The organism is Ralstonia soli (assembly GCF_023955655.1).
Taxonomy (GTDB): Bacteria; Pseudomonadota; Gammaproteobacteria; order Burkholderiales; family Burkholderiaceae; genus Ralstonia; species Ralstonia soli.
Genome location: NZ_JAMXHT010000008.1, coordinates 224,540 through 336,901, shown reverse-complemented (window position 1 = coordinate 336,901; position 112,362 = coordinate 224,540). Strand labels below are relative to the sequence as shown.

Below are 112,362 nucleotides of genomic sequence, written 5' to 3'. Positions count from 1 at the left end.
AATGCAAGCGCCATCTGCGGCGAAATATCGCGCAAATCCTTGAATTTTCGGCGATTATCGCGATCTAAGAAACTCGCAAACCCCTAGACCCACAGGAGCCACACCCCCATGTTCAACTGGATCAAGACCTTCATGCTGATGGCAGCGATCACCGCGCTGTTCATCGTCATCGGCGGCATGATCGGCGGACGCAGCGGGATGATGCTGGCGCTGCTGTTCGCGCTGGGCATGAATTTCTTCTCGTACTGGTTCTCCGACAAGATGGTCCTGCGCATGTACAACGCGCAGGAAGTCAACGAGACTAGCGCACCACAGTTCTACCGCATGGTGCAGGAGCTTGCCGGCCGCGCCGGCCTGCCGATGCCGCGCGTCTACCTGATCGACGAAGCGCAACCCAACGCCTTCGCCACCGGCCGCAACCCCGAGCACGCGGCCGTAGCGGCCACCACCGGCATCCTCAACATCCTGAGTGAGCGCGAACTGCGCGGCGTGATGGCGCACGAGCTGGCCCACGTGCAGCACCGCGACATCCTGATCTCGACCATCTCGGCCACCATGGCCGGCGCGATCTCGGCACTCGCCAACTTTGCGGTGTTCTTCGGCGGGCGCGACAGCGAAGGCCGTCCGGCCAACCCGATCGCCGGGATTGCCGTGGCGATTCTTGCGCCGCTGGCCGCCGCGATGATCCAGATGGCGATCTCCCGCGCGCGCGAGTTCGAAGCCGACCGCGGTGGCGCCACCATCAGCGGCGACCCGCAGGCGCTGGCTTCCGCGCTGGACAAGATCCACCGCTATGCGGCCGGTATCCCGTTTGCCGCGGCTGAAGCTCACCCCGCCACCGCGCAGATGATGATCATGAATCCGCTGCACGGCGGCGGCCTGGCCAATCTGTTCAGCACGCACCCGGCCACCGAGGAGCGCATCGCTCGCCTGATGCAGATGGCGCAGACCGGACAGTACCCGGCGTAAAAGCGCCGGCCACGCCAGTCGGTTCCTTTATACTTCTGCAGTCCGCACGAGCCCGCCCATCGCGGGCTCGTTGCATTTGTGTTGCCCCATTTTCCCCGCCTGACTTTTCACGCCGATGCGTCTGCCGTCCGACTCCCTTGCCCATGCCTTGTCGCTTGCTGCAATTGCGCTGGGCAAGCTGCGGCAGGGCACGGCATTACCGCAGGCCATCGACGCCGTCTGTCAGGGCGAGACCGGTCCAATGCGCCCCCAGGTGCGCGGCGCAGTGCAGGATCTCGCCTACCGCGCCACGCGCTGGCTCGGCAGCACCGACTGGCTGATCCGCACGCTGATCCCGCGCCCGCCCGCCGAAGCCAGCGCCAACCTGCTGCGCGTGGCGCTGGCGCAATTGCTCGATGATCCGCCGCCGTACGCGCCATTCACCGTGGTCGACCAGACTGTGCGTGCGGCCTCGGCCGACCCGAAGCTCGCGCACGGCAAAGGCATGATCAACGGCGTGCTGCGACGCTTCCTGCGCGAGCAGAGCGAGCTCACCGCCGCCATGCAGGCGGACCCGGTGGCGGCCACCAATTATCCGAAGTGGTGGATCGATGCCGTGCGCAGCGCGTATCCCGCGACGTGGCAAGCCATCCTGGCCGCCGGCAACCGCCGCCCGCCGATGGTGCTGCGTGTGAATCCGCGCCGCATTGCCGTCGACGCCTACCTCGCACGCCTGGCTGAATCCGGTATCGATGCCGAGCGCATTGGCGAACAAGCCGTGCGGCTCGCACGCGCTGTCCCCGTCGCCGAATTGCCCGGTTTTGCCGAGGGCGACGTCTCTGTGCAGGACGCCGGTGCGCAACTGGCTGCAACGCTGCTCGACGTCGCCCCCGGCCAGCGCGTGCTCGACGCCTGCGCCGCCCCCGGCGGCAAGACCGGCCACCTGTTGGAGCTGGCCGACGACCTGGACGTGACGGCGCTTGAATCCGACGCCGCACGCGCCGTGCGTATCAACGAAAACCTCGCGCGCCTGAACCAGACCGCCACCGTTTGCGTGGGCGATGCGGCCAAGCCCGACACCTGGTGGGACGGCCGCCCGTTCGACCGTATCCTGGCCGACGTGCCGTGCTCGGCTGCTGGCATCGTGCGGCGCCATCCGGACATCCGCTGGCTGCGGCGCCCAGCCGATCTCAAGGCGCTGGCCGCCCTGCAGCGCGACATCGTGCGCGCGCTGTGGGCATGCCTCGCGCCTGGTGGCAAGCTGGTTTATGTCACGTGTTCGATTTTTCCGACGGAGGGCGTTGAGCAGGCCCGATGGTTTGAACGCCATCTGGAAGATGCGATACGATTGCACGCGCCTGGCCAGTTGTTGCCCGTCGCGCCCGAGGCGGCGCCGACTGGCGGCTTCGTCCCAGGCGTCTCGCCCTTACCGCTCGACCACGACGGCTTCTTTTACGCGGTGTTCCAGAAACGGCCTTGATGCGACGACCGTTGTGACTGCCTTCCTCCGCCCATCGCTCCAGCTGCTGCCCGCCCGATTCCGGCAGATGCTGCATCGGCTAAGCGCACTCTGCGTACTGGGCATGTTGTGCCTGCTGTGGCCGACGCTGCCATCCGCCCAGACCATCGAAATCAATCGTGCCCAGCTCGAATACGCCGACGGCGGCTGGAACCTCTCTGCCGATTTCGATTTCGACCTGCCCGGCAACCTGGAAGACGCGGTCAACAAGGGCATCCCACTCTATTTTCTTGTCGAGTTCGAGCTCATCCGCCCGCGCTGGTACTGGTTCGATGACCACGCGGTGAGCGCCACGCGCGTGGTGCGGCTGTCGTACCACCCGCTCACGCGCCAGTACCGCGTGTCGACCGGCGGCCTGCAGGTGCCGTTCTCGCGCCTGAAAGACGCCGTCGACTTCATGCAGCACGTGCGCGGCTGGCGTGTGTTCGAGCAGCGCGCCGTCAAAGCCGGCGAGACCGTGCAGGCCGAAGTGCGGATGCGCCTGGACGTGACGCAGTTGCCCAAGCCGTTCCAGATCAACGCCGTCAATACGCGCGACTGGAACCTCAGCTCCGACTGGAAGCGCTTCAACCTGGCGGTGCCGAACGAACCACTGCCGGCACCGGCTCCGGCCGCTCCCCCAGCCAGCACACCGGTCTCGCCGCCGGCCTCCCAGGCTTCGGGCCTGTCGCCCAATTCGGGCTGGGGCATGAGCGCCGGCCCCTCCAGCGCAGGTTCGCTGCTGGCGCCCGCCAAATGATCTTCGATCGCAGCTACAAGCGGCTGCTCTATCAGGTGGTCGCTGGGACCATCGTTTTCCTGGCGATCGTGCTCGTGGGCCTGCTGGCCGCGGCATCGGCCAATACCGAATTCTTCGACCGGTATTTCACGCTCCTCTACAAGGTCAACCTCGTCATCGGGGTGCTGCTGGTGATGATCATCGGCGGCCTGATGCTGGCGCTGGCGTTGCGCGCGCGGCGCGGCAAGTTCGGCACGCGCCTGATGACCAAGCTGGCGGTGTTCTTCGGCGTGGTGGGCGTGCTGCCGGGGGTGCTGATCTACCTCGTGTCGCTGCAGTTCGTGTCGCGCAGTATCGAATCGTGGTTCGACGTGAAGGTGGAATCGGCGCTGGAAGCCGGTCTGAACCTGGGCCGCTCCACCATGGACACCGCGCTGGCCGACCTGCAGAACAAGGGCCGCCTGATCGCCGAGCAGGTGGGCGATGGCTCGGCCTCGGCCACGACCATCACACTCAACCGACTGCGCGAGCAATTTGGCGTGCAAGAGGCCACCATCTTCACCGCCAACGGGCGCGTGGTCGCCACGGCGTCGAGTACCTACGACACGCTGGTCCCGAACCTGCCCGACCAGGCCGTACTCGAGCAGGCGCGTGCGCCCGGCGGCTACGCGAGCGTAGAAGGCGGCAGCGACTACGAAGGCAGCAGCGACACCGGTACCGCCCTCAGCACCGCACCCAGCAGCGGCCCTGCCTCCACCCCGCACGCCAACCCACGCCGCAATGATCTGTACCAGTTGCGTGTGGTAGTCGCGCTGGGCACCACTGCGCGCGAAGAATCGGGCCTGCGGCTCGGCACGTCGGGGCGCAAGTGGGCCGGCACCGGGCTGCTCGATCGCCAGTCGGATGAAGGCGCCAGCTCACGCGGCTTCGGCCTGACGGGCGAGACGGGCCGCGAAGAACGCTTCCTGCAGTTGGTGCAGCCCGTCCCGCAGGCCCTCGCCCGTAACGCAGATGCTGTGCAACGCGCTTATCAGGAGTACCAGGAAAAGGCGCTGGGCCGCACGGGTTTGCGCAAGATGTATATCGGCACGCTCACGCTCACGCTGTTCCTGGCGGTGTTCATCGCGGTGATGCTCGCGCTGCTGCTGGGCGCACAGCTGGCACGACCGCTGCTAATGCTGCTCCAGGGCACGCGTGAAGTGGCCGAAGGCGACCTCTCGCCCAAGCGTGAACTGCATACGCGTGACGAACTGGGCCTGCTCACGCAGCAGTTCAACCAGATGACACGCCAGCTGGCCGACGCGCGCCGCGCCGTGGAGCAGAACCGCGCGGCGCTCGAGCAATCGAAGGCCTATCTTGAGAGCGTGCTGACCAACCTGACCGCAGGCGTCTTCGTGTTCGACCATCGCTTCGTGCTGTTGACCGCCAACCCGGGTGCCGAGCGCATCTTCAAACAGCCCTTCGGCGCATGGGTCGGCCAGGGGCTCGTCAGCATTGCGCCGCTGGCCGCCTTTGCGCCGGTCGTCGAGCAGGCCTTTGCCGAACACGACGTGAGCGCAGCCGCTGGCGGGGCTGCAAACCATTGGCAGAAGCAGGTCGAGATTCCGCTCGAAGACGAAGATGAACCGCTCACGCTGCTGGTGCGCGGCACGCGCCTGCCGGGGCCTTCGGTGGGCGCGCACGGCACCGAGCGCGGCTACGTGGTGGTGTTCGACGATATTTCCGACGTGATCTCCGCGCAGCGCTCCGTGGCGTGGGGCGAGGTTGCGCGACGCCTGGCGCACGAGATCAAGAACCCGCTCACGCCCATCCAGCTCTCGGCCGAGCGCCTGGAGATGAAGCTCTCGCCCAAGCTGTCGGAGGGCGACGCCGAGGTGCTCCGCCGCGGCGCCACCACCATCGTCAACCAGGTCGCCGCCATGAAGCGCATGGTTGACGACTTCCGTGATTACGCCCGCACGCCGCCGGCCATGCTGCAGGATCTGGACCTCAACGCGCTCGCCGCCGAGGTGCTGCACCTGTACGGCATCGATCACCCCGACCGCGACGAGCACCCCGTCATCAAGGCCAAGCTGGGCACTGGGCTGCCCCCCATCAAGGGCGATCCGACACAGTTGCGCCAGGTCATCCACAACCTGCTGCAGAACGCGCAAGATGCGGTCGCCGAGAACGAAAGCGCCGGGCGAGCCGCTCCACATGTCATGTTGCAAACTGACACGGTAGAATACGACGACGCCTCGGGCGCGCGGCGGCAAGCCGTGCGGCTTGCGATCGCGGACAACGGCAGCGGGTTCTCGTCCCGCATCCTCAACCGCGCCTTCGAGCCGTACGTCACGACCAAAGCCAAAGGCACAGGATTGGGCTTGGCCATGGTGAAGAAAATCATGGACGAGCACGGGGCGCGCATCGAATTGCGCAACCGCCAATCTGGCACACCATCGGGCACCGAAACCACCGGCGCCCAGGTTTCCATCCTGTTCGTAAAACTCGCGTAGCTTGGTGGGCAATCCCGCCGCACATAGAGGAAAAGCATGGCCACCATCCTCGTTGTCGACGACGAAATGGGTATCCGGGAGTTGCTCTCCGAAATTCTCGGAGACGAAGGGCACGTTGTCGAAGTCGCCGAAAACGCGCAGCGCGCGCGTGACTACCGCGCGAACGCAACGCCCGACCTCGTCCTGCTCGATATCTGGATGCCGGACACCGACGGCGTGACACTGCTCAAGGAGTGGGCCTCGCAAGGTCTGCTGACCATGCCGGTCATCATGATGTCGGGCCACGCCACCATCGACACCGCCGTCGAGGCGACCAAGATCGGTGCGCTGAATTTCCTGGAAAAGCCGATCGCGCTGCAAAAGCTGCTGACAGCGGTGGAGCAGGGCCTGTCGCGCAGCAAGGAAAAACCGCGCGCGTCCGCACCGGCGTCCGCACCGGCAACCGGCCTTGCAGGTGCCGCGCCGAATGCAGCAGCAGGTGCGCCCGCACTCGATCGCGGCGATCTCAATGGCGTGCCGGCCCGTGCTGCAGAAGGCGGCGGCATGCAGTTCTCGTTCGACATGCCGCTGCGCGAAGCCCGCGACCTGTTCGAGCGCGCCTACTTTGAATACCACCTGCAGCGCGAGGGCGGCAGCATGACCCGTGTGGCCGAAAAAACCGGCCTGGAGCGAACGCATCTGTATCGCAAGCTCAAGCAGTTGGGCGTGGAGTTGTCGCGCAACAAGGCCGAACCCGCCGCCTGATCATCAAAGTTCACAGGAGTGCTTGACGGCAGGGGGGAAACACTGCCATACTTGCATTTCTTTGCTTGGCCCGGTAGCTCAGTTGGTAGAGCAGCGGATTGAAAATCCGCGTGTCGGTGGTTCGATTCCGCCCCAGGCCACCAAAATTCTTCGCTCCGCAATCTCCAACGATTTTGCAGAGCAACAAAAAAGACCTCCTCGCGAGGTCTTTTTTCATTTCTGCGCACCCTGTTGCGCGCGCCCGCCATCGCTCCTTTGCCGCACCAGCCGCCGATCTGCGGCGCAGTGTCGCAGTCACAAAAAATATACCGAGTCCTATTGACGCAGCGCAGCTTAGGGTATACCTAGCGGCGCAAACTGCGCCAAACTGTCGCAGGTCTCGGTATAGTGACTCAACGCTATCAAGCGGCAAGCACAAGGAGAGACTCCATGGCATTCGTCGGCACCGGACACCACTTCCATTTCCACGCTTTCGACGGCATCAGCCGCAAGACGCGGTTGACGTGGTTGCGCAATGCCGCGGCGCTGACGTGCTTGATGGCGCTCGTCGCGGCCATGTGGGTGGGCGGCAATCTGTCGGCCCTGATGCATACGCCGCTCATGAGCGGGGTGTCGTCGCTAAGCGCGGTGATGATTCTGGCGTGCACCTGCATGGCGCTGAGCCTGCTGGGCCTGATTGGCGCCGGGTTCTTCCAGTTCCGCATGGAACAGCTGGACGCGCCGGCAACCTGAGAAGCCAGCATCACACCCGACAACGGAGGCTTCGGCCTCCGTTTTTGTTTGTCCGACACGGCCGCACACCCTTGGGATGCGGCCGTTTTGCTGCGCGCCGATCCAGGTGAATCCCGATATTGACTCAACTGTTTCATTGTCGTAGTTTACGAAACAGTTGAATCAATACGGTCACCTCATGACGTTCGATGGGCTCATGCAGACGCTGCGCGACCGCGCCAGCGACCTGTCACCGCAACTGCAGCGCGCCGCGATGTTGCTGGAAACGCACCAGCACGATATCGCCCTGCTTTCCATGCGCGACTTGGCGCGCCGCTGCGATCTGGCGCCAGCCACTTTCTCCCGCCTGGCACGGGCGCTCGGCTTTGACGACTTTGCCGCGCTGCGCGACATCTGCGTGAACCACCTGCGCCAGCAAGCCGATGGCTTTGCCGGCCGCGCCAGCGCGCTGCAGGGCGACGATGCGGCCGGGGCCTCCGACGCCGAGCGCATCGGCATGGCCATCGGCGCGCATGTGCAATCGGCGTTTTCGCCGGCCAACCTGGTGGCGCTCGAGACCGTGGCGGCCGCCTTGTGCAAGGCGCGCCGCGTCTATCTGCTCGGCGCGCGCAGCTGCCTCGCGCTCACGCATGCATTCGGCTATGCCGCGCAACTGTTCGACGACAAGGTCACGCTGTGCTCGGGCACCGGCAACACGCTGGCCGACCCGCTGCGCTTCTGTGGCGCAGACGACATCGTCATCGCCGTCACGTTCGATCCGTACACGCGCGAAGTCATCGAGGCCATGCAGTACGCGCACACGCGCGGCGCGCGCCTCGTCTATGTAACCGACAGCGCCATCGCCCCCGGTGCCGAGCTGGCGTGGCAGCGGCTCGTCGCGCCGGTGGCGATCCCCTCGTTCTTCCATTCGCTGGCCGCGCCGCTGGCGCTGCTCGATGCGTTGCTGATGACGTGGTTCCGCCACGCCGGCCCCACCGCGCTCGCACACTTGGCCGACAGCGACGCCCAACTCAAGCAACAACACGCCTACGTGCGCAGCGCCCGCCGCAGTGAAGCGGCGGTTGCGGTGCCGCCAGCCCAACGCCAATCCTCCGACTGACCATGACACCGTCCACTACCCACGTCTTCCACCGCGACCCTCGCAAGACGCTGCCCACCGCCGTCGGCGGCGAGGGCATGACGCTCATCGACTCCGATGGCAAACGCTATCTCGACGCCTGCGGGGGCGCCGCCGTCTCGTGCCTCGGCCATGGTCATCCGCGCGTGGTCGAGGCCATCTGCAAACAGGTACGCGCGCTCGCCTATGCGCACACGTCGTTCTTCACGACCGACGTGGCAGAGGAACTCGCCGCGCGCCTCGTCGACGCCGCGCCGGGTGATCTCAATCACGTGTACTTCGTCTCCGGCGGCTCGGAAGCCATCGAGGCCGCGCTGAAGCTCGCACGCCAGTACTTCGTCGAGATCGGCCAGCCGCAACGCCAGTACTTCATCGCGCGTCGCCAGAGCTATCACGGCAACACGCTCGGCGCGTTGGCGATTGGCGGCAACGCATGGCGGCGCGAGCCGTTCCTGCCGCTGCTCGTGCCGGCGCACCATGTGTCGCCGTGCTATGCGTATCGCGAGCGCCTCGATGGCGAGAGCGACGCGCACTATGTGCAGCGCCTGGCCGACGAGTTGGACGCGAAGATCGTCGAACTCGGCGCAGACAACGTCGCCGCCTTCGTGGCCGAGACGGTGGTCGGGGCCACGGCCGGCGCAGTGCCGCCGGTGGGCGACTACTTCCGCAAGATCCGCGCGGTGTGCGATCGCCACGGCGTGCTGCTGCTGCTCGATGAGGTGATGTCCGGCATGGGCCGCACCGGCTATCTGTTTGCCTGCGAGGAAGACGGCGTGGTGCCGGACATGGTCGCCATCGCCAAGGGCCTGGGCGGCGGATATCAGCCGATCGGCGCAACGCTGGTGAACCGGCGCATCTACGACGCCATCACGCGCGGCAGCGGCTTCTTCCAGCATGGCCACACCTACATCGGCCATGCCACGGCGTGCGCGGCGGCGCTGGAAGTGCAGAAGGTGATTGCGGAAGAGAACCTGCTCGCCAACGTGCAGGCGCGCGGCGAGCAATTGCGCGCGGCGCTGCGTGCACGCTTTGCCGACCACGCCCACGTGGGCGACGTGCGCGGCCGCGGGCTGTTCGTCGGCGTGGAGCTGGTGGCCGATCGCGCTACCAAGGCGCCGTTGTCGCCCGCACGCAAGACGCACGCGCGCGTGAAGGCCGAGGCCATGCAGCGCGGCCTGATGGTCTACCCGATGGGCGGCACGATCGACGGCCAGCGCGGCGACCACATCCTCCTGGCCCCCCCGTTCATCGCCGCCGCGCAGGACATCGACGCCATCGTTGAGCGCCTGGGCGATGCCGTGGACGCTGCCACCGCCAATGCGCTGGAGGCTGCGTGAGCCACCACCCCATCGCCATCGCCGTCGCGCCAAATGGCGCGCGCAAGACGCACGTCGATCATCCGGCGCTGCCGATCACGCCCGACGAACTGGCTGCCTGCGCGCGCCAGTGCGTGGATGCCGGCGCCGCAATGCTGCATCTGCATGTGCGCCGCCCCGACGGCACGCACAGCCTGGAGCCCGACGACTACCGCCCGGCCATCGCCGCCGTGCAGCAGGCCGTGGGCGATGCGCTGGTGATTCAGATCACCACCGAAGCTGTCGGCATCTATACGCCCGCCCAGCAGATGGCCTCGGTGCGCACCCTGCAGCCCGAGGCGATTTCCGCCGCACTGCGCGAACTGGTGCCCGACGCAGCGCACGAGGCCGAAGCAGCACGCTTCTTTGCAGAGCTGGCCGCCGCGCGCACGGCCATCCAGTACATCCTCTATTCCGCCGACGACGTGGTGCGCTACCGCGACCTGCGTGCGCGCGGCGTGCTGCCAGACACCCCGCACTGGGTGCTGTTCGTGCTCGGCCGCTACAGCGCGGGTCAGCGCTCCGATCCGTCGGATCTGCTGCCGTTCCTGCAGGCGTGGGCCGACGGTGGCGAGCTGACTGCCAACGTGCCGTGGGCGATGTGCGCGTTCGGCCCGCGTGAAGCCGAATGCGCGCTCACCGCGGCGCTGCTCGGCGGCCATGCGCGCCTGGGCTTCGAAAACAACATGGCGCTGCCCGACGGCACGACTGCGCCCGACAACGCGGCACTCGTTACCAACCTGCGCCGGCATCTCGACGCACTGCACCTGCCGCTGGCCAGCGCTGCCGAGTTGCGCAGCTGGTTCGGCCGCTAGCGCCACCGGGCAACCGCGTAACAGACCTCACTCGAAGACATCCCCGAGACGGCGTGACACGTATCACGCCGCGCCACACAACCATTGGAGGACACCATGCGTTTTACCCTTCGCTGCATCCCGCTGGCACTGGCCGGCCTGCTTGCCGCCACCGCGCACGCCCAAGCGCTCGACGGCACGCTCAAGAAGATCCAGGACAGCAACACGATCCTCATTGGCGTGCGCGAGTCGTCGATCCCGTTTTCGTACCGCGACAGCAAGAACCAGATCATCGGCTTCTCGGCTGACCTGTGCGCGCGCGTGATCGACGCGGTGAAGAAGAAGACGGGCAAGCCCAACCTGCAGATTCAGCAGATTCCGGTGACGTCGCAAAACCGGACGTCGCTGGTGCAGAACGGTTCGGTGGACCTGGAATGCGGCGTGACCACGCATTTGAAATCGCGTGAGCAGCAGACGGCGTTCTCGACCACGTTCTTCATCGCCGGCACGCGTCTGCTGACCAATGTGAAATCGGGCGTGAAGGATTTCCCCGATCTGGCGGGCAAGTCCGTCATCACCAACGCGGGCACCACGTCGGAGCGCATCCTGCGCAAGATGAACGACGAGAAGAAGATGAACATGAACGTGATCAGCGGCAAGGATTACGGCGAGTCGTTCCTCACGCTGCAAAGCGGCCGCGTGGCGGCGTTCATGATGGACGATGTGCTGCTAGCCGGCGCGCGCACCCTTGCGCAGAAGCCCGACGACTGGGTCGTGACAGGCACGCCGCAGTCGTTTGAAGCGTACGGCTTCATGCTGCGCAAAGATGACCCGCAGTTCAAGAAGCTGGTCGACGACACCATGGTGGGCGTGATGAAGAGCGGCGAGATCAAGGCGCTCTACGCCAAGTGGTTCGAGAAACCCGTGCCGCCCAAGAACCTGAATTTCAACTTCCCGATGAACGATCAGTTGAAGGCGCTGTACGCCAACCCGAACGACACGCCGTTCGAGTAAGCCGCCCAGGCCGGCTCATACGCCGGCTTGCGCGACGGCCTCGATGCGCGCCTGGTGGACCGCCTGCTTGATATGCGCGGGGTGGTCGGCATGGCGTTTGGCGACGGCGCCTGCATCGATGGAGGACGCTGCCTGCAGCGCGTGCAGCAGGCGTTCCGCCTGGGGATAGCTGCGGTCTTCAAACCCGAGGCGGCCACGGGCATCCGCTTCGCAGGCCTGCAGCACCTGACGGAAACGATCGGGCTTGCGCAGTGCATCGCAGCGCTCCAGCAGCCGAACGAGCGCTGCCGCATCAAAGCCATCGCAACGGTGGATGTTGCCGTGCTCGCGCGCGACCACGAGCGCCAGTTCGCGGCACTCGGTCGGCACGCGCAGACGCTGGCAGACCACTTCGATCATCGGTACGCTGCGCCCTTCGTGGCCGATGTGGCGCGGCAGGATATCTTCAGGCGTGGTGCCCTTGCCGAGGTCGTGCACCAGAGCGGAGAAACGCACCGGCAGTGTCGTCCCCATGGCAGCAGCCGTTTCGATGACCATCATGGTGTGCACGCCGGTATCGACTTCCGGGTGGTAGTCGGCGCGTTGCGGCACGCCCCACAGCCGGTCGAGTTCGGGCAACAGGCGCACCAGCGCGCCGCAGTCGCGCAGCACGGCAAACATGCGCTGCGGGTGCGCCTCCATCAGCCCGCGTGCGATTTCCTGCCACACGCGCTCGGGCACCAGCGCATCCACCTCGCCGGCCTGCACCATGCGCTGCATCAGCGCGTTGGTTTCGGGCGCGACATGAAAATCGGCAAAACGCGCGGCAAACCGTGCGAGGCGCAGGATGCGCACCGGGTCCTCCACAAACGCATCCGACACATGCCGGAACGTGCGCGCCGCTACGTCGGCCTGCCCGCCATAGGGGTCGATGACGGGGCCGACCAGCGCACCGTCTTCGGCCACGCGCTGCGCCATCGCGTTGACGGTCAGGTCGCGACGGATGAGGTCGTCTTCGAGCGTGACGTCGGGCGCGTAGTAGACTGAGAAGCCCTTGTAGCCGGCCGCCGTCTTGCGCTCGGTGCGCGCAAGCGCGTACTCGGCATGAGTGACCGGATGCAGGAAGACGGGGAAGTCTTTGCCGACGGCGCGAAAGCCGCGCGCCTCCATGCCCTCCGGCGTGGCGCCAACGACAACGTAATCCCGGTCCTGCACCGGCAACCCGAGCAGCGCATCACGAATGGCGCCGCCCACGGCATACACATCCAGCCCGTGCGTGGCTGGATCAACGATGGCTTCCGCTTCTGTTGCGCGTTCCGTCATTGATTGGCAGCGTGGTTGGCAACAACAAGCGTTTCTTCGTCCAGTGCAGTGCGGTAGGGCTCGTCGTCGGCGAGGAAGTCATGCTCGGCGCGTGCACCGTCGATCCATTCCTGCATGGCGGGCAGGTTAAGGATGGTGTCGGCATAGGCCTTGGCCGCTTCGGGCAGGCGCACGCCGTAGGTGGCGAAGCGGCTGACCACCGGCGCGTAGAACGCATCCGCCACCGTGAAGTGGCCGAACAGGAACGGACCTTGTGATGCGTATTTCTGGCGCAGTTCGGTCCACATCGTGGCAATGCGGTCGATGTCGCGCTGCACGGCCACATTCCAGCCCATGCCGGGCAGCACGGCCGTGACGTTCATCGGCATGTTGTTGCGCAGGTTGGTGAAGCCGGAGTGCATCTCCGCGCAGATCGAGCGGGCGTGCGCGCGGGCCTTCGGATCAGCCGGCCACAGCTGCGCGCGTGGAAAGCGCTCGGCCAGCGTCTCGCAGATGGCGAGCGAATCCCACACGTTCATGTCGCCGTCGACCAGCACGGGCACGCGGCCGGCCGGCGAATGGCGTGCCACGTCGGCGGCAAAGGTCTCGCTCAGCAGGCGCACGCGGATCTCCTCGAACGGAATGCCGGCCTGCTTGGCGAGCAGCCACGGGCGTAGCGACCACGACGAATAGTTCTTGTTGCCGATGACCAGTTTCATGATGCCTGTCCTTGGAGAGTGCACAGCTCGTGTTGTGAGGGGCTCGCCGGCTGGATATCGCAGCGCCCCGGATGCTCTAGTTCTTGATGATGGCAAAAGGCTGCGGCGCAAGGCGAACGAACCATTCTAGCCTTGCGCTGCACCGCCACAAAATGAAACGGATTGGCCACCGTTGTGAAGGGCATTCACAACCGGGCCCGCAACTTCGGTGCCTGTTACCTGCTACCGATGCGCGCGGGCGCGAGCGTTGCGCAGTGCGGAGTTCGGCCCGAAACCGGCAAGCGCGGGCAGCATCACCGCTTCCATGCCGAGCGGGTGAATGCCCAGTTCCGGCGCCACCGGCTCGGCGCTGACGTTATCCACGCGCATGGAGTCGAGGTTGTCGCGCGAAATGGGCGCACCCGGCAGATGCTCGAACAGCGCCGCCTGCATGCGGCCCAAACCCTCGGGCAGCGGCACGATCCAGCGCGGGTGGCCGCTGGCGCGCCCCGCAAAGCGCATGAGTTCGGCCAGCGTGTAGATACGCGGCCCTACCAACGGATACGCGTGCCGCACGGTGGCCGGGTTGTCGAGCGCGTTGACGAAGGCGGCGGCCACGTCGTCCACATACACGGGCTGGAAGCGAGCCTCGGCACAGGCCAGTGGCACGAAGGGGGCCACGCGCTGCATGCGGGCGAACAGGTTCAGGAAATGATCCTGCGGCCCGAACACCACGGACGGCCGGAACACCGTCCAGTCCAGCTCGCTGCTCATGACCACGCGCTCGCCGTCGCCCTTGCTGCGCTGGTACATCGATGGGCCGGCCGGATCGGCGCCCAGCGCGCTCATATGCAGCAGCCGCTTCACGCCGTGGCGGCGGCAGGCATCGACGATGCGGCGCGGCAGATCGACATGCACGCGCTGGAAGTTCGGGCCATATGGCATCTCGCGCGCATCCTGCAGCGTACCGACCAGGTTGATGACGGCGCAGTGCTCACCGCCGCGCTCGGTCAGCGCCAGGAACAATGCATCGAGGGCATCGTCGGCGTAGATATCGGCGTCCATCACATCCACGCGCGGCAGCAGCGTGAGGTTGTGCGCACGGGCGGATTCGGCATCGCGCGTGGGCACGATCACACGGCCTTCGGGCATGCCGGGTGCGGCAAAGGTCTCTGTCACCAGCCGCGAGAGCAACTGCGTGCCGACAAAACCGGTACCGCCGAAAACGAGCAGGTTGGAGGTGTGCATGGTGGCATCTCCAGAACGGGGAGGAGAGAGGCGAGTGGCGCCTCACCACAATAGGCCCGGAACGCCATCGCCCCCAAGGTGCGCGCACGTGGCGTGCTGCCGGTGTGTCGAAGCCCGCACTGTTGTGATCCAGCAGGCGCATGCCGCAATGAAAAACGCCCGCGTCGCAGCGGGCGTTTCGTGTGAAGCGGATGACGGCCGCGTCGCTTACGGCAGATCATCCGGCGTGACGGATTCCGGCACCACCTTGCCCAGGCGATCCTTCAGCGACTGCGGCCGGCCGGTCAGCAGCGCGCTGTAGTACGTCGCGTTCGACAGCACGTTCTTCACATACGTGCGCGTCTCGTTGAACGGAATCGTCTCGGCGAAGATCGCGCCCTCCACCGGACGCGTGAGCGTCGAGCGCCAGCGCTTCGGACGGCCCGGGCCCGCGTTATAGCCCGCGGTGGCCAGCGTCATCGAGCTGTCCAGGTTGGTCAGGATCATCGACAGGTAGGCCGTACCGAGCAGCACGTTGGTATCGATATCGCTCATCTGCGAAACACGGAACCCCGGCAGGCCGATCTTCTTGGCGATGTGCTTGGCGGTTTCCGGCATCACCTGCATCAAACCCGAAGCGCCCACCGACGAACGCGCATCCATGATGAAGCGCGACTCCTGGCGGATCAGGCCGTACGTCCAGGCCACATCCAGCCCCACGGCGTCGGCGTTGCGCTGGACCACGTTCAGATACGGCGTCGGGAAGCGCAGCGAGAAGTCATGTTCGGTCCTGGTCTTGTCGGCCGAGTTGACGGTGCGGTCGAGCAGGCCGAGCTTGCGGCCGTATTCCGCCGCTGCCAGCAGCTCGCGGTCGCTCATGTCACGCAGCTCCCAGTTCCACTCGCGGTTGCCTTCAAAGCGCAGGTTCAGGTCGTACAGTTTCTTGGCGCGCGCGAAGCCCGGGTGGTTGCGGCCGATGGGGTCGATCTCGGCGTCGGCCACGGTCGTGCGCGGCGGCACGGTGATGCGCTGGCCGAGCTCTTCCTGCGCGAGCTGGCCATAGAAGTTGAACTGCCCGGCGATGGACTGGAACTGCTTGTTGGCGTCATCGTTGCGGCCATCTGCCTTGAGTGCGCGGGCGTACCAGTACGTCCAGGCCGGATCGCGGCTGCGCAGCGTCGGGCGCATGGCGTCGATGGCCTGGCGCACCATCTTCCAGTCACCGGCGCGCAGGGCCGTGCGCACACGCCATTCCTGCGATTCGTCCGACAGCCACGCATCGCCGCCCAGCTTCATCTGACGGCGGTAGGCGTCCAGCGCATCGGGCGTCTGCTTCTTGGCCGCGTACTGACCAATCACGCCCCAGCCCGCGCCTTGCTCTTCGCGCGAGAGGCTGCCGCTTTGCGACAGCAGGTAGGCCGTCGCCTGCGACGGATCATTGCGCGCCATGCGGGTCACGTTGGCCAGCGTGTCGTTGTCCACGCGGTCACCATCGGGCAGCACCGCAGCAATGCGCGAGGCCTGCGTGACGAGGTTCTGCTCCAGCGACAGCCGCGCCGCAAAAGCGACGTCCGCACGCGTGAACTGGTTCGATTGCGCCAGATAGCCGATCAGGTCGACGCAGCCTTCGCCATAACCCTTGGGGTCGGACAACGTATTACGCGCATCGGCGGCCACGTTCTGCCCCTTCATCGCGCGCGAGAGCAGGGCGTAGCACTCGACCTGCGTATCGTCCTTCAGCACGAAATTCGGGTACTCGGCATCGAAGGTCGCCCAGTCACGCTTCTTGCCGAGCACGAGCAGCCAGTCGTTGCGCAAACGGTCGGCAATCGCCTCGCCCTTGTAGCGCTGCAGGAACGTGCGGATCTCATCTTCCGGCGCATCGACGCGGGCATAGCCGCTGGCGTCGAACAGCTGCGGCTTGATGCGGAAATACTGCACGTACGACTGAATGGGGTAGTCGGACAGGCTGTCGGCCAGCTCCCAGCTGCGCGCGACATCGTTGCGGCGGGCGGCGTTGCGCAACTCGACGAATGCATCGTCCGGATTGGCCGGAATGCCTTGCGGCGCCTGGCGCTTGGCGGCCACCGCCATCGAAATGGGACTCAGCGGGCCCACCACACTCACGCCGACCACACCCGCAAAAGCCAGTGCGGCCGCGCGATATACTGCCTTGCCCTTCAATGCCATCTCCTACCCCATCCAATCACTGTTAGGTCCGTCGATTATCCCATGCCAGCCTTAGGGAACCCGCACGATCCGGCCAATTCCACCACCCCGATCGAGTCCCGCCGCACGCTGCGCACGATGCTGCTCGATGCGCGCGCCGCGCTGCCTGAGCGCATCGCGCACGACGCCGCGCTGGCGCATCACCTCGCTGACCTGCTGAGCACGCTGCCCGTCCAACGTCTGGCCGCCTACTGGCCAACGCAGGGCGAGTTCGATGCGTTGACCGTGCTGGGCCACTGGCTGACGGCCGATGCCGCGCGCCATGCGCTGCTGCCCGTGGTGACAGACAAGTTTTCGCCGCTGCAGTTTCGGCGCTGGACGCCCGATTGTGAAATGACGCCGGGCGCGTACAACATCCCCATCCCCCGCTCGGGCGAGAGCGAAACGCCCGATGTCTTGCTGATCCCGTGCGTGGGCTTCGATGCGCAGCGCTACCGCATCGGCTACGGCGGCGGTTTCTACGACCGCACGCTTGCTGCGCTGCATGCCGCCGGCCACCGTCCGCGCACCATCGGCATCGCGTACGAGGTGAACCGGGTGGAATCCATCGCGCCGCAACCGCACGATATCGCGCTCGACTGCATCGTCACCGAGCGCGGCGTATTTTGAATCGCCCCAAGGAATGCGCATGCCCCACACGCTGAAGACCGTTGCCGACCTCGAAGCCATCTATGGCGCCCCGAACCCGCGCTCGCTGCTCAAGGAGATCGACCACCTGAACGCGGACTACCGCGCGTTCGTGGAGGCCTCGCCGTTCATCGTGCTGTCGTCGGTGGGTGCGGGTGGCACGGATGCCTCGCCCAAGGGCGACGCCCCGGGCTTCGTGCGCATCGTCGACGAACGCACGCTGGCGATTCCCGACCGCCCGGGCAACAACCGCATCGACAATCTGCGCAACATCATTGAAGACGGACGCGTGTCGGTGCTCTTCATCGTGCCGGGCGCGGGCGAAACGCTGCGCGTGAACGGCACGGCCACCATCTCGGCCGACCCGGCACTGCTCGCTTCGTTTGCCGTGCAGGACAAGCTCCCGCGCAGCGTGATCCTCGTGCAGGTGCAATCGGTGTACTTCCACTGCTCGAAGGCGCTGGTGCGCTCGAAGCTGTGGGAGCGCGCGCAGGAGCCAAAGCCCGCACTGCCGACCGCAGGCAGGATCCTGCAGCGCATCAGCGGCGGCGCATTCGATGGGGAAGCCTACGACCGTGAATTGCCCGAACGGCTGAAGACGACGCTGTACTGAGCGTTCAGCGCTTGGCCGTCTTCTTGGTGGCGGTGGTCTTTGCAGTGACTGTCTTGGCGGCGGCCTTCTTGGTCGCCGTTGTCTTTGGTGCCTTCTTTGCCGCGGTGCGCCTGGGCTTGGCCGCCTTGGCATTCGCCTCGCGCAGCGCGGCCTCGATCGCCAGCCGTGCCCAGTCACGCAATGGCTGGCCACCGTCGAGCGCCTCGGCCGGCGTACTCAGGTAGCCCGTCATGCTGATCGTGCGGCCGTTGCGCTCGTAGCTGAACGGCACCGACTTTTCTGCGAGGAAGCGCGCGCGTGTGAGGTCATCCACACGTAGGTACGACGTGCCGCGAATCACCAGCGCAAAGACGATGTCGTCGTAATACAGCGCCGCGCCGCTGAACATCCTCCGCGCGCGGATCTCGCCGATCTGCGCGGCAAGCGGCCGGAGCTCATCCAGCAGCCAGGCGATCAGCGGATCCGGCGCCGCGGCCACGTCGTTACCCGGTTACAAGCCCAGGCGCTGCCAGATGGCGCGCGTGGCGCCGGCCGCGTTGAGCGTGTAGAAGTGCAGCCCCGGCGCGCCGCCTTGCAGCAGGCGGTCGCACATGGCCGTCACCACATCCAGGCCGAAGGCGCGGATGGATTCGCGGTCGTCGCCAAAGCTTTCCAGTCGCTTGGCAATCCAGCGCGGCACTTCGGCGCCGCACATCTCGGAGAAGCGCATCAGCTGCGACGAATTCGTGATCGGCATGATGCCGGGCACGATGGGCACTTCCACGCCAAGCTTGCGTGCATCGTCAACGAACTGGAAGTACGCATCCGCGTTGAAGAAATACTGCGTGATGGCGGAGTCGGCACCGGCCTTCACCTTGCGGGCGAAGTTCTCCAGATCGTGCTTGGGCGAGCGTGCCTGCGGGTGGTATTCCGGGTACGCCGCCACCTCGATGTGGAAGGCCTCGCCGGTTTCCTGGCGGATGAACTCGACCAGCTCGTTGGCGAAGCGGAATTCACCGATCTCGCCCATGCCCGAGGGCATGTCGCCGCGCAGCGCGACGATGCGGCGGATGCCGTTCTCGCGGTACGTGTTGAGGATGGCGCGGATGCTCTCGCGCGACGAGCCCACGCACGACAGGTGCGGCGCGGCCTCGATGCCTTCGCGCTGGATCTCCACCACGGCGTCGAGCGTGCCTTGTTGCGTGGTGCCGCCCGCGCCGAAAGTCACGGAGATGAAGCGCGGCTTGAGCGGCGAGAGCTGCGCACGCGTGTTGCGCAGCTTCTCGGCGCCTTCCGCCGTCTTGGGCGGGAAGAATTCAAAACTGAATTGACGGTCTTGCATGACAGAAACCTTAAGCCTCGCGCAGCAGCAGGCTCGAGAGCAGCCACGAGATCACGCTGTACAGGATGGAACCCAACAGCGCCGCGCCAAAGCTGGCCACCTGGAAGCCCGCCAGCAGGTTGCCGACGAACAGGAACAGCAGCGCGTTGATGATGAAGATGAACAGCCCGAGCGTGAGCAGCGTCACCGGCAAGGTGAGGATGACCAGGATCGGACGGATCAGCGTATTCACGAGACCCAGCACCAGCGCCGCGATCAGCGCGGAGCCGAAGCCATTCACGTGGATGCCTTGGAGCAGATAGGCGACAAGCAACAACGCCAGCGCGTTGATGACCCAGACAGCGAGCAGTCTCATGGGGGAGTCCTCGAGTTGAGTGCCGGCGGCAGAGATGCCGCCGGCGGGTACGGCTTAGTAGCGGTAGTGGTCAGCCTTGTACGGGCCTTGCTTGCTTACGCCAATGTAGGCCGCTTGCTGATCGGTCAGCTCGGTCAGCTGCGCATTCAGCTTCTTCAGCTGCAGGCGGGCGACCTTCTCGTCCAGGTGCTTGGGCAGCGTGTACACGCCCACCGGGTACTTGTTCGAGCCCTTCTGCGCTTCGGTCCACAGCTCGATCTGCGCGATGGTCTGGTTGGCGAACGAGCTGCTCATCACGTACGACGGGTGGCCCGTGGCGCAGCCCAGGTTCACCAGGCGGCCCTTGGCCAGGATGATGATCTTCTTGCCGTCGGGGAAGATCACGTGATCAACCTGCGGCTTGATCTCTTCCCACTGGTACTTCTCGACCGAGGCGATGTCGATCTCGTTGTCGAAGTGGCCGATGTTGCAGACGATGGCCTGATCCTTCATCTTGGCCATGTGGTCGTGCGTGATGACGTGGTAGTTGCCCGTGCAGGTGACGAAGATGTCGCCGTGCTCGGCGGCGTAGTCCATGGTGACCACGCGGTAGCCTTCCATCGCCGCTTGCAGCGCGCAGATCGGGTCGATTTCCGTCACCCACACTTGCGCGGACAGCGCGCGCAGTGCCTGGGCCGAACCCTTGCCCACGTCACCGTAGCCGGCCACGATCGCCACCTTGCCAGCGATCATCACGTCGGTCGCGCGCTTGATGCCGTCGACCAGCGATTCACGGCAGCCGTACAGGTTGTCGAACTTGCTCTTGGTGACCGAGTCGTTCACGTTGATGGCCGGGAAGCGCAGTTCGCCGCGCTGGGCCATCTGGTACAGGCGGTGCACGCCCGTGGTGGTTTCTTCCGTCACGCCCTTGATCGCGTCGAGGTTGCGGCTGTAGAAGGTCGCGTCCTTGGCGAGCTTTTCCTTGATGGCGGCAAACAGGAAGGTCTCTTCTTCGCTGCCCGGCTTGCTAATGACGGAGGCGTCCTTTTCCGCCTTGGCGCCCAGGTGCAGCAGCAGCGTCGCGTCGCCGCCGTCGTCCAGGATCATGTTCGGCGTGCCGCCGTCGGCCCATTCGAAGATGCGGTGGGTGAAGTCCCAGTATTCCTTGAGCGACTCGCCCTTGAACGCGAACACCGGCGTGCCCGATGCGGCAATCGCGGCGGCAGCGTGGTCCTGCGTCGAGAAGATGTTGCACGAGGCCCAGCGCACGTCGGCGCCGAGCGCCTTGAGCGTCTCGATCAGCACGGCGGTCTGGATGGTCATGTGCAGCGAACCGGCAATGCGCGCGCCCTTGAGCGGCTGGCTGGCAGCAAACTCCTCGCGGATGGCCATCAGGCCGGGCATTTCCGTCTCGGCGATGGCGATTTCCTTGCGGCCCCAGTCGGCCAGCTTGATGTCGGCGACGAGGTAATCGTTCTTGAGGTCGGTCACAGCGTTCATTGGATCACTCCGAAAATTGGGGTGACTGCACGCTGGGGAGGCAACCGCTGAGACAGGGCCCATTGCACTGGACCCCGGATAGATGCGTTCTCGCCATCGTGTAGCCACGATACTGCGAGCGCCGTTTGAACTTCCGAGCCTGGCGGTGGGACTGAGCCGACCGTTGCAACGCTCCTCGGAATGGGCTGGATTGTAGCGGATTCGGGCGGGCGCAACCATGTCGGGGGCGTCACATGCGGCCCTTTTGCCGCCTACGCGCTTGCCCTGGCGAGCAAATCCCCGTAGTCGACCATACGGCGCACTGTCAATGCACCGTCACATTCGAACCTTTCGATCCGGTTAGGAAGTGCTGCCCCCGCATCACACCCCTGCCACACGCCACCACCAAAGTGCCGGGCATCGTTCAGGGAGCCAACGATGCACAACCACACACTCACGAAATACGCCGCCGCCGCGGCCGCCGCGCTGGCCATGGCCGCCTGCGGCAGCGACGGCACATCCACCACCGGCAACGCCACGCCGGATGCCGGCACGCCCACCACCCCGACCAAGAACGTCGTGTTCTTCCTCGGTGACGGCATGGGCCTGACCACCATGACCGCCGCGCGCATCTACAAGGTGGGCGAAGACGGCGAGCTGACCATGGACACGCTGCCGGAAACCGGCTTCGTGCGTACGTATTCGAACAACGCGCAGGTCACCGACTCCGCGCCGTCGATGTCCGCCTACATGACCGGCGTGAAGATGAACAACGAAGTCATCTCCATGTCGGCCGACACCATGGCCTATGACGCGGGCGGCAAGGATTACCTCTCCGGCGCCGACAGCACCTGCCCGAGCGGCAACGGCAAGCCCGTCACCACGCTGCTCGAACTGATGAAGGCAGCCGGCTACGGCACGGGCGTGGTCACCACCACGCGCATCACGCACGCCACGCCGGCGGCCACGTACGCGCACATCTGCCACCGCGACGGCGAGAACACCATCGCCGCGCAACTCACGCCGGCCGGCAAGGGCTTCAACGCCGCACTCGGCGACGGTGTGGACGTGGTCTTCGGCGGCGGCCGCAAGCACTTCCAGCCGACCACCGCTGGCGGCGCGCGCACCGACGGCCGCGACCTGATCGCCGAATTCAAGGCCGGCGGCTACCGCTACGCCAGCAACAAGGCCGAGTTCGACACGCTGGCCGCCACCGACAACAAGGTCGTGGGCCTGTTCACCAGCAGCCACATGTCGTACGACCTGGACCGTGACCCGAGCAAGGAACCGAGCCTGGGCGAGATGACCAACAAGGCCATCGACGTGCTCGCCGCCAAGAAGAAGGGCTTCTTCCTGATGGTGGAAGGCGGCCGCATCGACCACGCGCTGCACGAAACCACCGCCCGCAAGGCATTGCAGGACACCGTGGCATTCGACTCCGCCATTCGCGGTGCGATCGACAAGCTCAACACGATCGACCCGGGCCTGAAGAACACGCTGATCGTCGTCACGGCCGACCACGACCACACGCTGGTGCTCAACGGCTACGCCAAGCGCACGGGCCCGACCAGCGATGCCAACCCCGGCGTGCTGGGCCTGCTCAAGAGCTACGTGAACGGCGCCAACGCCACCGACACCGGCGGCAACCCGTTCACCATCATCGGCTTCGGCACGGGTGAAAACCGCCCCGCCACGCGCGGCGCACTGACGGACGCCGCCGTGTACGACAAGACGTATCACCAGGAAGCCGCAATCCCGGTCGCACCGGGCGGCGAAACGCACGGTGGCACCGATGTCTTCATCGGCGCGCGCGGCCTGGGCGCCGAGCGCTTTACCGGCACGATGGACAACACCGAGGTCTTCGGCCTCATCAAGCAGGCCGTGGGCCTGTAAGAGGGAGAGGGCAAACATGAACACGCAATCGAATCGCATCCCGAATCGCATCCTTCAGGCCACCGTGCTGGCGCTGGCCGCCGGTGCCTGGGCCCAAGCGCACGCCGCCGGCGAAGCCAAGAACGTGATCTTCTTCCTGGGCGACGGCATGGGCCCGACCACCGTCACCGCCACGCGCATCTACAAGGTGGGCGAAGCCGGCCGCCTGACGATGGAAACGCTCAGGCGCACGGCGCGCATCAAGACGTACTCCAACGATGCGCAGACCACCGACAGCGCCCCGTCGATGTCGGCCTACATGACCGGCGTGAAGATGAACAACGAAGTCATCTCCATGTCGCAGGACACCAAGGCCAGCGACAGCGCCGGCAAGGGCTACGTGACGGGATCCGACAGCACGTGCCCGGCCAACAACGGCACGCCGGCCGCCACGCTGCTGGAGCTGGCGAAGGCCGCCGGCAAATCAGTGGGCGCCGTCACCACGACGCGCATCACGCACGCCACGCCCGCTGCCACGTATTCGCACATCTGCCACCGCGACGGCGAGAACCAGATCGCCGCGCAGGGCGCACCGGGCAACACGCTGTACAACGCCGCCCTGAAGGACGGCGTGGACGTGCTGCTCGGCGGCGGCCGCCGCCACTACCTGCCGCAGGGCACCACCGGCAGCAAGCGCACCGACACCACCGATCTGATCGGCCAGTTCACCGCAGCCAACTACACGTATGTGTCGACCGGTACGCAACTCGCTGCCGTGGACCCGACGAACACCACCAAGCTGCTCGGCCTGTTCAACCTCGACCACATGAACTACGAGCTGGACCGCGTCAAGAAGAGCATCGACGAACCCAGCCTGGCCGACATGACCGAGAAGGCCATCCGCGTGCTGCAGAAGAACGGCAAGGGCTACTTCCTGATGGTGGAAGGCGGCCGCATCGACCACGCACTGCACGGCACCAACGCCAAGCGCGCGCTGGAAGATGCCGGTGCGTTTGACGAAGCCATCAAGCGCGCGTTGGGCACGGCGGACTTGTCGAACACGCTGATCGTCGTCACGGCCGACCACGACCACACGATGACGATCAACGGCTACGCCCACAAGGGCAACCCGATCCTGGGCCTCTCCACCGACATCAAGACCAAGCAGCCGCAACTGGCCGCTGATGGCCTGCCGTACACCACGCTCGTGTTCGGCAATGGCGGCGGCCCGCGCAAGGCCACGCGCGACAACCTCGCCGCAGTCGACACGGCAGCCGACGATTACTTGCAGGAAGTGGGCGTGCAGCTCGGCACGCCTGGTTCGGAAACGCACGGCGGCGGGGATGTGATGCTGTTCTCCTCTGGTCCGGGCAGCGCACCGCTGAAGGGCACGCTGGACAACACGAAAGTGTTCGGCGTGGTCAAGACGGCCATGGGCCTCTGATTCCGGCGTTTCCATTGACGCGCATGCCGAGACCATCGGCATGCGTTTTTTTCTGTTCGCTGCACCGAATTCGCATGACCCGATCTGTCCGTTTTCTCCTTTCGCTCGCGCTCGCCACACTCGCTGTCACCGCACAGGCTGCGAGCCCAGCCTCCTCGAATGCGCTGACCGCACTGCGCGTCGAACACCAGATGTCGTCACTCGGCACCGACGGCATCCAGCGTGACGTGCGCTTTGCCGAACGCGTCTACCGCCAGGGCGACCGCGTGTGGATTGCCCGTGAACTGCCGCCCGAGTCTGCCCACGCTGAGCACGACCACACCAACGCCCACGCCGGCCACAAACACGCCGATACCGACACCGCCCCGCGCTGGATCGAACGCGACGCCAAGGGCGCGTTGACCGTGCGCGTGGTCAGCGTTTTGCAGCAGAAGAACTACGCCGTGGAGCCCGCCGAGTATTCCAACATCGGCTTCGACGGCTCGTGGGCGACGGCGTACCACCTGCTCGACCCGGCCGCGCTCAAAGGCATGCGCCCCCAGGGCCCCGTGCGCAACGGCGTGCAGACCTACAAGGCGAAGCAGGGCGAGCGCACCGTCACGGTCGACTGGGACGTGGCCGGCCAATACCCGCGCCGCGTGGAATCGCGCAATGCCAGCGGCAGCCAGCGCAAGCTCACGCGCGTGACGGCCTTGCCCGCGCCGGCCACGGCACCGTGGGTGCGCGCCCAGGGCTACGCCGCTGCGGACTACACGGACTTGATGGATTGAACGCGGTCCCACAGTGCCCGCACACGGGGCGCTGCGAGCCGGCGGTCATGCTCTGCGCCCCGCCACCGATGCTCCAAGTCCCACTACGGACTCTCTGTGCCCCGCCACTGGCTCAGGCAGTCTCCCCGCTGGCTCTTCGGGTCCCACCACCGGCTCTCTGAGTCCCACCACTGGCTCTCTGCGTCCCACCGCTGGCTCTCTGCGTCCCACCGCTGGCTCTTCGGGTCCCACTGCTGGTTCGCTGAGACTCGACACTGGCTCGTCAAGACGCGACGCTCGCGCTCCGAGAGCAGAAGCTGGTACGCAAAGAGCCGGGCACTGGCACTTTGCAACGCAACATGGGCGCGCCACACGGTGGAGCTGGCTCTCCGAGACCCAACGCTGGCACGTTGAGAGCCGAGGCTGGTTCTCAGAGCGTCGGCGCTGCCGCTCTGAGCCTCGCCCATGGCTGCCGGAGCCTCCTCCGAGGGACTCCATGCCTCGTGCGCCCGCCCGGCCGCGATAGCGCTATAGTGCAAGCAACCCCCAACGCCGCTCGCACACGTACCCCGCCATGACGATCACCGACCCGACCCTCGCTGCGTTTGCCGCCCCTGCCTCGCACGTGCCGCGCGTGCTTACCATCGCCGGTTCGGACAGCGGCGGCGGGGCGGGCATCCAGGCCGACCTGAAGACGTTTGCCGCGCTCGGCTGCTACGGCATGTCGGCCATCACGGCCATCACCGCGCAGAACACGCTGGGCGTGACGGCGGTGGAAGCGCTCACGCCGGACATCGTTGCCGCGCAGATCGACGCCGTGGCAAGCGACATCGGTGTCGATGCCGCCAAGACCGGCATGCTCGGCACGCCGCAGGTAGTGGAGGCCATTCTCTCCGCGCTGGACCGCCACCCCATCGCCAACCTCGTCGTCGACCCGGTCATGGTCAGCACCAGCGGCGCGCAGCTCGGCAGCGATGCCACGGCGCAGGCCATGGCGAAGTGGCTGTTCCCCCGCGCGCTGATCATCACGCCCAACCTGCCGGAGGCGAGCGCGTTGCTCGGCCGCACCGTGCGCACGGCTGACGACATGCTGCCCGCCGCGCGCGACCTGCTCGCGCTGGGCCCGCGTGCCGTGCTGCTCAAGGGCGGCCATCTGGCCGATGCCGCCACGGCGGGGGAAGACGGCGTGCTGCAGGATGTGCTCGTCACCGCCGACGGCACCGAACGCGTCTACGCCCACACCTACATCGACACGCCGCACACGCACGGCACCGGCTGCACGCTGTCGGCCGCGATTGCCGCGCACCTCGCGCGCGGCGACACGCTGGAAGCGGCCATCGAGGCTTCGCTCGATTTTCTGCTGCACGCCATCGGCGCCGGCCGCCACCTGGCGCTCGGGCGCGGGGCCGGCCCGCTCAACCACGGCTTTGCACCGCGCCCGCTGGCCGCACCGCGCGCGCTGGAAGTGGACGTCGACGAGGATTGAACCCAAGGAGTCGCCATGCACCGTCTGCCGATCATGCGAGTCCGCTGTCTTACCGTGGCGATGCTGTGCAGCTTGCTGACTGCCTGCAACGGCTACGTCAGCATCGGCTCGCCCATCGGCAGCGTCTTCTCGATTGGCGGCACGCTCAGCGGGCTGCCGGCGGGCCAGTCGATCGTGTTGCTCAACAACGGGCGCGATTCGCTCACGCTGGCCGCCAACGGCACGTTTGTGTTTGGTGGGCTGGTGCCGTTTGGCGGCAGCTATGTGGTGACGATCAGCGCGCAGCCTGCATCGGCCAACTGCACGGTGGCCAACGGCAGTGGCACCGTCAACGGCGATGTGAACAACGTGCAGGTGAGCTGCCAGCCGCGTTAGGCGGCACACGCGGGCAAAGAAAAAGCGCGGACGTTGATCCGCGCTTTTTCGTTTCGGCTCACGGGCTCACGCCGACGCGCCGGCCTGCTCCTTCGTCCATTTCTCCATGCGCCGGGCCATCTCGTCGGGCGCGACGTCTTCCACATGCGTGGACACGGTCCACACGTGGCCGAACGGGTCTTTCAGGGTGCCCGAGCGGTCGCCGTAGAACTGGTCCACCACCGGGCGGACCTCCGTGCCGCCGGCCTTGATGGCGTTGGCAAACACGGTGTCGACGTGGGGCACGTAAATCATCAGCCCGACCGACGTGCTCTGCAGCGTCTCGGGGCTGGCGCAGGCCATGTTGGGAAACTCGTCGGCCAGCATGATGGGCGAATTGCCGATGCGGATTTCGGCGTGCGCGATGGTGCCGTTGGGGCCGTTCATGCGCATGATTTCGGTGGCGCCGAAGGCCTGCTTGTAGAAATCGATCGCGCGTGCGGCGCCTTTGATGCTCAGGTATGGGGTGACGCTGTGATAACCCTCGGGGATGGGCTGGACCGCCATGTCTGTCTCCTGCAGCGTGTTTTAGGAAGCCGCCGCAGCATCGGCCACGGCGGCGCACAAGCAGGATAGGTCAGCGCAACGGCCCTTGCGCGTCAGGCGCGTACGTGCGCCGCAAACGTCGCTTGCAGCGTGTCGACGGCGGCCGGCACATCCTCCGCCTGGGTGATGGCACGCACCACGGCCACGCTACCGACACCGCTCTGCAGCACACGCGGCATTGCAGCGAGATCGATCCCGCCTATCGCAACCAAAGGCGGGGCCGGCACGCGTGTGCGCATGGCCGCTGCATAGGCGAACAAGCGGCCAAGGCCCTGCGGCACCGTCGGCATGGTCTTGGTGGGCGTGGCGAACACGGCGCCCAGCGCGAGGTAGCTCGGGTTCAGCGGGGCAACGCGCAGCATCTCGGCAAAGCCGTGCGTGCTGATGCCCAGACGCAGGCCAGCGGAGCGAATGGCCTCGAGGTCCGCATCGTCGATGTCTTCCTGGCCGAGGTGGATGCCGTAGAGGCCGCTGCCCGCCACCTGTGCGTGTACGTCGAGTGCGATCTGCCAGTGGTCGTTGATGAAGAGGCGCGTGCTGCTGCCGCGTGCGGCGGCTTCTGCGCGGCGCACCTGGTCGGCCACGGCGTGCGCATCGTCCGACTTGAAGCGCAACTGCACGGTCGGCACCTTGAGGGCGACCAGGCGCGCGACCCATTCGGCATCCGGCACCACGGCGTAGAGGCCGAGCTGCGTCGGGCACGGTGCGAAGGCGAGGTCCGCTGCGGTCGGGCACGGCAATGCAGGTTCGAGCACGCGCGGCAGGGCGTCGAAACGCGTGGGCCAGGTCAGCGCATCGGCATTCGCTTCGGCGATCCACGCACGGGCCACGCACAGCGCATCGCGCGGCTCGAATGCCAGCGCGAGTGCCGCGCCGAAGATGGCGACGAAGCGTGCGTCGAGCGCATCGCCTTGGGCAGCCGACGAGAAGCGGTACGTGCCGAGGCGATCGTGTACGGTGTCGATGCGTTGATCGCCTTCCGCTGCCGTGAGCACAACGGCTGCACCGGCGGTGCGGGCGCGGTCGGCTCGCGCAGCGTCGGTGGTCAGCAGGACCGTTGTGGCGGTCGTCGCTTCATCGGCGCGGTCTGTCACGCTCCAGGCGTGCGGCGAGCGGCCGAAGGCTTCGACATGGCGATCGATGATCTGTGCCGCAAGGGCAGCCGCTTCGGGCCACGCGGCGGAAAAACGCAAGGCGGACAGGCTCATGCTTGCTTCTCTTCCGCATGCCAGAAGGGCAAACCCACCACCGGCGTGCTGGCCTGGGCGACATCGCGCTCCGGCATCGGACCGGACAGGCGCGCCAGGCGACCGGCCTGCGTGGCCATCGCAAACGCCTGCGCCATCGCCACGGGGTCACCCGCTTGCGCGACAGCGGTGTTGAGCAGCACGGCGTCGTAGCCCCACTCCATGACCTGCGTGGCATGCGAGGGCACACCCAGGCCCGCATCGACAATGAGCGGCACGTTGGGCAGGCGCTCGCGCAACAGGCGCAAGCCATACGGGTTGGTGGGCCCACGGCCGGTGCCGATGGGCGCGGCCCACGGCATCAGCGCCTGGCAGCCGACGTCGAGCAGGCGGCGGCACAGCACGAGGTCTTCGGTGCAATACGGCAGCACCTTGAAGCCGTCTTTGATGAGGCGTTCGGCCGCTGCGGGCAGCGCGAGCGTGTCGGGCTGCAGCGTGTAGTCGTCGCCGATGACTTCGAGCTTGATCCAGTCGGTCTCGAACACTTCGCGCGACATCTGCGCGAGGGTGACCGCCTCGTCGGCGGAATAGCAGCCGGCGGTGTTCGGCAGCACGGGCACGCCGAGTTCGCGCAGCATCTTCCAGAAGCCGGCGCCGCCCTCAGGCGAGCCCGCGCTCTGGCGGCGCAGCGCCACCGTCAGCATGGCCGGGTTGGACACGCGCACCGCGTCTTCCAGCGATTGCGGCGACGGATAGCGCGCGGTGCCCAGCAGCAGGCGCGAGGCGAAGGTCTCGTCGTACAGGCGCAGCGAATCGGCTTGGCCGGTGAGCGCGGAAAGATTCGTAGTGGTCATCAAGAACTCCTAGCCGCCCACGACAGGCTGGACGAGTGCAATACGGTCGCCGGCCTTGAGCGCGTGCTGCGCGTGGCGCGTCTTCGGCACGAAATCGCCGTTCACGGAGGCGGCAAACGGCGGCGCGATCTGCAGTTGCGGCGCGGCAGCACCAATGGCATCAGCCAGCGTGCTGCCGGCGGGCAGCGCGAGCGACAGGTCGTTGAGGGTGACGTTCAGCGTCATGACAAAACAGGTTCGGGCGATGCGCTTGCGGCGAACAGCTCAGGCCATTCGCAGGCGTCCGCATCGATGGCACGGCCGTCCAGCAGATCACGTGCCGCCGCCACCGCAGCTTGCGTGACGGCGGGCGCGATCATGTAGCCGTGCCGGTACAGGCCGTTGACCGACAGCGTGCCCAGCGCTTTCCCAGTCTGATCCCAGCGCAACGCGGGGCGATGGTCGGGCAGGGTGGGGCGGCACTGCGTGTTCAGTTCCAGCACGCGCGCCTCGCCAAAGGCGGGGTGCACGGCGTACGCGGCAGACAGCAACTCCAACGTGGAGCGCACGCTGGCCGGCGACATATCGTCGGACTCGATTTCCGTCGCGCCGATCACGTACACGTTGCCCGGCTTGGGCGCGATGTACAGCGGATAGCGCGGATGCAGCATGCGCACCGGCCGCGTAAGCGACACATCGGGCGCATGAATGCGCGCCACCTCGCCACGCAGACCACGCAGGCGCGGCCATTGCGGCTTGGCACCGAGCCCACGGCAATCGAGCACGAGACGTGCGCCCAATCCGGCAGCAGCCAATGCATCGGGGTGCGGATCGGAGACTTCCGTGTTCCAGCACAACTGCACGCCGAGCGCTTCGAGTTCGGTTGCCAGCGCGTCGAGCAGGGTACGGTTATCGAGCTGGCCTTCGCCCGCCAGATACAGCCCCTGCGTAAAGCGTTGCGCGAGCAGCGGCTCCAGCGCGGCGATGCCGGTGGCGTCCACCGCGCGCAAATCTGCGGCGACACGCTCGGCCGGCGCGGCAGCACGCACGTGGTTGGCAAACAGCGATGCCTCACCACGGTCGGCCGCATGCCACACGACCAGCGTGCCGGCTTCCTGAAAAAAAACGGGCGTACGCAGCTTGGGCAGCCAATCGCGCCACAGCCCCAGGCTTGCCAACCCCAAGTCCACGACGAAACGATCAGCCACGGCGGCCTCGGCCAGCGGGGCCAGCATGGCGGCCGCCACGTGTGCGGCAGCACTGCTGCCATCGCGCGCGCCGCGCTCCACCACGGCAATGCGTGCCGGCGGCACCCCCGCTTGCGCGAGTTGCCAGGCACACAGGCGGCCGGCCAAGCCGCCGCCGAGGATCGTTACGTCAAAGGACGTGGAAGTTGGCATCGCGCCGTCCGGTTGGCTATGGCTTAGCTGTAGATCTTGCTGCCGCTCTTGCGGAACTCGATCGACTTCTCTTCCATCCCGCTCACGGCGGTGGTGGCGTTGCTGTCGAGCGTGGCCGCGTAGTCGCGCACTTCCTGCGTGATCTTCATCGAGCAGAACTTCGGACCGCACATCGAGCAGAAGTGCGCGATCTTGGCGCCTTCGGCCGGCAGCGTTTCATCGTGGAAGGCGCGTGCCTTTTCCGGGTCGAGGCCGAGGTTGAACTGGTCTTCCCAGCGGAACTCGAAGCGCGCCTTGGACAGCGCGTTGTCACGCAACTGCGCGCCCGGCCAGCCCTTTGCAAGATCAGCCGCATGCGCAGCGATCTTGTAGGTGATGATGCCCTCGCGCACGTCTTCCTTGTCCGGCAGGCCCAGGTGTTCCTTCGGGGTGACATAGCAGAGCATGGCCGTGCCGTACCAGCCGATATTGGCTGCACCGATGCCGCTGGTGATGTGGTCGTAGCCCGGCGCAATGTCCGTCACCAGCGGGCCCAGCGTGTAGAACGGGGCTTCGAAGCAGTGCTTCAGCTCTTCGTCCATGTTGGCCTGCACGCGCTGCAGCGGCACGTGGCCCGGGCCTTCAATCATCACCTGCACGTCGTGCTCCCACGCCTTCTTGGTCAGCTCACCCAGCGTGTGCAGCTCGCCGAATTGCGCAGCGTCGTTCGAGTCAGCAATGCAACCCGGGCGCAGGCCATCACCCAGGCTGAACGACACGTCGTACGCCTTCATGATTTCGCAGATCTCGTCGAAGTGCGTGTACAGGAAGTTTTCCTTGTGATGCGCCAGGCACCACTTGGCCATGATCGAACCCCCGCGCGAGACGATGCCCGTGATGCGGTCGGCCGTGAGCGGCACATAGCGCAGCAGCACGCCGGCGTGGATGGTGAAGTAATCGACGCCTTGCTCGGCCTGCTCGATCAGCGTGTCGCGGAACATTTCCCACGTCAGGTCTTCAGCCACGCCGCCGGTCTTGTCCAGCGCCTGATAGATGGGCACCGTGCCGATGGGCACCGGCGAGTTGCGCAGGATCCATTCGCGCGTCTCATGAATGTGCTTGCCAGTGGACAAGTCCATGATCGTGTCGGCGCCCCAGCGGATTGCCCACACCATCTTTTCCACTTCCTCGGCCAGCGACGAGGTGACCGCCGAGTTACCGAGGTTGCCGTTGATCTTCACGCGGAAGTTACGGCCGATGGCCATCGGCTCCAGCTCGGTGTGGTTGATGTTGGCAGGGATGATCGCGCGGCCGGCGGCGATTTCTGCACGCACGAATTCCGGCGTGATGTCTTCGGGGCGCTGCGGCAGGTTGGCGCCGTACGAGAAGCCCGGATGCTGCTTGAGCAGTTGGCGGTACTCGGGCTTGTCTTGCAGCGCCTGCAGGTTCAGCGACTCGCGCAGCGCGACGTACTCCATTTCCGGCGTGATGATGCCGCGGCGCGCGTAGTGCATCTGGCTCACGTTGGCGCCAGCCTTGGCGCGGCGCGGCTTGGAGATGTGCGAGAAGCGCAGATGCGCGGTGGCCGGGTCGTTAGCGCGGTTCTGGCCGTACTCGGACGACAGACCCGAGAGGATTTCCGTATCGCCACGCTCGTCGATCCACTTGGCGCGCAGCGGGGCCAGGCCAGCCTTCAGGTCGATGTGCACGTCCGGGTCGGAGTACGGGCCCGAGGTGTCGTACACCGGCACCGGCGGGTTCAGCATCTCGCCCTTGTCGGTACGCGTGGCGGTCTGCTTGATGGTGCGCATCGGCACGCGGATGTCCGGGCGGCTGCCGGCGATGTAGGTCTTGCTGGATGCCGGATAGGCGAATTTCTGGTCGAGCTCGGACTGCAGCGAGTCGAACGATGCGGCGGGGGCGGCTTTCTTGGCTTGGGGCATGGTCTCGTCCTTGATTCTGTGGCCTGGTGGAGCAGGCAGTGGACGAAACCGGGAGAGTTGGCGTGGCCCGTGAAGGGTGGCTGCCAGAGACTACGCGGTGTTCTGAAACTTCCCACGCCGGTACGAACCGGATCGGGTGCGAAGGGACTCTCTCAGCCGCACGGCCCATCCGTACGGCACCCCTGTTTCATCCAACGAGGCTGAATTTAAGCACAGGGCTGCCAGCGTTGCCAGTAAGAATTCCCCTCGGGTGACGGTTCGATGGTCATTTCAGTCCAAACCCCCGCGCAATGTGCATCGGGGCGCACGGACACGGCCGCCCTTGATCTGGCGCAACGTGGCCGCGTTTCACCTATGCGACGCTCCTCCCCATTTTCTATTGCATTGCGGCAAATACCGCGGGGAGTTGTCATGCTGGAGCGTCGGTTCACACTCGCGGGGCGTAGCCTCGTGCCCATCGTGCAGGGCGGGATGGGCGTGGGTATTTCGGCGCACCGGCTGGCCGGTGCCGTGGCGCGCGAAGGCGGCGTGGGCACCATCGCCAGCATCGACTTGCGGCACCACCATGCTGACCTCGTGGCGGCCACCGAGAAATCGCATGACAAGGCCGCCATCAACGCCGCCAACCTCGTCGCGCTGGACCGCGAGATCCGCGCCGCGCGGGAAAGCAGCCAGGGCAACGGCCTGATCGCCGTGAATGTGATGAAGGCGGTGGAATCGCATCCGGCGCTGGTACGGCAGGCGTGCGAGAGCGGCGCCGATGCCATCGTCATGGGTGCGGGGCTGCCGCTCGATCTGCCGGAGATGACGGCGGCGCATCCGAAGGTGGCGCTGATCCCGATTCTTTCTGACTCACGCGGTGTGGGGGTGGTGCTCAAGCGGTGGATGAAGAAGGCGCGCTTGCCGGATGCGGTGGTGATTGAGCACCCGTCGCACGCGGGCGGGCATCTCGGTGCAGCACGCATCGAAGACTTGCGCGACGAGCGATTCTCGTTTGCGCGCGTGCTGGACGAATGCCGGGAGTTGTTCGTCAAGCTGGGGCTGGCTGCGGAGCAGATTCCGATCATCCTGGCGGGTGGCATTGATTCGCATGCCAAGGTAAAACATTGGCTCGACCAGGGCGCAGCGGCGGTGCAGCTCGGCACGGCGTTTGCGGTGACGGAAGAGGGCGATGCGCACGAGCGCTTCAAGCGCGTGCTGACCGGCGCGGAGCAGGACGATATCGGCGAGTTCGTCAGCGTGGCGGGGTTGCCGGCTCGGGCGGTGATGACGCCTTGGTTGTCGCGTTACCTTTCACGCGAAAGCGCGCTGCAGGCCAAGGCCAAGGTACGCGATTGCCTTCAGGGGTTCGATTGCCTGCAGACGTGCGGGCTACGGGATGGGATTGGGAAGGTGGGGCAGTTCTGCATCGACCTGAAGCTGGCGCAGGCGCTGCGGGGAGATGTGGAGCGCGGGTTGTTTTTCCGTGGCGCGGGCAAGCTGCCGTTCGGGGAGGCGATCCGGCCGGTGCGGGAGTTGATGCATTACTTGCTGACGGGGGAGAAGCCGACGCTGGTGACGGTTGCACCTCACGCGGAAACCGCGAGCACCGTATAGAAACTCGCCTCCAGCCGCGCAAACCATCGGTGGTCTACCATGGGCTCACAAGAAACGTGACACGCCAGGAGACCCCCAATGCCCACCGAGGCCACGCACCGCGTCTTCAATCAGGTTCCGGACCTGACCGGCTTCAATCCCTTCACGTCCGACACGACGCTACAAAGCGCCCTCGAACGCCAGGGCGGCGGCTGGCATACCGATGCGTTGCGTGCCTTCGGTGACCAGCTCGGTGCACCCCAAACCCTGCGGTGGGCTGCAGAGGCCAACCAGTACCCCCCCGAACTCCACACCCACAGCCGCACCGGCGAGCGCATCGACGCCATCCGCTTCGACCCCGCGTGGCACGCGCTGCTCGGCCTGATGCGCAGCCAGTGCCTGCAGGCGCTGCCAATTGCCGAACCACGCCCCGGCGCCTGGGCCGCGCGCACCGCCGGTTATTTCATGCAGGCGCAGATCGAATCCGGCACGCTGTGCCCGGCGACGATGACCTTCGCCAGCATCCCCGTGCTGCAGAAAGAGACCACGTTGTTTGCCGACCTCGGGCCCCGTCTGTATGCCCGCGAAGACGATGCGCGTGACCTGCCGTGGCGCCAGAAAACCGCCATCCTGATCGGCATGGGCATGACCGAGAAGCAGGGTGGGTCGGACGTACGCAGCAACACCACGGTAGCGATGCCCCTGCGCGGCGAGGGACGCGGCGCCACGTACGCCATCACCGGACACAAGTGGTTCTTCTCGGCGCCGATGTGCGACGCGCATTTGGTGGTCGCTCGCATGGGCGCGGAGGACGGGCCGCTGTCGTGCTTTTTCGTACCGCGCTTTCGCGACGATGGCAGCAAGAACCCCATCCAGATCCAGCGCCTGAAGGACAAGCTCGGCAACCGCTCCAACGCCAGCAGCGAGGTGGAGTTCCGCGGCGCGGAGGGCATCCTCATCGGCGAGGAAGGGCGCGGCATTCCGACCATCATCGAGATGGCCACGCACACACGGCTTGATTGCGTGATCGGGAGCGCGGCCATCCTGCGGCATGCGCTGATGCAGGCGCTGCACCACGCGCGCCATCGCATGGCGTTCGGCCGCCTGCTGGTCGATCAACCGCTGATGCGCAACGTGCTGGCCGACCTCGCACTCGAATCGCAAGCCACGACCCTGCTGATGATGGAATTGGGCAGCGCCTTCGAGCGGGCCGATGCTGACCCGCTGACCGCCGCCTGGAAGCGCATCGTCACGCCGGCGGCCAAGTTCTGGGTCTGCAAGCGCACCATCGAAGCCACCGGCGAGGCAATGGAAGTCTGGGGCGGCAACGGCTACGTGGAAGAAGGCCCGATGGCGCGCCTGTACCGCGAGGCGCCCGTCAACTCCATCTGGGAAGGCTCGGGCAACGTGATGTGCCTGGACGTGCTGCGCGCCATCGGCCGCACGCCCGACGACGCGCTGCGCCTGCTGCACGACATCGGCGAGCGTGCGCGGGGCCACCGCACCGTGCGCGCGGAACTGGCCGCGCTGCAGGCGATGCTGCACCAGCCGGGCGACATCCAGGAGACCTCCGCGCGCCGCATAGCGCAGGGGCTGACGCTCACCGCGCAGGCCGCGCTGATGCTGGCCCACGCCCACCCCGACGACGCCGAGCGCTTCATCGCCAGCCGCTTCCACCATCAGCATGGCCGCGTGTTCGGCACGCTCGACGGCCATGCGCAGGAACTCGGGGCGGTGTTGCAGCGCGCCTGGCCCGTGTAAGAAAATCACGGATCGCTCGAAAGCCCGGTGAAAGCGCGCCTGGCGTAGCGTGCGCCAGCCGGAGCGCCTGCGTCCGGCACGACAAGAACAAGCAGAAAAGAGGGGACTTCACCATGCCGCATCTGACCCGCGCCATGCTCACGGCTGGCCTCGCGTTGTGCGCAGCACAGGCGCTGGCCGCATCGCCCACACCGGTGCTCGACCGCATCCGCGACACCGGCACCGTCCGGCTGGCCTACCGCGAAACCTCCGTGCCGTTTTCCTACGTCGATGGCGGCAAGCCGGTGGGGTATTCGATCGACCTGTGCGCGCATCTGGTCGACGCGATCAAGGTGGCGACCAAGCGGCCCGACATGAAAGTGCAGTACGTGGCCGTGACGCCCGCCACGCGCATCGCCGCCATCACCGAGGGCCGCGCGGATGTGGAATGTGGGTCCACCAACAACACACGCGAGCGGCGCGAGAAGGTCGCGTTCACGATCCCGCATTACATCGCCAGCAGCCGCATGCTGGTGAAGACGAACTCGGGCATCCAGCGCTGGGAAGATCTCAACAACAAGACGGTGGTGTCCACGCGTGGCAGCACCAACGGCGGGCAGATCCGCGCGATGGCGGATGCGCGCGTGCTGAAGATCAACGTGATCGAGGCCAAGGACCACGCCGAAGCCTTCGGCATGGTAGCGGCAGGCAAGGCCGACGCCTTTGCGATGGACGACGTGCTGCTTTACGGTTTCCGGGCCACCTCACCCAACCCGGCGGACTATGCAGTGGTCGGCAGCAATCTGGCGGTGGCGCCGTACGCGATCATGCTCGGCAAGGACGACGCCGAGTTCAAGAAGGTGATCGACCTGGCGATGGCGCGCACGATCCTCGATGGTGACGCCGAGAAGCTCTACAGGAAGTGGTTCCTGCAGCCCATTCCGCCCAACGGCGTGAAGCTCGACATCCCGATGAGCTTCCTGCTGCGCGACTCGTTCAAGTTCCCCACCGACAAGGTGGCTGACTAGCGCCGCCCCATCGCCTCAGTGCACTTCGGCCGGTGCTGCCCGTGACGAGGTGCCTGCCACCACATTCAGCGCCGGGCGCCCGCCCTGGCGGATGAGGTCTGCCGCACGCTCGGCAATCATGATGATCGGGGCGTTGGTGTTGCCGCCGATCAGCGTCGGCATGACTGAGCCGTCGATCACGCGCAAGCCCTCGACGCCGCGCACGCGCAGTTCCGAATCGACCACCGCCATCGCATCATCCGCGCTGCCCATCTTGCAGGTGCCGACGGGGTGGTAGATGGTGTCTGCGTGCTGGCGGATCAGTGCGCGCACGGCTTCGTCGTCCGAGCCGTCGCCGCGAATATTTCCCGAGTACAGCTCGCGTCCGCCCAGGTCGGCCAGTGGCCGCTGCGCGAAGATCGTCTTCACCGCACGGAAACCCGCGAGCATGCCGTTCATGTCGTCCGGGTCGGACAGGAACTTCGGATCGATCAGCGGTGCCTCGCGCGTGTCGGCGGAGGCCAGGCGCACCTCACCGCGGCTCTTCGGACGCAGCACGCACACGTGGCATGAATACCCGTGCCCGTAGTTGAACGTGCGGTTGTGGTTGTCGGCCATGGCGACCACGAAGTGCAGCTGCAGATCGGGCTCGGCCAGGTCGGAGCGGCTCTTGATGAAGCCGCCGGCCTCGGCAAAGTTGGTCGCCAGCATGCCGCGCCGCTCGCGCCGGTAGCGCAGGATCTCGCCCAGCATGTGCGCGCTGCCGCGCAGCGAATAGCCGATCAGGTCGAGGTTGAAAACCTTCTTGTGCAGGATGATGTCGAGGTGGTCCTGCAGGTTCTGGCCGACGCCCGGCACGTCCTGCACGACCGGGATGCCGAGCGCGCGCAGATGCTCGGCCGGGCCCACGCCCGAGGCCATCAGCAGCTGCGGCGAGCCGAAGGCGCCGGACGACACGATCACCTCGCGGCGCGCATGCAGCGTCTCGGTGCGGCCGGCGCGCTCGACCACCACGCCCGTCGCACGCTTGCCTTCGAAGACGATGCGCAGGGCCTGCGTCTCGGGCAGTACCGTCAACTGGCGGCGGTTGCGGCTGAGGGTGGCATCGCTCTTGTCACCACCATGCAGATAGGCGCGCGCGGCGTTCCAGCGTTCGCCGTTGTGTTGCGTGACCTGGTAGAGCCCCACGCCCTCCTGCTCCAAGCCGTTGAAGTCGTCATTGCGGCGGTAGCCGGCTGCAGCGGCCGCCTCGACAAAGCGTTTCGGGATCGGGTTGCCGGTGCGCAGGTCGCTCACATGCAGCGGACCGGTGCCGCCGTGCAGCGCATCATCATCGCGGCCGGCAAAGCGCGCGTTGCCCTCGGAGCGCTTGAAGTAGGGCAGCACGTCGTTCCAGCTCCAACCGGTGCAGCCAAGCGCGGCCCAGTGGTTGTAATCGCTGGGCGTGCCGCGAATGTAAATCATCGCGTTGAGCGACGAGCTGCCGCCCAGCCCACGCCCCCGCGGCTGATAGCCCTGCCGACCGCCAAGGCCGGGCTGCGGCACCGTCTCGAATCCGTAGTTGCGCTTGTTCTTGAACGGCAGCGACGCCGCACACCCCGCCGGCACCCACACCGAGAGGTGATGGTCATGCGGCCCCGCCTCGAGCAGCGCGACCGTCACATTCGGGTCTTCGGTCAGTCGACTGGCGAGCGCGCAACCGGCCGAGCCGGCGCCCACGATGACGTAGTCGAAGGTGAGGGCTTGGGCGAGCGATTCGGTGGCCATGGGTGTCTCCGGTGCGGTCTTGTATTAGACGCGACCTCACATGCTAGGCGCCATGGGCTGTTTGAAACGGTGGGGGTTACCCCGCATTAGAGGCATCGCTCGATGGCATGCTGCGGGCCGCAATCCATTAGCAACGGTGCGGTTTTTTCACCGATGCATTAGCACCTAGAATGCTTCGATGGCCAAGAACCTCGATATCACGCTCGTCCGCACCTTCGTTGCCGTGGCGGAAAACGCCAGCATGACGGTCGCGGCCAATGCGCTGCACCTCACGCAGGGCGCCATCAGCCAGCAGATCAAGCGGCTCGAAGATGCCTTCGAATGCCGCCTCTTCGAGCGCGACGGCCGCCGGCTCGAACTCACCCACGCGGGTGAACGCTTTCTCGGCCGCGCCAAACGCCTGCTCGCCCTCAACGACGAAATCTGGGCCGACATGGCCGCGCGCCCGCTGCAGGGCGCGGTACGCCTGGGCGTGCCGTATGACCTGGTCGGCACCGTCTTCCCGCCCATCTTCAAAGCCTTTACCGAGGCGTGGCCGTCGGTGGAGCTGAGCATTGTTTGCGGCACGTCGCCCGAGTTGGCGGAGGGCATTGCGCGCGGCGAACTCGACGTCGCCGTGGTCGAAGCCCCGGTGGACGAAGCCAGCGGCGAATGCCTGTGCGTGGAACGGCTGGTGTGGGTGGGCGCGCGTGGCGGCAACGTGCATGCGAAGCGCCCACTGCCGCTGTCGATGGTGGACGAGAGCTGCGCCTTCCGTGCCCGCGTGCTCAAGGCGCTGGGCGAACACGGCATCGAATGGCGCACGGTGTTCGAGAGCGGCAACATCGAAGCGACCACCGCCACAGTGCGCACAGGCTTGGCCGTCACGGCATGGCTCACGCCGACGGTGCCGGCGGATCTGGACATTCTCGGGCCGGAAGCTGGCTTGCCGGAATTGCCGATGTTTGCGATCAGCCTGCTGCTGCCCGCGCAAGGAGCGAGTGCGGCGGCGCAGGCTTTGGCGGCGTGTGTGCGGGAAGGATTTTCGGTGCGGCAGCGTGCGCCGGAGCGTAGGCGCGCGGCTTAGTAACGGCGCGGTCCCAAAAACAAAAACCCCGCCAACCGGCGGGGTCCCCCAAATCCTTTCGAGCCTGCAAGCGCATCAAGCCTGCGGCGCAGCCCCATCTTCCGGGGCAGCCTCGGCGCCTTCGGCCTTGGCTTCGTCCTTCTTCTTTTCCACCATCTCTTCCAGTGCGCCCGCGCCCTTGAAGCCGGCGACGGCGGCAACGGCCTTGGTCAGCAGGCCGGCATCCGGATCGACCTTCTCGGCGGCTTCCACAGCGGCGACGGCGCCGGCGATCTTGCCCACTTCATCCAACAGTCCCATGGTCATCTCCACCAGGTTGAACGGGAGAGCCATCTTCCCCCCGGCAAGTGGTGGAAGTGCAAGCAAAGTTAAAAATTTTTCGTCGACGCTCGTTTGCGTACGCTGTGGGTCACTCGGCTTCGGCGCCGGCGGGGGTGACCGTGAGGGCCGCAAGTCGCTGGCGTGCGCTGTCGGTAATCGCGGCCGACTGGCGCGTGGCGACGTCGATCTGCACGATCACCGACTGCGAGGTCGCGGCGCAGCGGCCGTTCTGGAAGATGGCCTGTTCCAGCTTGACCGAACTGCGCCCGACATTGGCCACGCGCGTGCCGATCTGCACTGAACCGGGCCACAGGATTTCGTTGCGGAAATCGAGCACGAGCTGCGCGATGACGAACTCGCAGCCGGGCGCGGCCAGCGGATTGTCGGGCGTGAAGAGCATCTCGACACGGCCCGTTTCCAGGTACGTGGCGAAGACGGCGTTGTTGATGTGGCCCTGGCGGTCGGTGTCGCCGTAGCGGAGCTTGTCGGTGGACTGCAGCGGGAAATCGTTGAGCGACGGGAGCGTCATGGTGATGTGTCGTGAGGCGAGGGTGTGGGCATTGTGCCGGGCTTTGGCGGGCCGCGCTGGCACACGCGCTGCTGCGGCTGGCTATGGGTCGCCTAAGTCTGCCGCAGCAGACTGGCGCGGAATCGCCCTGCCTGCCTGAGTGCACATCGCCGGGGCGATCGGGCGGATGCCGCAGCGTATGATCTGAGCGGCCTCTCATGCCGGTCTTTCGTGCTGCATGCCATCTCCTGCCATCAACCCCACCGACCTGACCCCGGATGCGAGTCCTCCTCGTTGAAGACGACCTGATGATCGGTGCGGCCGTGCAAGCCGCACTGCAGGACGCCGCCTATGCGGTGGACTGGGTACGCAACGGCCAGACCGCGCTGGACGTGGCTGCGCATCAGCACTACGACGTGCTGCTGCTCGACCTCGGTCTGCCCGGCAAGGACGGCCATGCGGTGCTCGGCAGCCTGCGCGCCCGCGACAACCCGGTGCCCGTGCTGATCCTGACCGCGCGTGATGCGCTGGACGAACGCGTGCGCGGCCTCGATGGCGGCGCCGACGACTACATCCTCAAACCCTTCGAGATGGCCGAGCTGCTCGCCCGCATGCGTGCCGTCCTGCGCCGCCAGGGTGGGGCGGCAAGCCCGGTGCTGACCAACGGCATGCTCACGCTGGACCCCGCCGCGCACGAGGCCCGCATGGGCGATGGCGAACCGGTGCGCCTGTCGGCACGCGAGTTCGCGCTGCTGCAGGCGCTCATGCTGCGCCCGGGCGCCATCCTCTCGCGCACGGAGCTGGAAGAGCGCATCTACGGCTGGGGCCACGAGGTGGCGAGCAACGCGGTCGAGTTTCTCATCCACGCGCTGCGCAAGAAGCTTGGCGGGGAAGCCATCAAGAACGTCAGGGGGGTCGGATGGATGGTGCCGAAGGGCCAATGACCGCGCCTGCAACGGCGTCCGTCCAGCGGCGCCTCTCGGTGTGGCTGTCGGCGATCATCGTGACAGTGGCGGTGGTGGGCGGCGCCTGGGCGTTTGTTGCAGCGTTCCGCGAGGCCTACGCACTGCAGGACGACGTGCTGCGCCAGGTGGGCGCGATGTTCGACCCCGCGCATCTGCCGTCGCCGGGCAATCCGGCCGATGCGCCCAAGGTGTCGGACAAGGAGGCCCGCGTGATCGTGCAGGTGCTGCCCGGCCCGGACGGTGCCGTCGCGCCGGGAACATCGGCGCCGCCGCTGGCGCTTGCGCCCACGCTGGTCGACGGCATGCAGACCGCGCGCGCCGGCAAGCGGGACTACCGCGTGTGGGTGCGCACGCTTGCCAACGGCCAGCGCATTGCCGTGGCGCAGGAGACCGCCGTGCGCAACGAAACCGCCCGCGACAGCGCCATCCGTACGCTGCTGCCGTTTGCCGTGCTCGTGCCGATCCTGCTCCTGGCGCTGGCGCACGTGCTGCGCAAGATGTTCGCGCCCATCAAGCGGCTCGCGCACGAGGTGGACCAGCGCGACGAGCGCCAACTGCACGCCATCACGCCAGAGGCCGTGCCCGACGAAGTGCACCCGTTCGTGGTGGCCATCAACCGGTTGCTGGCACGCGTGCAGCAATCGATGGACGCGCAGCATCGCTTTGTCGCCGATGCCGCGCACGAGCTGCGTACGCCGCTCTCCGCCCTGTCGCTACAGGCCGAGCGCCTCGGGCAGGCGGCGATGTCGCCCGATGCCCGCGAACGGCTCGCCACGCTGCGCCAAGGCATCGAGCGCAGCCGCGGGCTGCTCGACCAACTGCTCGCCTTGGCCCGCGCGCAGGAGGCCACCGGCGTGCCGGCGGGCACCGTCTCGGTCCAGCGCGTGTTCCGCAGCGTGCTCGAAGATCTCATGCCGCTGGCCGACGCGCGGCGCCTCGACGTGGGCGTCACCACCGAAACCGATGCGCGCGTGCATGCTGCCGAACTCGACCTCTTCGTCGTAGTACGCAACCTGGTGGACAACGCGATCCGCTACACGCCCGAAGGCGGGCGCATCGACCTCTCGGTCACGGCAGAGGCGCGCATGGTGTCGATCGCCGTGCAGGACACCGGCCCCGGTATCCCCGCCGATGAACGCGCCCGCGTGTTCGACCCGTTCTATCGCGTGCTCGGCAATGACGCGACGGGCTCTGGGCTGGGGCTGTCGATCGTGAGTACCGTGGTGAGGCGGCTGGGGGGAGAAGTCGAGCTGGGCGATGCCGGTGGTGAGCCAAGCGGGCTGCGCGTGACGGTGCGCTTGCCGTTGGTCTGAAATCGATCTGCCGCGCGCGGCTACTTCAGATACGACTTGATCACCTGCATCACCGCGTCGAGGTCTTCTTGACGCTGCGCCTCGGCAGGTTCCTTCACCACGTGGTCGGTCAGGTGGCCTTCGATGACGGCAGCCATGAGGCCGTTGACCGCGCCGCGAATCGCCGCGATCTGCTGCAGGATGGCCGTGCAATCCCCCTCGTCGGCGAGTTGCTTTTCCAGCGCAGTCGCCTGCCCCTGGATGCGCCGCACGCGCGCCAGCAGCTTGGCTTTGTCGCGGATGGTATGGGCCATGGATCGGTGGTGTGGGAGTGATTCAAGGATCGCCGGAGGGTAGCATGACGATACTAGGGGGGAGTATACTGCACCGACCACGAATCACCGCCTTCACCCGCACTCGATGACCGCATTCACGACGCTCCTGCAGCAAGGCAACGCCTGGCTGTTCGTTCCCAGCGCAATCCTGCTGGGCGCGCTGCACGGCCTGGAACCAGGGCACTCGAAAACGATGATGGCTGCGTTCATCGTGGCGATCCGGGGCACGCTGGGGCAGGCCGTGCTGCTGGGGCTGTCGGCCACGATCTCGCATACGGCCGTGGTCTGGGCAGTGGCGATGGCGGGCCTGTATTTCGGCCGCAACTGGAACGCGGAGACGACGGAGCCGTACTTTCAGGTGGCGTCCGCCGTCCTGATCGTGGCGGTGGCCGCGTGGATGATGTGGCGCACATGGCGCAGCACGCATGCGCCGCACGATCACGATCATCACCACGACCATGAACACAACCACGGCCACGACGAGGTGAAACGCATCGACACCGGCCACGGCATCGTCCGGCTGGAGGTGTTCGAAGACGGCGTTCCGCCGCGCTTCCGCCTCACACGCGAAGGCTCGCGCGGCCATGCATGGGGGGCCGATCAGGTACGGATCGTCACCGAGCGGCCCGACGGCAGCCGGCAGACGTTCCACTTCGTGCCGCGCGACGGCTTTCTGGAATCGGAGCAAACCATTCCGGAACCCCATGCGTTTGTGGCGCACCTGTCACTGGGGCACGCCCACCATCGGCATGACTACGACGTCGAGTTCACTGAACATGACCATGCACACGCGCATGACCACGGCGGGCTCGATGTGTCGTCGGCGGGGTACCAGGACGCGCACGAACGCGCACACGCCAACGACATCCGCCGCCGCTTCGCCAACCGAGATGTGACCACCGGACAGATCATCGTGTTCGGGCTCACGGGCGGGCTGGTGCCGTGCCCGGCGTCGATCACGGTGCTGCTGCTGTGCCTGCAGCTCAAGCAGGTGACGCTGGGTGCCGCGCTGGTGCTGTGCTTCAGCATCGGGCTGGCGCTCACGCTGGTGGCGTCGGGCGCGCTGGCGGCATTGAGCGTGAAGCACGTCTCCAGGCGCTGGAGCGGCTTTGGTGAATTTGCGCGCAAGGCACCGTATTTCTCGGGCGTGCTGATCTCGCTGGTGGGTGTGTATGTGGGGTGGCAGGGCGTGCATGGGTTGATGCAATTGCCGTAGCAACGTACCCACGCATTCGCGCAAGGCTGCATCCGCGGACGCTTGGCCTGCGTATCTGCAGGTACAGGCTGGTGCGCAATGTTTTTTTTCGCCGATGCAGTATCAGGTTTCCATGTGTGCCGCGACCAACCTGTGGGATCCAGGCGGCCACGCTCCGCCGGTGATCCGATGGGATGCCGCCTCCGGACGGCACGTTCACCGCACAAGGAGTTCATCATGCACACCCGCCGCGTTTCACTGGCTCTGCTTGCCACGCTTTCGGCTTCGGCCGCGCTGTTCCTCGCACAACCCGCCTCGGCCGCCCAACCGAAGTTCGACCCCTATACGCAGGGCGCCCTCGACAAGGCGGACCCATACACGCAGGGTGCCGATCGCCAGGCAGACACCTACGGCTATCTGTCGTGGAAATACGACCGCTTCGACCCCTATGGCCAAGGCGCGGACCGTCAGACCAGCGCGCATGACGTGCTCGCCTGGCGCGGGGATACGCGCTATCCGGGCAGCACGGAAGGGGCGCGCGCTTGAGAGGCCACGGGTGGTGTGAGAGCGCCGGTGCGCGACACCGGCGCCCCTCCACCACCGTCACTGCGCGGACGTTGCATCTTCGATGATCCGGTCATAAAGCGCACGCGCCGCGGGCGACAACTGCGCCGCCTTGCGCGTCACCAGCACCAGCGTGCGCGAGACCGCCGGCTCGATCAGCTCGATCGTGCGGATCATCGGGTACGCATTCTTCTGGATCGCCAGCCGCGGCACGACCGCCGCGCCCAACCCTTCCGCCACCAGGCCGAGTGCGGTTGAACTGCGCTGCACCTCGTAGAACGAATGCAACGTCACGCCGCTGCTTTTCAACGCGCCTTCGAGCAGGCTGCGGTTGCCGCTTACCTCACCGGCAAAGATCAGCGGGTGGGGATGCAGCGCGTCCCACCGAATGCGGCGCCGCTTCGCGAGCGGATGATCGTCGCGGCAGACCAGCACATACGGGTCGCTCGTCAGCGGCACGCTCACCAGCTCGGGATGCTGATCGCCCGCAATGCTGATGCCGAACTCCGCCTCGCGCCGCAGCACCGCCTGCAGCACCGAGGCCGATGCGTGATCGAGAATCTTCACCCGATCATGCGGCCTGTGCTCGGAAAACGCGCGCAGGATCCGCGGCAGATACTGCACACCCACCGTCGGCACACACGCGATGGTGATGTCGCCGCGCTGGCTCAGGCCGGTCTCGCGAATCTCCGTCAACGCATCGGACAGCTCATTGAGCAGCCGCCGCGCCTGCGGCAAAAAGCGCTGGCCGATTTCAGTGAGTTCGGTTCGGCGCGTGGTGCGCTCCACCAGCGCGACGCCCAGGAATGCTTCGAGCTTGCGCAGCCGCTGCGTGATCGCGGTCTGCGTTACGTGCAGGGTATCGGCGGCTTGCGTAAAGCTGCCGCATTCGGCAATCGCCACAAAGGCCTGCACCCCAAGCGTGTCGATTTTCATCAGCGTTATGAATCAATTCGGAAATTGAATTCATTTTACTGATTGATCGTGACTGCCGACAATTCCGTCATCGGAGACCACCGCAAGGAGCACACCGTGACGACCCCACACGATTGGTACGCCAAGCAGTACGTGCAGTTTGAAGACGAGCGCACGCGGCCGGTGCGCGACCTGCTGGCCGCCGTGCCGCACACCCCCATCCATATCGCCATTGACATCGGCTGCGGGCCCGGCAACTCAACAGATGCGTTAATGGCGCATGCGCCCGCGGCAGCCGTGCGCGGAATCGACGCCTCGGCCGACATGATCCAGGCTGCACGCAAGCGCTTGCCCGAGGTGCGCTTCGATATCGTCGACATAGCAACGTGGGACGAGCCGGGCGCGTATGACCTGATCCTCGCCAACGCGGTGCTGCAATGGCTGCCGGCGCATGACACGCTGTTTCCGAAGCTGGTCGGCAAGCTGGCGTCGGGCGGGCATCTTGCCGTGCAGATGCCCGATAACCTCGATGAGCCAGCACACCGGCGGATGCGCGAAGTGGCCGCCACCGGGCCGTGGGCCGACAAACTCAAGGGTGTGGAGCGCACCGAGCGATTCGACGCACGCCGCTACTACGCGATGCTGCAACCGCTGTGCGCGCGCGTAGATGTGTGGCGCACCACCTATCACCATCCCCTGCACGGCGGCGCGGATGCGGTGGTCGAATGGTTCAAGGGCAGCGCGCTACGGCCGTTCCTGGCGGCACTGAACGAAGACGAACAGGCCGCCTTCCTCGCGCGCTACCGCGACGCCGTTTCCACGGCCTATCCGACGCTCGGCGACGGCACTGTGCTGCTGCCGTTTCCACGCTTGTTCATCGTGGCGACGCGCAAGTAGATGCCTGCGCGCAACGCCAGCGGCATCACCCATGAAAAAAGCCCGTCGGTCTGCACCGGCGGGCTTTCTTGTCCGACCTGACCGGCGCTTAGCGCGTCGGGTTCAGCGTCAGGTTCATGTGACGGTTCACATCCTTGTACAGCAGGTAGCGGAAGCGGCCCGGGCCACCCGAATAGCAGGCCTGCGGGCAGAAGGCGCGCAGCCACATGAAGTCACCGGCTTCCACCTCGACCCAGTCCTGGTTCAGGCGATAGACGGCCTTGCCTTCCAGCACGTACAGGCCGTGCTCCATGACGTGCGTTTCCGCAAACGGGATCACACCGCCCGGCTCAAAGTTGACGATGTTGACGTGCATGTCATGGCGCATGTCGCTCATGTCGACGAAGCGGGTGGTGCTCCAGCGCCCTTCGGTATCCGGCATCACCAGCGGCTGGATGTCCTGCTCGTTGGTGACGAAGGCGTCCGGCAGCGGTACGCCGTCGACCTTCTGATAGTGCTTGCGGATCCAGTGGAAGCGGGTGTGCTGGCCGGAAGTGTTGCGCACCTTGTAGTCGGCGCCCGGCGGGATGAAGGCGTAGCCACCCGGCTGCATGTTGTGAACCTGGCCTTGCAGGGTCAGGGTCAGCTCGCCTTCGACGATGAACAGCACGGCTTCGGCGTTGACGTCCTGCTCCGGCTTGTCGCTGCCGCCGTTGGGTGCCAGCTCGACGATGTACTGGGAGAAGGTCTCGGCAAAGCCGGACAGCGGGCGAGCGATCACCCACATGCGCATGTTGTCCCAGAAGGGCAGGTGGCTCGTGACGATGTCGCGCATCACTCCCTTCGGAATGACCGCGTACGCCTCGGTGAACATCGCGCGATCGGTCAGCAGATCGGTCTGCGGCGGGTGGCCGCCATGCGGCGCGTAATACGTGGTTTTAGACATACTGCATCCAGGCAATGGGGTTGGTCCGGCCCCGGGCGCAAACAGCATCAGGCGGTTCGTACGCGGGCGGCGTTGACGATAGCGAAGTCGATCACGATCGACCAATTAAATGTTGCGATGCTGTTCATTCGATTTGCCACTGAAGATGGGCGTCCGCCCTGGCCGGTGAGGACGAAAGGCCCGGAGCGCGAAATAGCCCATTGCGCGCCCCGTCACGCCGACGAGGCGCAGAATCCACTCCATAAAGTTTGACTTCTTGTGTCGCGACAACTATCTTAAGATATGTTTTCCGACACAAAAGGAGCGCGCCAGCTCACCGGTTAAGGCGGCGGCCTGCGCGCGCTTCCTCTCCTTCATTCGCCCTCATGCCCTTACTTGACCCTTCCCGCGAGCGCCGGCTGCTCTGGCTCCTCGCGCTCACGCAGTTCACCGTCATCATGGATTTCATGGTGATGATGCCGCTTGGTCCGCAGATCATGCATACGTTTGGCATCGGCCCGGCGGCGTTCGCCACAGCGGTGTCGGTGTATTCGCTGTGCTCGGGCGCCTCGGGTCTGCTGGCGGCGACCTATGTCGACCGCTTCGACCGGCGCCGCCTGCTGCTGACCGTCTACGGCCTCTTCACGCTGGCCAACCTGGCCTGCGCGCTGTCGGGCAGCTACGCCATGCTGCTGTTTGCCCGCGCGTTTGCGGGCGTCACGGGCGGCGTGCTCGGGTCGATCATCATGGCGGTGCTGTCCGATGTGATTCCGCCCGCGCGGCGCGGTGCCGCCACCGGCGTGGTGATGTCCTCGTTCGCGTTGGCCGCCATGGCGGGCGTGCCGGTGGGCATTGCGATCGGCGCGCACTTCGGCTGGTCGGCGCCATTCTTCCTGCTGACGGCGCTGACCGTGCTGATCTGGGTGGGCGCGCGGCAGACCATTCCGCCGCTGGCCGAACACCTGGTCGGCAAGCGTAGCCAGACGCTCGCGGAGATCCTCGCCGGCCTATGGCAGTTGCTCACCAACCCGCACCATCTGCGCGCCTTTGTGCTGACCTTCGTGATGATGGGCTCGCACATGCTGGTGATTCCGTTCATCTCGCCGGTACTGGTGGCCAACCATGGCATCGCGCCCCAAAACCTGTCGTGGTTGTATGTGGCGGGCGGTGCGGCATCGTTCTTCACCTCGCGCGCCGTGGGCAAGCTGGCCGACCGCTACGGCCGCCGCCGCGTGTTCGTGGCCGCCGCGCTGCTGGCGTTCATTCCCGTGCTGGTAATGACGCATCTGCCTGACTGGCCCTACGTCGGCATCCTGCTGTTCTTCCCGTGCTTCATGGTGGTCCTCTCCAGCCGCATGGTGCCGATGCAGGCGCTGATGACGACGGTGCCCGCCCCGCAGGTGCGCGGCGCGTTCCTGTCGGCCAACAGTGCGGTGATGTCGGTGGGGACGGGCGTGGGAGCGTGGGCGGGCGGGCTGCTGCTGTCCGCCGGCGCGGGCGGCCGCATCGAAGGCTATGGGTTCAACGGCTGGCTGGCCGTGGCGGCGGGGTTGTTCTGCGTGTTCTGGGTGCGCCAGGTGAAGGGGTCCGATGCGCAGGGCGACCCGTCGCTGGCGGCGCCCTCCGCGCCCTCCGGTCCACAAGCGGTGCCGCAAGCACCGCAGGTGGAGAAGCTCTGAGGAGGCTCCAAGCCTTACTCCGCTTCCAGCACCATCTTCAGCTTGACCAGATCGCGCTGCACCCATTCAGCATCGGCTTCGAACTGCGCGTCATCCATGTTGGGCTGCTGAAACAGCGTGAGCGAGACCGTGGTGCCGGCGCCGTTGCGCACCACGCGCAGCGGCACATAGACGACCGAGCCGTCCGGCAGGCGGACCCAGTGGTCGGCAATGCCGAAGGTGTTGGGCGGGCTGAAGCGGATGAACACGCTGCCTGCGTTGCCGTCATTGCCGTCGCTGGCCACGGGCCCCTTGGCGATCCACTCGTCGGGTGCCGCGCCCGAACCCTGCGTGCCGGGCGCGAGCCCCTCCGACAGGCCGGTCGCCCAGATCGGAAAGTTCAGCGGCTCGGCCAGGAACATGGCCACGTCGTCGAAATGACGTTCGACGTTGATGCTCAGGGTGCGGACGTTGTGCAGCATGTTGCCTCCGTGTGCGGCGCGCGCCGTGCGAGGCAGTATATGCGGCGCTCAACTCGGCAGCTTGCGAAAGCTGATCGCCAGCCGGTTCCACGTGTTGATGGTGCAGACCAGCAGGGTCAGGTCGACCAGTTCCGCATCGGAAAACTGCGCGCGTGCGGCTTGCCACACATCGTCGGGCACGCGGGTTTCACTGACGAGGGTGACGGCTTCCGTCCACGCCAGCGCGGCGCGTTCGCGGTCGGTGAAGAACGGCGTTTCGTGCCAGACGGAGACCGTGGCCAGGCGGCGGTTGTCTTCGCCGCCCTTGCGGGCATCGGCGGTGTGCAGATCGACGCAGTAGGCGCAGCCGTTGATCTGCGAGGCGCGCAGGCGCACGAGTTCGGTCAACGGCTTTTCCAGCGTGCTCTTGCCGAGGGCTTTTTCGAGGCCCACGACGGCCTGAATGGCGGCGGGGCTGCTTTGATAGAAATCGAGGCGGGGTTCCATGGCGGGGCTCCTGTACTTGAGGATAGGAGCCAGTCTAGGCACCGCAGTGGCACCTTGAAATCGCCAATCGACACGAATATCAGGTAGCCACCCGGGCGAGCTCGTCCGCCAGCTGGCCGAGCCCCGCGTCGATCTCCGCCACGTTCACATGGCCGTAGCCGATCAGCAGGCCGGGCTGAGGAGGCCGCGCCACGAACATGCGTGACGTGCCATATAACCCCACACCCACACGTTCGGCCAGCTTGACGAGTTCGACTTCCGGCAACGGCGTCTGCAACTGCGCCGCCATGTGAATGCCGGCGGCTGACGGCATCGGCGCCAGCCACGGCGCCAGCGGGCCACGCAGATGGCGCAGCAGCGCATTACGACGCGCGGCGTATTCCTTGTGCATGCGGCGCAGGTATTTGCCGAAATCGCCATCAAGCATGAACTTGGCGAGCGCGGCCTGCATGAGCGATTCACTGTGCCAGTCGGCCACCTGTTTGGCGTGCCGCAATGGCGCCGCCAACGAAGCCGGCGGCACCACGTAACCGATGCGCAGCTCCGGAAAGATCGTCTTGGAGAAGGTGCCCACGTAGGCCACGCAACCGTCGGTGTCCAGGCTCTTGAGCGACTCCATCGGGCGGCCGTCGAAGCGGAACTCGCTGTCGTAGTCGTCTTCCACGATGAGCGCATCATGGCGCTGCGCCCAGTCGAGCAGTTGCGCCCGGCGCGCGAGGCTCATCGGCATGCCCAGCGGAAACTGGTGCGACGGCGTTACGTAGACGAGCTTGGCGTACGGCGGCAGCGCCTCGACCACCAGCCCCTCGGCATCCACCGGTACCGGCACCACGTTGGCGCCCAGCGCCTGCAGCGCGATGCGCGTGGGCGGGTAGCCGGGGTCTTCCACGGCCACCGTATCACCGGGGTGCACCAGCACGCGGGCAATCAGATCAATGGCCTGCTGCGCGCCGTTCGTGACGACGATATCGGCCCATGCACACACCACCGCACGGCTGAACGCCAGGTAGCGCGCGATGGCCAGCCGCAATGCCTGATCGCCCGCCGGATCGTGATACCCACCTCGCCCGCGTGCCTGCTGCCGAAGCGCGTGTGCCACGCAGCGGCGCCACACATCAAAGGGAAAGAGGCGCTTCTCCGTCACCCCACCAACAAAGTCGTAGACGATATTCGTGCGCGGCATGGGCAGCACGGGCGCCACGTTGTTCCACGGGGTATCGAACGTGCGGACGGGCGGGGCGGGTGAAGCGAGTTGCGCCGCGGGTGAGGCGGCCTGCGTGCGGGCGCGCAGACCTTGCGTGGCTTCGGCAACGAAGGTGCCGGCACCGGTGCGCGACTGCAGATAGCCCTCGGCGATGAGGCGCTCGAACACGTCGAGCGTGGTCTTGCGCGACACGCCGATCTGCAGCGCAAGATCGCGCGTGGAGGGCAGACGCTCGCCCGGCACAAGCCGACCGTCAAGGATGGCGGTGCGGAGTTGTCGATAGAGCTGGCCAGCAAGGTCATGCCGGCCCTGGATTGTCAGGTGGACATCCATCGTGGGCAGAATGGGCGCAAACGAGGCGAGGGAGCTGCGCCATTCTACGGAAAGCCGCCCACACGGCTGCATGCTGCGAGTTCCGCCTTCTCGCCCGTCCGCCCACAACGCCATGCCCAGCGCGGCCAAGGCTCCGACCAGCAAGTGGAACGGCCAGTGGTGAGCAGGGGCGCTTGGCGGGGCATGGTGAACGCCGTGGTTCCGTTCAGAGAATGTCGTCCAGCAGATCCGGGCCGAACACTTCGCGGTGGATACGCGCCGACGGCACGCCGTTGGCAAGCAGCGCCGCGCGCTGTGCCTGCATGAACGGTAGCGGACCGCAGAGGTAGAAGTCCGCATCGATTGCGTTGTCGTGGATGAAGCTGTCAACGCGCATGCGGCCAGGCTGGGCCGGGCGCGCTGCAAACCGTGCGTCTTCGCCGGACTCCAGGAACACGTGCGCTTCGAACGCAGGCAGCGCCTGCGCCGCGCGCTCCAGGTCATCGACGTGCGCCACGTGCGAGGCCGCGCGATCGGCATGGCTGAACACGATCTTGCGCGCACTGTTCTGCTGCGCGAGCGTGTTGAGCGCCGAGATCATCGGCGTGATGCCGACACCGGCCGACATCAGCACGATCGGATTGTCGGTGGCAAGTTGCGGCACGAAATCGCCGTACGACTGGCTGACGAGCAGGACATCGCCTTCGCGGGCGTTGGCGTGCAGCCAGCTCGACACCGTACCGGCCGGGCGATCAGCATCGCCGGCATCGCGCTTGACCGAGATGCGCCAGGTGCGGCCGTTCGGCGCATCCGACAGGCTGTACTGACGCTGTTGCAGCACGCCGGGCGCCACATCCACCTGCACCGAGATGTACTGGCCCGGCAGGAAGTCGGCCAGCGGCGCATCACCCACGGCTTCGAGCGTGAATGAGACCACGTCTTCTGCCTGCTGGCGGCGCTCCACGATGCGCACCGGCTGGCGGTGGTCGGGGCCGCTGCCGGTGTGCTGGTACAGGCGTGCCTCCGCAGCGATCAGCTCAGCGGCGAGCAGCCAGTAGGCTTCGTCCCAGGCGGCAATCAAGTCCGGTGTGGCGGCATCGCCCAGCACCTCGGCAATCGCACCCAGCAGATGGCGCGCGACGATCGGGTAGTGGCTCGGCTTGATGCCCACGGCGGCGTGCTTGTGCACGATGCGGTTGACCACCGGCCCCAGCGCTGCGTTGTTGCCGTAGTTGGCGGCGTACGCAAACACCGCCGAAGCCAGCGACTGCTGCTGCGACCCATTGGCCTGGTTGCCCATGTTGAACACGTTGGTCAGCTCGGGGTGGCTGGCGAACATGTTGCGGTAGAAGGTCTGGGTGATGGTCAACCCATGCTCGCGCAACACCGGAACACTCGCATCAATGAAGGGCCTGGACTTGTCGGACAGCATGTTGGACTCCAAATATGCTTTATAAATGCAACAAATAAGACGGGGGCGCCGTCACGCTTTATTTGTGTCACCCGGTGATCGGGCAACCGCTTGCATTGGATTCTATTAAACATATATCTTTGATACAACAAATTGGCCTGCGGCAAACCGGCGCATCTTGCGGGCAACTTCCCGATAAGATGCGTCTCTTGTGAATGTTTTCCCTCGCAGCAGCACCGCACACCCGCCATGCGACTGACCGACTACACCGACTACGCCCTGCGCACGCTGATCTACGTGGCCGTGCATCCGGACGAGCTCGTCACGATCCAGCGCATCGCGGACGCATTCGACATTCCCAAGAACCACCTCATCAAGATCGTGCAGCAGCTTGGGGCAGACGGCTTCCTGCACACCGTACGCGGGCGCGCGGGCGGCATCACGCTCGGCCGCCCCGCCGACGAGATCAACCTGGGCGACGTGGTGCGCGCCACCGAACCCGACTTCCGCATGGTCGAGTGCTTCCAGGCGGATCACAACAACTGCGTCATCACGCGCGTGTGCGGGCTGCGCGGCGTGCTGCACGCGGCGCTGCAGGCGTACTTCCAGGTGCTCGACGGCTACACGCTGCAGGATCTCGTCGACAAGCCGAATGCGGTGAGCCGGGCGCTGGGTGAGGCGGCCTTGCCGATGCCGCGCACGCGCGCCAAGGCGGCGGCACGCAAGTAGCCTCGCCATCGCTCGTTCCTCTCGCTGATGTTCACGGCACCGCAGGCATGTTCGGTGCTGCAGAACCGCTGTCGGCCGCGCCATTCCGGGTGACGGCCCGTTCAACCAACCAGCGGAGGTGTCATGAAACCGACTCGCGACAAGAGCACGCATGCGTCGCATTCGAAGTCGACGTCCCAGACCAAGCACAGCAGCGCATCGAAGGAGCGCGGCGGGCACGCCAGCCAAGGCAGCCATGGCGGCCACGGCAAACCCGATGAGCGCGCGGGCGCCAAGTCGCACGAGCGCGGCACGCATGACGGCGGCCAGCGCGAACACACGACGCACTCGCCCATCGGCATCCAGAAGGCGCTCAAGGGCGCGTCGTATCCGGCCAGAAAGCAGGATCTGCTCAAGACCGCACAGGCCAACGGTGCCGACGACAGCACCCTGAAGACCCTGCGCGACATGCCCGACGACGAGTACGACACGCCGGCCGCCGTCTCCAAGGCCGTCGGCCACGAGATGTGATGCGCCCGCACAGGAGAACGACCCCCATGAAAACATCGACACACCGCTTTGGCGCGCGGCGCATTGCTGCGCTGTGCCTTGCAGGCGGGCTCGGCTTCTTCGGCGCAGCGGGCATGGCCACGGCCGCCGCAGACAAGGCCGATACGACCTACGTCACCAAGGCTGCGGCCGCCGGCATGATGGAAGTGCAGGCCAGCCAGACCGCCATCACGCGCGCCAGCAACCCCGACGTGCGCGCCTTTGCGCAACGCATGGTGAAGGACCACACCGCCGTCGGCGATGAGCTGAAGACGCTGGCGGGCCAAAAGGGCATTGCCGTGCCCGATGCGCTGCCCGCCGATGAGCGTGCCAAGGTCGACAAGCTCGGCACGCTGGAAGGCGCACAGTACGACCGCGCCTATGCCGACGAGGTGGGCGTGAAAGCGCACAAGGAGGCCGTCGCGCTGTTCGACAAAGCCTCGAAGCACGCCAAGGACCCTGACATCAAGGCGTTCTTCGCCCACAACCTGCCCGCGCTGCGTGAGCATCTGCAGATGGCAGAGCACCTCAAATCCGGCAAGTAGCCGCGTCCCCTAACGACGAGGACACCATGAACAGCCGACATCAGAAAGGCGCGGGGCGCGCCCCGGGCGACGACACGTTTCTGACCGACGTGTCGGAACCCGACGCCGAGGGCACCACCGTGCGCGAGGCCGAAGTGCGCGAGCGGGACATGTCCGAAGTGAGCGGCAGCAAATCGCACCGCGATCCGGCCGGAGAGGAAGAGCGCGATACGTCGTCTAAGGACGCCCCATAGCGGCCGCGCGCGAGCTTATGCGGCGTTATGCAGCGGCCGGCGGCTCCGACCGCTGCAGCCACACCGACACCGCCAGTCCGATGCCGCCTGGCCCGGGCGCCAGCGCGATCTGCCCACCCATGCGATCGACGATCTGCCGCACGATCGCCAAGCCCAGGCCGGTGCCCTGTGTGTGCGTGCCTGCCAGGCGCGTGAAGCGCTCGAACACGCGTGCGTACGCCTCGGGCGGAATGCCGGGGCCGTTGTCCGTCACGGTCAGCATCGCCCAGCCGTAATCGGCCGACACGTGCACGGTCACGCGGCCCCCTTCATGGGTGTAGCGCACGGCGTTGTCGACCAGGTTGAACAGCATGGCAGCGATCAGCGTACGGTTGCCCAAGGTCCACACCGGGCGATCGGCCGGCTCCATCCCCAGATCGATGCCACGGCCATCGGCGAGCAGCGCCAGGTCTTCGAGCACGGTGCGTGCGACTTGTGAAAGATCGACCGCCTCGCTGGTGGCGGGTGCCGCCTCCGCCTGCGAGAGCAGCAGCAGGTCGTTGATGAGGTCCGCCAGGTTGCGTGTGCTGGTACGGGCTGCGCGCAGGACTTCGTGCAGCGCGGCATCGGCGTTGGTCTGCGCCGCCACCTGCATCTGCGTATCGAGAATCGCCAGTGGCGTACGCATCTGGTGCGCGGCATCGGCAATGAAGCGCTTCTGCGTGACCGCGTTGTCGGCAATGCGCTTCAGGTACTGGTTGAACGCGCCGGCAATCGGCTGAAGCTCGTGCTGCAGGCCGTCGGGGTCGAGTGGGGCGAGGTCGGTCGGCGCACGTGCCGATACGTTGCCGGCCAGCCGCAAGATGGGCCGCAGCTCCAGCGTCAGGCCGATCAGAATCATCGCCAGCGCCAGCCCCACCAGGGCGAGCTGGCGCACGGTGGCGGGCCACCACAGCTGCCGGATCATCGCGTCGCGGCCGTTCATGGTCTGCGCGACACGCGTGACCACGCGTTCGGTGCGCCCCGCGTCGTACATGGTGCGCAGCACGGCGGCCACGTGCACGGGCTCGCCTTCCACCGTATCGGTGTAGGTGCCAGCATCGGGCAACCCTGCCGCGTCGAAGGCGGGACGCGTGCCGAAATCGAGCCGTCCGGCCAGCAGGCGGCCGTGCTCGGTGCTCACCTGGTAGGTCACCTGGTCGCGCACGGCGCTGTCCGGCCCCTGTGGCGCGGCAAACACGGCCAGCGCGGCCGGCGGTACCGACACGCGCAGGCGGCCTTCGTCCCATTCGATCTGGCCGCTGATCATTTGTGCGGCCGTGTCGAGCGCGTGGAAGTGCACCTGATCGGCGTTGTGGCGCGCGGCCGCCAAGTCGAGCCAACCATCGGCCGCCACGTAGACGACCAGTGGTAACGCAAGCCACAGTACCAGCCGCGCACGCAGGCTGCGTGTGCGCGAGCGCGCCGCCGGCGGCTCAGGATTGGGTGGCCGATGCATCGCGCAGCAGGTAACCGAGGCCGCGCAGCGTGACGATGGTGGCGGCGGAGTGCTCCAGCTTCTTGCGCAAGCGGTGGATGTAGATCTCGATGGCTTCGGGGCTGGCCTCGTCGTCCATCCCGAATACGCCGTTCACCAGCGACGGCTTGGACACCGTGCGCCCGAGCTTGAGCATCAGGATTTCAAGCACGGTGTGCTCGCGCGCCGGCAGCACCAGCGGCTGGCCCGCCAGACTGAAGGTGCGGCTGCCAGTGTGGTACGCCAGGTCGCCGCAATGCAGTTCAACCGATTGATCGGGCGCGCTGCGTCGCACCAGCACCTGGATACGCGCGATCAGCTCGCGGATCTCGAATGGCTTGACGAGGTAATCGTCGGCGCCCGCACCCAGGCAGGCGACCTTGTCGTCGATGCCGCCACTGGCGGTAAGAATCAGCACCGGCACGGGATTGCGCCGGCTGCGCAAACGTTGCAACACGCCTTGCCCGGACAGCGTGGGCAGTTGCAGGTCGAGCAGCACCACGTCGTAGTGTTGCGTGAGCAACAAGCTGTCGGCGGATTCACCATCGGTGGCATGATCCACCGTGAATTGGGCGCGGCGCAGCGCTTCGGAGAGCCAGTGCGCCAGGGGGGCGTTGTCTTCGATCAGGAGCAGCTTCATACGAAGGCGACGCGTCAGGAAATGAAAGCGATTTGTGGGTTGCCGCTTCCTAGAATGGTGGCGGCTGCCTACGCGCGCCGGATACATCACTCGATGATCCAGGCCACGCGCGATATCGATATCTACAAAAGAGCCGGAGACAACTCAATGGGTGTTTTTACCTGCAGGCGCGCCCGCCCACGCGGCGTCCGGGGCTGGATCACGCCGTTGTTCGCCACATGCGTGGCGCTGACGCAGGCGATCGCCACCCCGCATGCACACGCGCAAGACCCGACGCGGCTGACCATCATGGTCAGCGGCACCGCCAAGATGATCTATCTGCCGGCCACGCTGGCACAGCGCCTGGGCTATTTCCGCGACGAGGGGCTGGAGGTGGAACTGCTCTCGCAGCCCGCCGGCGTGGATGCCGAGAGCGAACTGCTGACCGGTTTCGCGCAAGGCGTGGTCGGCTTTTACGACCACACCATCGACCTGCAGGCCAAGGGCAAGGAAGTGCGCGCCATCGTCGTGTTCAGCCAGGTGCCGGGGGAGGCAGAACTGGTGTCGACGCGGCTGCCCGCCACTGTCGGCACAATGCGCGACCTGCGTGGCCACACGCTCGGGGTGACTGGGCTGGGATCGTCCACCAGCTTTCTTACGCGCTACCTGATGGCGCAGCAGGGCCTGTCGGCTGCCGACTACACCATGCTGCCAGTCGGTGCCGAGCACAGCTTCGCCAAGGCACTGCGCAGCGGCCGCATCGATGCCGGCATGACCACCGACCCGATCGCCTCGCGCCTGGTGCGCAACGGCGAGGCCCGTGTACTGCTCGATCTGCGCACGCTGGAGAGCACCCGCGCGGCGCTGGGCGGCCCGTATCCGGCCGCGTGCCTGTATCTGCAGTCCGAATGGCTCGAAGCCCATCCGGAGCTGGCGACCAAGCTGGCACACGCCTTTGTGCGGACCTTGCGCTACATGCACGCACACGATGCGGAGGACATCGCGGCGCACATGCCGCCCGAATTCCGGCGTGATCATCCCGAGCTCTACGTCAAGGCGCTTGCCGCCGCGTTACCCACCTTCAGCGCCGACGGACGTATGCCGGACGACGGCCCACCCACCGTCCTGCGCGTCCTCGCCGCCAGCAATGCCAACGCGCGCAGCAAGCTCTTAGACCCGCACATCGACCTCTCGCGCACCTATACCAACAAGTTCGTCGATCAGGTGCGCGAGCGACGCTAACCGCGTCGAACGCTCAGATCAGAAGCGCGTGCGCATACCGACGCCGAACTCCGTCTGGCTGTTGTGGCCGTTGGCGCTACCCACGACGTACTGATCCTTCAGCTTCATGTAGTCGGCCGCCACGTAGAACTCGGTACGCTTGGACACGTGGTAGAACACCGAGCCGTACAGCGTGTTCTTGCGACCGCTGCCCGCTGCGGTGGCGCCCACCACGCTGGCATACGCGTTGAGCGTGTTGCCATCGGCGCTGAAGGCGGCGTTGTTGGCCTTCATGATCTGGTAACCGATTTCGTAGTCGAAGGCTCCCGGCGGTGCGACCTTCAGCGACACGGTGTAGGCGTTGTCGCTGCGGTTGCCCAGCGCGGCCGGCTGCTCGCCGGTGTAGTGGAAGTAGCCAGCGTTCACACGGAACATGCCCATGATCACGTTGCCGCCCACCGAGTACGAACGGTCCATGAAGCCGCCCACCTTGGCCTGTTGTGCGAAGCCGGCCAGGTGGAAGGTGTCGCCGTTGTAGCCGAGGGCCAGCGATTCGGTGGTGCCTTGCGTGAACTGGCCCGGCACTTCGCCAAACTGATAGGCCAAGCCCGTGAAGAAGCGGCCATCCCACAGCTTCTTCCACACCACGCCGTTGTTCAGGCGCGTGCCGGTGGCGCTGCCTGCGTAGAAGATCAGTTGCTTGAAGTTGTTGACGTTGGTGTAGCCGCCTTCGTCCAGGGTCACCTTCTCGCTGGTGTACGGGTCGCCGTAGATGCCGGACACGTCACGTGCAATCGCGTTCTGGCGACCGAAGGTCAGCTTACCGAGCGATTCGCTCGACAGGCCCACCCAGGCGTCACGGTTGAACAGCACGCCCGGGGTGTCCATGTTGCCGGTCGGCGTTTCGAATTCCGATTCCAGCTTGAAGATGGCCGACAGACCGCCGCCCAGGTCTTCCTTGCCGGTTAGGCCCCAGCGGCTGCCGGAGAACCAGGGCACCTGGAAGCCGGTCAGGCGCGAGCCCGCAGCGTTGGCATTGCTGACGGTGCTGATCGTGGTGTCGATCAGGCCGTAGAGCGTAACGCTCGATTGTGCGTGGGCGCCGGTGGCCAGGGTGGCCGCGGCGGCTGCAGTTGCCGCCAGGGCAAACTTGATGCGGGACATTGAAGTCTCCTTCCTTTGTGGGTAATTGGCGTCCGGTCGTGATGCCGGCTTGGGGTAACGCGCAGGGGCCGCCGTTCAACCATGCCTGTCAGGCCGCCCGATGCAATCGCCGGGCGAGCGTAGAGGGGGCCACCTTTCTGGAGCCTTTCGCGTCGGCATGCGCGCAACGCTAGGGTTCGCCCGCATTGGGGCGTTGTTGCGTCACCTGTTGCAACGCATTGCAGTCGTGGAAACCCGGCTCGGGGTAGAGTGTCGAGTCGTTTATCCCAACCCCATCCGAGCCTTCCCATGCATCCGTCCCAAATGACCGGCCTGCAATTGCTGCAGGCCATGTCGCGCGGTGATCTGCCGCGCGCGTCCATCAGCGAAACCATCCCGATGTCGATGGACACCATTGAACCCGGCACCGTGCGCTTCGGCGCCCAGGCAGACAAGCGCCACCTCAATCCGCTGGGCGGGGTGCACGGCGGCTTTGCGGCCACGGTGCTCGACTCGGTGACGGGCTGCGCGGTGCATTCCATGCTCGAAGCCGGTGTCGGCTACGGCACGGTCGACCTGAACGTGAAGATGGTGAAGGCCGTGCCGGTGGATACGCCGCTGGTGGCCGAGGGACGCGTGCTGCATGTCTCGCGCACGATCGGCGTGTCGGAAGGCACGCTCAAGACGCAAGACGGCACGCTGCTGGCGCATGCCACGGCCACGTGTGTCATCCGTCGTCCGTAACCCAGGAGTTGTTGATGTCCGAATCGCTGCAAACCCTGTCCGCCTTATCTGCGAGCACCACCGCGCTGGTGCTGATCGACCTGCAACGCGGCATCCTGCCGTTTGCGCAGGGGCCGCACTCTCCTGAGCAAGTCCTGGGCGCATCCGCCAAACTGGCCAAGCGCTTTCGCGAGCTGGGCGCGCCCGTGGTGCTGGTGCGCGTGGGCTGGGCCTCTGACTACGCCGATGCGCCGCGCCAGCCCGTCGACCGCCCCGCGCCACAACAGCCCGGCGGCCTGCCGCCGCAATGGTGGGAGCAGCCCGCCGAGCTGGAAGTCGCACCCACCGACATTCAGATCACCAAGCGCCAGTGGGGCGCGTTCTACGGCACCGAGCTGGACTTGCAACTGCGCCGACGCGGCATCACCACCATCGTGCTGGGCGGCATCTCCACGCATGTGGGGGTGGAATCGACCGCGCGCGCCGCGTGGGAACACGGCTACGCCCTGGTGCTGGCCGAAGATGCGATGAGCTCGAACGACGCCGCGCTGCATCGCTCCTCCGTCGAGCACGTCTTCCCGCGCCTGGGCCGCGTGCGCAACACGGAGACCATCCTGGCGGCGCTCACCGACTGAGCACCTGCGTGCCGTCTTCCACCGGCACGTACAGCACCATGCGCAGGCGCGGGTCTTCCATCACCGGCAGGCCGATGTAGTCATAGCGGACGATCTTGCCGCCGGGTGTGCGGATCAGCTTGTGCTCGGCGCGCTGGGCACGCACCTCGTGCTGGCGCCACCAGGTGTCGAACTCGCGGCTGTCGGTGCGCAGCCGCTCGACCAGCGCCGCGAGCACGGGGTCGTCCGCATGCGGGTCGTACACCGCGCGAAACTTCGCCAGCATGCGGCGCGCCTCGTTCTCCCACTCGACAAACCGTTCGCGCGCGTTGGCATACAGGAACATGTAGACCAGCGAGTTGCGGTCTTCAGGCGGCATCGTGCCGAAATCCATGAACAGCTGCGTGGTGGCCTCGTTCCAGCACAGCAACTCGGTGCGGTAGCTGCGCACGTGGGCCGGCAGGACCATGCCGGCAACGGCCCGGCGCAAGACATCAGGCACCGCTTCGGCCGCCGGGCGCTCTGCCGAAGCCGTGAAGGCCGATTCCGCACGCGCCAGGCCACGCATGTGCGCGCGCTCATCCGGGGACAGCATCAACGCGCGGGCGATGGCCTCGATGGTCGCCACCGAGGGCCGCACGTCGCGCCCCTGCTCGATGCGCACATACCAGTCGATGCTGATGTTGGCCAGCTGCGCGACTTCCTCCCGGCGCAGACCAGCGGTGCGCCGCCGCCCGCCGCCCTCGGGCAGGCCGACATCCTGCGGGCGCAGCTGGCCACGGCGGCTGCGCAGGAACTCGCCCAGCTCGTTGCGGGGCGCGGCGGCAAGGGCAGGCAGATCAGGCGTGAAATCGTCCATGGCGGCATTACACACGACGGCGCGTGCGCGTGGGAGGGACAGCGCAATCCTAGGTTAATCCTAGCTCTGCATCGAATCGGCACCGGCACCTACGCTGCGTCCATCCCTCTTTCCGGAGCCGATCGTGACCCACGTTTCTTCTGCTTCTCCTGCATCGGAACCCCGCCGCTGGCTCGCCTTTGGTGTGATGGTGACGGCGCAATTCATGTTCATCGTCGATGCGTTCATCGCCAATGTGGCGATCCCGAGCATCCGCGCGAGCCTCTCCGCCACACCCGCGCAACTGGAGGCGGTGCTGGCCGTCTACCAGCTGGGCTACGCAATCCTGCTCATCACCGGCGGCCGCCTGGGCGACCTGTTCGGGCGGCGGCGCGTGTTTCTGTTGGGGCTGGTCGCCTTTACCGCCACCTCGGCCGGCTGCGGGCTGGCGAGCAACGCGGCGGCGCTCATCGCATGGCGGTTTGCCCAGGGGCTCTCTGCCGCGATGATGGTGCCGCAAGTGCTGGCGAGCGTGCAGGCGCTCTTTGCCGGCACGGAGCGCGACCGCGCGCTGTCGATCTTCGGGCTGGTAATGGGCACCGGCGGTGCTGCCGGACTGCTGGTGGGCGGCGCGCTCACCAGCGCGGACATCGCCGGGCTGGGCTGGCGCGCGGCCTTCCTGATCAACGTTCCGGTGGGGCTGGCGGCAGCCGGGCTCGGCTGGCGCTGGATTCCGCATCCGGCCACCGCCCGCGCAGACGTCCACCTCGACACGGCGGGCGTCGCCTGGATGGCCGTCAGCGTGGCGGCCGTGCTCGTGCCGCTGCTGTTCGGCCGCGAACTGCACTGGCCGGTCTGGAGCCTGGCGTTGCTGGCCGTGGGCCTGCTCGGCATGGCGACGTTCCAGCAGCTCGAAGCCCGTATCGACCGCGCCGGTGGTACGCCGCTGCTGCCGCCCGCGCTGCTGCAGCATCGTGCGTTCATGACCGGTCTGACGGCATCGGGGCTGCACTACATCGGGATGATGGCGTTCTTCCTGGTGCTGACGCTGTACCTGCAGAACGGGCGGCAATTGTCGGCGCTGCACATGGGCGTGGCCATCCTGCCGCTGGCCATCGCTTTTCTGGTCACATCGCGGGTGGCCAATCCGCTGGTGCGGCGTTACGGCGTGCGCGCGCTGCTGGGCGGCCTTGGCCTGATGGCGCTGGGCCTACTGGTGCTGCTGTCGGGTTTCGGCACGCAAGCCGGCATGGACTGGGCGCATCCGGCAACGCCCGGCATGGCGCGTATCGGCGTCGCCGTCACGTTGTACGGGGCGGGGCAGGGCCTGGTGGTGGTCCCGCTGATCGGGCTGGTGCTGACCGGCGTGGCGCGTGCGCAGGCCGGTGCAGCCGCGGGGCTGCTGATCACGGCGCAACAGCTGGCGGGCGCGGTGGGCGTGGCCTGCATCGGCGGGGTTTACTTCACGTTTGCAGCAAACAACGGCGCCGCCGGCGTCGCGCAGGGCACCATGGCGGGATGCATTGCCATGCTGGCGGCGCTGTGCGCGGCGGCCGTGGGTTTTGCTCGGCTCGGCGCGCAACAGCGGCAACTGGCGGCGGCCGGGGCAGCGAGCCCGGCCTGAAAACGTGGCGCCCGCCCGCGACATTCGATACTCCGGCGCGCGACACAAGCGCGCCGCGATGCATTGATCGGCCCAGGCGGAGGTTCCACACTCCGCGCGATGCACTTGGCATCGTCCGCATTGTCTTCCCGCATGGCCACCGTTTCTCCGCTTGTTTCTGCGCATCGCGCCGCTGCGTCGGTCACGTCTGCAGCACCATCCACGGTCTCCCTGGCTCGCCGCATCGTCGCGGAAGGGCTAGGTACGGCCTTGCTGATTGCGGTGGTGATCGGCACCGGCATCCACGCCAGCCGGCTCTCCGGCGGCGATGCCACGTGGACGCTACTGGCGCAATCACTGGCGGGCGGCGCGGGGTTGCTGGCGCTGCTGACGATGTTCACGCCGGTGTCGGGCGCGCACCTGAACCCAGCGGTGACGCTGTCGGCGCTGCTGCGTGGCGGCCTGCGCGGACGCGAGGCTGCGGCTTACCTGGCAGCGCAAGCGGTGGGTGCCGCGTTGGGCGTGGCGGCCGCGCATGCCATGTACGGCATGCCGGTGTGGGCGGCGGGCACGCATGCCGCCACCGGCCCCACGCTGTGGTGGAGCGAGGCATTGGCAACGTTCGGGCTGATCGGGGTGGGCATCGCCTGCGGCCGTCATGCGCCGAAGCAATTGCCGCTGGTGGTGGCCGCCTACATCGCGGCGGGGTACTGGTTCACGTCGTCGTCATCGCTGGCCAATCCGGCGCTGGCATTTGCGTGCGCGCTGACCGACGGCCCCTCCGGCATCCGCCCCGGCGATGTACCGGGCTACATGCTGGCGCAACTGGCCGGCGCACTGCTGGCAACGCCGTTGTTCACGTGGCTGATGGGTGCCGCACCCGCGCCGGCAAAGATCGCCGCCCCAACCACGGCACCGGTGAAAGCCCTGCCGATGCGCCGCCGCGCACACTGATGCGCCGCGCTCAGCGGATCGCAGCAACCCCGCTGGTACGCACGTACTGAAAGAGATCGGTTTCGCGCGCCAGGCCCAGCTTGCGCAGCGCCACGGTCTTCTGCGTGCTGACCGTCTTGACGCTCGAACCGAGCCGGCGCGCGATCTCTGACACCGCCATGCCGCGTGCATACAGACGAATGACTTCGCGCTCGCGGGCACTCAGCCGTTCAAAGACGTCGCGCTCATTGGCGCTGAGGCCGCCTTCTTCCAGGATGCGCGGGCTGTAGTAACGCATGCCGCGCGCCGCCGCCATGATGGCGTGGCCGACGTAGGTGAGGTCGTCGCTCTTGCTGACGATGCCCGCCACGCCCACCTCGCGCATGCTGCGCAGCAATGCCGGGTTGTGGACCATCGTGCAGACGACGATCGGGCGCTTGGGATGCTTCTTGCGCAGGCGCAACAGGAGCCGCATGCCGTCGAAGGCGGGCTCGCCCTGCATGTTGTAGTCGGTAACCACCACATCGCAGTCGATATGGTCGAGCACCTGCAGCAGTTCGCGCCCGTCATGGGCCTGCGCCACGATGCGCTGCTGCGGAAATTGCGCAATGGCAGCGCTCAGCCCCATCAGGATCACAGGGTGATCGTCCGCCGCCACGATCGACAGGAAAGGGGACATGGCGCGCGTCGTCGGGTGAGTCATGGGGTGGAAGGACCGCAGCAAAGAGCAGGTACCTTACTCACCCGACGACCCCGATGGGATCAGACGTTTCTTACTTTGGCCGCGCGTAACCTTTCGGGGCAGAAGCTGTTTCAATCAGGGCTGAGGGAAACTGAACACTCCTCGGCACCAGGGGCTCAGGCGGCTGCCTGCACGTGCGCCAGGAAGGCCGTCACCGACAACGGCGCCGCCCACAGATAGCCCTGCCCGATGGCACAGCCCAGCGCACGCAGGGTCTGGCGCTGCGCATCGGTTTCCACCCCTTCGGCAATGCATTCGAGATGCAGCGTGCGCGCCAGCTCGATCATCGTGCGGCAGATCACGCCGCGCTGGCTGGTCTGGTCGACAGCGGCGGTGAACGAGCGGTCGATCTTGAGGATGGTGAAGGGCAGGTCGGCCAGCAGCTTGAGCGTGGCAATGCCCACGCCAAAATCGTCGATGGCCAGCGGATGGCCCAGCAGGCGCAGGCGGTTGAGCGCGATCGTGAGTTGCGTGGCGTCGGGCACCGGCGAATCCTCGGTCAGCTCGATGGCGATGGCCGCCGGTGCGATGCGCGCCTCGCGCACGATGGCCTCGATGCGCTCGATGGTGCCCGCACGGCTGAGCGTGGCCGCCGACGCGTTCACCCCGATCGACACCGGATACGCATGCGCGGCCAGCGCGTGCTGCACGCGCACGCAGTGTTCCAGCACGTGGAAGAACAGGCCATCAGCCAACCCGAGCGCCTCCAGGCGCGGCACGAATGCCGCCGGCGACACGCGCCCGTACACCGGATGCATCCATCGGCAGAGCGCCTCGGCGCCCACAATCTGGTTGCTGGCCAGATCGTGCTGCGGTTGAAGCACGACCTCGATCTGCTCGGGCGTCTCGTGAATGAGTGCAGCGATCTCGGCGTCGGAAAACTGCGGCATGCCGCTCGGCGGGGCGGGGGCGCGATCCCGCTCGCGCGCGGCGGCTTCTTCGAGCAACGGCAGCACATGTGCCGGTCGCAACGGCTTCTGCACGCCATGCATGCGCGACAGGCCGATCGCATCGCCCAGGCTCACATGCGACTCGACGATCGGGGCGTCCATCCCGCTGACCCACGCCCACACGGGTGCCCGCCGCGGAAAAACCTGGCCATTGCGCAGGCGCATCTGCTCCATCAATTCGGGGCCGTTCATGCTCGGCATGTCGATGTCGCACAGCACGAGGTCGACATGGCAGAGCTGGAGGAGGTAGAGCGCCTCGCGGCCGTCGCAGGCGGTCAGGATCTGCTGCACGCCCAGCGTATGGAGCAGCTGCCGGGCGGCGGCCCGTTGCACGGGGTGGTCGTCCACCACCAGCACGGCGAGTTGCGCGAAACCTTCCATCGACCAGTCCTTTGTTGTTGTAGGTATCGGCAGCCGCGCATCCCGTTTGCGCTATGTGACGCCACCGTGAGCCGTCATTGAAACACCGCGCGCGGGCGTTGTCAGGCGGTGGGGAACATGGCGCCGGAAAAAACAAAGCCCGCGCAGCTTTTCAACTGCGCGGGCCTTGAGCGATTCCCCCAACCTTTTGAGCTTCCGGCGCCGGTGTCGACGGCGTCGGGATGCAAGAAATCGTGCCCGAAAAAAATGAAGCCCGCAACAGGGGCGGGCTCAAAAGGGGGGGAGTGCTCTCTAAAGAGAGAGCAAGGTGAAGTTTAGTAAAGGGGGGGAGGTCAGACTGTCCGGGGTTCGCCGAAACCCTTGTAGGACAAAAACTGACGCACTTCTGCGATGTTGGCCGCACAAAGCACGTGGTTGTGCGCACATTCGCAACGTTAGCGTGACGCAAGTGACGCTTCTCGGGGAAGACCGAAAAACGGGAGCGTGGGCTCGAGGCATGCCTCAAAGCGCACGCTTGAAAAATATTGCGCTCGTTGCGATTGGGCAACGCCGCCCTGCTGCAAGAGAGCAATCAGCGTAGCCGGAATCGGCGAGTCTGCAAGACAGCCGTGCGGATCCTGAATCCGCTGCCCTAAGAAAAAAGGCCCGAGCACCAGGTGCTCGGGCCGCAATCCACCAAGGAGGGTGGAGGAGACAGTTCCAACTATAGCGGATCGTTTGTTGCGTTGCAATAACGTAGAACTACTTAATGCACCAAGCGTTGCCAAGGCGCCACGATCGCGAAAACGATTGCAAGGGCAACAGGAATGGCGCAACGCAACAAAACAACGCGGCGCGCGCGGAAGTTGCTGCTCCCGTGGCGCGCCGCCTGCAGTTTCCGAAGATTTGGCGAAAGTATCCGCTTACTTTTTAGGCAGCATCAAAACGCCGGCAGGATCGCGCCCTTGAACTGCGTGTCGATGAACTTGCGCACTTCGTCCGACTGGTACGCATGCACCAGCGCCTTCACCCACGGCTGGTTCTTGTCCTTCTCGCGCACGGCGATCAGGTTGGCGTAGGGGCCCTGGCGCTCTTCCAGCGCAATTGCGTCCTTGGCCGGCGTCAGGCCGTTCTTGACGGCGTAGTCGGTATTGATGGAAGCGGCGTCCAGGTCATCCAGCGAGCGCGGCAGTTGGGCCGAATCCAGCTCGATCAGCTTGATCTTCTTCGGGTTCTCGACCACATCGCGCGGGGTGGCGTTGTTGCCGTTGGTGCCCGCACCGGCCTTCAGCTTGATCACGCCCGCCTTCTGCAGCAGGAGCAGCGCGCGATTGCCGTTGGACGGGTCGTTCTGGATGCCGACCTTGGCGCCTTCCTTGAGCTGCGCCAGCGACTTGACCTTCTTCGAGTAGAAGCCCATCGGCGCGACGTAGGTCAGGCCCACATTGACGATCTTGTAATGGCGCGCCTGGATCTGGCTGTCGAGGAAGGGCTGGTGCTGGAAGCCGTTGGCGTCGAGGTCGCCCGAATCGAGCGCGGGGTTGGGCTGAGCGTAGTCGTTGAACTCGATGACCTTGACGTCCAGGCCGTCCTTCTTGGCGACCTTCTGCACGACTTCCCAGATCTGCGCGTCGGGGCCGCTCATGGTGCCGAGCTTGATCTGTTTGGTGTCGGCATTGGCGGCTGTGCTCAGCGTGGCAACTGCGGCAAAGGCGATGGCCGGTACGGCCACGCGTGCAAGGCGGGAGAACAGGGACATGGAGAAACCTCGTGGATTTATCGCGGATTGAAACGAACTCCGCCCGCGGGTAGCGGGCGGTGTGATGCAATCCTGACACAGAGGCTTCTGCCGAAGAACGACAATTTCGGCATGTCGATATGCCCAGCGATGGTGCAGCGCGTCGGCTACACCGCGGGCTCGATGTCTTCCACGGGCGGCGGCTCGGCAGCGGGCAGGGCAACGACGAAGCACGCCCCGCCATCGGCCGGTGCCTCTACCCAGATGCGGCCGTGATGCGCGCTGACGATGGCCTCGCACACCGCCAGGCCCAGGCCGACGCCGGTGGTGGCCGATTCCTTCTCACCGCGCGTGAACTTCTCGAAGATCGTCCGCACCGCGCCGGCCGGCACGCCGGGGCCGTGGTCGCGCACGCGCAAGTGCAGTTCGTTGCCGCGGGCGTCATCGTGGACGATCTCGCCTGAGATGCGTACCTCGGTGCCGGCGGGCGCGAACTTCCCGGCGTTTTCCAATAGGTTCGATAGCACGCGCTCCATTAGCGGGCCATCGCAACGCACGAGCGGCAAGGCAGCCAGGTCATCCACCACCACGCGATGCTCGGGCAGCGGAATGGCCTGCAGCGCCGCGCCGACGAGTTCTTCCATCGACTGCCACTCCAGCCGCAACTTGACGTCCTGGTTCTGCAGGCGCGCCATGTCGAGCAGGTTGGTGACCATGGTCCGCATGCGCTGCGCCTGCTGGCCGATAGCGGCCGCGGCCTCGGCCTGCAGGGGCGACAGTGGGGGCTGCGCACGCGTAAGCGTCTCGGCCATCCCCACGAGCCCGGTGAGCGGCGTGCGCAAGTCATGCGACACCGCAGCCAGCAGCGAATTGCGCAGCCGCTCCGATTCCATGCGCACCAGCGCATCGCGCGCCACCTCCACGTAATGCACGCGCTCGATGGCGATGGCGACGAGCGTGGCGCAAGCGTCGATCTGGCGGCGGTTGTCGGGCTGCGTAAGCACATGGAACGTTTCGGGCTCGACGGCCAGCACGCCGCGAATGGCCATCGGCGCCTTCAGCGGCAGATACAGCACCGAGCCCGACGGCAGCGTGTGCGTGCCCGTGCCGGCGGGCTGGCCGTGCTGATACGTCCAGTCGGCCAGCACACGGTCGAGGTTCGGCATGCCGGAAGGTGCCAATTCAGGTGCATCGACGGCGCCTTCGGGCTTGGCGATCTGCGGTGCACCGAGCCGCCCATCGAGCCCGACGAAGAAGAACGCGCAGCGCCCGCCAAACGTCGCGTTGACGAAGCGCCCGCCGATGCTGACGATCTGGTCGAGCGTGAGGGCAGCCGACAGCTCGCGCGCCGCCTCGTACAGCGCATGCGCAGCGGCTTCGCGCTGCACGGCCACTTCGGCCTGTTCGCGCAGGCCCGCGGTGAGCTGGCCCACCAGCATGCCCACTGCCAGCATCACCGCGAAGGTCAGCAGGTATTGCACATCGCTCACGGCAAAGGAGAAGCGCGGTGGCACGAAGAAGAAATCGAACAGCGCCACCGACAGCACCGACGCCAGCGCTGCCGGCCCACGCCCATGGCGCATCGCCACTGCCACCACGGCAGCCAGGAAGACCATGACGATGTTGGCGAGGTCAAACACCGGGCGCACGAGGGTGGACAGCACTGTCGCCAAGCCCACGTAAATACATGCGGCCACGTAGCCCGGCTTGAACACGGTTGCTTGCGCATCCGCGGCGCGTTGGGCCTCGCTGCGCACGTCGGCACGGCCCACCTCTGCGGCACGCGGCGTGAGCTGGATATGCGCCGGGTCCGCCGCCGCACGGATCACGTCCACCTCGGGGCACTGCCGCGCCAGCGCTTCCGCAAAGTCGCCGCTGGGCAAACGCCGCTCCAACCCGATCGCCAGCCGCAGCGCGACGATGATGGCGCGCGCCGACCGCCAGCGCTTCTCAGGCGGCCTGCCGATCACCGCCTTGGTGATGTTGTGGCGGCGGATATAGCCGGTGATGGCCTCGACGGCGTTCGTACCCGCCAATGTCTCCACCCGCGCGCCGGCGTCTTCGGCCAGCTTGAGCAGCGCGTGCAGCCGCTCGGCACGCGCATCGGCGGCGCGCAGATGCGGCATCACCACAGCCACGGCATGCCAGTCGCATTCGAGCTGTGCCGCCAGGCGCGCGGCACTGCGGATGACCTGTTCGCTGTCGCCCTGCGGGTCGAGGCACGCAACGATGGTCTCGCGCGTGCGCCAGACGTTTTCGATGCGGCGTGCGCGGCGGTATGCCTGCACGTCGTCGTCCACGCGGTCGGCGGTGCGGCGCAGGGCCAGTTCGCGCAGCGCGATGAGGTTGCCCTTGCGGAAGAAATTGCGCGCCGCGTGCTGCGCCTGCTCGGGCATGTAGACCTTGCCCTCGGCCAGGCGGCGCAGCAGTTCGTCGGCGGGCAGGTCGACGAGGATGACTTCGTTGGCGCTGTCGAACACGGCGTCGGGCACGGTTTCCCATACGCGGATGCCGGTGATGCTGCCGACCGCTTCGTTCAGGCTGTCGAGGTGCTGGACGTTGACGGTGGTCCAGACGTCGATGCCTGCCGCCAGTAGGTCTTCGATGTCTTGCCAACGCTTGGGGTGGCGGGAGCCTGCGACGTTGGAGTGGGCAAGCTCGTCGACGAGGATCAATGCCGGCTTGCGGGCCAGTGCTGCGTCGAGGTCGAACTCGGGGAGGGTGCGGCCTTTGTATTCGATCTGGCGGGTGGGGAGGTGTTCCAGGTCTGCGACCAGGGCGGCGGTTTCGGATCGGCCGTGGGTTTCGACCAGGCCGATGATGACGTCGATGCCCGTGGCGCGGGCTGCTTTTGCTGCGGACAGCATGGCGTAGGTTTTGCCTACACCTGCGGAGGCGCCGAAGTAGATGCGGAGTTTGCCGCGGGCGGCGTGCTCCTCGCCGGATTGGAGTTCGGCTAGGAGTGCGTCTGGGTTCGGGCGTTGGTTGGCTGGCATGCGCTGTATTTTGGGTGGTTTTTGGTCTTGTGGTGCATCCCCTGTTTCATCCCCTGCCGGGGCTGACTCACTTTCTTTGTCTTGCCAAAGAAAGTAAGCAAAGAAAGGCGCGCCCGAGATGGCGACTTCCCCTTGAATTTCTGTCGCAGAGAGGGGAAGGGGAAAACTCGCTTCGCTCAAACAGTTCCCCTTCCTTTTTCCTCTCTGCAACAGAAATTCAAGGCGCCATCTAGGGCAAGGTACGGCCACACCATCACCGCTCCATCGCTCCCGCGCAGGCGGGAACCCAGTGGCGTTTTGATGCAGTAGAACACCAACGACACTGGGTCCCCGCCTGCGCGGGGACGACAAGAAAAAAAACAACGCCATGGCCAGCGCACCAACGGTTTGGCCTTTGACGTTCCTGCCCTTGATGGCGCCTTGAATTTTCGTAAGCGGGCGGAAAAAAGATGGGGAACTGTCTGAGCGCAGCGAGTTTTCCCCATCTCCGCCCGGTTACGAAAATTCAAGGAGGGGGTCGCCATCTCGGGCGCGCCTTTCTTTTGCTTACTTTTCTTTGGCAAGACAAAGAAAAGTGAGTCGGTCCCGGCAGGGAACGAAAGGGGGGCGGACCACCAGCATAAAAACCCGGTGGTCCACAAAGCTCACTTCAAATCATCCAACGCCAAATTCAACTCCAACACGTTGACGACAGGCTCCCCAAACACCCCAAGCACCGGCCCCTTAGTGTTCTCAGCCACCACCTTCCGAACCACCTCCACCGGCAGGTGCCGCGCACGAGCAACCCGCTCGACCTGATAGGCGGCAGCAGCCGGACTGATCTCCGGATCCAACCCGCTTGCAGAAGCCGTCACGAGGTCAGCAGGAATCGGTGCAGTGTTGGTCGGGTCCGCTTCCTTGAGCGCAGCAATGCGCGCCTTAGCAGCATCGGTCAACGCGGGGTTGCTAGGCCCCAGGTTGGAGCCGCCAGAAGCCTGCGCGTTATACGGGTTCGGCGCAGTCGCCGAGATTCGCCCCCAGAAATACTGCGGCGACTCAAAGTTCTGCCCGATCAACGAAGACCCAACAGCCTTGCCATTACGAGAAAGGATCGACCCACTGGCCTGCGCCGGAAACACCGCCTTGCCAATCCCCGTCACCACCACCGGGTACAACACGCCGGTAATCAGCGACAGCCCAATGAAGACCACCAGCGCCGCACGCAGCAGCCCGCCTTGTTGCGGTACCTCAGCCTGTACGGCTTGTGTCGTGGTTGCCATGAATGCACTCCTTCCTTAAACCCAGCCCATCGCGGCCAGGAACATGTCGATGATCTTGATGCCGGGGAACGGCAGCAGCAGCCCGCCCAACCCATAGACCAAGAGGTTGCGTCGCAGCAGCGCCGCCGCCCCCAGCGCGCGGTACTTCACACCCTTGAGCGCCAGCGGAATCAGAAACACGATGATCAGCGCATTGAAGATCACCGCACTCATCACCGCCGATGCAGGCGTTGCCAGGTGCATCACGTTCAGCGCCGCCAACTGCGGATACGTGGTCGCAAACGCAGCCGGAATGATCGCGAAGTACTTCGCCACATCATTCGCAATCGAGAACGTGGTGAGCGAGCCGCGCGTCATCAGCATCTGCTTGCCGATCTCGACAATCTGGATCAGCTTGGTCGGGCTGGAATCCAGGTCGACCATGTTGCCGGCCTCCTTGGCGGCCTGCGTGCCGCTGTTCATGGCGACGGCCACGTCGGCCTGTGCGAGGGCAGGGGCATCGTTGGTGCCGTCCCCCGTCATGGCGACGAGGCGGCCTTGCGTCTGCTGCTCGCGGATGAGCGCGAGCTTGGTCTCGGGCGTGGCCTCGGCGATGAAGTCGTCGACACCGGCTTCTGCGGCGATGGAGGCGGCGGTGAGGCGGTTGTCGCCGGTAATCATCACCGTCTTGATGCCCATCTGGCGCAGCTCGGCAAAGCGCTCGCGAATGCCGGCCTTGACGATGTCCTTCAGTTCCACCACGCCGAGCACGCGGTCGTTGTCGCTCACCACCAGCGGTGTGCCGCCTGCGCGGGCCACGTCGTCCACAGCCGTCGATACAGCATCGGGAAACTTGCCGGCGAGCAGCGTGACGTGCGTGCGGATGGCATCGGCCGCGCCCTTGCGGATCTGACGTGCTTCACCGTTCTGCGAGTTGTGAGAACTGAGGTTGATGCCGCTCATGCGCGTCTGCGCGGAGAAGGCGACGTACACGGGCTGCGTCTTGGCCAGCGCGGCTTCATCGATGGACGCTTCACCCAGGTTGCGTGCGAGCGTGACGATGCTGCGGCCTTCTGGCGTTTCATCGGCCAGCGACGACAGCCATGCGGCTTCGGCCAACGCCTTCGCCGTCACGCCCGGCGCCGGAATGAAGCGCGAGGCCTGCCGATTGCCGTGCGTGATCGTGCCGGTCTTGTCGAGCAGCAGCACATCCACGTCCCCCGCAGCTTCCACGGCGCGACCCGAGGTGGCGATCACGTTGGCCTGCATCATGCGGCTCATGCCCGCCACGCCAATCGCCGAGAGCAACCCCCCGATGGTGGTCGGGATCAGGCACACCAGCAGCGCGACGAGCACGGTGATCGTGATCGGCGACCCAGCCTTCATCGCATCGACCGAGAAGATCGAGTACGGCAGCAGCGTGACGGTGGCCAGCATCAGGATGATGGTCAGGCTCACCAGCAGGATCGTCAGTGCGAGTTCGTTGGGGGTCTTCTGGCGCTTGGCGCCTTCCACCATCGAGATCATGCGGTCGAGAAAGCTCTCGCCCGGGTTCGCGGTGATGCGCACGATGATCCAGTCCGACAGCACGCGCGTGCCACCGGTCACGGACGAGAAATCCCCGCCCGATTCACGGATGACCGGTGCGGATTCACCCGTGATGGCGCTCTCATCCACCGAGGCCACGCCTTCGATCACCTCGCCGTCACCGGGCACCATGTCGCCGGCTTCGATGAGGACGATGTCGCCACGGCGCAGGGCCGTAGCAGCGCGGGCTTCCACACGGTCGCGGCGGCGGGCGTCGGCCAACACCTTGGCCTGCACCGTGGTCTTAATGCCGCGCAGCGAGGCGGCCTGCTGCTTGCTGCGGCCTTCGGCCAGCGCCTCTGCAAAGTTGGCGAACAACACGGTGAACCACAGCCACACCGTCACGGCGAGGATGAAGCCCGCCGGGGCTTCGGCCTGGCCGCGCAGCGCCATGATCCACAGGATGGTGGTGAGGATGCTGCCGACGTACACGACAAACATCACCGGGTTCTTGGCCTGCGCAGCGGGTGAGAGCTTGCGGAAGCTATCGACAATGGCGGGCTTGACCAGCGCCGACGAGAACATCGACAGCTTGCGCACGTCTTTGGCGGACAGCGGCGCATGCGGCGTCGCGACGGTCGTGGTGGCTGTGCTCGGTTCAAGCTTGTGCTTGACCGTACGCACAACGGGTTGGGATTCGGGATAACGGATCGCCATAAGGCACCTGTTGATGTGGAGTGGCAGCGCGCGTTAGCGTGCGAGGTGTTCTGCGATGGGGCCAAGTGCGAGCGCCGGGATATACGTGAGCGCGCCCACCAGCAGCACCGAGCCGATCAGCAGCACGACAAACAGCGGCCCATGCGTGGGCAGCGTGCCGGCGGTCACGGGCAGGCGCTTCTTGGCGGCAAACGTGCCCGCCATGGCCAGCACCGGCACGATGATCCAGAAGCGGCCCAGCCACATCGCAATGCCCAGCGCGATGTTGTAGAACGGCGTGTTGGCAGACAGGCCCGCGAACGCGCTGCCGTTGTTGTTGGCAGCAGAAGAGAAGGCGTAGAGCACTTCCGAGAACCCATGCGTGCCCGGGTTGAAGATGCCCGCCTTGCCCTGCGTTACCACCACGGCGATGGCTGTACCCACGAGCACGAGCAACGGCGTGACGAGGATGGCGATGGAGGTCATCTTCATCTCGAACACCTCGATCTTCTTGCCGAGGTATTCCGGCGTGCGGCCGATCATCAGGCCCGCGATGAACACAGCCAGGATGGCGTACACCAGCATGCCGTACAGGCCCGAGCCCACACCGCCGAACACCACTTCGCCCAACTGCATCAAGAACATCGGCACGAAGCCGCCCAGCGCGGTGAGCGAGTCGTGCATGGCATTGACCGCACCGCACGATGCCGCCGTCGTGATGGTGGCAAACAGCGCCGAGGCCACGATGCCAAAGCGCGTTTCCTTGCCTTCCATGTTGCCGATCGCCTGGTCGACGCCAAGGTTGGCGAGCATCGGGTTGGCATGCAGTTCGGCCCACGCAAGGAACACGGCGAGTACCACAAACAGCACCGTCATCGCCGCGAGCACTGCCCAGCCCTGACGCCCATCGCCCACCATGCCGCCGAACGTGAAGCACAGCGCCGCCGGGATGATGAAGATCGCCAGCATCTGCACGAAGTTCGTTAGCGCATTGGGGTTCTCATACGGATGTGCGGAGTTGGCGTTGAAGAAGCCACCGCCATTGGTGCCCAGCATCTTGATCGCCTCTTGCGAGGCCACCGGGCCCATCGGCAAGGTCTGCGTTTGCGTGGTGGCTTTCTCGGTGACGGGGTTGCCTTGGGCGTCTTTGATCGGCGCGCCGCTGCTATCGAGCTTCGGGTTGTCGTACGTGGTGGCGGTGACGGTGGTCACGTCCTTGTACGCATCGAAGTTCTGGATCACGCCCTGGCTCACGAAGAACACCGACACGACAATCGACAGCGGCAGCAGCACGTAGACCGTCGCACGCGTGAAGTCGACCCAGAAGTTGCCGATGGTGCTGGCCGAGTGGCGTGCAAAGCCGCGGATGAGCGCGATCACCACCGCAATGCCCGTCGCTGCGGACAAGAAGTTCTGCACCGCCAGGCCGAGCATCTGCGTGAGATAGCTCATCGTGCTTTCGCCCGAATAGCCCTGCCAGTTGGTGTTGCTCACAAAGCTGATGGCCGTGTTGAACGACGAATCCGGCGTGATGGCAGCAAAGCCCTGCGGGTTGAGTGGCAGCCACTGCTGCACGCGCTGCAACGCATACACCGCCAGCGCGCCCAGCACGTTGACGACGATGACGGCAGCGGCATAGCGCTTCCAGCCCATCTCGGCCTGCGGGTTGACGCCGGCCACGCGATAGAACAGCCGCTCGATCGGGCCGAGCCAGTGTGTGCGCGACGGCTTGTCGCCAAACACGCCGGTCATATACGCGCCCAGCGGTTTGGCCAGAACCAGCAGCACGACCAGATAGATCGCCAGCTGGAGGAGGAACGCATTCATGGTGTGCCTCGCAGTGTTGTTAGAAGCGTTCGGGCCACAGCAAGGCCACGAACAAGTAAACGAGCAGGACCACCGTGATGGCCCCGGACAGCACGTAGAGCCAGGTCATTGCTGTTTCTCCATCGCATGCGTGGTGGGTTGGTCTTTGGTGGCAAGCCGGGCAGACAGGGCGAGCAATCCGCCCACTGCCAAGGCCAGCGCCGCGAGGCCGGCGAGATAAACGAAGTCCATATGCGCTCCCCTTTTCTGTGTCCGTTGCGCGTGATGATCAGAACGCCTTGGTCACGGCTAGCAGCGCCGTGGCCTTGCCCATGTAGTTGCCGCGCGTGTTGGTGTAGGCCAGGCGCGAAGCATTGGTGTCGAGGTAGGCGAGCGACGCCGCCCAGCCGCTGCCGAAGTCTTTCGTCACGCCCACCTTCCAGTCGGCATACGACGTGCGCACCGCCTGGTGCGGCACCTGTTGATAACCCACGTGTAGGTTCAGCGTCAGGCCCCAGAAGCCTGTATCGAAGTTGCCCGACAGATCGAAGTACTGGCTGTGGTGGCTATCCGCAAAACCGAACAGGTTGGAGAACGCATGCGAGTACTTGAACGCCACCGGCCCGTAGCCGATCTGTGCATAACCCTCGGTGGTATGCGGGCGCGTGTAGCCATCGGGGTAGCTGCCCGGGTAGTAGTACTGCAGCACGCCCACATCGATGGGCACGTCCTTCATCAGCTCGGTCTTGTAGCCGCCGTAGAAATCCATCTCGATGGGGGCCGACACGTTGGGGTTGGAATCCCCCAGCCAACTGATCGACGAGTTCCAGTTGCCGACGTAGAAGCCGTTGGGCAGGGCGTAATCCACACCGCCCTGGATTGCAGGCCTGTTGTTGGTCTGCATGAGGCCCCGGTAGCGGTACTGGCTGGCCAGCGTGACGTTGGCCGTCAACGGGCCGGCGGGTGCAGCGGCGGGCGCCGGGGCAGCGTCAGTGGACTGCGCAAAAGAGGCCGCGCTGGAGAGTGCTGCGGCACAGAAGACAACGCCACCGATGACGGTGGCGTGCAAAGCAACCTTGGCTTGCATGGACCTTTCCCTTGTTGTTTTGGGTGCCGCATGGCCCGGCGCGTGTGCGCGTCAACTGGGGCCGGATGCGGCGTGCACGCAGGCTCCCGTCACAGGGCCTGCGTGCAGTGCAACAGTAGGGAAAGGGGGGTAAAAACGGGGTAAAGGTTGGGGGGGAGGGGTGTAAACGCAGTGTAAAAATGGAAGACGGAGGAAGACATCTGCCCTTCGCCCACTCCACCTCAAGGGGCACTGCGCACTGAATACATCGCATGAGTCTTTTTGCTCGACGCCCCGAGCTCTGTGCTCGACGTTCGAGGCTTTTTGCTCGGCTCTCCGAGCTTAAAGCTCGGCCCTTGCGTCTTTTTTCTCGGCCTCCCGAGCTCCGAGACCCGCGTGTGGAGCTTTTTGCTTCGCTCTCCGAGTTCGGAGCTCCATGGGGACGAGGCTTTTTTCTCGAACGGTCAAGCAAAGAGCTCGAAGCACGGGTCTTTTTGGTCCACGCGTGGGATTCGGAGCTCGGCGCATGAGTCTTTTTGGTCGGCGCTCCGAGTTCTGAGCTCCACACACGGAGCTTTTTGCTCGACGGTCGGAGTTCTGAGCTCGGCATTCGGAGCTTTTTTCTCGACGGCCCGAGTTCCGACCTCGGCGCACGGAGCATTTTTCTCGGCGGCCCGAGTTCTGAGCTCGACGTGTGGCGCTTTTTGCTCGGCGGCCAAACGCCGGCGCGGCTGAATCGGATACGGCAGTTGTGGCCCGAGCAAGAAGAGGCTCGGTGAATGTCGTATCGCACGGAACACGTCATTGGCGAGCGTGTTGATCGCGGTCAATTCCCGTTTCTGCACCGCGCCAATACTGAAGACGTAGCTTGGTTAGTCCCTTTCCCTGGCCGGAGGCGGATATGGAGCACCACGAACATGGGCAGCAACATGACGAGGCAGCGCCGGCCATCGCGCGGTCGAAGCTTGTGCTGGTCGGTTTTCTGTTGGTTGTTGCGTACTTCCTGTGGACCGAGCATCAGGCGCACGTTATCCAGTTCCTGCCGTTTCTTCTGCTTGCGACATGCCCGCTGATGCATGTGTTCATGCATGGCGGTCACGGTCATAGGCATCACGGTCACCCATCGGCCAAGGCTGACGGTGCCGACGCCAAGGGAGAACACTGATGCAACACGACAGCACATATGGGTACGGCCTGTGGTCTCTGGTGTTCATCAACTCCGCCGTCTTCATCATCTTTGCCTTCAGCTTTACGAAGCCTCAAACGCAGCGCGACTGGCGCTCGTTCGGTGCGTTCTCGGCATTCATCGTTGCGTTGTTCACGGAGATGTACGGGATACCGCTGACGATCTATCTGCTGTATCCGTGGTTGACGGCAAGGTTTCCTGGCGTCGACTTTCTTTCGCATGACTCGGGGCATCTGCTGGAAGTCATGTTTGGCTGGCGGGCCAACCCGCATTTCGGCCTCTTCCACATCGTGAGCAACGTGCTGATCTTTGGCGGCTTTATCCTGCTCGCCACGGCGTGGCGCGTGCTCTACGTTGCCCAAAGCGCCCACCGACTGGCAACCACGGGAATCTACGCCCGGTTGCGGCACCCGCAGTATGTGGCGTTCATCCTCATCATGGCCGGCTTTCTCTTCCAGTGGCCGACACTGCTGACATTGGCCATGTTCCCGGTTCTCGTATGGATGTATGTGCGCTTGGCAAAGGCTGAGGAAGCCGAAGCACTGGCTGAGTTCGGGCACGAATATGAAGCCTATCGGGACCAGACACCCGCATTCTTTCCCCGCCTTGGCGAAGGTGCCCACCACGACAAGGTGCATAGGAAGCTCTGACGTACTGAATCAGGAGGCCGCCATGAAGCCGTTAAAAACCGGTGCCACGTTCGCCCTTACGGTCATGCTGTTCTACGCCTTGTGCGCGATGGTCTGGTATGCATTTCCGGAGCCGTTCATGCGCTTCATGATGGCGCTGTTCCATGGCATCGATTTCCACGCGCTGCAGAGCGGGAAGGCAACACTCGGGGGCACGGTGTATGCAGATGTCGTCCTTGGGGTCTGGGCCTTTTTCGCGGCAACGTTCTTTGCCTGGTTGAGTGCAAAGCTTCCGCCGGCCATGTGAGTCGGTGGGCGCAGCGGGCAGTGTGGCCACTGCCCTCACGTGGGACTAGATGCTCAGCCGGCGCAGACGCAGCGCATTGGATACCACCGACACCGAACTCAGGCTCATTGCGAGCGCCGCGATCATCGGAGACAGCAGCAAACCGGTCGTGCTGTAGAGAACCCCGGCGGCGAGCGGCACACCCAGGGCGTTGTAGACAAACGCAAAGCCCAGGTTTTGCTTCATGTTGGCGATCGTTGCCTCGGACAGGTGCCGTGCGCGCGCGATGCCACGCAGGTCCCCCTTCACGAGCGTGACTTGCGCACTATTCATGGCGACATCCGTGCCCGTGCCCATGGCGACACCGACATCGGCTTTCGCCAATGCGGGTGCATCGTTGATCCCGTCGCCGGCCATGGCGACTGTCCTGCCTTCGCATTGAAGCCGTGTCACAAGTTCCAATTTATCGGCGGGCCGGACTTCTCCATGAAACTCGGCGATGCCCAGCGACTGAGCGACCGCCCTTGCCGTGACCGTGCCGTCGCCGGTGGCCATCACCACACGAATGCCCGCGTCCTTGAGTTGCGCCAACGCTTCGGCAGTCGTCGGCTTGACTGGATCGGACACGGCAAGCAAGCCGGCAAGCCTGCCGTCTGCGGCCAGGTACATGACGCTCGCGCCTCGGGCCCGTAGCGCGTCTGCGGCCTGGGCCAGCGGGGCTGCATCGATGCGCTCTTGCGCCATCAACACCGTGTTGCCCAGCGCCAGCTTCTTGCCGGCGACAGCGCCACGTACGCCGATGCCGCTGCTGGATTCGAAGTTCTTCGCCTGCTGCAGAGACAGTCCGCGCCCTCTGGCGGCCGCCACAATGGCCGCAGCCAATGGGTGTTCGCTGCCTTGATCCAGACTGGCCGCCAGGCGGAGCACTTCCAGGTCATCGAAACCGTTGGCGCCCACACTGCGTTCAAAGGCGGGCTTGCCTTCTGTGAGCGTTCCTGTCTTGTCCACAACAAGGGTGTCAACCTTGCGCAGGTTTTCGATGGCGGCCGCGTCGCGAAACAAGATGCCATTCGATGCACCCTTGCCGCTCGCCACCATGATCGACATCGGTGTGGCCAGGCCCAACGCACATGGACAGGCAATGATCAGCACAGCCACTGCGTTGATGAGCCCATACACCCAGCTTGGCTGCGGCCCAAAGAAGCCCCAGGCGAAGAAGGTCAGCACCGCAACAGCCACCACAGCGACAACGAAACCGCCCGCGACCTTGTCCGCCATGCGCTGCATGGGGGCCTTGGAACGCTGAGCTTGGGCAACCATCTGGACGATCTGCGAGAGGACGGTCTGGGAACCCACTTTCTCCGATTCGATGATCAAGCTGCCTGCTGTGTTCATCGTCGCGCCAATCACGTGGTCACCCACCCGCTTGGTCACGGGGATGGGCTCGCCGGTAATCATGGATTCGTCCAGGGAGCTTGTGCCTTCGACGACGATACCGTCGGTGGGCACCTTCTCGCCGGGGCGTACGCGCAGCCGGTCGCCAACGTGCACATGGCTCAGCGGTACATCCGCTTCGGTGCCGTCGGTGTTGACGCGCCGGGCTGTCTTGGGGGCGAGCCCAAGCAGTGATTTGATCGCGGCCGACGTTTGCGACCGCGCCTTCAGCTCCAGCAGTTGGCCCACCAGCGTGAGGGAGATGATGACCGCCGCCGCCTCAAAGTAGACGCCGATCCGGCCGTGCTCCGTGAACGTTTGAGGAAACAGCCCTGGCGCGACGGTGGCGATCAGGCTGTAGAGATACGCGGCGCCCGTGCCGAGCCCGATCAGCGTCCACATGTTCGGGCTGCGATGCACGAACGACTGAGCGCACCGCTGGAAGAACGGATACCCCGCCCACAGCACCACGGGGGTCGACAGGGCCAGCTCGACCCAGCTTTGCTGCGAAGCATCCATCCAGCCGTATCGGTGTCCGAACATTGCCAGGATGAACGCCGCAACGGTGAGCGGCAGCGTCCACCAAAAGCGCCGCTGGAAGTCGGTGAGCTCGGGGTTCTCTTCTTCGTCCAACGCCGGAATGACCGGCTCCAGCGTCATGCCGCAGATCGGACAGTTGCCTGGGTGATCCTGGCGGATTTCCGGATGCATCGGGCACGTGTAGACGGTGCCTGCTTGGGATTCGGCCGGGGCGGAGCCAACACCGTCTTTGCCGATAGGCTCCGCGGGGCCTGCTGCGGTCCGGCCGGGTGCCTGTGTTGCACCGTGCCCGTCATGACGATGGCCGGCGTGGGCTTGATGCGAGTGCGTGTGATCGTGTTCGGCTGCGTGGATATGGCGGTGCTCTTCCATTGAGGTCGGCTCCTATCAGTTCGCCTACTGCCAGGTGCACTAGCTTGAGGGGCAACGTGCATTTCTCATGCCCAAAAAACGATAAACCCTCCCATGCAGGGAGGGTCAACGGTGAGCGTTGTGCCCAGCGCTGCGCGACTCGACGATCCGCTTACTTCGACATCATGCCGCCCATGCCGCCACCCATACCCATGCCTTGGCCATCCATCATCATTTGCATCATCTCCTGCATCATGGCCGTGTGTTGCTCCATCATTCCCTGACACATCGCCATCTGGCCGGCCTGGCCCCTTCCTTTTGCCCGCTTCGTGTCGCCCATGCGACGCATGCCGGCCATCATGTCTTGCATGACTTTCATGCGTTCGTTCATCAGCGCTTGTCGTTCTTCAGGGGTGTTGGCACGCGCCAGGCGTTCTCTGATGGCCCTCAGGTGGGCGATTTGCGCGTCGAAGTCCGCATTGCTTTGCTGCGCGGTTGCGGCCACAGGCGCGGCGGTCTTCTTCTCCGGGTGGTTGTGATCGTGTTCCGTGCTGCTGGATGGGCCTGCAGCGAGCGCCAGAGACGCCCACGCGCACATGAGCACGGCCGAGGCGGTTGCGATGAGGTTGCGTCGAGTGTTTGCCATGATGGCCGTCCTTGCGTGTGATTGGCGCCAAAAACCCACACTGCCAATGTAGAGGACGGGCGCGATGCGCCATTGATGCATGTCAAGCCGCCTCGGGGTGCGCCGGCGTGGAGAGCCGGATCGCTAACCCCATCGTCGGGGCCACCTCCCTCTGTTGGCGACAGAAGTCGCCTCAAGCCTTCGACACGGGTTTCAGCTCCCACATCGGCAGGTAGTTCATGATCGGCCGCTCAAACGTGCCGCCCTTGTCGATAAATGGCTTGCCCGCATCCAGCATCGGCCGGAACGTGTCCAGTTGCTTGGCCGCGTCCAGGTCGGTCCACAGGCTCACGTTCGATAGCGACGACGTCGACGCGTCTTCGCCCACATAGAAGGCGACCAAGCCACGCATCGCCTCGATACCGGGCCGAAGCACCGGTTCGAGGTCGTTCATCATCTGCCGCATCTCGGCGAACTTGTCCGACGGGCACCGGAGAATCGAGACTCTGACGACTGGCTGCATTGGAACGTCCTCTCGTTGACGAGCGTTGAAGGAGGGATCGAGTCGCCGGTGACAACCCTGGCGACTCGCAGCGTGGAATGAATGAGACCGGACGCTATTGCGCGAGGAACTTCACGATGGCACTCACCGTGGCCTGCGTCTGCTCCTCCATCAGCCAGTGCCCGGCATCGGGAATGACCAGCTCCTGCACGTTGCTCGCGGCATTGCGCATGACGATGGCTTCGTTCTCGCCGAAGGACTTGGCGCCGCCGATGGCCAGCACCGGCATGGGCAGCTTGGTGGCGAGGGATTTCTGGTTGTCCTCCGCGTCTTGCGGAATCGACAGGAATTGCGCAAACGCGGAATGCATGGCGCCCGGCTTGGCGTAGAGGCGGGCGTAGTGCACCCGCGTGGCCTCGTCGATCTTTGCGGGGTTGCCGGCAAATTCATTCCAGAACCGGTCGAGGTAGATGCGCTCGCGGCCTTTGACCAGCCGCTCCGCATCGGGGCCACCGAACGAGAAGTGCCAGAGCTTGGGCGAGCGGACGATCTGTTCCCACGGGGGCACGCCCGGCACGGGGGCGTCCATCACGACCAGCCGTGTGGTCTTGTCCGGGTAGCGCGCCGCATACGCGAACGCGACCATGGTGCCGATGTCGTGGCCGACCACGTCGGCCTGGTCGATGTTCAGCTTGGTCAGTACGGCGCGGATGTCGGCGGCCTGGGTGCGCTTGTCATAGCCGCCTTCCGGGTGCGATGACAAACCCATGCCGCGCAGATCCGGCACCACCACGGTGTGGGTGCGCGCCAGCTCGGCGGCCAGCGGCGCCCACATGTCGCCCGTGTCGCCAAAGCCGTGCAGCAACACCACGGCCGGGCCGCTGCCGCCCACGCGCACATACAGGGTGGCGCCATCGGTCTGGATGTTCTGGTGGCGGAAACCCGGCGGATACGGTTTCACCTGGGCTTGCACAGCTTGCACAAGGGGCGTCATGGCCAGCAGGAGCGCAACGGCTGTAAGGAGTTTTCGCATGGCGTGTTCTCTGGGGGAGGGGGCGGCCGGAGCCGATTGGGAAGCGGCCCGCTCACGCTGATCGGACCGTATGGCAGGGCGCTGCGCAGACTGGTCAAGCGTAGTACGCGCCATGCGAGCTGCAAGGATGAATGCGAGGGGTGTCGCGCGCAGGGCGGAAGGCGAGGCCGATATTCACATGCCCGATCCGACGGCTCTCCCCACCGTGGGTTTATAGGTTTACTTCTTTATGTATACAGATAGTAGTAGTAGATAACGGTGGATAACTCCTGTGGATAGGTGCAAAAAGCGCTTGTGCATCAAGGGCTTAAGAAAAGCACAACCCATCGGACAGCATGTGCCGTTGCGTGGATGAGTCGGGGGTTCGTGTCGCACGCTGTCGATGCATGTGGGAGTTGTTCCTCCGCTGTCGACAAGCCGACCCCGCAGAACCAACACGCTTGTCCCTGGAGTTATTCACAGGGGGCGGGGGAGTTATCCACATTGGGCGTGGCCGACGCGTCCTCATCCTTGCCTCTCCGCCATCCCGCCTAGCCGATGGCCGATTTCGCAAACGCATCAGGCGTCCTATACCTACGGTGTCCGGCGACTCGCGCGGTGGCATCACGCGTGCGGCGCTTGCCTTGCCACCTGCTGCACAGGCTTGTCATCGTCCAGCGGGCGACCCACCAGGAGAAAAGCCATGCGCATGCTCGTCAACGTGCAACTCCCGCACGAACCCTTCAACACCTATGTGCGCGACGGCTCCATCGCCGAGCGCATCCCGCGCGTGATGGCGGAAATGAAACCCGAGGCCGTGTACTTCACCGAGCAGGACGGCCACCGCGGTGCGATGCTCATCGTCAATGTGGAGACCGCATCGCAGATTCCCGCGCTGGCCGAGCCGTGGTTCCTCATGTTCAACGCCGATTGCGAGTTCCGCATCGTGATGAGTGCGGAGGACTTGCAGAAAGCAGGGCTGGCCGAGATTGGCGCCAAGTGGAAGTAACGCCACCTGCTGTGAGGGTCATGCTGGGGTTCTATGCGGCTTTCTGATCACCGGCTCGCATCGCTCGGCGCGGTTACGATTGGTTGCACAGAAATGCACATTCGCATGTGCGTCTACCTACAATCGGTGACACCAAAACCAGAAGGAGGACACACATGACCCGAGCACAATGGATGATGGCGGCCGCGATGACCGTGCTGTGCACCGTGTCGCTGACGGCCCAAGCCAGGGGCGGCGCAGGCGGCAATGCCGGCGGCGGTTCGGCGGCGCATATGAGCAGTCATGGCATGGCCAACACCAACGGCCCGGACAGCCTGGACCGCGACAAGGGCCGCGCCCGTGCCGAAGACCGTGCGCATGAGCATGGCAAGTCGATGCAGCACAAGCACATGGGCAAAGCCAAGGGCAAGGGCAAGTAAGCGCCGCATCGCTGCACAAAAAAAGCCGGTCACGCAGACAGGCTTTTTCATTGGGCGCTCGCTTTGGGGGCAGGCGCTCAGCAATTCCCCTTCTTTGCCTGGCCCGGCGGGCAGAAGCCGTTACCGGGGCCGCCTTGCGGCCGTGCAACGGGGCCATCATCGGGCAGATACACGGCGCACCCGCCCAGCAGCGATGCACCCAAAGACAGGATGAGGATGAGGTTCTTCATTGTGTTGTCAGGGGGCGGCTCGGCCCCCGTTCTCCTTGGTTAGAAATTGAAGTTGATGCCGGTCTGGTTGGCCGCCGCGACATTGGCCGGGCTGGACTGCACCACACCCGTCGAGCTGGTCGCCTGAATCGTATAGGCCCCTGCCGTACCCGCTGCCGCCAGCGCAATCGGCAGCGTGGTGCTGTACGTGCCGGCCACGGGCGTGGCGGCCGGCAGATTCATCGAGTAGGCGCCGGTCGTGAGGTCAGCGTTGGTCGAGGTGATTTCGTACGATGCCGTCCCGATCGTCTGCAGCGCCACCAGCGATGCCTGCGCAGAAGCCGTGGCCGTGCCGGAAGCCGTGCGGGTGACCGAAGCGGCCAGCGTGATCGGCTGGGCCGAGGTGGCCACCGTGGTGGTCGTGCTGGCGGTCACGGGCACCGAGCGGATGACGCCGGTGGCATGTCCGCCCGCCGGGTTGTTGTCGACGATCACGACATCGTAGTTGCCGTTGGTCGAGCTCTGCACGAGCGGCGACAGGACGAACTTGCCGGTGGAATCCGCCACCGTGCCGCGCACGACCTTGCCGTTCTGCTCGGCATACACGGTGGCGCCGGCCTGTGCGGTAGGCACGTAGCCGGTAATCGAACCGCTCACCACCATGGGCGTGGCCGTGACCACCGGCTTGAGCAGGTAGTTGCCATTGCCCTGCGTGACGATCGATTTGCAGGCATTGAAGTCGAGCACCAGATCCACCAGCGTGTTGGCCTGCACGGTGAAGGGCTGGATGATCTTGTAGCCGCTCTGCGCGCCACTTGGGGTGGCCAGCGGCTGCTCGGTGCCGCCGGTGGGCACCACGGAGTTGGCCAGCGTGTTGCCCTGGTTGGGCGACAGCACAAGGCGCAGCTGCTGATACTGCCCAGCGGCCAGCGGTGCGCTGCCCAGATCGGTCAGCACGCCGTTGGTGAGCGAGAGCAGGTCGATCTTCTGCGGCGTGGCCAATGCGATGTCGGTCCAACCGCCATCCGTATCTGCAGCCGTCGAGCTGGCATTGACGCGCACCTTGTTGACGGTGACGTAGACATGGTCAAAGCCGCAGGCCGGTGCGTCTGTCATCGAGACATGGAGAGTGCCGGTATCTGGACCGCCATCCCCACCGCCGCATGCGGCGATGAGAAACGGCAGTGGCAGCACAAGCAACGCGTTCCGATAGTTTGTTCTCATGGTTATCTCCTCGGGTGGGGGGTGCCGGAAGAATAGTCCTGGCCATGGCACGCACTTTGGGCAAAGTGCAACCAATCGTAACGCGACGGGCACCGGGTCGCATTGGCCAGATTGGAACAACGTTTGCGGAACCTCTGCACCGCCACAGCGCGCAACCGTTTAGCGTCCACTGTCGCGCGCTGGTGAATGCGCTCCCTATTTCTTCACGGCGGCCTGCGCATCCAGCGCCTTCCTGACGGCCTTGGCCAGGGTGTCGGCATGGCCTTTGCCCCAGTAGTGCAGGAACATGTAGCGCGGCTGCTCGTGGGTCATGTGCTGATGAATCGCGACGATGTTGATGCCGTCGCCGCGCATGGACTTCAGCACGGGTTGCAGTTCGTCTTCACGCATGACGAAGTCGCCATCGACGATCGCTTCGTCGTCTGTGCCGGCAAACGCGGCCCACGTGTTGACGCCCATTTCGTTGCCGATCGGCGTGCCATGCATGCTGCCTGGGGCGCCAACCACCACTTTGAACATGCCATTGCTGGCTTGCCCCTTTTTGCCAAGGACGGCTTCCAAGGGCGCTGGGGTGATCGTGTTTTCCGCACCGATCCTGCCGGGGAAGGTCATGGCCGGGGCCGCATTCGCTGCCCGGACCTCGGCGATCTTGTCGTAGACCTTTTTCACGCCCGCTGCCAATTGGCTGGCATCGCCCATGCCGGCGATATGCATGAAGTACACCTTGGGCCGGTCGAAGAAGAAGTGGTTGTGCAGTGCGGTCACCTCAAGGCCTGCGTCCAACGCCGCGCTCATCGCGGGGTTCACCTCGTCTTCGAACACCACGGTGTCGCCCATCAGCATGACGCGGCCGCCGTGGGCGGGCGTGAAGGCCGCCCAGGAGGTCAGCCCCATGAATGGCGCCATGGCCAGGCCGTCAACCTGCACCGGCACGTCGGTGCGCGGCTTGGTGACCTTGAAAACGTTCTCCGCCTCGGAGAAGCTGCCTTTGAGCCCGGTGATCTGTTCGATCTGGGCCCGATCCAGTGTGGGATGCCGGTCTGACGGCGCGGCGCTGGCGAGGGTACATGCGCACGCGATGGTGGCAAGCACGAGGGCGATACGGCTGGGCAATGACATCCGTGGCTCCTTGCAGGGGGATGGCGCCTGGGTGTGGTGCACACGCGTTGGTCGCCCGTTGAAGTCAGCCGACGTTGCAGGCGCAGGCCGGCAAGCATCGGGCCGTTGTTCCCCCTCTCCACTTCCCGTCCTGCCAGAAGCACACCTTGTGCCGCCTGGCGTCATGCCGGCATGTTGGGCGGCCAGTTGTGCGTCTCCGCCTGGCAGTGCTTGCACCAGGCATAGAGCGCGTCGTACATCACAAGGCCGTGTTCGAGCATCGTCAGGTCATCGGCAAACACTTGCGACAAGCCCAGCGAGATGGCATACAGCCCGCTGGATTGCGGTGTGAGATCCAGGCGCGAGGTGTCGGCGCCGCGCACAATGCGGGCCAGGTGCTGCAAGGCAGCGTCATCGCCCAATTGGTACTTGCTCAGGAACGCATCGAAGCTACACAACTCGCCCACGTGGGTCAGTTCCACGCCGGGGATGTCGTACGGGATGGCGCCGGTGTCATTGGCAATGCGCAGCACGTCGGCCGCCGGCACGTAGAGGAAGTCCGGCGTCTCGTCGATGAAGCGGGCGATCAGCCAGGGGCAGGCAATGCGGTCGATCTTGGGGCGTTCGCGGGTGATCCATTGCATGGCAACCTCCACATCAGTGATGCAGCAGCGGAAACGCCACCAGGCCGAGCAAGGCCGCACCCGCCACGATGACGGGCTCCGACAGCTTCTTGAACTTCACCAGCAGCAACACCGTTGCCACGGCCATCAGGGCGGTCGGCACATCGACGATCGAGCGCTTGGCCAGCACGATCACCGCGCCGGTAATGGCGCCCACCGCAGCGGCAGTCACGCCATCGACAAACGCCAGGATGGCGGGCAGCTTGCCGTACTTCTTGAAGTACGGCGCGGGCAGGATGGTGAACAGGTAGCACGGCAGGAACGTGCCAAGCGCGGCCACGCAGGCGCCGGGCAGCCCCGCCACCAGGTAGCCGATGAAGCCGACCGTGATGACCACCGGGCCAGGCGTGATCATTGCCACGGCCACGGCGTCGACGAACTGCTTCTCGTTGAGCCAATGGTGCTCGGTGACCACGCCACCATAGAGAAACGGCACGATGGCCAGCCCCGACCCGAACACGAACGCGCCGGCCTTGGCGAAAAACACGCCCAACTGCGAGAGCAGCGGCCAATCGATCATGCTGGCCATGCCGCTGGCTGCCGCAATGGGCGCACCGGCCACCGCGTTGACGCGGCCCTGGCGCAGCCACTTGGGTGGCGCACGCCAGAACCACACCAGCACGCCGGCGGCCAGAAACAGCCACGCCACCTCGGATTCTGTAATGACCGTCACCGCGGCCAGCAGCAGGTAGATGGCCCACAGCAGCTTGTCCTTGCCGACGCTCTTGGTGGTGAGCTTGTGCGCGCTGATGGCGATGATGCCGATCACGGCCGCGCCCACCCCGTAGAACACGGCCTGCATCCAGGTCAGCCCGCCAAAGCGCACGTAGGCCCAGCCCAGCGCCACCACCATCAGGAACGACGGCAATACGAAAGCGATGCCGACCAGCGTGGCGCCGACGATGCGGTAATGCACGTAGCCTAGGTAGATCGCGAGTTGGGCGGCCAGCGGCCCGGGCGCGAGTTGGGCGAGCGCCAGGCCCTCCTTGTAGTCGGCCTCGGTGATCCACTGGCGGGTATCGACCAGGTCGCGGCGCATGTAGCCGGCCAGCGCAACCGGCCCGCCAAAGCCAAGGGCGCCAAGCCGCAGGAAATACAGCACCAGTTGCCGTAGTGAGTAGGCGGGGTGTTCAAGAGCAACAGTCATGGGGCACCTGTGCAGGGCGTTACGGTTGAGATGGTTTGCGGCTGCCGCAGAAATGGGCATACAGCGAGTCGAGCACGGCGCCGATCTCCGTGAGCAAGGCGTCGTCGTTTGCCAGCCGCTTGCGCGCGCCGGCCAGGATGGCTTCAAACCCGCCGGCTTCGGGCGTGGTGGCGCCGCCCACGTCCAGCGCGTGCACCATGGCGCCGAGCTTGGCGAGCCCGGGGTCGTCATCCAGCCCGAAGCTGGCGAGCAGTACCTCGAACGACACGCGCTCGCCCACGTGCGTGAACGTTGCGCCGTCAAAGTCGAAGCCGAGTGCATCGGCAGGACAGTCGGCCGGGCTGTCGAGCCAGACGAACTGCGCGTGCGGATCGATGAAGCGCTGGATCAGCCAGGCGCTGGCAACGCGGTCTACCCACAGGTGCCGGCGTGTCGCCCACTGGCGGCCCTGGTGGCGGGCCCGGTCCCGCCGGGGGATGCCGCCCGAAGCCGCCCGCGGTTCGCCTGGCGATTGCGTGGCTTCGACCGCCGCCGAGAAATCGCGCCACTGTGCATCGGCGCGCACGGTGGATTCATTCGGGAAGAAGTCGATCTTGCGGATGGCCTCGTAGGCGCGGGCATGGCGGCGGTGCAGCCGGTTGCGCTCGGCGGCGGGCAGGTCGGGGAGTGTCTTGCGGGCTTCCGAGACTTCGGCAAGCCACTCGGCGTAGTCGGGGGTGCGATCGAACAGGGCGCGGAAGGCGGCGTCTTCCGTTGCATCGCTGGCCCGCACGCTCAGCACCCAGGCCTGGCCATCTTCCTGCAATGCCTCGTCGGCCAGGGTGCGCAGCTGTGCGGCGTGTTCGGCATGCGCGGGCAGCAGATAGGCGCCGTCGCGCAGGGCGGCACAGCCGATGGCCTTGATGGCGCGCCAGATGCGCATGCGCACCGTGGCGCTGCCGGTAGGCAGGCTGACGATCAGCAGGAGCCAGGAATCGGGGGTGGCGGTCATGACGGCAGCATAGGCGTGCGTCATAACTGCTGCAATGTTGTAGAGATTGCTACAGCAACACCGCGCGCGTCAGGGCGGCGGCAACCCCATCGCCTTCCTCAGGAATGTGCTGACATCGGCCTCGGACCGCTGCGCCTGCTCCAGATTCGCGCCTGCGGAGACACCTCGCACGACGCAGCGCCTGTAGTCGGCCTCCATCGCCTGAAAGCTGGCGTAGGGCTCGCGGTTCTGCAGGTGGTAGTAGGTGCCGTGCTGCACGTCGAGGATGGCCTGCGGGCACTCGCGCGCCGTGGTCGCACCGGGGAAGTACTTGAAGTAAGGGCGCGTGTTGTCGAAGTCGTGATAGGCGCCGGGGTACATGTGGACCTCCACCGCTTGCCCGTCGCGTCGCATGGTGTCCGCCGCGTTGAGACATAGGTTGGCGGGCGTGTAGTCATCTTTCTCGCCCAGCGCGAGCATCAGCGGGGCGCCCGTCAGCGGAGGCGGCGGCACCTCCCACCAGAGTTGCGAGCAGCCCGGGTAGAAGCCGATGAGTGCGGCAAACCGCGTGTCGTCATCGATGATGCCTTTGCGGAACGCATCGAGCGTCATGTCCATCGCCACACCGCCGCCGCGCGAAAAGCCGATCTGCCCAATGCGCTTGGGGTCGATGCGCGGGTCGGTGCTCAGCAGCTTCAGCGCGGAGAGCGCATCGGCGTCGTTGGCGGCGGGGCTCAATTGCGCCTGGTTGTCCATCGTGTTGTGGATGCCGCGCGGGCCGTACGAATCCACCACGAAGGCCGCCACGCCCATCTGGTTGAACACGCGCACCCAGCGGTCGACGTCTTTCTGCTGCGGCCCTGCGGAGCCGTGCGAGATCACCATGGCCGGCACGCGGCCGTCCAATTTTTCAGGCAAGTACAACGTGCCCCAGATGGGCGTGGGGGTCTTGTCGTACTTGCGATGCACCAGCTCCCATTTGTTCTTGGGGGTGACGCTGGTGAAGTCGATGCGGCCGGTGGGCTTTGCCGAGAGATCGTTCACGATTTGCTGGGCTGATGCGGGCACGGACATCAGCGCCAGAACAAGCATGCCGACCATCAAGGCAACGAGTGGCATCCAAAGCCATGCAGGCATGCGCCAGAAGTGTTTCCTGTCGCGGGAAGTGAACCGGTATCGGGCCTGACTCTGGAGAGGGTGGTGCTTGGCAGCGTTGAACTTCTCGCATTGCGCTTGTGGCGGCAGAGGGGCTGTCATGGTCGAGACCCATCAGGGAATGAAATGCGGCGGGGGCCACTTTAACCGTCCCTGTTGCCTGAACGTCGGCAATCCGGGAAAAAAAGAGCCGCATGCAGCGGCTCTTTTTGCGTGAACGGCAGCCATCGCTTACGACGCGTTGTCGCCGCCGTCCTGCGCCTCACGCTCTTCGCGCTCCTCCCGCTCTTCACGCGGCAAGGTCAGCATGCCGGTGTTGTACACGTACTCATACACCTCGCCGTAGCGGCCCCATTCAATGCCGATCTTGAGCACGCGCTCAGCCTCTTCGGGCTTGAGGTAGGCCTCGAGCTCGCGCAGCACGTGTTCTTCGCGGATCTCGCCGTCCTCGTTGGCGTCCAGCTCGGCGCGGATGTGCGCGGCCAGGGCCACGCGCTCCAGCAGCTTCTGGCCGAACAGCACCTTGCGCTCAGGCGGTTCGGTTTCCATGTAGGTCTTGCCGAACGGGGTGACGATGATGTCGCCGCGCTCGATGGTGGCCAGTTGCAGCAGGCTCAGCGCTTCACAGGCGGGCAGCAGGTCGTCGTCGGTCACGCCGGCTTCTTCGGCCAGGTGCGGCAGGTCGGCGCGGCCGTTGAACGGCGCTTCGACCAGCAGGTCGAGAATGGCCTCCATCTGGCCGATCTCGGCGTCGGGCAGGCGATAGGCGAGCTGCTCGGCGGCGGGCTCCACGCCCACGTGCACGCCCACGCGTTGCGGCGAGGTCATCAGGCCGTACACCTCGTCGATGAGGTTGCGCACGGCAGCCGAATCCCGATTGCGCGGGCGCGGGAACGGCACGCGCACCTCGGCGCGGATGCGCCCCGGGTCGCTCGAGAGGATGACGATGCGGTCCGCCATCATCACCGCCTCTTCAATGTTGTGCGAGACGATCAGGATGCTCTTGATGTTGGTGCGGCGGTCTTCCCACAGGTCGAGCATTTCGTCGCGCAGGTTCTCGCCGGTCAGCACGTCGAGCGCGGAAAACGCTTCGTCCATCAGCAGCAGATCCGGCTCGGTGACGAGCGCGCGCGCAATGCCCACGCGTTGGCGCATGCCGCCCGAGAGTTCGCGCGGCAGAGCGCTGTTGAAGCCCGACAGGCCGATCAGGTCGATGGCCTGCTCGGCGCGCTCTTCGCGCTCGGCCTTGGGCACGCCTTGCGCTTCCAGGCCAAGTTCCACGTTCTGCTGCACCGTGAGCCACGGAAACAGCGCGAACGACTGGAACACCATCGCAATGCCCTGCACCGGGCCGGAATATTCTCGGCCACGGAACAGCACCTGGCCGCGGTCGGCACGCACGAGGCCCGCCATGATGCGCAGCAAGGTCGATTTGCCCGAGCCCGATTTGCCCAGCATGGCGACGATCTCGCCCTGGCGCAGGTTGATGTCCACGCCTTCGAGCACGGCCCGGTCGGTGTGGTCTGCGGTGCGGAAGATCTTCGAGACGCCGCGCAGCTCGATGACAGATTCGCCAGTGGTAGCCATGTTGATGCTCTCTGCTAAATAAGGTCGCGTTCGTCTTAGAGGCGGGTGCGCTCTTGCGCGATGTCGTACAGCCGGTTCCACAGCAGCCGGTTGAAGCCCACCACGAACAGGCTCATCACGCCAATGCCGAGTGCGATGCGGGGGAAGTCCCCCTTCGATGTCATCTCGGCGATGTAGCTGCCCAGGCCTGTAGCCACCAGGGTGCGGTCGCCCCAGGTGACGTATTCGGACACGATGCTGGCGTTCCACGAACCGCCGGCCGCCGTCACCAGGCCCGTGAGCAGGTTCGGGAACACGGCCGGAATCAGGAAGCGCTTCCACATCAGCCAGCCGCGCAGGCCGAAGTTGCGCGCAGCCAGCCGCAGCTCGGTCGGGATGCCCGAGGCCCCGGCAATCACGTTGAACAGGATGTACCACTGCGTGCCAAAGATCATCAGCGGGCTCAACCAGATTTCAGGGTTGAGGGCGAAGCGCGCAATCAGCATCACCGCCAGTGGGAACATCAGGTTGGCCGGGAAGGCTGCCAGGAACTGCGCCACCGGCTGGGCAATGCGCGCCACGTTCGGATTCAGGCCGATGCGGATGCCGATCGGCACCCACACCACCGCGGCCAGCGCGATCAGCAGGATCACGCGCACCATGGTCAGGAAGCCCAGCCAGAACACGTGGCCCACCTCGGCCCAGCCCACCTCGGAGCGCACGAACTGCAGGATGTGCACCACGGCAGCCAGCGCGGCCACGATGATGAGAACGTCCGCCACGCGGTGTGACCACGGAAAGCGGCGGAAGCCGTTGCTGCCGCTGGCAGTCGGGCGGGTACGCTCGGCACCCCAGGCCAGGGTGCGTTCGGCCAGCCCGGCGCCGCGCTCCAGCAGCGTCTTGACCCATTCGGAGCGGCGCAGCAGGTCGAGCAGCCACGACTGCGGCTCGCGCTCGGAAGACATCGCATCAAAGCGGAAGCGGTCTGCCCAGGCAATCAGCGGGCGGAACAGCAACTGGTCGTACAGCAGGATGCCGATCAGCATGGCCAAGATTGCCCAGCCGATGGCCGGCAGGTTCTGCTGCTGGATCGCCAGCGAGATGTACGACCCGATGCCCGGCAGCTTGATGTCGTGGCCCGACACCGAAATCGCTTCCGACGCCACCACGAAGAACCAGCCGCCCGACATCGACATCATCATGTTCCACAGCAGGCCCGGCATGGCGAACGGCACTTCCAGGCGCCAGAAGCGCTGCCACTTGGACAGGCGGAACACCGTGGCCGCCTCTTCCAGGTCGGTCGGGATGGTGCGAAACGATTGGTACAGCGAGAACGCCATATTCCACGCCTGCGACGTGAAGATGGCGAAGATGGCCGCGCATTCCACGCCCACCAGGTTGCCCGGGAACAGCGCGATGAACCCCGTGACGGTAATCGACAGGAAACCCAGCACCGGAATCGATTGCAGGATGTCCAGCGCCGGCACCATCACCTTCTCAGCCGTGCGGTTCTTCGATGCAATGGCCGCAAACGCAAACGAAAACGCCAGCGATGCACCGAGGGCCAGCAGCATGCGGATGCTGGTGCGCAGCAGGTAGTAGGGCAGCTCCGTCACGTTCAGGCTGACGTCCAGCTGCGTCTCGCCAGGCGTGTACGGCACGTTCATCTGCTTGGCGGCAAACGCCACCAGCACAATGGCGGCCAGGATGATCGGCAGCAGCGCCAGATCGAACCGGTTGGGCGGCGCCGTCAACAGGTTGCCGAAGTTGACGCTCAGACTGGGACCAAAGCGGCCCCCCAATTTGCCCCGGAAGGTGGTTTCGTTATCGTTTTGCTGCATCGTGATGACCGGGACGGAGATCGCTGACGAAATTCGCGTGCTTCAAGACCTAGGGCCTAGGGCCGAGGCGGAGTATGTGGCGCGAGCGTGGCGGTGCGGGGTGGGCGTCGTGCTTTCACAAGCATGGCTTGGCACCCGGCGGCAAGCCGCCTAGTTTACCTTGCGTAACGTCAGAGCCCGCCGCGCGGTTGTCAGTCTGACGACGTCACATTCCAGAAATGTGACAGAGATGCGACAACGTTGGTTTGTCATGGTTTCTCCAACACCTCATCTGCCGTTCTGTCTGGGAGCGCTGCCATGTCTGTCACGACACAAGTGATCGTTACCGTACAGGGCCGTGTGCAGGGGGTGGGCTATCGCGCCGCCTGTGCCGACCGGGCCCGGGCGCTCGGCCTGCGCGGCTGGGTCCGCAACCGCCGCGACGGGGCGGTCGAGGCGTTCCTGGTCGGCCCTGAGACGACGGTGCTCCGTATGCGGGAATGGATGTGGGAGGGGCCCGACAGCGCCCTGGTCACGCAGTTGGATGTCGTATCGGGCTACGACGAAGCGCCGGGGCCTAGCTTCGAAATCCGCCCGACGGTGTAGGGTCGGCGCCTGGGCCCCACCCGGGGTCGACTCGATCAGTACACGCTGGGCACGATCATCGCTTCGGGCACCGGGTTGCGGATGTACTCCGCGTGGTGCACGCGCTCGGGCAGCACGACCGGCGAGTGCGGCACAGCGTGGTACGGCACCTGGTGCAGCAGGTGGTGGATGCAGTTCAGGCGCGCGCGCTTCTTGTCGTCGGCCAGCACCACCCACCATGGCGACTCGGGAATGTGCGAGCGTTCCAGCATGACTTCCTTGGCGCGCGTGTAGTCCTCCCAGCGGCGGCGGCTTTCCAGGTCCATGGGACTGAGCTTCCACTGCTTGAGCGGATCATCGATGCGGCTCTGGAAGCGCACTTCCTGCTCTTCGTCCGTCACCGAGAACCAGTACTTCACGATCTGGATACCGGAGCGCACGAGCATCTTTTCGAACTCCGGCACGGAGCGGAAGAACTCTTCGTATTCCTCATCCGTGCAGAACCCCATCACGCGTTCGACGCCGGCGCGGTTGTACCAGCTGCGGTCGAACAGGACGATCTCGCCGGCGGCCGGCAGGTGCGCCACGTAGCGCTGGAAATACCACTGCGTGCGTTCGCGGTTGGTGGGGGCGGGCAGGGCGGCCACGCGGCATACACGCGGGTTCAGGCGCTGCGTGATGCGCTTGATGGCGCCGCCCTTGCCGGCGGCGTCGCGCCCTTCGAAGATCACCACCAGCCGGTGGCCGGTCTCGATCACCCAGTCCTGCAGCTTGACGAGCTCGCCCTGCAGGCGGAACAGCTCGCGGAAGTACATGCGGCGTGTTTCGCGGGCCTCTTCGCTGATGGCCGCTTCGCCATCGGCGAGGCGGTCGTCGATCTCCATCTCCAACTCTTCGTCCAGCGTGTCGAGGAGGTCTTCCTGCAGGCGTGCCTGCCGCGCGGCGGTGTCGCGTTCACTCATGATGTCCTGCTCCTGCCGATCCTGATGATGGGCGCGCCCGCACGGGCCGCGCAATCCAAGTCTAAGCCCGACTAGGTAGCACGGGCATGTGGCAGGGGAGTGACATGCGGGCGCTCAACCAACGGGAGGCGGTAACCAGTTCGCATCGCGCAGCCGCTGCTTTACAGCTTCACTCGTATCTCGATGAGTGGGGATCGTACGATCGTACAGTTCGCGCGTCGTCACGATGTACGTGCCCAGCGAATCGATGGCATGAACTTCGGCAGGTGCTGGCAGTGACGGCACGCTTTCTTTTGGTTTATTGCCGTAGACGAACCAATACACCGGTGGCATCGAACGGTCCTTGTCGTTGATATCGGTGTAGTCGATCCAGGCCCAATCCGGCCTCCAGCATCTTATGGTGGCGACGAACAAGCGCTCCAGAGTGGCCGCGTTGAGGATTGCTTCGGCGATTGGGCCCTTTTCTGGAAAATGGATTACCACGCTATTGAAAGCATCTTCACCTGCACAGCCCAACCCGGCACGAATAGCTGCACAATTATTTTTCGCGCTGAATATAAGCGCGCTGAAACCCACCTCCGGATAAACCCTATCCAACGGCACGCCTTTTCTATCTCCATTTACTGGAGAAATGATTTTTTTATTAATCTCCGATACGTCGTCTGGAAAATCAAAAGACCTTGACCGATAGTCTTCGTAATACCAGCTTAATTCCGGAACAACTTCACGTACGGCCCCAACAAAATTCCTCATCTGAGCCGCACACTCTCCGGCGCTTTGCAGGCGATCGCCCCAAACACACCCAACCTCATAGTTCCTGAACTTCATCCATCAACCTGTCGATTTATATACATTTCCGCAACCCGGGACCCCTTATCACAAGAGATCCCGGGTAACCGGCACACCGGAAACATCGGTTCACTAGAATGAACCGCCCGAACTACCCTTCTTCAAGGCATCTTCGACATCCTAGTTAGGAGCAACGACCTCTACCTCAATTCTGCCACGCAAGACCTTGTCGACAGCCTTTCTCATTGCCTCATTGGGAACAACTCATTTAACCTTCATTCCCGCCGCCTTTGCCGCAGTTAGTTGGCGGCCTGCCTGCTTATCAAGCTTCGCCTGCATTTTCTCCGATACTCGACCGCTTTTCCAATTTCCTTCCTTATCAACTTTATACCCAAAGCCTTTAACCTCCGTCAGCTCTCGCTTAGCCTTGTTTACGCCGTCAAATTTAACGTATCCTGGCCGACTAACCGACTTATCAACCCCTACAGCAGCTGATTGCCCTGTCGGCATCCCTGTCACTTGTTTTTGATACATTGAATTTGCCGGCTTCATGCTCTCGCCGGAGGAGATAACTCGCATCTCGCCAACGGCCAATGGTGGCGTAACTGCCAGCACGTTGAATGCGACCAAGAATTGCAGTGCTGCAGCAGCCAGCCACCGACGCGAACGCGTCAGAATTTGATGTTTCATGGATCACCTATCGAATTAGCGAGCAACCGGGCAACGCTGCTGCTCTTTTGCAGCGCTACTCACGAGGGAAGAAGAGGGGCCATACACCATGTTCTGGTGCAGTCGATCCATCTCTTGTTTGAATTCCGCGGCCACAGTCGGTGATTCGATCACCAGAAGGTTCTCGTCATTGGTTCGATTGGCCGATGCAGACCAGTTATGCGAACCCGTGATCACGGTGCGGTTGTCGACAACGGCGATCTTGTGGTGCAGCTTGTCACCCTCGGGCAACCGGGAGTAACCAACATGCGTCGCAATCTTTTCCCACGGGTGGGTCTGAGGCTTCAATGCGTAGTTGGCATCGAATCGCTTGATGCCCCACATATCGAGCGTTGCGCTGCTCGCGTTGTAGACGAAGCTTCGATCGACTACGCCCCGCAGGGTGATATTGCGATTGGTATAGGCTTGTCGCAGTGCTTCGGCGATCCATGCATCGGTAAACACATAGGCCGCGATATCAATGCTGGTGGAGGCAGTAGCCAACGTTCTGGCAATCAGCCCAGATGATGTCGCATCGTCTGGTTGCGTTTTTGAGAAAGGTGAAAACTGAACCTGTAACGTGCCATCCGGTGTTTGGATGGTGCGTGCCGGCCTATACGTTTTCCGCACGCCGAACTTGCTGCGCCCGACGACACCTGGGCCATCGCCCCACAAATAGGCGAACTCGGCTTGATACAACTGCGCGAGTTCGGTGCTCCTCACAACAACGAGGTTTTCAGCGTTGCCCCTGCTGTTAGGTAAGCCGACATCCCCAAAGAACCCGCTGTGCGTGAAGTTGGACGAACTGCTCACCACAACCGCACCATCAATCACCAGAAATTTATGGTGCATCAGGCTGGAGCCCTTGCTGCCGTCCGCCGTATCGTCGATCACTGGAATATTTGCTTGCGCGAATAGCGTCGGCACGTCGCGGGCCGCGCGCTCTTCGTCAGAAATATCGCCGTCGCCATTGACGTCCACCAGCGTATCAATCTCAGCCCAAATTTCCTGTTCCTCGTCGCTTAAGTCAGCGACTTCGTCAATCGAGAGATCGATCCAGTTACGGTTGTAGTCGTTGTCCATCACAACCCTAACCAGCACGCCGCGCTGTTTGGCATCAACCAGTGCCCGCGCAATATTCGGAAGCGTCAGCCCCATCACGGCCACATCAATACTGCTTCTGGCCCGTGCGATTTTCCCGATGATGACGCGCTCGAAGTCGTCCCCGTTGCGTGTAATGCCTCGATACGGTTCCACGAATTGCTGAGTGGCGCGCTGATTGAAATACGCGGTAATCGCTCTTTCCGTGGCGGGATTGGATTGAGCATGCGATGCCAGAGGCGAGGAAATCAAGGCAAAAAGAAGCCCCGCCTTGATTAACAAGGTTGTTTTCATAAGACGAAATTGAGTGGATTCGATCCGGCAGAATGCTCGGAAACGAAGAATCAAAGATGACTTACATCTTGAGGACGTGTTGGATCCGGTCTCCTATCGTTTTTATAGGATCCAACGTTAGGTCTTATGAAACCGGCTTATCGTCAAAGGTTGTTAATTCGCCAAGAGTTCCGCGCCAAGGCGAACACGCGCAGTGCCGTGCGTCGGCACCATCAGCTTTGCAGGAGAAAAGGAGCAAGAGCGTCCAAGGCGCGCTACCAGCTCTGGCGCACCGATTCAGTAATGCCATGGTCCCCGCCGGGCGGTCAGCCCGATACGAGCGCTCTTTTAAGACTTAGCTCGATTCGCCTTCCAGCATGAACTTGGCGCCATCGTCCTGGCCGAGCAGGCGCACCAGCGTGGGCATGGCTTCCTGCAGTTGCGCTTTTAACGTCCATGGCGGGTTGACGATGAACATGCCGCTGCCGTGCAAGCCCAGGCCGCCCTCCACCGGATGCTTGACGGTGAGCGTGACGTGCAGCCAGTCGGTCGGCCGTAACTGCTTGAGGCGCGCAGGAAATTGTGCGGCCTCGCGCCGCTGCACCAGCGGATACCAGATCGCGTACATGCCGGTGGCGAAGCGCTGCAGGCTGTCTTGCAGGGCTTGCACGGTACGCGCGTAGTCGTGCTTGTCTTCGAACGAGGGGTCGATCAGCACCAGCGCGCGGCGCGGCGGCGGGGGCAGGATCGCCTTGATGCCGGCAAAGCCGTCGCCGTCGTACAGCATGACTTTTCGACCGGCACCACGGAAGTTATTCGACAGCACCTTGATCTCGCTGCTGTGCAGCTCGAACAGGCGCAGGCGATCGGCATCGCGCAGCATCTGCCACGCCAGCCACGGGGATCCGGGGTAGTGCTTGAGCTCGCCATTCGGATTCAGCTCGCGCACCTGGTCTAGGTACGCATCGAGCAGCGGGGGAAGTGTCTCGCCGGCTGCTGCTGCGCGCCACAGCGGGCCGATGCCGGTCTCGAACTCCGCCTTCTTCTGGGCCCACTCGTGGTCCAGCGCGTAGAGCCCGGCGCCGGCATGCGTGTCGATGTACCAGAACGGCTTGTCCTTCTGCGTCAGGTAGTCGAGCAACTGCACCACGATGGCGTGTTTGAGGACATCGGCGTGGTTGCCGGCGTGGAAGGCGTGACGGTAGCTGAGCATCGGCGGGCCATGTGCGCCCGGCGTATCAGGCGCAGGCAGAGAAAACGGTAGGCGCGCATCCTACCACTGCGGCTACCACCGCGCGGCGTGCGTCCCCAGCGGCACGGTGGGCCGCGTCCAGTGCGGCGGCGTGTCGGAGAGCTGCCCGGCGTGGCGCAAAGCCGTGAGCGCGCCGAAACCTGAGGGCGTGGTCTCCAGGTACGTGCCGATGTCTTCGTAGCGTGGGTCAGCCACATCGAAACCGTTGGCCATGCGGCCAAAGCTGCGCAGCCAGTACGCCGTCTGGGCCAGCGACACGCGCACATGCCAGCTTCCGCCTTCGGTCATGCGGCGCGCGAGGGCCGTCATCGCACCGGCGGCCATCAGGTAGCCCGCGCCGTGGTCGAGCGCCTGCGCCGGCAGGGGGCGGGGCTTGGCGTCGCCGGCCGCGTCGGCTTCGGCCCAGTTGAAACCGCTGGCGGTCTGCACGAGCGAATCGAAGCCGCGCCGATTGGCCCACGGGCCGTCATAGCCGTACGCGCACAGGCTCACGTAGACGATGCCGGGGCGCAGTGCAGCGGCTTGCTCGGGACTGAACTGCAGCGCAGTCAGACCACCCGGGCGATAGCCCTGCACGAAGACGTCGGCATCGTGCAGCAGCGCGCGCAGTTGCTCGGCTCCGGCCGCATCGCGCAGGTCCAGTTGCGCGGAACGCTTGCCGCGGCCGGTGTCGATCACCAGTGGTGGGATGGCAGGCAGATGCGGCGCGGTGATGAGCAGCACGTCGGCCCCATGCGCGGCCAGCGTGCGGCCGCAGACCGGGCCGGCAATCACGCGCGTGAGATCGAGTACGCGCACGCCAGACAGCGGCTGGTCATCGGCCTGCGTGGGCAGCGGTGTGGGCGGCGCATCGCCAATGCGTTCGATGGTCATGAGCGGCTGACCAGCCACGGCCATGCCTTGCGGATGGCGGTCCCACTCTTCAAATGTGCGGGCAGCGGTGACGACCATGCCGGCCTGCGCGGCAGCGTCTTCAAACGCTTCCGCCTTCCACTGACTCAGGGCGGCGGCCACGGCGTCGCGGTCATACGCGCAGCCAAGCAGCTTGAGCACGCCATCACGGTGATGCGGAAAGTTGGTATGCAGGCGCACCCAGCGGCCATCGCCGCAGCGATATAGCCCGGCGATCTTGTCCCACGGTTCGGGAGGCAGTTGGCCATCCACACGGAAATAGCGCTCGGAGCGGAATTCCAGCGCCGCGTGGTGCATGTCGACCGACACGGTCTGCTCGCGGCCCGTGCGCAGCGTATCGACCTGCGCGGCGGCCAATGCGGCAGCGGCAATGGTGCTCTGTGCGAGCGTGCCTACCGCAAACGATGAGGGTAGCGCCGGCTCAGCGCCTGTGAGATTGACCCGCGACAGCGCTTGCGCCGGCTGACCGAGCACTCCCCACAGGTGGGCAAGTGCTTCGGTCGCTGTCACGGTTGGCACGGACGTGGAAGATCAGGCCTGCGGAATCTCGATCTTCACCTCCAGCACTTCCAGGTTGTCCTGGCGCTCGAGGTTGACCTTGATGTCGTCGTTGCCGATCTTCACGTACTTCGAGATCACGGCCACCAGCTCACGCTGCAGCGCGGGCAGGTAGTCGGCGGGCGCACCGCTGGCGGTGCGTTCATGGGCGAGGATGATCTGCAGGCGTTCTTTGGCGACGGTTGCAGTCTTCTTCTTCTCGCCCAGCAGGAAAGACAGAATCGACATGGGTGTGCGTCTCCTTATTTACCGCCGCCGAACAGGCGCTGCAGGAAGCCCGGCTTGCTGTATTCGACGTAGCGCAGTTCCTTTTCCTTGCCCAGGAAGCGGTCGATCACGTCGTGGTAGGCGTTGGCCACATCGGAGCCTTCGATGTGGATGGCGGGCGTGCCCTGGTTGGACGCTTGCAGCACGGCTTCCGATTCCGGAATCACGCCGATCAGCTTGATGCGCAGGATTTCCTGGATGTCGGTGAGCGACAGCATTTCGCCTTCGGACACACGCTTCGGGTTGTAGCGCGTGAGCAGCAGGTGTTCCTTGATCGGCTCCTTGCCTTCCACCGCGCGGCGCGACTTGGACGACAGGATGCCCAGGATGCGATCGGAGTCGCGCACCGAAGACACTTCCGGGTTCGTCACGACAATCGCTTCGTCGGCAAAGTACATCGCCATCAGCGCGCCCGATTCGATACCGGCGGGCGAATCGCAGACGATGTATTCGAAGCCCATTTCCTTCAGGCCCTCGATCACCTTCTCGACGCCTTCACGCGTGAGCGCATCCTTGTCGCGCGTCTGCGAGGCGGGGAGGATGAACAGGTTCTCGCACTTCTTGTCCTTGATGAGGGCCTGGTTCAGGTTGGCCTCACCGTGGATCACGTTGATCAGGTCATACACCACGCGGCGCTCGCAACCCATGATGAGGTCGAGGTTGCGCAGGCCGACGTCGAAGTCGATAACGGCGGTCTTGTGACCGCGCAGCGCAAGGCCCGCGGAAAACGCCGCACTGGTGGTCGTCTTGCCGACGCCGCCCTTGCCGGAGGTGACTACGATGATCTTGGTCATGGCTCGTATCAGTCAGTTAAATCGGTCGGCACGCTTACAGCGTGTTATTTCATCCGCAACGGTTCGAAAACCAGCGTGTTGTCCGCGAGCCGGACCTGCGCAGGTTTGCTGGCGTAGGCTTCCGGCCACGGGGTTTCGCCGGTGCGGTAGATGCCGGCGATGGAAATCAGTTGGGGCTCCAGGCACGTGCAGAAGATGCGCGCATCCAGGTTGCCCTTCACACCCGCCAGCGCGCGGCCGCGCAGCGAGGCATAGACGTAGATGTTGCCCTCGGCGATCACTTCGGCGCCGTCGCTCACGATGTCCAGCACAACCAGATCGCCACGCGCGTAGATGCGCTGGCCGGAACGCAGGGGGCGGTCGATGACCATCGTGCCGGGCTGCGTGGCTACGGCATCGACGGGGGGAACGACGGGGGCGGGAGTTGCGGCAGACGAAGGCGCTTCGGCGGCCTGGGCGTGCTCGGGCACATCCTGGGCGTCCTTCGCGTCTTTCTCGCCGCGGGGACGACGGCCGTGGCTCTCAAGCAGCGGCAGACCAAACGCCTGGGCCCACTCTGCCTGCTCGGGGCTGGCGACCACACCGATCGCACGGGCACGCAGCGCGGTGAGGGTCTCCACCAAACGGTCGATGGGCAATCGCTCATCCTCGGCCAGGCGGCGCACGTCGATGGCGACCACGTCGTTGGAGAAAAACTCCGGCGTGTCGGCAAAGCGTCGCGTGAGTTCGGCGGCCAGCGCGTCCATGTCGGCGGTGCGCGGCGACAGCAGCAGGGCATCGACGGTGCCGCTGCGGATCTCGAACAACGGCGCTTTCTTCTGAGACATAGAACAGCTACGCGGAAAAATGGGCTCATTCTAACGTTGTTGACGAAACGCCTTGGATTTTTTAGCCCTGCCGATCCGCTGTCCGGCTGAGACCCGCAGCCGGCGCACCTCTTCACGCGGCCAGCGTCTCGCATAAATGTCATGCGATGGTCACGGCGTCGTCACGCACGCTTTTGATACTTCTCCGCTTCTGAAGCCCCGGCCCAGTCTGTTGTCCTCTCGCGTTGCGCAAACGATCGCGCACGTGCCTTGGTAGTTCGCAGTCCGTAGTCGCATATCAAAAAAAGACCTTCAGGGAGAAGTTCATGCGAGTCCGACCGTTGCGTTCGGCGGCGTTGCCGCTTGCTGTGTTGCTGTCGATGTTCCTGGCTGCCTGTGGCGGCAGCGAAGATTCACCTGCCACCAGCTCGAGCGGCGACACCACGCCGGCCACAGCGGCACCTGCAGGCACCAAGGCCACGCTGGCCGTGTTGGAAACCACCGACCTGCACACCAACGTGCTGTCGTACGACTACTTCAAGCTCGCGGCCGACAACTCGCTCGGCTTCGAGCGCGTGGCGACGCTCATCAACCAGGCACGCGCGCAGTTTCCGAACACGCTGCTGCTGGACAACGGCGACACCATCCAGGGCACCGCGCTCTCGGACTACCAGGCCATGGTGAGCCCGATCACCTGCGACCAGACGCTGGCGATCTACAAGGTGATGAACGCGGCCAAGTACGACGGCGGTGGCATCGGCAACCACGAGTTCAACTACGGCCTGCCGTACCTGTCGCAGGTTACGGGCAACACGTTCAACGTGGATGGTCTGCCCGATCCGTCAACGCAGAAGAAGTGCGCAGGCCCGAGCTTCCCGCAGGTGCTGGCGAACGTGGTGAGCGCGAAGACGAACGCGCCGCTGTTCCAGCCGTACACGATCCTCACCAAGACGGTAACGGCCACCGCGCCGGACGGCAGCACCCTCAGCGCGCCGGTGAAGGTCGGCATCATCAGCTTTACGCCACCCACCATCACGAGCTGGGACAAACGCTGGCTCGACGGCAAGGTCTATACCGTCGGCATCAAGGAAACGGCGGCAAAGTACATCCCCGAGATGCGCGCGAAGGGTGCCGATCTGGTGGTCGCCATCTCGCACGGTGGGCTCGACAACTCGACGTATTCGCCGACGATGGAAAACGGCAGCTGGTGGCTCTCCACCGTGCCGGGCATCGACGCGATGCTGATCGGCCACTCGCACCAGCTCTTTCCGGATGCGAAGAGCACCGTGAGCCAGTTCAACCTGCCGGGCGTGGACAAGGTGGCCGGCACCGTAAACGGCGTGCCGACCGTGATGGCCAACTACTGGGGCAAGCACCTCGGCGTGATCAAGCTGGGCCTGACGTTCAACGGCACCAACTGGACCGTCGACAAGACGCAGACCACGGTGGAGGCGCGCTCGATCCAGAACGCCGACAAGACTTACGTGGCAGCGGACCCGAGCGTTTCCGCCGCCATTGCCACCGAACATCAGGCGACCATCAACTACGTGAAGACGCCGGTGGGCAACACCGACTTCAACATGAGCACGTACTTTGCCGACGTGGGTGACCCGGGCGCGATCGAGATCGTCAACCAGGCGCAGGCGGATTACGTGTCGGCCTACATTCAGGCGAACCTGCCGCAATACGCTTCGCTGCCGGTGCTGTCGGTGAGCGCACCGTTCAAGAGCGGTTTCGGTGGCGGCACGGACTTCACCGACGTGGCGGCGGGTCCGCTGGCCATCAACAACGCGGCCGACCTGTACCTGTATCCGAACACGGTCTACGCGGTGAAGGTGGCGGGCTCCGACATCAAGAATTGGCTGGAAACGGCGGCCAAGCGCTTCAACACGATCGACCCGAACAGTGCGACGGTGCAGAAGCTGGTGAGCACGTTCCCGGGCTACAACTTTGACATGTTCACCACGCCGGATCTGACGTATGAGATCGACGTCACGCAACCGGTCGGCAGCCGCATCAAGAACCTGCAGTACAAGGGCGCGGCGATTGACCCTGCGGGCCAGTTCATCGTGGCGACCAACAACTACCGTGCGAGCGGCGGCGGCAACTTCGCGGGCCTGGATGGCAGCAAGACGATCTATGCCTCGCCGGATGCCAACCGCGATGTGCTGATCGCGTACATCAAGAAGATCGGTAGCGTGCAGCGCGCGACCAACGGCTCGCAGCGCAGCTGGCGCTTCACGAAGCTGGCGAGCTCGGTGGCGCAGGTGCAGTTCACTTCCGCCCCCAACAAACTGGCCAGCGCCACGGCAGCCGGCATCACCAACGTCACACAAGTGGCTGCGGATGACGGCTCGGGCAAGGGCCTGGCGGTGTACCAGATCGACCTCACGCAATAAGCCGGAGCCGACGATGCCATCTCTTCGTTCCGCATGGGCTGGGCTGGATGCGCCGGTCATGGAGTCTCCGCGCCAGTCGGTGCCGATGCTCACGGTGGCGGCTGCGTTAGCCATCACTGTGACAGTCGGTGGTTGGCTCTCGCACGCACGCCGGGCACCCACCGTGGACGCCACGCAGCTGGAGTCCTGGCGCGCGATGGTCGTGCAGGCGATGGAGCCCGAGGCGCTGCAGCAGCTGCGCCAGTTGGCGCGCAGTGGTTCGGTACCGGCGCAGTCGGCGTTGGGCGAAGCCTTGCTCAGCGCGCGCGATGGCTCACTGCGTAATGAAGGGATGCGTTGGCTGGAAACCGCTGCACCGAGCGATGCGCGTGCGCAGTTGTCGCTCGGCAAGGCATTGCTGCTCGGCACCGGTGGCGTGGAGCGCGACTACCCGCGCGCGCTGCGTCTGCTGCGTCAGTCGGCTGACAAGGGCGACGCGGCTGCCGCGTACTACCTTGGCCTGATGGTTCGCAGCGGCTACGGTACGGCCATCGACACAGCACAAGCGGCGCACTGGTTCGATCGCGCAGCGCACCACGAGATTCCGGCGGCGATGTTCATGCTGGCCAATGCGTACCGTGACGGCGAGGGCGTGCCGCGCGACGAAGCGCGTGCGCTGGCGTTGTACCAGGCTGCTGCCGAGCACGAACTGCCCGAAGCCGTGCAAGCCCTGGCAATGGCGTATCAGAACGGCGAGCTGGGTCTCAAGCGCGACGATGCCGCATATCACCAGCAGTGGATCGAAACGGCGCACGCGCTAAAGCATCCCGCGCTGGCACCGTAACGAAGATGTTGCTTCAGTAGAGCCCGCGGGTCTGGGCATGCAATCGCACCAGACCCAGCAGGGCATCGATCTGCGGTGTCGGCACACCCACGTGCTGACCGATCTCGCGCACCGAGGCCACCAGCGCATCGATCTCGAGCGGGCCGCGCCCGGCTTCCGCATCCTGCAGCATCGACGTCTTGAACGCGCCAAGTTGACGCGTCACCGCGCTGCGTTCTTCGCCGCTCTGTGCGATCGGGCAGCCGATGCGCGCGCCAATCGCTTTCGCTTCTTCCATGATGCCCAAGCAGAACGCTGCCACCAGCGGATCATCGAGGATGCGATCACACGTGGCCCCGGTCAGCACCGACACCGGGTTCATCGTCATGTTGCCCCACAGCTTGAACCAGATGTCGCGTTGGATGGCTTCGCTGCGTTCGATCTGCAAGCCCGGGCGTTCGAACAACGCGCTGATGGTGTCCAGGCGCGGTGATGCGCCGCCGGCCGGTTCCCCGAGAATCAATCGCTTGCCGAATCCGTGCCGCACGTGTCCCGGCGCAGACGTTGAGCACGTCAGGTGCACCACGCAACCGAGCACGTTCTTCGTGGGAATCGACTCGGCAATCCGGCCATGCGGATCGACTGACTGCAGGCGCTGACCTTCCAGCGGCCCAGGCCGATCAAAGAACCACCACGGCACGCCGTTCATCGCCACCACCACGCAGGTTTCGGCGCCGATGAGCGGGGCGATGCTGTGCGCCACGCTTTCCATGGCCGGTGCCTTCACGGCAATGATCACCACGTCCTGGATCCCGAATGCCTGTGCGTTGCCACTCGCGTTGACCGGAACGGCGTGCGTGGTGCCGTCTTCCGTCAGGCGCAGCCCGTCTGCCTGCAAGGCCTCAAGCGTGGCACCGCGTGCCAGCACGTTGATCGATTCACCAGCCAGCGCGAGCTTCGCGCCCAGATAGCCGCCGACAGCGCCAGCGCCGACGATGCAAATGCGTGTCATGAGATCAGGTTCGATAGGAAGGGTCGATGCGATCGATGGTGCGGGTGAGGGCGGCGAAGACGTCCTCGCCGGCACCAAAGTTCGGGTTGAACTGCAGCGAATCGCGCGTGCAGTTGCGGGCGATGGATTCGGGAATCTGCAGCACCGTGCCCATCGATGTGGAAGCCAGTTGGATCTCGCAGGCGCGGTTGAGCAACCACAGCACGGCAAACGCGCGCGCAATCGAATCGCCCCAGGCGAGCAGCCCATGGTTGCGCAGAATGACGGCGGGCTTGTCGCCGATGTTCTTCACCAGGCGCGGCCCTTCATCGGCATGCACGGTGATGCCTTCAAAGTCGTGATACGCGACCTTGCCGTGCAGTTGCGCTGCGTAAAAGTTGCTGATCGACAAACCATCGCGCGCGCAGGCGACCGCCATGCCGGCCGTGGTGTGGGTATGCATCACGCAATGCGCACCGGGAATGCCGGCATGAATGGCGGCATGCACCGTAAAGCCCGCCGGGTTGACCGGCCATTCGGGTTGGCCAGCCGCACGCTGCACGTTGCCCTGTAAGTCGACCTTCACCAGATTCGACGCACAGACCTCCGCATACGTCAGGCCAAATGGGTTGATGAGGAAATGCGGGCCGCTATCGTCATGCGCGCCGTCTTCGGGTGGCAGGCGCAGCGTGATGTGGTTGTAGATCAGCTCCGTCCAGCCGAGCTGCGCAAAGATGCGGTAGCACGCCGCAAGCTTCACGCGAGCCGCCCATTCGCGCGGGCCGCACCAGGCGGGGCGATGGGCTTGGACATCCGATCCGGCATCGGGTGAGAGCGAAAGCACCGTCATGACCTGTCTCCTGATCGCAGGGGCCATGCGCCGGTCGGGTTGCCGGCGCCTTAGTGATTCACATGTTAATTAATTGGCGCCGAACGTCAAACCACGTTACATCCGTTCGCTGCTAAGGCAGTTGGTTGCGCAGGATCACGAGCCACTGCATGACCGAGTTCGTGTACGGGTCGAGCTGGTTGGCATCGTTCAACTCGGTGATGCTCATTGACGCAGATTGCTGCACGTTGCCGCCGATCGCTTTGACCTCGTGGCGGATCGGGTCCAGCTCGACGACGAGATCGCAGTGCATGGGGGTCCTGCCTGCCTGGATTTCCGCCGGATCGGAGATGAAGCGATCGGCGCCGCGGGCGGAGCAGATGAGGTCGCCCGGGCGCGGCACAGCTGGCGTGCGTTCGAGCACGAAGGCGGGATGCCTGAGCAGGTGGTCACGCGCGTCGGTCACGTATTCCGCATGCGAGGCACCGGTCAGAAACTGGTCATTCTGCAAACCGGCCTTGCGCATGATCCACGAGATGAACACCGCCGACCACGCCCAGCCGCCGGTAGTCAGCTGCTGGCAGGCGGGCGTTTTGCCGACGATGGCCCAGTAGCGCTTGGCCAGCATGCAGCCGCGTGCAGTGGCTTCACCGCCGGTGCCGTCCGGATAGCGCAGGCAGGGCGCGGGCGGCGGCGCCGATGGCGCGGCAGCCGGCTTGGGCAACGGCATGTCGGTACCGCCTTCTTCATCGGCAGGAGTCGGGGTCGGATCGTCGGCCGTCAGCCAGTGCCCCGGGGGCTGATCAGGAAAGCCGCCTCCGGTCACGCAATAGGTATCGTCGCGCCCAACGCGCACGGTCTGGCGGCCCCAGCGATCCCACTCGGTCAGGGCGATCTCGATCATCCGTTCGCGCGGCGTGGCGCCGGGCCTTGTCTGCACGACTTCGTTATCGGGCAGCGGTTCGGCTTGCGGACGCGCAGGCGGCGTCGTGCAACCGGCCAGCCAGAACACCGGTGCAGTCAGGACGATCGGCAGGGCAATGCGCAGCAAGCGTGCAGTGCGCAGGAAGGGGCGGGACATGAATGCGGGGAGATGGAATGGCCTGACGGGGAGACAGGCCTTCCGACGTGGTACGCCAATGCTGCGGTCGATTCACGCATGCAATGGCATGCCACGTCGAGGGCGTTGACCGGATGGGCCGGTCACGCCAGGGGCGTCATTGCCTTAGGCGTTGACGGCATCCTTGAACTTCTGGCCGGCCTTGAACTTGACCGTCTTGGCAGCTTCGACCTTGATCTCTTCACCGGTACGCGGGTTGCGGGCCATACGCTCGGCACGCTCGCCCTGGCTGAAGGTACCAAAGCCGATGAGGCTGACCGCATCGCCCTTGCCAACGGATTCCATGATGGCTTGCAGCGTCACGTTCAGTGCCTGCTCGGCCTTGGCCTTGGTCAGACCGTCTACGCCGCTGGCGATGGCGTCGATCAGTTCGGTTTTCGTCATTGCTTGACTCCCTTCAAGAGTAGATAAAACACACCACAGAGCCTCCGGGGGATGGCTCCAAGGGCGACATGATACCGGCATGCGATTCGCGCGGGCACGTGAGCTTTGTAACGGCACGTGGTCTTCGGGTTCCGCAAATCCGCACGGGACGTGCGTTGCGAGGCGATCCCATCACATCGGTATGAACGATGGATGTTCTGGTTTGTGCTTGGCCGACTCGCTCGTTGATCGAAGCGACGACAGTCGATTGATGGGTTTACCTTTTTCTTTATGTATACAGATAGTAGTAGTAAATAACGGTGGATAGTTTCTGTGGATAAGTGGAAAAAGCGCTTTGTGTTCAATCACTTGCTGCAAGCAAAAGCAGGGGTACGGCGTGTGTCCTCGCGTGGATAGTTTGCGGGGTTGGTGAAACCTTCGGTCGGCAAGCGCATCACTTGTGCCCACACCATCGACAGGGCAGCCACAGACAGCCAACAGCCTTTGCCGGTAGTTATCCACAGTTGCAGGCCGGGTTATCCACACGCGTTGTTCACAGGTATGGACGCATGGCGTCCGGTACGTGTCGAGATGCCATGCTTTTGGTGTAGGCTCACGCCTTCGTTGATCGACGCTTTTGTTTTGCCCTGCGACCCCATGACACGTACGTCTCCTGATGCCACGCCGGCTCTGGCCGAGGCCTCGCCCGCGCCGCAAGCGCCGGCCAAACTGCGCCGCCGCGATCGCATCGAGGTGCGTGAATCCGGCGTGCACGGACGCGGCGTCTATGCTGTGACCGCCATTGCCAAGGGCAAGAAGATCATCGAATACAAGGGCGAGCACATCTCATGGAAAGAGGCGTTGCGCCGCCATCCGCATGATCCGTCTGACCCGAATCACACGTTCTATTTCAGCCTCGAAGACGGCAGCGTGATCGACGC

Annotated in this window: 109 protein-coding genes, 1 tRNA gene and 2 riboswitches (1 of these 112 running past the window's edge); of the genes, 46 read left to right on the top strand and 64 right to left on the bottom strand. The window is 65.2% G+C overall.

The window, feature by feature from the left end; translation table 11 throughout:
* Window positions 1-108: 108 nt before the first annotated feature.
* The 11 genes from htpX to NG900_RS22370 all read left to right on the top strand — a co-directional run bounded on the left by htpX (window position 109) and on the right by NG900_RS22370 (window position 11,436).
* Entirely contained in the window at window positions 109-969 is an 861-nt protein-coding gene (htpX, locus tag NG900_RS22420; RefSeq protein WP_012436834.1) for a zinc metalloprotease HtpX, read from the top strand.
* 115 nt (window positions 970-1,084) lie between these two features.
* Window positions 1,085-2,428 (top strand): 16S rRNA (cytosine(967)-C(5))-methyltransferase RsmB, encoded by a 1,344-nt coding sequence (gene rsmB / locus NG900_RS22415; protein ID WP_252683867.1) that lies wholly within the window; start codon window positions 1,085-1,087, stop codon window positions 2,426-2,428.
* Between the two features lie 13 nt (window positions 2,429-2,441).
* Window positions 2,442-3,206: a DUF4390 domain-containing protein gene (locus tag NG900_RS22410; protein WP_252683865.1), complete on the top strand. Its 765-nt coding sequence runs from the start codon at window positions 2,442-2,444 to the stop codon at window positions 3,204-3,206.
* Window positions 3,203-5,680: a sensor histidine kinase gene (locus NG900_RS22405; RefSeq protein ID WP_252683863.1), complete on the top strand. Its 2,478-nt coding sequence runs from the start codon at window positions 3,203-3,205 to the stop codon at window positions 5,678-5,680. Before NG900_RS22410 ends, NG900_RS22405 begins: the two co-directional genes overlap by 4 nt.
* A gap of 36 nt (window positions 5,681-5,716) precedes the next feature.
* The gene (locus tag NG900_RS22400; RefSeq protein WP_252683861.1) at window positions 5,717-6,424 is read left to right on the top strand and encodes a response regulator; all 708 of its coding nucleotides are present in this window, start codon (window positions 5,717-5,719) and stop codon (window positions 6,422-6,424) included.
* A 67-nt stretch (window positions 6,425-6,491) separates the two neighbouring features.
* Window positions 6,492-6,567 (top strand) — tRNA-Phe (locus NG900_RS22395).
* A gap of 286 nt (window positions 6,568-6,853) precedes the next feature.
* On the top strand, window positions 6,854-7,156 hold the full coding sequence (locus NG900_RS22390; RefSeq protein WP_252683859.1) for a hypothetical protein: 303 nt from the start codon (window positions 6,854-6,856) through the stop codon (window positions 7,154-7,156).
* Window positions 7,157-7,334: 178 nt separating this feature from the next.
* Window positions 7,335-8,255 carry a MurR/RpiR family transcriptional regulator gene (locus tag NG900_RS22385; RefSeq protein ID WP_252683857.1) on the top strand — a complete coding sequence of 307 codons (921 nt, stop codon included), beginning with the start codon at window positions 7,335-7,337 and terminating at the stop codon, window positions 8,253-8,255.
* A 2-nt stretch (window positions 8,256-8,257) separates the two neighbouring features.
* Entirely contained in the window at window positions 8,258-9,610 is a 1,353-nt protein-coding gene (locus NG900_RS22380) for an aspartate aminotransferase family protein (RefSeq protein ID WP_252683855.1), read from the top strand.
* Window positions 9,607-10,443 (top strand): beta-keto acid cleavage family enzyme, encoded by an 837-nt coding sequence (locus NG900_RS22375; protein ID WP_252683853.1) that lies wholly within the window; start codon window positions 9,607-9,609, stop codon window positions 10,441-10,443. The genes NG900_RS22380 and NG900_RS22375 overlap by 4 nt, the downstream gene beginning before the upstream one ends.
* Before the next feature lie 96 nt (window positions 10,444-10,539).
* The gene (locus tag NG900_RS22370; protein ID WP_252683852.1) at window positions 10,540-11,436 is read left to right on the top strand and encodes a glutamate/aspartate ABC transporter substrate-binding protein; all 897 of its coding nucleotides are present in this window, start codon (window positions 10,540-10,542) and stop codon (window positions 11,434-11,436) included.
* A gap of 15 nt (window positions 11,437-11,451) precedes the next feature.
* On the opposite strand, the gene NG900_RS22365 is transcribed toward NG900_RS22370, so the two are convergent.
* The 4 genes from NG900_RS22365 to NG900_RS22350 all read right to left on the bottom strand — a co-directional run bounded on the left by NG900_RS22365 (window position 11,452) and on the right by NG900_RS22350 (window position 16,832).
* The gene (locus NG900_RS22365; RefSeq protein ID WP_252683899.1) at window positions 11,452-12,684 is read right to left on the bottom strand and encodes a multifunctional CCA addition/repair protein; all 1,233 of its coding nucleotides are present in this window, start codon (window positions 12,682-12,684) and stop codon (window positions 11,452-11,454) included.
* Window positions 12,685-12,734: 50 nt separating this feature from the next.
* Window positions 12,735-13,436 carry a glutathione S-transferase family protein gene (locus NG900_RS22360; protein WP_252683850.1) on the bottom strand — a complete coding sequence of 234 codons (702 nt, stop codon included), beginning with the start codon at window positions 13,434-13,436 and terminating at the stop codon, window positions 12,735-12,737.
* 222 nt (window positions 13,437-13,658) lie between these two features.
* A complete protein-coding gene (locus tag NG900_RS22355) occupies window positions 13,659-14,663 on the bottom strand; it encodes a complex I NDUFA9 subunit family protein (protein WP_252683848.1) in 1,005 nt (334 codons plus the stop codon).
* Window positions 14,664-14,870: 207 nt separating this feature from the next.
* A complete protein-coding gene (locus NG900_RS22350; RefSeq protein WP_252683846.1) occupies window positions 14,871-16,832 on the bottom strand; it encodes a lytic transglycosylase domain-containing protein in 1,962 nt (653 codons plus the stop codon).
* Between the two features lie 42 nt (window positions 16,833-16,874).
* Between NG900_RS22350 and NG900_RS22345 the strand changes: the two genes are divergently transcribed.
* Together NG900_RS22345 and NG900_RS22340 are read left to right on the top strand one after the other, a co-directional pair.
* Window positions 16,875-17,480, top strand: a complete 606-nt coding sequence (locus tag NG900_RS22345) for a 5-formyltetrahydrofolate cyclo-ligase (protein ID WP_252683844.1) — start codon at window positions 16,875-16,877, stop codon at window positions 17,478-17,480.
* Between the two features lie 19 nt (window positions 17,481-17,499).
* Window positions 17,500-18,111, top strand: coding sequence for a pyridoxamine 5'-phosphate oxidase family protein (locus tag NG900_RS22340; protein ID WP_252683842.1), 612 nt, complete (start codon window positions 17,500-17,502; stop codon window positions 18,109-18,111).
* Window positions 18,112-18,115: 4 nt separating this feature from the next.
* Here NG900_RS22340 and NG900_RS22335 read toward each other — a convergent pair whose 3' ends face one another.
* From NG900_RS22335 to ahcY, 4 genes are read right to left on the bottom strand one after another with little or no spacing between them, the layout of a single operon-like run.
* Window positions 18,116-18,589 (bottom strand): TfoX/Sxy family protein, encoded by a 474-nt coding sequence (locus NG900_RS22335; protein WP_252683840.1) that lies wholly within the window; start codon window positions 18,587-18,589, stop codon window positions 18,116-18,118.
* A gap of 12 nt (window positions 18,590-18,601) precedes the next feature.
* Entirely contained in the window at window positions 18,602-19,432 is an 831-nt protein-coding gene (metF, locus tag NG900_RS22330; RefSeq protein WP_252683839.1) for a methylenetetrahydrofolate reductase [NAD(P)H], read from the bottom strand.
* Between the two features lie 10 nt (window positions 19,433-19,442).
* Window positions 19,443-19,787, bottom strand: coding sequence for a phage holin family protein (locus NG900_RS22325; RefSeq protein ID WP_252683837.1), 345 nt, complete (start codon window positions 19,785-19,787; stop codon window positions 19,443-19,445).
* 54 nt (window positions 19,788-19,841) lie between these two features.
* Complete coding sequence (gene ahcY, locus NG900_RS22320) at window positions 19,842-21,266, bottom strand: adenosylhomocysteinase (RefSeq protein WP_252683835.1); 1,425 nt, start codon at window positions 21,264-21,266, stop codon at window positions 19,842-19,844.
* A 109-nt stretch (window positions 21,267-21,375) separates the two neighbouring features.
* Window positions 21,376-21,449, bottom strand: a riboswitch (S-adenosyl-L-homocysteine riboswitch).
* A gap of 234 nt (window positions 21,450-21,683) precedes the next feature.
* Here ahcY and NG900_RS22315 point away from each other — a divergent pair.
* The 5 genes from NG900_RS22315 (at window position 21,684) to NG900_RS22295 (ending at window position 27,171) form a co-directional block, all read left to right on the top strand.
* On the top strand, window positions 21,684-23,138 hold the full coding sequence (locus tag NG900_RS22315) for an alkaline phosphatase (protein WP_252683833.1): 1,455 nt from the start codon (window positions 21,684-21,686) through the stop codon (window positions 23,136-23,138).
* A gap of 16 nt (window positions 23,139-23,154) precedes the next feature.
* Complete coding sequence (locus tag NG900_RS22310; protein ID WP_252683831.1) at window positions 23,155-24,561, top strand: alkaline phosphatase; 1,407 nt, start codon at window positions 23,155-23,157, stop codon at window positions 24,559-24,561.
* 74 nt (window positions 24,562-24,635) lie between these two features.
* The gene (locus NG900_RS22305) at window positions 24,636-25,331 is read left to right on the top strand and encodes a hypothetical protein (RefSeq protein WP_252683829.1); all 696 of its coding nucleotides are present in this window, start codon (window positions 24,636-24,638) and stop codon (window positions 25,329-25,331) included.
* A 553-nt stretch (window positions 25,332-25,884) separates the two neighbouring features.
* Window positions 25,885-26,796, top strand: a complete 912-nt coding sequence (gene thiD / locus NG900_RS22300; protein ID WP_252683827.1) for a bifunctional hydroxymethylpyrimidine kinase/phosphomethylpyrimidine kinase — start codon at window positions 25,885-25,887, stop codon at window positions 26,794-26,796.
* Between the two features lie 15 nt (window positions 26,797-26,811).
* A complete protein-coding gene (locus tag NG900_RS22295) occupies window positions 26,812-27,171 on the top strand; it encodes a DUF4369 domain-containing protein (protein ID WP_252683825.1) in 360 nt (119 codons plus the stop codon).
* A 66-nt stretch (window positions 27,172-27,237) separates the two neighbouring features.
* Here the strand turns inward: NG900_RS22295 and NG900_RS22290 are convergent, their stop codons facing one another.
* The 6 genes from NG900_RS22290 to thiC all read right to left on the bottom strand — a co-directional run bounded on the left by NG900_RS22290 (window position 27,238) and on the right by thiC (window position 33,098).
* Complete coding sequence (locus NG900_RS22290; protein ID WP_252683823.1) at window positions 27,238-27,717, bottom strand: VOC family protein; 480 nt, start codon at window positions 27,715-27,717, stop codon at window positions 27,238-27,240.
* Window positions 27,718-27,809: 92 nt separating this feature from the next.
* Window positions 27,810-28,964, bottom strand: coding sequence for a thiamine phosphate synthase (locus NG900_RS22285; RefSeq protein ID WP_252683821.1), 1,155 nt, complete (start codon window positions 28,962-28,964; stop codon window positions 27,810-27,812).
* Window positions 28,961-29,797: a thiazole synthase gene (locus NG900_RS22280; protein WP_252683819.1), complete on the bottom strand. Its 837-nt coding sequence runs from the start codon at window positions 29,795-29,797 to the stop codon at window positions 28,961-28,963. Before NG900_RS22280 ends, NG900_RS22285 begins: the two co-directional genes overlap by 4 nt.
* 9 nt (window positions 29,798-29,806) lie before the next feature.
* Entirely contained in the window at window positions 29,807-30,022 is a 216-nt protein-coding gene (thiS, locus tag NG900_RS22275) for a sulfur carrier protein ThiS (RefSeq protein WP_252683817.1), read from the bottom strand.
* On the bottom strand, window positions 30,019-31,176 hold the full coding sequence (locus NG900_RS22270; RefSeq protein ID WP_252683815.1) for an FAD-dependent oxidoreductase: 1,158 nt from the start codon (window positions 31,174-31,176) through the stop codon (window positions 30,019-30,021). Before NG900_RS22270 ends, thiS begins: the two co-directional genes overlap by 4 nt.
* Window positions 31,177-31,199: 23 nt before the next feature.
* A complete protein-coding gene (thiC, locus tag NG900_RS22265) occupies window positions 31,200-33,098 on the bottom strand; it encodes a phosphomethylpyrimidine synthase ThiC (protein ID WP_252683813.1) in 1,899 nt (632 codons plus the stop codon).
* 92 nt (window positions 33,099-33,190) lie between these two features.
* A riboswitch (TPP riboswitch) is annotated at window positions 33,191-33,292 on the bottom strand.
* 217 nt (window positions 33,293-33,509) lie between these two features.
* Here thiC and NG900_RS22260 point away from each other — a divergent pair.
* The 3 genes from NG900_RS22260 to NG900_RS22250 all read left to right on the top strand — a co-directional run bounded on the left by NG900_RS22260 (window position 33,510) and on the right by NG900_RS22250 (window position 37,441).
* Window positions 33,510-34,694, top strand: a complete 1,185-nt coding sequence (locus tag NG900_RS22260) for an NAD(P)H-dependent flavin oxidoreductase (RefSeq protein WP_252683810.1) — start codon at window positions 33,510-33,512, stop codon at window positions 34,692-34,694.
* 78 nt (window positions 34,695-34,772) lie between these two features.
* A complete protein-coding gene (locus NG900_RS22255; protein WP_252683808.1) occupies window positions 34,773-36,434 on the top strand; it encodes an acyl-CoA dehydrogenase family protein in 1,662 nt (553 codons plus the stop codon).
* 113 nt (window positions 36,435-36,547) lie between these two features.
* Window positions 36,548-37,441 (top strand): amino acid ABC transporter substrate-binding protein, encoded by an 894-nt coding sequence (locus NG900_RS22250; protein WP_252683807.1) that lies wholly within the window; start codon window positions 36,548-36,550, stop codon window positions 37,439-37,441.
* 15 nt (window positions 37,442-37,456) lie between these two features.
* Here the strand turns inward: NG900_RS22250 and NG900_RS22245 are convergent, their stop codons facing one another.
* The gene (locus NG900_RS22245) at window positions 37,457-39,187 is read right to left on the bottom strand and encodes a GMC family oxidoreductase (protein WP_252683804.1); all 1,731 of its coding nucleotides are present in this window, start codon (window positions 39,185-39,187) and stop codon (window positions 37,457-37,459) included.
* 178 nt (window positions 39,188-39,365) lie between these two features.
* On the opposite strand from NG900_RS22245, the gene NG900_RS22240 reads away from it, so the two are divergent.
* Window positions 39,366-40,253, top strand: a complete 888-nt coding sequence (locus NG900_RS22240; protein WP_252683802.1) for a LysR substrate-binding domain-containing protein — start codon at window positions 39,366-39,368, stop codon at window positions 40,251-40,253.
* Between the two features lie 75 nt (window positions 40,254-40,328).
* On the opposite strand, the gene NG900_RS22235 is transcribed toward NG900_RS22240, so the two are convergent.
* Window positions 40,329-40,553 carry a hypothetical protein gene (locus NG900_RS22235; RefSeq protein WP_252683800.1) on the bottom strand — a complete coding sequence of 75 codons (225 nt, stop codon included), beginning with the start codon at window positions 40,551-40,553 and terminating at the stop codon, window positions 40,329-40,331.
* Between the two features lie 109 nt (window positions 40,554-40,662).
* Window positions 40,663-41,103: an acyl-CoA thioesterase gene (locus tag NG900_RS22230; protein WP_252683799.1), complete on the bottom strand. Its 441-nt coding sequence runs from the start codon at window positions 41,101-41,103 to the stop codon at window positions 40,663-40,665.
* A 257-nt stretch (window positions 41,104-41,360) separates the two neighbouring features.
* Between NG900_RS22230 and NG900_RS22225 the strand changes: the two genes are divergently transcribed.
* Both NG900_RS22225 and NG900_RS22220 read left to right on the top strand, forming a co-directional pair.
* Complete coding sequence (locus tag NG900_RS22225) at window positions 41,361-42,026, top strand: response regulator transcription factor (RefSeq protein ID WP_252683797.1); 666 nt, start codon at window positions 41,361-41,363, stop codon at window positions 42,024-42,026.
* A complete protein-coding gene (locus tag NG900_RS22220) occupies window positions 42,002-43,360 on the top strand; it encodes an ATP-binding protein (RefSeq protein ID WP_252683795.1) in 1,359 nt (452 codons plus the stop codon). Before NG900_RS22225 ends, NG900_RS22220 begins: the two co-directional genes overlap by 25 nt.
* 20 nt (window positions 43,361-43,380) lie before the next feature.
* Here the strand turns inward: NG900_RS22220 and NG900_RS22215 are convergent, their stop codons facing one another.
* Window positions 43,381-43,653 (bottom strand): metal/formaldehyde-sensitive transcriptional repressor, encoded by a 273-nt coding sequence (locus tag NG900_RS22215; protein WP_252683793.1) that lies wholly within the window; start codon window positions 43,651-43,653, stop codon window positions 43,381-43,383.
* 106 nt (window positions 43,654-43,759) lie between these two features.
* Between NG900_RS22215 and NG900_RS22210 the strand changes: the two genes are divergently transcribed.
* Window positions 43,760-44,890 (top strand): nickel/cobalt efflux protein RcnA, encoded by a 1,131-nt coding sequence (locus NG900_RS22210; protein WP_252683791.1) that lies wholly within the window; start codon window positions 43,760-43,762, stop codon window positions 44,888-44,890.
* Between the two features lie 216 nt (window positions 44,891-45,106).
* Entirely contained in the window at window positions 45,107-45,415 is a 309-nt protein-coding gene (locus NG900_RS22205) for a hypothetical protein (protein WP_252683789.1), read from the top strand.
* A gap of 57 nt (window positions 45,416-45,472) precedes the next feature.
* Here the strand turns inward: NG900_RS22205 and NG900_RS22200 are convergent, their stop codons facing one another.
* Window positions 45,473-46,369: a LysR family transcriptional regulator gene (locus NG900_RS22200; protein WP_252683787.1), complete on the bottom strand. Its 897-nt coding sequence runs from the start codon at window positions 46,367-46,369 to the stop codon at window positions 45,473-45,475.
* A 96-nt stretch (window positions 46,370-46,465) separates the two neighbouring features.
* Between NG900_RS22200 and tam the strand changes: the two genes are divergently transcribed.
* Window positions 46,466-47,245 (top strand): trans-aconitate 2-methyltransferase, encoded by a 780-nt coding sequence (tam, locus tag NG900_RS22195; RefSeq protein WP_252683785.1) that lies wholly within the window; start codon window positions 46,466-46,468, stop codon window positions 47,243-47,245.
* Window positions 47,246-47,333: 88 nt separating this feature from the next.
* Here tam and NG900_RS22190 read toward each other — a convergent pair whose 3' ends face one another.
* Window positions 47,334-48,170, bottom strand: coding sequence for a bifunctional allantoicase/(S)-ureidoglycine aminohydrolase (locus NG900_RS22190; RefSeq protein ID WP_252683783.1), 837 nt, complete (start codon window positions 48,168-48,170; stop codon window positions 47,334-47,336).
* 365 nt (window positions 48,171-48,535) lie between these two features.
* On the opposite strand from NG900_RS22190, the gene NG900_RS22185 reads away from it, so the two are divergent.
* A complete protein-coding gene (locus NG900_RS22185; RefSeq protein ID WP_252683782.1) occupies window positions 48,536-49,828 on the top strand; it encodes an MFS transporter in 1,293 nt (430 codons plus the stop codon).
* Between the two features lie 14 nt (window positions 49,829-49,842).
* Here the strand turns inward: NG900_RS22185 and NG900_RS22180 are convergent, their stop codons facing one another.
* The 4 genes from NG900_RS22180 to NG900_RS22165 all read right to left on the bottom strand — a co-directional run bounded on the left by NG900_RS22180 (window position 49,843) and on the right by NG900_RS22165 (window position 53,723).
* Window positions 49,843-50,289: an SRPBCC family protein gene (locus NG900_RS22180; protein WP_252683780.1), complete on the bottom strand. Its 447-nt coding sequence runs from the start codon at window positions 50,287-50,289 to the stop codon at window positions 49,843-49,845.
* A 48-nt stretch (window positions 50,290-50,337) separates the two neighbouring features.
* Window positions 50,338-50,775, bottom strand: coding sequence for a carboxymuconolactone decarboxylase family protein (locus NG900_RS22175; RefSeq protein WP_252683778.1), 438 nt, complete (start codon window positions 50,773-50,775; stop codon window positions 50,338-50,340).
* A 79-nt stretch (window positions 50,776-50,854) separates the two neighbouring features.
* Window positions 50,855-52,312, bottom strand: coding sequence for a MocR-like pyridoxine biosynthesis transcription factor PdxR (gene pdxR / locus NG900_RS22170; RefSeq protein ID WP_252683776.1), 1,458 nt, complete (start codon window positions 52,310-52,312; stop codon window positions 50,855-50,857).
* 205 nt (window positions 52,313-52,517) lie between these two features.
* Window positions 52,518-53,723 carry a globin domain-containing protein gene (locus NG900_RS22165; protein WP_252683774.1) on the bottom strand — a complete coding sequence of 402 codons (1,206 nt, stop codon included), beginning with the start codon at window positions 53,721-53,723 and terminating at the stop codon, window positions 52,518-52,520.
* Window positions 53,724-53,951: 228 nt separating this feature from the next.
* On the opposite strand from NG900_RS22165, the gene NG900_RS22160 reads away from it, so the two are divergent.
* From NG900_RS22160 to NG900_RS22145, 4 genes are all read left to right on the top strand, one after another.
* Window positions 53,952-54,431 (top strand): RrF2 family transcriptional regulator, encoded by a 480-nt coding sequence (locus tag NG900_RS22160; protein WP_252683772.1) that lies wholly within the window; start codon window positions 53,952-53,954, stop codon window positions 54,429-54,431.
* A 123-nt stretch (window positions 54,432-54,554) separates the two neighbouring features.
* Entirely contained in the window at window positions 54,555-54,941 is a 387-nt protein-coding gene (locus tag NG900_RS22155; RefSeq protein WP_252683770.1) for a DUF2795 domain-containing protein, read from the top strand.
* Between the two features lie 26 nt (window positions 54,942-54,967).
* Window positions 54,968-55,504, top strand: a complete 537-nt coding sequence (locus tag NG900_RS22150; RefSeq protein WP_252683769.1) for a DUF4142 domain-containing protein — start codon at window positions 54,968-54,970, stop codon at window positions 55,502-55,504.
* 26 nt (window positions 55,505-55,530) lie between these two features.
* A complete protein-coding gene (locus tag NG900_RS22145) occupies window positions 55,531-55,737 on the top strand; it encodes a hypothetical protein (RefSeq protein ID WP_252683767.1) in 207 nt (68 codons plus the stop codon).
* A gap of 25 nt (window positions 55,738-55,762) precedes the next feature.
* Here the strand turns inward: NG900_RS22145 and NG900_RS22140 are convergent, their stop codons facing one another.
* Both NG900_RS22140 and NG900_RS22135 read right to left on the bottom strand, forming a co-directional pair.
* Window positions 55,763-57,214: a sensor histidine kinase gene (locus tag NG900_RS22140; RefSeq protein ID WP_252683761.1), complete on the bottom strand. Its 1,452-nt coding sequence runs from the start codon at window positions 57,212-57,214 to the stop codon at window positions 55,763-55,765.
* A complete protein-coding gene (locus NG900_RS22135) occupies window positions 57,192-57,872 on the bottom strand; it encodes a response regulator (RefSeq protein WP_252683758.1) in 681 nt (226 codons plus the stop codon). The genes NG900_RS22140 and NG900_RS22135 overlap by 23 nt, the downstream gene beginning before the upstream one ends.
* 147 nt (window positions 57,873-58,019) lie before the next feature.
* On the opposite strand from NG900_RS22135, the gene NG900_RS22130 reads away from it, so the two are divergent.
* Entirely contained in the window at window positions 58,020-59,093 is a 1,074-nt protein-coding gene (locus tag NG900_RS22130) for an ABC transporter substrate-binding protein (protein WP_252683756.1), read from the top strand.
* Window positions 59,094-59,111: 18 nt separating this feature from the next.
* Here NG900_RS22130 and NG900_RS22125 read toward each other — a convergent pair whose 3' ends face one another.
* A complete protein-coding gene (locus tag NG900_RS22125) occupies window positions 59,112-60,236 on the bottom strand; it encodes a porin (RefSeq protein WP_252683754.1) in 1,125 nt (374 codons plus the stop codon).
* 288 nt (window positions 60,237-60,524) lie between these two features.
* Here NG900_RS22125 and NG900_RS22120 point away from each other — a divergent pair, with 288 nt between their 5' ends.
* Both NG900_RS22120 and NG900_RS22115 read left to right on the top strand, forming a co-directional pair.
* Window positions 60,525-60,959 carry a PaaI family thioesterase gene (locus NG900_RS22120; protein ID WP_252683752.1) on the top strand — a complete coding sequence of 145 codons (435 nt, stop codon included), beginning with the start codon at window positions 60,525-60,527 and terminating at the stop codon, window positions 60,957-60,959.
* Window positions 60,960-60,973: 14 nt separating this feature from the next.
* Window positions 60,974-61,573 carry a hydrolase gene (locus NG900_RS22115; protein WP_252683750.1) on the top strand — a complete coding sequence of 200 codons (600 nt, stop codon included), beginning with the start codon at window positions 60,974-60,976 and terminating at the stop codon, window positions 61,571-61,573.
* Here the strand turns inward: NG900_RS22115 and NG900_RS22110 are convergent.
* The gene (locus NG900_RS22110) at window positions 61,563-62,411 is read right to left on the bottom strand and encodes a helix-turn-helix transcriptional regulator (RefSeq protein WP_252683748.1); all 849 of its coding nucleotides are present in this window, start codon (window positions 62,409-62,411) and stop codon (window positions 61,563-61,565) included. The two genes, NG900_RS22115 and NG900_RS22110, sit on opposite strands and share 11 nt — an antisense overlap.
* Window positions 62,412-62,535: 124 nt before the next feature.
* On the opposite strand from NG900_RS22110, the gene NG900_RS22105 reads away from it, so the two are divergent.
* Window positions 62,536-64,014, top strand: coding sequence for an MFS transporter (locus tag NG900_RS22105; RefSeq protein ID WP_252683746.1), 1,479 nt, complete (start codon window positions 62,536-62,538; stop codon window positions 64,012-64,014).
* A 132-nt stretch (window positions 64,015-64,146) separates the two neighbouring features.
* Window positions 64,147-64,947: an aquaporin gene (locus NG900_RS22100; RefSeq protein ID WP_252683744.1), complete on the top strand. Its 801-nt coding sequence runs from the start codon at window positions 64,147-64,149 to the stop codon at window positions 64,945-64,947.
* 10 nt (window positions 64,948-64,957) lie between these two features.
* Here the strand turns inward: NG900_RS22100 and NG900_RS22095 are convergent, their stop codons facing one another.
* The 10 genes from NG900_RS22095 to NG900_RS22055 form a co-directional block, all read right to left on the bottom strand.
* A complete protein-coding gene (locus NG900_RS22095; RefSeq protein WP_252683742.1) occupies window positions 64,958-65,605 on the bottom strand; it encodes a response regulator in 648 nt (215 codons plus the stop codon).
* A 179-nt stretch (window positions 65,606-65,784) separates the two neighbouring features.
* Window positions 65,785-66,999, bottom strand: a complete 1,215-nt coding sequence (locus tag NG900_RS22090) for an EAL domain-containing response regulator (protein WP_252683740.1) — start codon at window positions 66,997-66,999, stop codon at window positions 65,785-65,787.
* Window positions 67,000-67,918: 919 nt separating this feature from the next.
* Window positions 67,919-68,737, bottom strand: a complete 819-nt coding sequence (locus NG900_RS22085; RefSeq protein WP_252683737.1) for a MetQ/NlpA family ABC transporter substrate-binding protein — start codon at window positions 68,735-68,737, stop codon at window positions 67,919-67,921.
* A 146-nt stretch (window positions 68,738-68,883) separates the two neighbouring features.
* Entirely contained in the window at window positions 68,884-71,712 is a 2,829-nt protein-coding gene (locus NG900_RS22080; protein WP_252683735.1) for a sensor histidine kinase, read from the bottom strand.
* A 644-nt stretch (window positions 71,713-72,356) separates the two neighbouring features.
* Window positions 72,357-72,971, bottom strand: coding sequence for a potassium-transporting ATPase subunit KdpC (gene kdpC, locus NG900_RS22075; protein ID WP_252683733.1), 615 nt, complete (start codon window positions 72,969-72,971; stop codon window positions 72,357-72,359).
* 15 nt (window positions 72,972-72,986) lie between these two features.
* Window positions 72,987-75,194 (bottom strand): potassium-transporting ATPase subunit KdpB, encoded by a 2,208-nt coding sequence (gene kdpB, locus NG900_RS22070; protein ID WP_252683730.1) that lies wholly within the window; start codon window positions 75,192-75,194, stop codon window positions 72,987-72,989.
* 33 nt (window positions 75,195-75,227) lie between these two features.
* A complete protein-coding gene (gene kdpA, locus NG900_RS22065; RefSeq protein ID WP_252683728.1) occupies window positions 75,228-77,000 on the bottom strand; it encodes a potassium-transporting ATPase subunit KdpA in 1,773 nt (590 codons plus the stop codon).
* Between the two features lie 19 nt (window positions 77,001-77,019).
* Entirely contained in the window at window positions 77,020-77,109 is a 90-nt protein-coding gene (gene kdpF, locus NG900_RS22060; protein WP_004628487.1) for a K(+)-transporting ATPase subunit F, read from the bottom strand.
* Window positions 77,106-77,231, bottom strand: coding sequence for a hypothetical protein (locus tag NG900_RS26645; RefSeq protein ID WP_289813928.1), 126 nt, complete (start codon window positions 77,229-77,231; stop codon window positions 77,106-77,108). Before NG900_RS26645 ends, kdpF begins: the two co-directional genes overlap by 4 nt.
* Before the next feature lie 37 nt (window positions 77,232-77,268).
* Entirely contained in the window at window positions 77,269-78,066 is a 798-nt protein-coding gene (locus NG900_RS22055; protein ID WP_252683726.1) for a TorF family putative porin, read from the bottom strand.
* An 880-nt stretch (window positions 78,067-78,946) separates the two neighbouring features.
* Here NG900_RS22055 and NG900_RS22050 point away from each other — a divergent pair.
* From NG900_RS22050 to NG900_RS22040, 3 genes are read left to right on the top strand one after another with little or no spacing between them, the layout of a single operon-like run.
* On the top strand, window positions 78,947-79,210 hold the full coding sequence (locus tag NG900_RS22050; RefSeq protein WP_252683724.1) for a DUF2933 domain-containing protein: 264 nt from the start codon (window positions 78,947-78,949) through the stop codon (window positions 79,208-79,210).
* Window positions 79,210-79,881, top strand: coding sequence for a methyltransferase family protein (locus tag NG900_RS22045; protein ID WP_252683722.1), 672 nt, complete (start codon window positions 79,210-79,212; stop codon window positions 79,879-79,881). Before NG900_RS22050 ends, NG900_RS22045 begins: the two co-directional genes overlap by 1 nt.
* A 22-nt stretch (window positions 79,882-79,903) precedes the next feature.
* Complete coding sequence (locus tag NG900_RS22040) at window positions 79,904-80,167, top strand: DUF5676 family membrane protein (protein ID WP_252683720.1); 264 nt, start codon at window positions 79,904-79,906, stop codon at window positions 80,165-80,167.
* A 45-nt stretch (window positions 80,168-80,212) separates the two neighbouring features.
* On the opposite strand, the gene NG900_RS22035 is transcribed toward NG900_RS22040, so the two are convergent.
* The 4 genes from NG900_RS22035 to NG900_RS22020 form a co-directional block, all read right to left on the bottom strand.
* Window positions 80,213-82,492 carry a copper-transporting P-type ATPase gene (locus NG900_RS22035; protein WP_289813925.1) on the bottom strand — a complete coding sequence of 760 codons (2,280 nt, stop codon included), beginning with the start codon at window positions 82,490-82,492 and terminating at the stop codon, window positions 80,213-80,215.
* Between the two features lie 151 nt (window positions 82,493-82,643).
* Entirely contained in the window at window positions 82,644-83,198 is a 555-nt protein-coding gene (locus tag NG900_RS22030; RefSeq protein ID WP_252683718.1) for a hypothetical protein, read from the bottom strand.
* 91 nt (window positions 83,199-83,289) lie between these two features.
* On the bottom strand, window positions 83,290-83,553 hold the full coding sequence (locus NG900_RS22025) for a hypothetical protein (protein WP_252683715.1): 264 nt from the start codon (window positions 83,551-83,553) through the stop codon (window positions 83,290-83,292).
* Window positions 83,554-83,713: 160 nt separating this feature from the next.
* Window positions 83,714-84,631 (bottom strand): alpha/beta fold hydrolase, encoded by a 918-nt coding sequence (locus NG900_RS22020; protein WP_252683714.1) that lies wholly within the window; start codon window positions 84,629-84,631, stop codon window positions 83,714-83,716.
* Window positions 84,632-85,313: 682 nt separating this feature from the next.
* Here NG900_RS22020 and NG900_RS22015 point away from each other — a divergent pair.
* The gene (locus tag NG900_RS22015; protein WP_252683713.1) at window positions 85,314-85,619 is read left to right on the top strand and encodes a panthothenate synthetase; all 306 of its coding nucleotides are present in this window, start codon (window positions 85,314-85,316) and stop codon (window positions 85,617-85,619) included.
* A 173-nt stretch (window positions 85,620-85,792) separates the two neighbouring features.
* Entirely contained in the window at window positions 85,793-86,038 is a 246-nt protein-coding gene (locus NG900_RS22010) for a hypothetical protein (protein ID WP_252683895.1), read from the top strand.
* Window positions 86,039-86,115: 77 nt separating this feature from the next.
* On the opposite strand, the gene NG900_RS22005 is transcribed toward NG900_RS22010, so the two are convergent.
* The 9 genes from NG900_RS22005 to NG900_RS21965 all read right to left on the bottom strand — a co-directional run bounded on the left by NG900_RS22005 (window position 86,116) and on the right by NG900_RS21965 (window position 95,931).
* A complete protein-coding gene (locus tag NG900_RS22005; RefSeq protein ID WP_252683712.1) occupies window positions 86,116-86,268 on the bottom strand; it encodes a hypothetical protein in 153 nt (50 codons plus the stop codon).
* 39 nt (window positions 86,269-86,307) lie between these two features.
* A complete protein-coding gene (locus NG900_RS22000; RefSeq protein WP_252683710.1) occupies window positions 86,308-87,471 on the bottom strand; it encodes a DUF4382 domain-containing protein in 1,164 nt (387 codons plus the stop codon).
* A gap of 195 nt (window positions 87,472-87,666) precedes the next feature.
* Window positions 87,667-88,590 carry a DUF1259 domain-containing protein gene (locus tag NG900_RS21995; RefSeq protein ID WP_252683707.1) on the bottom strand — a complete coding sequence of 308 codons (924 nt, stop codon included), beginning with the start codon at window positions 88,588-88,590 and terminating at the stop codon, window positions 87,667-87,669.
* 161 nt (window positions 88,591-88,751) lie between these two features.
* On the bottom strand, window positions 88,752-89,213 hold the full coding sequence (locus NG900_RS21990; RefSeq protein ID WP_252683705.1) for a chromate resistance protein ChrB domain-containing protein: 462 nt from the start codon (window positions 89,211-89,213) through the stop codon (window positions 88,752-88,754).
* Between the two features lie 13 nt (window positions 89,214-89,226).
* On the bottom strand, window positions 89,227-90,399 hold the full coding sequence (locus tag NG900_RS21985) for a chromate transporter (protein WP_252683703.1): 1,173 nt from the start codon (window positions 90,397-90,399) through the stop codon (window positions 89,227-89,229).
* 19 nt (window positions 90,400-90,418) lie between these two features.
* Window positions 90,419-91,390, bottom strand: coding sequence for a chromate resistance protein ChrB domain-containing protein (locus tag NG900_RS21980; RefSeq protein WP_252683894.1), 972 nt, complete (start codon window positions 91,388-91,390; stop codon window positions 90,419-90,421).
* A gap of 69 nt (window positions 91,391-91,459) precedes the next feature.
* Window positions 91,460-92,488: a dienelactone hydrolase family protein gene (locus NG900_RS21975; RefSeq protein ID WP_252683701.1), complete on the bottom strand. Its 1,029-nt coding sequence runs from the start codon at window positions 92,486-92,488 to the stop codon at window positions 91,460-91,462.
* 267 nt (window positions 92,489-92,755) lie between these two features.
* On the bottom strand, window positions 92,756-94,111 hold the full coding sequence (locus tag NG900_RS21970) for an ABC transporter ATP-binding protein (RefSeq protein WP_252683699.1): 1,356 nt from the start codon (window positions 94,109-94,111) through the stop codon (window positions 92,756-92,758).
* A gap of 35 nt (window positions 94,112-94,146) precedes the next feature.
* The gene (locus NG900_RS21965; protein WP_252683697.1) at window positions 94,147-95,931 is read right to left on the bottom strand and encodes an ABC transporter permease; all 1,785 of its coding nucleotides are present in this window, start codon (window positions 95,929-95,931) and stop codon (window positions 94,147-94,149) included.
* 297 nt (window positions 95,932-96,228) lie between these two features.
* On the opposite strand from NG900_RS21965, the gene NG900_RS21960 reads away from it, so the two are divergent.
* Window positions 96,229-96,516, top strand: a complete 288-nt coding sequence (locus NG900_RS21960) for an acylphosphatase (protein ID WP_252683695.1) — start codon at window positions 96,229-96,231, stop codon at window positions 96,514-96,516.
* Window positions 96,517-96,551: 35 nt separating this feature from the next.
* Here NG900_RS21960 and ppk2 read toward each other — a convergent pair whose 3' ends face one another.
* The 9 genes from ppk2 to minC form a co-directional block, all read right to left on the bottom strand.
* Window positions 96,552-97,457, bottom strand: coding sequence for a polyphosphate kinase 2 (ppk2, locus tag NG900_RS21955; protein ID WP_252683693.1), 906 nt, complete (start codon window positions 97,455-97,457; stop codon window positions 96,552-96,554).
* 114 nt (window positions 97,458-97,571) lie between these two features.
* Window positions 97,572-98,285: an Imm52 family immunity protein gene (locus NG900_RS21950; RefSeq protein ID WP_252683692.1), complete on the bottom strand. Its 714-nt coding sequence runs from the start codon at window positions 98,283-98,285 to the stop codon at window positions 97,572-97,574.
* Window positions 98,286-98,510: 225 nt separating this feature from the next.
* Complete coding sequence (locus tag NG900_RS21945; protein ID WP_252683690.1) at window positions 98,511-98,936, bottom strand: Tox-REase-5 domain-containing protein; 426 nt, start codon at window positions 98,934-98,936, stop codon at window positions 98,511-98,513.
* 15 nt (window positions 98,937-98,951) lie between these two features.
* Window positions 98,952-100,349: a phospholipase D-like domain-containing protein gene (locus NG900_RS21940; protein ID WP_252683688.1), complete on the bottom strand. Its 1,398-nt coding sequence runs from the start codon at window positions 100,347-100,349 to the stop codon at window positions 98,952-98,954.
* A 334-nt stretch (window positions 100,350-100,683) separates the two neighbouring features.
* A complete protein-coding gene (locus tag NG900_RS21935) occupies window positions 100,684-101,541 on the bottom strand; it encodes a 23S rRNA (adenine(2030)-N(6))-methyltransferase RlmJ (RefSeq protein ID WP_252683686.1) in 858 nt (285 codons plus the stop codon).
* Between the two features lie 72 nt (window positions 101,542-101,613).
* Entirely contained in the window at window positions 101,614-103,011 is a 1,398-nt protein-coding gene (locus tag NG900_RS21930; RefSeq protein WP_252683685.1) for a CoA transferase, read from the bottom strand.
* Window positions 103,012-103,023: 12 nt separating this feature from the next.
* On the bottom strand, window positions 103,024-103,278 hold the full coding sequence (gene minE / locus NG900_RS21925) for a cell division topological specificity factor MinE (RefSeq protein ID WP_024977189.1): 255 nt from the start codon (window positions 103,276-103,278) through the stop codon (window positions 103,024-103,026).
* 14 nt (window positions 103,279-103,292) lie between these two features.
* On the bottom strand, window positions 103,293-104,111 hold the full coding sequence (gene minD, locus NG900_RS21920; protein ID WP_252683683.1) for a septum site-determining protein MinD: 819 nt from the start codon (window positions 104,109-104,111) through the stop codon (window positions 103,293-103,295).
* A gap of 44 nt (window positions 104,112-104,155) precedes the next feature.
* The gene (minC, locus tag NG900_RS21915) at window positions 104,156-104,938 is read right to left on the bottom strand and encodes a septum site-determining protein MinC (protein ID WP_252683680.1); all 783 of its coding nucleotides are present in this window, start codon (window positions 104,936-104,938) and stop codon (window positions 104,156-104,158) included.
* A 305-nt stretch (window positions 104,939-105,243) separates the two neighbouring features.
* Here minC and NG900_RS21910 point away from each other — a divergent pair, with 305 nt between their 5' ends.
* Window positions 105,244-107,316: a bifunctional 2',3'-cyclic-nucleotide 2'-phosphodiesterase/3'-nucleotidase gene (locus NG900_RS21910; protein WP_252683678.1), complete on the top strand. Its 2,073-nt coding sequence runs from the start codon at window positions 105,244-105,246 to the stop codon at window positions 107,314-107,316.
* Window positions 107,317-107,329: 13 nt separating this feature from the next.
* Window positions 107,330-108,139, top strand: coding sequence for a tetratricopeptide repeat protein (locus NG900_RS21905; RefSeq protein ID WP_252683676.1), 810 nt, complete (start codon window positions 107,330-107,332; stop codon window positions 108,137-108,139).
* Between the two features lie 13 nt (window positions 108,140-108,152).
* Here the strand turns inward: NG900_RS21905 and NG900_RS21900 are convergent, their stop codons facing one another.
* From NG900_RS21900 to NG900_RS21885, 4 genes are all read right to left on the bottom strand, one after another.
* Window positions 108,153-109,130 (bottom strand): 2-dehydropantoate 2-reductase, encoded by a 978-nt coding sequence (locus NG900_RS21900; protein ID WP_252683674.1) that lies wholly within the window; start codon window positions 109,128-109,130, stop codon window positions 108,153-108,155.
* A gap of 4 nt (window positions 109,131-109,134) precedes the next feature.
* Window positions 109,135-109,959 carry a class II aldolase/adducin family protein gene (locus NG900_RS21895; RefSeq protein WP_252683672.1) on the bottom strand — a complete coding sequence of 275 codons (825 nt, stop codon included), beginning with the start codon at window positions 109,957-109,959 and terminating at the stop codon, window positions 109,135-109,137.
* A gap of 112 nt (window positions 109,960-110,071) precedes the next feature.
* On the bottom strand, window positions 110,072-111,019 hold the full coding sequence (locus NG900_RS21890; protein WP_252683670.1) for a DUF2272 domain-containing protein: 948 nt from the start codon (window positions 111,017-111,019) through the stop codon (window positions 110,072-110,074).
* Between the two features lie 144 nt (window positions 111,020-111,163).
* Entirely contained in the window at window positions 111,164-111,442 is a 279-nt protein-coding gene (locus NG900_RS21885; protein ID WP_004628548.1) for an HU family DNA-binding protein, read from the bottom strand.
* A gap of 636 nt (window positions 111,443-112,078) precedes the next feature.
* Here NG900_RS21885 and NG900_RS21880 point away from each other — a divergent pair.
* On the top strand, window positions 112,079-112,362 hold the 5' portion of the coding sequence (locus NG900_RS21880; protein WP_252683668.1) for an SET domain-containing protein. It continues 256 nt past the right edge of the window; only the first 284 of its 540 coding nucleotides appear in the window; its start codon is at window positions 112,079-112,081; its stop codon lies off the right edge, out of view.

Bases quoted from the DNA above. Each gene is read 5' to 3' on its own strand.
- NG900_RS22360 (WP_252683850.1), bottom strand. From the start codon at position 13,436: ATGAAACTGGTCATCGGCAACAAGAACTATTCGTCGTGGTCGCTACGC.
- NG900_RS22030 (WP_252683718.1), bottom strand. From the start codon at position 83,198: ATGCATCAATGGCGCATCGCGCCCGTCCTCTACATTGGCAGTGTGGGT.
- NG900_RS22270 (WP_252683815.1), bottom strand. From the start codon at position 31,176: ATGCCAACTTCCACGTCCTTTGACGTAACGATCCTCGGCGGCGGCTTG.
- NG900_RS22295 (WP_252683825.1), top strand. From the start codon at position 26,812: ATGCACCGTCTGCCGATCATGCGAGTCCGCTGTCTTACCGTGGCGATG.
- NG900_RS22160 (WP_252683772.1), top strand. From the start codon at position 53,952: ATGCGACTGACCGACTACACCGACTACGCCCTGCGCACGCTGATCTAC.
- NG900_RS22000 (WP_252683710.1), bottom strand. From the start codon at position 87,471: ATGAGAACAAACTATCGGAACGCGTTGCTTGTGCTGCCACTGCCGTTT.
- NG900_RS22390 (WP_252683859.1), top strand. From the start codon at position 6,854: ATGGCATTCGTCGGCACCGGACACCACTTCCATTTCCACGCTTTCGAC.
- NG900_RS22350 (WP_252683846.1), bottom strand. From the start codon at position 16,832: ATGGCATTGAAGGGCAAGGCAGTATATCGCGCGGCCGCACTGGCTTTT.
- NG900_RS22110 (WP_252683748.1), bottom strand. From the start codon at position 62,411: ATGGACGATTTCACGCCTGATCTGCCTGCCCTTGCCGCCGCGCCCCGC.
- NG900_RS22095 (WP_252683742.1), bottom strand. From the start codon at position 65,605: ATGTCCCCTTTCCTGTCGATCGTGGCGGCGGACGATCACCCTGTGATC.
- NG900_RS22230 (WP_252683799.1), bottom strand. From the start codon at position 41,103: ATGACGCTCCCGTCGCTCAACGATTTCCCGCTGCAGTCCACCGACAAG.
- NG900_RS22130 (WP_252683756.1), top strand. From the start codon at position 58,020: ATGGGTGTTTTTACCTGCAGGCGCGCCCGCCCACGCGGCGTCCGGGGC.
- NG900_RS22165 (WP_252683774.1), bottom strand. From the start codon at position 53,723: ATGCTGTCCGACAAGTCCAGGCCCTTCATTGATGCGAGTGTTCCGGTG.
- htpX (WP_012436834.1), top strand. From the start codon at position 109: ATGTTCAACTGGATCAAGACCTTCATGCTGATGGCAGCGATCACCGCG.
- NG900_RS22045 (WP_252683722.1), top strand. From the start codon at position 79,210: ATGCAACACGACAGCACATATGGGTACGGCCTGTGGTCTCTGGTGTTC.
- NG900_RS21965 (WP_252683697.1), bottom strand. From the start codon at position 95,931: ATGCAGCAAAACGATAACGAAACCACCTTCCGGGGCAAATTGGGGGGC.
- NG900_RS22010 (WP_252683895.1), top strand. From the start codon at position 85,793: ATGATGGCGGCCGCGATGACCGTGCTGTGCACCGTGTCGCTGACGGCC.
- thiD (WP_252683827.1), top strand. From the start codon at position 25,885: ATGACGATCACCGACCCGACCCTCGCTGCGTTTGCCGCCCCTGCCTCG.
- thiS (WP_252683817.1), bottom strand. From the start codon at position 30,022: ATGACGCTGAACGTCACCCTCAACGACCTGTCGCTCGCGCTGCCCGCC.
- NG900_RS22355 (WP_252683848.1), bottom strand. From the start codon at position 14,663: ATGCACACCTCCAACCTGCTCGTTTTCGGCGGTACCGGTTTTGTCGGC.
- NG900_RS22205 (WP_252683789.1), top strand. From the start codon at position 45,107: ATGCACACCCGCCGCGTTTCACTGGCTCTGCTTGCCACGCTTTCGGCT.
- NG900_RS22015 (WP_252683713.1), top strand. From the start codon at position 85,314: ATGCGCATGCTCGTCAACGTGCAACTCCCGCACGAACCCTTCAACACC.
- NG900_RS21935 (WP_252683686.1), bottom strand. From the start codon at position 101,541: ATGCTCAGCTACCGTCACGCCTTCCACGCCGGCAACCACGCCGATGTC.
- NG900_RS22175 (WP_252683778.1), bottom strand. From the start codon at position 50,775: ATGGAACCCCGCCTCGATTTCTATCAAAGCAGCCCCGCCGCCATTCAG.
- NG900_RS22200 (WP_252683787.1), bottom strand. From the start codon at position 46,369: ATGAAAATCGACACGCTTGGGGTGCAGGCCTTTGTGGCGATTGCCGAA.
- NG900_RS22080 (WP_252683735.1), bottom strand. From the start codon at position 71,712: ATGCCAGCCAACCAACGCCCGAACCCAGACGCACTCCTAGCCGAACTC.
- NG900_RS22150 (WP_252683769.1), top strand. From the start codon at position 54,968: ATGAAAACATCGACACACCGCTTTGGCGCGCGGCGCATTGCTGCGCTG.
- NG900_RS22055 (WP_252683726.1), bottom strand. From the start codon at position 78,066: ATGCAAGCCAAGGTTGCTTTGCACGCCACCGTCATCGGTGGCGTTGTC.
- NG900_RS22035 (WP_289813925.1), bottom strand. From the start codon at position 82,492: ATGGAAGAGCACCGCCATATCCACGCAGCCGAACACGATCACACGCAC.
- NG900_RS22245 (WP_252683804.1), bottom strand. From the start codon at position 39,187: ATGGCCACCGAATCGCTCGCCCAAGCCCTCACCTTCGACTACGTCATC.
- NG900_RS21895 (WP_252683672.1), bottom strand. From the start codon at position 109,959: ATGACGGTGCTTTCGCTCTCACCCGATGCCGGATCGGATGTCCAAGCC.
- NG900_RS21990 (WP_252683705.1), bottom strand. From the start codon at position 89,213: ATGCAATGGATCACCCGCGAACGCCCCAAGATCGACCGCATTGCCTGC.
- NG900_RS22385 (WP_252683857.1), top strand. From the start codon at position 7,335: ATGACGTTCGATGGGCTCATGCAGACGCTGCGCGACCGCGCCAGCGAC.
- NG900_RS22125 (WP_252683754.1), bottom strand. From the start codon at position 60,236: ATGTCCCGCATCAAGTTTGCCCTGGCGGCAACTGCAGCCGCCGCGGCC.
- NG900_RS22340 (WP_252683842.1), top strand. From the start codon at position 17,500: ATGCCCCACACGCTGAAGACCGTTGCCGACCTCGAAGCCATCTATGGC.
- NG900_RS22305 (WP_252683829.1), top strand. From the start codon at position 24,636: ATGACCCGATCTGTCCGTTTTCTCCTTTCGCTCGCGCTCGCCACACTC.
- NG900_RS22005 (WP_252683712.1), bottom strand. From the start codon at position 86,268: ATGAAGAACCTCATCCTCATCCTGTCTTTGGGTGCATCGCTGCTGGGC.
- NG900_RS22370 (WP_252683852.1), top strand. From the start codon at position 10,540: ATGCGTTTTACCCTTCGCTGCATCCCGCTGGCACTGGCCGGCCTGCTT.
- NG900_RS22050 (WP_252683724.1), top strand. From the start codon at position 78,947: ATGGAGCACCACGAACATGGGCAGCAACATGACGAGGCAGCGCCGGCC.
- NG900_RS22250 (WP_252683807.1), top strand. From the start codon at position 36,548: ATGCCGCATCTGACCCGCGCCATGCTCACGGCTGGCCTCGCGTTGTGC.
- NG900_RS22215 (WP_252683793.1), bottom strand. From the start codon at position 43,653: ATGGCCCATACCATCCGCGACAAAGCCAAGCTGCTGGCGCGCGTGCGG.
- NG900_RS22240 (WP_252683802.1), top strand. From the start codon at position 39,366: ATGGCCAAGAACCTCGATATCACGCTCGTCCGCACCTTCGTTGCCGTG.
- kdpA (WP_252683728.1), bottom strand. From the start codon at position 77,000: ATGAATGCGTTCCTCCTCCAGCTGGCGATCTATCTGGTCGTGCTGCTG.
- NG900_RS21980 (WP_252683894.1), bottom strand. From the start codon at position 91,390: ATGACCGCCACCCCCGATTCCTGGCTCCTGCTGATCGTCAGCCTGCCT.
- kdpB (WP_252683730.1), bottom strand. From the start codon at position 75,194: ATGGCGATCCGTTATCCCGAATCCCAACCCGTTGTGCGTACGGTCAAG.
- NG900_RS22090 (WP_252683740.1), bottom strand. From the start codon at position 66,999: ATGGAAGGTTTCGCGCAACTCGCCGTGCTGGTGGTGGACGACCACCCC.
- NG900_RS21910 (WP_252683678.1), top strand. From the start codon at position 105,244: ATGCGAGTCCGACCGTTGCGTTCGGCGGCGTTGCCGCTTGCTGTGTTG.
- NG900_RS22020 (WP_252683714.1), bottom strand. From the start codon at position 84,631: ATGCGAAAACTCCTTACAGCCGTTGCGCTCCTGCTGGCCATGACGCCC.
- NG900_RS22260 (WP_252683810.1), top strand. From the start codon at position 33,510: ATGCTGGAGCGTCGGTTCACACTCGCGGGGCGTAGCCTCGTGCCCATC.
- NG900_RS22120 (WP_252683752.1), top strand. From the start codon at position 60,525: ATGCATCCGTCCCAAATGACCGGCCTGCAATTGCTGCAGGCCATGTCG.
- NG900_RS22100 (WP_252683744.1), top strand. From the start codon at position 64,147: ATGGCCACCGTTTCTCCGCTTGTTTCTGCGCATCGCGCCGCTGCGTCG.
- NG900_RS22140 (WP_252683761.1), bottom strand. From the start codon at position 57,214: ATGCATCGGCCACCCAATCCTGAGCCGCCGGCGGCGCGCTCGCGCACA.
- NG900_RS22310 (WP_252683831.1), top strand. From the start codon at position 23,155: ATGAACACGCAATCGAATCGCATCCCGAATCGCATCCTTCAGGCCACC.
- kdpC (WP_252683733.1), bottom strand. From the start codon at position 72,971: ATGGCAACCACGACACAAGCCGTACAGGCTGAGGTACCGCAACAAGGC.
- NG900_RS26645 (WP_289813928.1), bottom strand. From the start codon at position 77,231: ATGGACTTCGTTTATCTCGCCGGCCTCGCGGCGCTGGCCTTGGCAGTG.
- thiC (WP_252683813.1), bottom strand. From the start codon at position 33,098: ATGCCCCAAGCCAAGAAAGCCGCCCCCGCCGCATCGTTCGACTCGCTG.
- ahcY (WP_252683835.1), bottom strand. From the start codon at position 21,266: ATGAACGCTGTGACCGACCTCAAGAACGATTACCTCGTCGCCGACATC.
- minD (WP_252683683.1), bottom strand. From the start codon at position 104,111: ATGACCAAGATCATCGTAGTCACCTCCGGCAAGGGCGGCGTCGGCAAG.
- NG900_RS22225 (WP_252683797.1), top strand. From the start codon at position 41,361: ATGCGAGTCCTCCTCGTTGAAGACGACCTGATGATCGGTGCGGCCGTG.
- NG900_RS22040 (WP_252683720.1), top strand. From the start codon at position 79,904: ATGAAGCCGTTAAAAACCGGTGCCACGTTCGCCCTTACGGTCATGCTG.
- pdxR (WP_252683776.1), bottom strand. From the start codon at position 52,312: ATGGATGTCCACCTGACAATCCAGGGCCGGCATGACCTTGCTGGCCAG.
- NG900_RS22255 (WP_252683808.1), top strand. From the start codon at position 34,773: ATGCCCACCGAGGCCACGCACCGCGTCTTCAATCAGGTTCCGGACCTG.
- NG900_RS21970 (WP_252683699.1), bottom strand. From the start codon at position 94,111: ATGGCTACCACTGGCGAATCTGTCATCGAGCTGCGCGGCGTCTCGAAG.
- NG900_RS21890 (WP_252683670.1), bottom strand. From the start codon at position 111,019: ATGTCCCGCCCCTTCCTGCGCACTGCACGCTTGCTGCGCATTGCCCTG.
- NG900_RS21950 (WP_252683692.1), bottom strand. From the start codon at position 98,285: ATGAAGTTCAGGAACTATGAGGTTGGGTGTGTTTGGGGCGATCGCCTG.
- NG900_RS22325 (WP_252683837.1), bottom strand. From the start codon at position 19,787: ATGAGACTGCTCGCTGTCTGGGTCATCAACGCGCTGGCGTTGTTGCTT.
- NG900_RS21975 (WP_252683701.1), bottom strand. From the start codon at position 92,488: ATGCCACTCGTTGCCTTGATGGTCGGCATGCTTGTTCTGGCGCTGATG.
- NG900_RS21945 (WP_252683690.1), bottom strand. From the start codon at position 98,936: ATGAAACATCAAATTCTGACGCGTTCGCGTCGGTGGCTGGCTGCTGCA.
- kdpF (WP_004628487.1), bottom strand. From the start codon at position 77,109: ATGACCTGGCTCTACGTGCTGTCCGGGGCCATCACGGTGGTCCTGCTC.
- ppk2 (WP_252683693.1), bottom strand. From the start codon at position 97,457: ATGAGTGAACGCGACACCGCCGCGCGGCAGGCACGCCTGCAGGAAGAC.
- NG900_RS21960 (WP_252683695.1), top strand. From the start codon at position 96,229: ATGTCTGTCACGACACAAGTGATCGTTACCGTACAGGGCCGTGTGCAG.
- NG900_RS22155 (WP_252683770.1), top strand. From the start codon at position 54,555: ATGAAACCGACTCGCGACAAGAGCACGCATGCGTCGCATTCGAAGTCG.
- metF (WP_252683839.1), bottom strand. From the start codon at position 19,432: ATGCAAGACCGTCAATTCAGTTTTGAATTCTTCCCGCCCAAGACGGCG.
- NG900_RS21985 (WP_252683703.1), bottom strand. From the start codon at position 90,399: ATGACTGTTGCTCTTGAACACCCCGCCTACTCACTACGGCAACTGGTG.
- NG900_RS22280 (WP_252683819.1), bottom strand. From the start codon at position 29,797: ATGACCACTACGAATCTTTCCGCGCTCACCGGCCAAGCCGATTCGCTG.
- NG900_RS22315 (WP_252683833.1), top strand. From the start codon at position 21,684: ATGCACAACCACACACTCACGAAATACGCCGCCGCCGCGGCCGCCGCG.
- NG900_RS22400 (WP_252683861.1), top strand. From the start codon at position 5,717: ATGGCCACCATCCTCGTTGTCGACGACGAAATGGGTATCCGGGAGTTG.
- NG900_RS22405 (WP_252683863.1), top strand. From the start codon at position 3,203: ATGATCTTCGATCGCAGCTACAAGCGGCTGCTCTATCAGGTGGTCGCT.
- minE (WP_024977189.1), bottom strand. From the start codon at position 103,278: ATGTCGATTCTGTCTTTCCTGCTGGGCGAGAAGAAGAAGACTGCAACC.
- NG900_RS22235 (WP_252683800.1), bottom strand. From the start codon at position 40,553: ATGGGACTGTTGGATGAAGTGGGCAAGATCGCCGGCGCCGTCGCCGCT.
- NG900_RS21900 (WP_252683674.1), bottom strand. From the start codon at position 109,130: ATGACACGCATTTGCATCGTCGGCGCTGGCGCTGTCGGCGGCTATCTG.
- NG900_RS21995 (WP_252683707.1), bottom strand. From the start codon at position 88,590: ATGTCATTGCCCAGCCGTATCGCCCTCGTGCTTGCCACCATCGCGTGC.
- NG900_RS22290 (WP_252683823.1), bottom strand. From the start codon at position 27,717: ATGGCGGTCCAGCCCATCCCCGAGGGTTATCACAGCGTCACCCCATAC.
- NG900_RS22220 (WP_252683795.1), top strand. From the start codon at position 42,002: ATGGATGGTGCCGAAGGGCCAATGACCGCGCCTGCAACGGCGTCCGTC.
- NG900_RS22380 (WP_252683855.1), top strand. From the start codon at position 8,258: ATGACACCGTCCACTACCCACGTCTTCCACCGCGACCCTCGCAAGACG.
- NG900_RS22085 (WP_252683737.1), bottom strand. From the start codon at position 68,737: ATGTCCCTGTTCTCCCGCCTTGCACGCGTGGCCGTACCGGCCATCGCC.
- NG900_RS22210 (WP_252683791.1), top strand. From the start codon at position 43,760: ATGACCGCATTCACGACGCTCCTGCAGCAAGGCAACGCCTGGCTGTTC.
- NG900_RS22180 (WP_252683780.1), bottom strand. From the start codon at position 50,289: ATGCTGCACAACGTCCGCACCCTGAGCATCAACGTCGAACGTCATTTC.
- NG900_RS22145 (WP_252683767.1), top strand. From the start codon at position 55,531: ATGAACAGCCGACATCAGAAAGGCGCGGGGCGCGCCCCGGGCGACGAC.
- NG900_RS22285 (WP_252683821.1), bottom strand. From the start codon at position 28,964: ATGAGCCTGTCCGCCTTGCGTTTTTCCGCCGCGTGGCCCGAAGCGGCT.
- NG900_RS22190 (WP_252683783.1), bottom strand. From the start codon at position 48,170: ATGTCTAAAACCACGTATTACGCGCCGCATGGCGGCCACCCGCCGCAG.
- NG900_RS22135 (WP_252683758.1), bottom strand. From the start codon at position 57,872: ATGAAGCTGCTCCTGATCGAAGACAACGCCCCCCTGGCGCACTGGCTC.
- rsmB (WP_252683867.1), top strand. From the start codon at position 1,085: ATGCGTCTGCCGTCCGACTCCCTTGCCCATGCCTTGTCGCTTGCTGCA.
- NG900_RS22185 (WP_252683782.1), top strand. From the start codon at position 48,536: ATGCCCTTACTTGACCCTTCCCGCGAGCGCCGGCTGCTCTGGCTCCTC.
- NG900_RS22115 (WP_252683750.1), top strand. From the start codon at position 60,974: ATGTCCGAATCGCTGCAAACCCTGTCCGCCTTATCTGCGAGCACCACC.
- NG900_RS21940 (WP_252683688.1), bottom strand. From the start codon at position 100,349: ATGAAAACAACCTTGTTAATCAAGGCGGGGCTTCTTTTTGCCTTGATT.
- NG900_RS21885 (WP_004628548.1), bottom strand. From the start codon at position 111,442: ATGACGAAAACCGAACTGATCGACGCCATCGCCAGCGGCGTAGACGGT.
- minC (WP_252683680.1), bottom strand. From the start codon at position 104,938: ATGTCTCAGAAGAAAGCGCCGTTGTTCGAGATCCGCAGCGGCACCGTC.
- NG900_RS22345 (WP_252683844.1), top strand. From the start codon at position 16,875: ATGCCAGCCTTAGGGAACCCGCACGATCCGGCCAATTCCACCACCCCG.
- NG900_RS21905 (WP_252683676.1), top strand. From the start codon at position 107,330: ATGCCATCTCTTCGTTCCGCATGGGCTGGGCTGGATGCGCCGGTCATG.
- NG900_RS22025 (WP_252683715.1), bottom strand. From the start codon at position 83,553: ATGATGAACGACCTCGAACCGGTGCTTCGGCCCGGTATCGAGGCGATG.